Source organism: Vibrio sp. JZG120, from assembly GCF_053890955.1.
In genome coordinates this window covers 1095754-1211096 of the sequence record NZ_JBSRRK010000001.1, presented here as the reverse complement: position 1 = coordinate 1211096, position 115343 = coordinate 1095754, and the positions used below count along the sequence as shown (strand labels likewise).

At 44.6% G+C, this 115343-nt stretch carries 114 protein-coding genes (2 of these 114 only partly in view); 64 read left to right on the top strand and 50 right to left on the bottom strand.

The window, feature by feature from the left end; genetic code table 11:
* Window positions 1-310, bottom strand: partial view of a TolC family protein gene (locus tag ACWPOD_RS05235; protein ID WP_053313547.1) — the 5' portion only. 1112 nt of this gene lie to the left of the window's left edge; 310 of the gene's 1422 nt are visible here — the first part of the coding sequence; the start codon lies at window positions 308-310; the stop codon falls past the left edge of the window.
* Window positions 311-528: 218 nt separating this feature from the next.
* Window positions 529-948, bottom strand: a complete 420-nt coding sequence (locus ACWPOD_RS05230; protein WP_005391253.1) for a hypothetical protein — start codon at window positions 946-948, stop codon at window positions 529-531.
* A 244-nt stretch (window positions 949-1192) separates the two neighbouring features.
* On the opposite strand from ACWPOD_RS05230, the gene fdhF reads away from it, so the two are divergent.
* From fdhF to ACWPOD_RS05215, 3 genes are all read left to right on the top strand, one after another.
* Window positions 1193-5461, top strand: a complete 4269-nt coding sequence (gene fdhF, locus ACWPOD_RS05225; protein ID WP_456231625.1) for a formate dehydrogenase subunit alpha — start codon at window positions 1193-1195, stop codon at window positions 5459-5461.
* Between the two features lie 72 nt (window positions 5462-5533).
* Entirely contained in the window at window positions 5534-6481 is a 948-nt protein-coding gene (locus ACWPOD_RS05220; RefSeq protein WP_456231624.1) for an endonuclease/exonuclease/phosphatase family protein, read from the top strand.
* A 176-nt stretch (window positions 6482-6657) separates the two neighbouring features.
* Complete coding sequence (locus ACWPOD_RS05215) at window positions 6658-7029, top strand: hypothetical protein (protein WP_456231623.1); 372 nt, start codon at window positions 6658-6660, stop codon at window positions 7027-7029.
* 108 nt (window positions 7030-7137) lie between these two features.
* On the opposite strand, the gene ACWPOD_RS05210 is transcribed toward ACWPOD_RS05215, so the two are convergent.
* From ACWPOD_RS05210 to ACWPOD_RS05200, 3 genes are read right to left on the bottom strand one after another with little or no spacing between them, the layout of a single operon-like run.
* The gene (locus tag ACWPOD_RS05210) at window positions 7138-8235 is read right to left on the bottom strand and encodes an ABC transporter permease (protein WP_005498311.1); all 1098 of its coding nucleotides are present in this window, start codon (window positions 8233-8235) and stop codon (window positions 7138-7140) included.
* Window positions 8235-9161 (bottom strand): ABC transporter ATP-binding protein, encoded by a 927-nt coding sequence (locus tag ACWPOD_RS05205; RefSeq protein ID WP_047725664.1) that lies wholly within the window; start codon window positions 9159-9161, stop codon window positions 8235-8237. The genes ACWPOD_RS05210 and ACWPOD_RS05205 overlap by 1 nt, the downstream gene beginning before the upstream one ends.
* Window positions 9162-9165: 4 nt before the next feature.
* Window positions 9166-10113: an HlyD family secretion protein gene (locus tag ACWPOD_RS05200; RefSeq protein ID WP_025442935.1), complete on the bottom strand. Its 948-nt coding sequence runs from the start codon at window positions 10111-10113 to the stop codon at window positions 9166-9168.
* A 406-nt stretch (window positions 10114-10519) separates the two neighbouring features.
* On the opposite strand from ACWPOD_RS05200, the gene ACWPOD_RS05195 reads away from it, so the two are divergent.
* Window positions 10520-11554 (top strand): lactonase family protein, encoded by a 1035-nt coding sequence (locus ACWPOD_RS05195; RefSeq protein WP_456231622.1) that lies wholly within the window; start codon window positions 10520-10522, stop codon window positions 11552-11554.
* Between the two features lie 86 nt (window positions 11555-11640).
* Here the strand turns inward: ACWPOD_RS05195 and ACWPOD_RS05190 are convergent, their stop codons facing one another.
* Window positions 11641-12432, bottom strand: coding sequence for a PhzF family phenazine biosynthesis protein (locus ACWPOD_RS05190; protein WP_046873726.1), 792 nt, complete (start codon window positions 12430-12432; stop codon window positions 11641-11643).
* A 188-nt stretch (window positions 12433-12620) separates the two neighbouring features.
* Between ACWPOD_RS05190 and ACWPOD_RS05185 the strand changes: the two genes are divergently transcribed.
* A complete protein-coding gene (locus ACWPOD_RS05185) occupies window positions 12621-13154 on the top strand; it encodes a YbhB/YbcL family Raf kinase inhibitor-like protein (RefSeq protein ID WP_005391235.1) in 534 nt (177 codons plus the stop codon).
* Window positions 13155-13175: 21 nt separating this feature from the next.
* On the top strand, window positions 13176-13955 hold the full coding sequence (locus tag ACWPOD_RS05180; protein ID WP_005391234.1) for a helix-turn-helix transcriptional regulator: 780 nt from the start codon (window positions 13176-13178) through the stop codon (window positions 13953-13955).
* A 42-nt stretch (window positions 13956-13997) separates the two neighbouring features.
* On the opposite strand, the gene arsB is transcribed toward ACWPOD_RS05180, so the two are convergent.
* Window positions 13998-15053, bottom strand: a complete 1056-nt coding sequence (gene arsB / locus ACWPOD_RS05175) for an ACR3 family arsenite efflux transporter (RefSeq protein ID WP_170902669.1) — start codon at window positions 15051-15053, stop codon at window positions 13998-14000.
* An 84-nt stretch (window positions 15054-15137) separates the two neighbouring features.
* On the bottom strand, window positions 15138-15479 hold the full coding sequence (locus ACWPOD_RS05170; protein ID WP_145472108.1) for an ArsR/SmtB family transcription factor: 342 nt from the start codon (window positions 15477-15479) through the stop codon (window positions 15138-15140).
* Window positions 15480-15874: 395 nt separating this feature from the next.
* Between ACWPOD_RS05170 and ACWPOD_RS05165 the strand changes: the two genes are divergently transcribed.
* The 7 genes from ACWPOD_RS05165 (at window position 15875) to ACWPOD_RS05135 (ending at window position 23361) form a co-directional block, all read left to right on the top strand.
* Window positions 15875-17632 (top strand): SgrR family transcriptional regulator, encoded by a 1758-nt coding sequence (locus ACWPOD_RS05165; protein WP_258687334.1) that lies wholly within the window; start codon window positions 15875-15877, stop codon window positions 17630-17632.
* A gap of 432 nt (window positions 17633-18064) precedes the next feature.
* The gene (locus ACWPOD_RS05160; RefSeq protein ID WP_005391226.1) at window positions 18065-18508 is read left to right on the top strand and encodes a PTS sugar transporter subunit IIA; all 444 of its coding nucleotides are present in this window, start codon (window positions 18065-18067) and stop codon (window positions 18506-18508) included.
* 12 nt (window positions 18509-18520) lie between these two features.
* Window positions 18521-19948, top strand: a complete 1428-nt coding sequence (locus tag ACWPOD_RS05155; RefSeq protein WP_134645896.1) for a PTS mannitol transporter subunit IICB — start codon at window positions 18521-18523, stop codon at window positions 19946-19948.
* A 47-nt stretch (window positions 19949-19995) separates the two neighbouring features.
* Window positions 19996-21267: a zinc-binding dehydrogenase gene (locus tag ACWPOD_RS05150; protein WP_456231621.1), complete on the top strand. Its 1272-nt coding sequence runs from the start codon at window positions 19996-19998 to the stop codon at window positions 21265-21267.
* A gap of 59 nt (window positions 21268-21326) precedes the next feature.
* On the top strand, window positions 21327-21845 hold the full coding sequence (locus ACWPOD_RS05145; RefSeq protein ID WP_456231620.1) for an MltR family transcriptional regulator: 519 nt from the start codon (window positions 21327-21329) through the stop codon (window positions 21843-21845).
* A gap of 9 nt (window positions 21846-21854) precedes the next feature.
* Window positions 21855-22589, top strand: coding sequence for a nucleoside/nucleotide kinase family protein (locus tag ACWPOD_RS05140; protein WP_395220095.1), 735 nt, complete (start codon window positions 21855-21857; stop codon window positions 22587-22589).
* A gap of 25 nt (window positions 22590-22614) precedes the next feature.
* The gene (locus tag ACWPOD_RS05135; RefSeq protein ID WP_456231619.1) at window positions 22615-23361 is read left to right on the top strand and encodes a PHP domain-containing protein; all 747 of its coding nucleotides are present in this window, start codon (window positions 22615-22617) and stop codon (window positions 23359-23361) included.
* A gap of 215 nt (window positions 23362-23576) precedes the next feature.
* On the opposite strand, the gene ACWPOD_RS05130 is transcribed toward ACWPOD_RS05135, so the two are convergent.
* Window positions 23577-23912 (bottom strand): helix-turn-helix domain-containing protein, encoded by a 336-nt coding sequence (locus tag ACWPOD_RS05130; RefSeq protein ID WP_048625270.1) that lies wholly within the window; start codon window positions 23910-23912, stop codon window positions 23577-23579.
* A 141-nt stretch (window positions 23913-24053) separates the two neighbouring features.
* Here ACWPOD_RS05130 and ACWPOD_RS05125 point away from each other — a divergent pair, with 141 nt between their 5' ends.
* The 3 genes from ACWPOD_RS05125 to ACWPOD_RS05115 all read left to right on the top strand — a co-directional run bounded on the left by ACWPOD_RS05125 (window position 24054) and on the right by ACWPOD_RS05115 (window position 26794).
* Entirely contained in the window at window positions 24054-24365 is a 312-nt protein-coding gene (locus tag ACWPOD_RS05125; RefSeq protein ID WP_006742087.1) for a hypothetical protein, read from the top strand.
* 697 nt (window positions 24366-25062) lie between these two features.
* Window positions 25063-26220, top strand: a complete 1158-nt coding sequence (locus ACWPOD_RS05120) for an amino acid permease (protein WP_258687332.1) — start codon at window positions 25063-25065, stop codon at window positions 26218-26220.
* A gap of 232 nt (window positions 26221-26452) precedes the next feature.
* Window positions 26453-26794 (top strand): hypothetical protein, encoded by a 342-nt coding sequence (locus ACWPOD_RS05115; protein WP_456231618.1) that lies wholly within the window; start codon window positions 26453-26455, stop codon window positions 26792-26794.
* Between the two features lie 153 nt (window positions 26795-26947).
* Here ACWPOD_RS05115 and ACWPOD_RS05110 read toward each other — a convergent pair whose 3' ends face one another.
* The 4 genes from ACWPOD_RS05110 to ACWPOD_RS05095 all read right to left on the bottom strand — a co-directional run bounded on the left by ACWPOD_RS05110 (window position 26948) and on the right by ACWPOD_RS05095 (window position 32312).
* Complete coding sequence (locus tag ACWPOD_RS05110; RefSeq protein WP_046873719.1) at window positions 26948-28819, bottom strand: methyl-accepting chemotaxis protein; 1872 nt, start codon at window positions 28817-28819, stop codon at window positions 26948-26950.
* Window positions 28820-29266: 447 nt separating this feature from the next.
* Entirely contained in the window at window positions 29267-30631 is a 1365-nt protein-coding gene (locus ACWPOD_RS05105) for a YjiH family protein (protein WP_258622956.1), read from the bottom strand.
* 455 nt (window positions 30632-31086) lie between these two features.
* Window positions 31087-31758 carry a YoaK family protein gene (locus tag ACWPOD_RS05100; protein ID WP_005391213.1) on the bottom strand — a complete coding sequence of 224 codons (672 nt, stop codon included), beginning with the start codon at window positions 31756-31758 and terminating at the stop codon, window positions 31087-31089.
* 152 nt (window positions 31759-31910) lie between these two features.
* Window positions 31911-32312 (bottom strand): GFA family protein, encoded by a 402-nt coding sequence (locus ACWPOD_RS05095; protein ID WP_080955925.1) that lies wholly within the window; start codon window positions 32310-32312, stop codon window positions 31911-31913.
* A 203-nt stretch (window positions 32313-32515) separates the two neighbouring features.
* On the opposite strand from ACWPOD_RS05095, the gene ACWPOD_RS05090 reads away from it, so the two are divergent.
* Window positions 32516-33145 carry a hypothetical protein gene (locus ACWPOD_RS05090; RefSeq protein WP_167427647.1) on the top strand — a complete coding sequence of 210 codons (630 nt, stop codon included), beginning with the start codon at window positions 32516-32518 and terminating at the stop codon, window positions 33143-33145.
* A 124-nt stretch (window positions 33146-33269) separates the two neighbouring features.
* On the top strand, window positions 33270-34553 hold the full coding sequence (locus ACWPOD_RS05085; protein ID WP_074189911.1) for a peptidoglycan DD-metalloendopeptidase family protein: 1284 nt from the start codon (window positions 33270-33272) through the stop codon (window positions 34551-34553).
* Window positions 34554-34660: 107 nt separating this feature from the next.
* Here ACWPOD_RS05085 and ACWPOD_RS05080 read toward each other — a convergent pair whose 3' ends face one another.
* Together ACWPOD_RS05080 and ACWPOD_RS05075 are read right to left on the bottom strand one after the other, a co-directional pair.
* Window positions 34661-36481 carry a putative bifunctional diguanylate cyclase/phosphodiesterase gene (locus ACWPOD_RS05080; protein WP_006742077.1) on the bottom strand — a complete coding sequence of 607 codons (1821 nt, stop codon included), beginning with the start codon at window positions 36479-36481 and terminating at the stop codon, window positions 34661-34663.
* Window positions 36482-36664: 183 nt separating this feature from the next.
* Window positions 36665-37552, bottom strand: a complete 888-nt coding sequence (locus tag ACWPOD_RS05075; RefSeq protein ID WP_005391202.1) for a LysR family transcriptional regulator — start codon at window positions 37550-37552, stop codon at window positions 36665-36667.
* A gap of 105 nt (window positions 37553-37657) precedes the next feature.
* Here ACWPOD_RS05075 and ACWPOD_RS05070 point away from each other — a divergent pair, with 105 nt between their 5' ends.
* The 3 genes from ACWPOD_RS05070 (at window position 37658) to ACWPOD_RS05060 (ending at window position 39645) form a co-directional block, all read left to right on the top strand.
* Window positions 37658-38851: a multidrug effflux MFS transporter gene (locus tag ACWPOD_RS05070; RefSeq protein ID WP_167427646.1), complete on the top strand. Its 1194-nt coding sequence runs from the start codon at window positions 37658-37660 to the stop codon at window positions 38849-38851.
* 178 nt (window positions 38852-39029) lie between these two features.
* A complete protein-coding gene (locus ACWPOD_RS05065) occupies window positions 39030-39377 on the top strand; it encodes a hypothetical protein (protein ID WP_005391198.1) in 348 nt (115 codons plus the stop codon).
* 133 nt (window positions 39378-39510) lie between these two features.
* Window positions 39511-39645, top strand: a complete 135-nt coding sequence (locus ACWPOD_RS05060) for a hypothetical protein (RefSeq protein ID WP_005391196.1) — start codon at window positions 39511-39513, stop codon at window positions 39643-39645.
* Window positions 39646-39771: 126 nt separating this feature from the next.
* Here the strand turns inward: ACWPOD_RS05060 and ACWPOD_RS05055 are convergent, their stop codons facing one another.
* The 3 genes from ACWPOD_RS05055 to ACWPOD_RS05045 form a co-directional block, all read right to left on the bottom strand.
* Window positions 39772-40386, bottom strand: a complete 615-nt coding sequence (locus ACWPOD_RS05055; protein WP_456231617.1) for a glutaredoxin domain-containing protein — start codon at window positions 40384-40386, stop codon at window positions 39772-39774.
* A gap of 44 nt (window positions 40387-40430) precedes the next feature.
* Complete coding sequence (locus ACWPOD_RS05050) at window positions 40431-41288, bottom strand: DMT family transporter (RefSeq protein WP_167427645.1); 858 nt, start codon at window positions 41286-41288, stop codon at window positions 40431-40433.
* A 465-nt stretch (window positions 41289-41753) separates the two neighbouring features.
* A complete protein-coding gene (locus ACWPOD_RS05045; RefSeq protein WP_048625262.1) occupies window positions 41754-42725 on the bottom strand; it encodes a porin in 972 nt (323 codons plus the stop codon).
* 610 nt (window positions 42726-43335) lie between these two features.
* Between ACWPOD_RS05045 and ACWPOD_RS05040 the strand changes: the two genes are divergently transcribed.
* Window positions 43336-44394, top strand: coding sequence for a porin (locus ACWPOD_RS05040; RefSeq protein WP_046873713.1), 1059 nt, complete (start codon window positions 43336-43338; stop codon window positions 44392-44394).
* Between the two features lie 221 nt (window positions 44395-44615).
* Entirely contained in the window at window positions 44616-45230 is a 615-nt protein-coding gene (locus ACWPOD_RS05035) for a fumarylacetoacetate hydrolase family protein (RefSeq protein ID WP_005391187.1), read from the top strand.
* Here the strand turns inward: ACWPOD_RS05035 and ACWPOD_RS05030 are convergent.
* The 3 genes from ACWPOD_RS05030 to ACWPOD_RS05020 all read right to left on the bottom strand — a co-directional run bounded on the left by ACWPOD_RS05030 (window position 45227) and on the right by ACWPOD_RS05020 (window position 47155).
* Entirely contained in the window at window positions 45227-45538 is a 312-nt protein-coding gene (locus ACWPOD_RS05030) for an AzlD domain-containing protein (RefSeq protein WP_047008376.1), read from the bottom strand. The two genes, ACWPOD_RS05035 and ACWPOD_RS05030, sit on opposite strands and share 4 nt — an antisense overlap.
* Entirely contained in the window at window positions 45538-46248 is a 711-nt protein-coding gene (locus ACWPOD_RS05025; RefSeq protein WP_046873712.1) for an AzlC family ABC transporter permease, read from the bottom strand. Before ACWPOD_RS05025 ends, ACWPOD_RS05030 begins: the two co-directional genes overlap by 1 nt.
* A 79-nt stretch (window positions 46249-46327) precedes the next feature.
* Complete coding sequence (locus ACWPOD_RS05020; protein ID WP_006742070.1) at window positions 46328-47155, bottom strand: AraC family transcriptional regulator; 828 nt, start codon at window positions 47153-47155, stop codon at window positions 46328-46330.
* A gap of 230 nt (window positions 47156-47385) precedes the next feature.
* Here ACWPOD_RS05020 and ACWPOD_RS05015 point away from each other — a divergent pair, with 230 nt between their 5' ends.
* Window positions 47386-48018 carry a LysE family translocator gene (locus ACWPOD_RS05015; RefSeq protein WP_005375522.1) on the top strand — a complete coding sequence of 211 codons (633 nt, stop codon included), beginning with the start codon at window positions 47386-47388 and terminating at the stop codon, window positions 48016-48018.
* A gap of 79 nt (window positions 48019-48097) precedes the next feature.
* Window positions 48098-48520, top strand: coding sequence for a GNAT family N-acetyltransferase (locus ACWPOD_RS05010; RefSeq protein WP_256953110.1), 423 nt, complete (start codon window positions 48098-48100; stop codon window positions 48518-48520).
* A gap of 100 nt (window positions 48521-48620) precedes the next feature.
* Here the strand turns inward: ACWPOD_RS05010 and ACWPOD_RS05005 are convergent, their stop codons facing one another.
* The gene (locus ACWPOD_RS05005; protein WP_047008374.1) at window positions 48621-50315 is read right to left on the bottom strand and encodes a phospho-sugar mutase; all 1695 of its coding nucleotides are present in this window, start codon (window positions 50313-50315) and stop codon (window positions 48621-48623) included.
* Between the two features lie 330 nt (window positions 50316-50645).
* On the opposite strand from ACWPOD_RS05005, the gene coxB reads away from it, so the two are divergent.
* Genes coxB through ACWPOD_RS04985 form a run of 4 tightly spaced genes read left to right on the top strand, consistent with a single transcriptional unit; the run spans window position 50646 to window position 54933 of the window.
* Window positions 50646-51809, top strand: coding sequence for a cytochrome c oxidase subunit II (gene coxB, locus ACWPOD_RS05000; RefSeq protein ID WP_006742066.1), 1164 nt, complete (start codon window positions 50646-50648; stop codon window positions 51807-51809).
* A complete protein-coding gene (gene ctaD / locus ACWPOD_RS04995; RefSeq protein WP_048625255.1) occupies window positions 51806-53437 on the top strand; it encodes a cytochrome c oxidase subunit I in 1632 nt (543 codons plus the stop codon). The genes coxB and ctaD overlap by 4 nt, the downstream gene beginning before the upstream one ends.
* Before the next feature lie 20 nt (window positions 53438-53457).
* Window positions 53458-53997, top strand: a complete 540-nt coding sequence (locus tag ACWPOD_RS04990; RefSeq protein ID WP_456231616.1) for a cytochrome c oxidase assembly protein — start codon at window positions 53458-53460, stop codon at window positions 53995-53997.
* A 51-nt stretch (window positions 53998-54048) separates the two neighbouring features.
* Window positions 54049-54933: a cytochrome c oxidase subunit 3 gene (locus ACWPOD_RS04985; protein WP_065645780.1), complete on the top strand. Its 885-nt coding sequence runs from the start codon at window positions 54049-54051 to the stop codon at window positions 54931-54933.
* A 13-nt stretch (window positions 54934-54946) separates the two neighbouring features.
* Here ACWPOD_RS04985 and ACWPOD_RS04980 read toward each other — a convergent pair whose 3' ends face one another.
* Window positions 54947-55183 carry a DUF2909 family protein gene (locus ACWPOD_RS04980; protein WP_005391169.1) on the bottom strand — a complete coding sequence of 79 codons (237 nt, stop codon included), beginning with the start codon at window positions 55181-55183 and terminating at the stop codon, window positions 54947-54949.
* On the opposite strand from ACWPOD_RS04980, the gene ACWPOD_RS04975 reads away from it, so the two are divergent.
* The 4 genes from ACWPOD_RS04975 to cyoE are packed head-to-tail and all read left to right on the top strand — an operon-like array spanning window position 55176 to window position 58423.
* A complete protein-coding gene (locus ACWPOD_RS04975) occupies window positions 55176-55973 on the top strand; it encodes an SURF1 family protein (protein WP_374044488.1) in 798 nt (265 codons plus the stop codon). The genes ACWPOD_RS04980 and ACWPOD_RS04975 overlap by 8 nt on opposite strands.
* Entirely contained in the window at window positions 55963-56499 is a 537-nt protein-coding gene (locus ACWPOD_RS04970) for a hypothetical protein (RefSeq protein WP_046873706.1), read from the top strand. The genes ACWPOD_RS04975 and ACWPOD_RS04970 overlap by 11 nt, the downstream gene beginning before the upstream one ends.
* 12 nt (window positions 56500-56511) lie before the next feature.
* Window positions 56512-57531 (top strand): COX15/CtaA family protein, encoded by a 1020-nt coding sequence (locus ACWPOD_RS04965; protein WP_456231615.1) that lies wholly within the window; start codon window positions 56512-56514, stop codon window positions 57529-57531.
* The gene (gene cyoE / locus ACWPOD_RS04960; RefSeq protein ID WP_456231614.1) at window positions 57524-58423 is read left to right on the top strand and encodes a heme o synthase; all 900 of its coding nucleotides are present in this window, start codon (window positions 57524-57526) and stop codon (window positions 58421-58423) included. The genes ACWPOD_RS04965 and cyoE overlap by 8 nt, the downstream gene beginning before the upstream one ends.
* Before the next feature lie 81 nt (window positions 58424-58504).
* Here the strand turns inward: cyoE and ACWPOD_RS04955 are convergent, their stop codons facing one another.
* Together ACWPOD_RS04955 and ACWPOD_RS04950 are read right to left on the bottom strand one after the other, a co-directional pair.
* A complete protein-coding gene (locus ACWPOD_RS04955; protein WP_005391162.1) occupies window positions 58505-58978 on the bottom strand; it encodes an FKBP-type peptidyl-prolyl cis-trans isomerase in 474 nt (157 codons plus the stop codon).
* 13 nt (window positions 58979-58991) lie between these two features.
* A complete protein-coding gene (locus ACWPOD_RS04950) occupies window positions 58992-59624 on the bottom strand; it encodes a thiol:disulfide interchange protein DsbA/DsbL (RefSeq protein WP_176319646.1) in 633 nt (210 codons plus the stop codon).
* A gap of 278 nt (window positions 59625-59902) precedes the next feature.
* On the opposite strand from ACWPOD_RS04950, the gene ACWPOD_RS04945 reads away from it, so the two are divergent.
* On the top strand, window positions 59903-60529 hold the full coding sequence (locus tag ACWPOD_RS04945; protein WP_048625248.1) for an OmpA family protein: 627 nt from the start codon (window positions 59903-59905) through the stop codon (window positions 60527-60529).
* Between the two features lie 192 nt (window positions 60530-60721).
* Here the strand turns inward: ACWPOD_RS04945 and ACWPOD_RS04940 are convergent, their stop codons facing one another.
* The 4 genes from ACWPOD_RS04940 to ACWPOD_RS04925 all read right to left on the bottom strand — a co-directional run bounded on the left by ACWPOD_RS04940 (window position 60722) and on the right by ACWPOD_RS04925 (window position 62568).
* Window positions 60722-61081 carry a glutaredoxin family protein gene (locus ACWPOD_RS04940; protein ID WP_053809555.1) on the bottom strand — a complete coding sequence of 120 codons (360 nt, stop codon included), beginning with the start codon at window positions 61079-61081 and terminating at the stop codon, window positions 60722-60724.
* Between the two features lie 111 nt (window positions 61082-61192).
* Window positions 61193-61735: a hypothetical protein gene (locus ACWPOD_RS04935; protein ID WP_456231613.1), complete on the bottom strand. Its 543-nt coding sequence runs from the start codon at window positions 61733-61735 to the stop codon at window positions 61193-61195.
* On the bottom strand, window positions 61722-62267 hold the full coding sequence (locus ACWPOD_RS04930) for a YaeQ family protein (protein ID WP_258505014.1): 546 nt from the start codon (window positions 62265-62267) through the stop codon (window positions 61722-61724). The genes ACWPOD_RS04935 and ACWPOD_RS04930 overlap by 14 nt, the downstream gene beginning before the upstream one ends.
* A gap of 91 nt (window positions 62268-62358) precedes the next feature.
* Window positions 62359-62568, bottom strand: coding sequence for a cold-shock protein (locus ACWPOD_RS04925; protein ID WP_005375625.1), 210 nt, complete (start codon window positions 62566-62568; stop codon window positions 62359-62361).
* Window positions 62569-62933: 365 nt separating this feature from the next.
* Here ACWPOD_RS04925 and ACWPOD_RS04920 point away from each other — a divergent pair, with 365 nt between their 5' ends.
* The 9 genes from ACWPOD_RS04920 to ACWPOD_RS04880 all read left to right on the top strand — a co-directional run bounded on the left by ACWPOD_RS04920 (window position 62934) and on the right by ACWPOD_RS04880 (window position 73063).
* Entirely contained in the window at window positions 62934-63275 is a 342-nt protein-coding gene (locus ACWPOD_RS04920) for an alternative ribosome-rescue factor A (protein ID WP_006742054.1), read from the top strand.
* 142 nt (window positions 63276-63417) lie between these two features.
* Window positions 63418-64860 (top strand): transporter substrate-binding domain-containing diguanylate cyclase, encoded by a 1443-nt coding sequence (locus tag ACWPOD_RS04915; RefSeq protein ID WP_456231612.1) that lies wholly within the window; start codon window positions 63418-63420, stop codon window positions 64858-64860.
* 127 nt (window positions 64861-64987) lie between these two features.
* On the top strand, window positions 64988-65734 hold the full coding sequence (locus tag ACWPOD_RS04910; RefSeq protein ID WP_046873698.1) for an outer membrane lipoprotein-sorting protein: 747 nt from the start codon (window positions 64988-64990) through the stop codon (window positions 65732-65734).
* A gap of 35 nt (window positions 65735-65769) precedes the next feature.
* Complete coding sequence (locus ACWPOD_RS04905; protein WP_248380102.1) at window positions 65770-66999, top strand: ABC transporter permease; 1230 nt, start codon at window positions 65770-65772, stop codon at window positions 66997-66999.
* The gene (locus ACWPOD_RS04900; RefSeq protein WP_456231611.1) at window positions 66989-68224 is read left to right on the top strand and encodes an ABC transporter permease; all 1236 of its coding nucleotides are present in this window, start codon (window positions 66989-66991) and stop codon (window positions 68222-68224) included. The genes ACWPOD_RS04905 and ACWPOD_RS04900 overlap by 11 nt, the downstream gene beginning before the upstream one ends.
* The gene (locus ACWPOD_RS04895) at window positions 68224-68940 is read left to right on the top strand and encodes an ABC transporter ATP-binding protein (RefSeq protein ID WP_456231610.1); all 717 of its coding nucleotides are present in this window, start codon (window positions 68224-68226) and stop codon (window positions 68938-68940) included. The genes ACWPOD_RS04900 and ACWPOD_RS04895 overlap by 1 nt, the downstream gene beginning before the upstream one ends.
* Window positions 68930-70138, top strand: a complete 1209-nt coding sequence (locus ACWPOD_RS04890) for a hypothetical protein (RefSeq protein WP_456231609.1) — start codon at window positions 68930-68932, stop codon at window positions 70136-70138. Before ACWPOD_RS04895 ends, ACWPOD_RS04890 begins: the two co-directional genes overlap by 11 nt.
* Before the next feature lie 144 nt (window positions 70139-70282).
* Window positions 70283-72283 carry a HAMP domain-containing methyl-accepting chemotaxis protein gene (locus ACWPOD_RS04885; protein ID WP_456231608.1) on the top strand — a complete coding sequence of 667 codons (2001 nt, stop codon included), beginning with the start codon at window positions 70283-70285 and terminating at the stop codon, window positions 72281-72283.
* A gap of 300 nt (window positions 72284-72583) precedes the next feature.
* Window positions 72584-73063, top strand: coding sequence for a Dps family protein (locus ACWPOD_RS04880; RefSeq protein WP_048625240.1), 480 nt, complete (start codon window positions 72584-72586; stop codon window positions 73061-73063).
* Window positions 73064-73162: 99 nt separating this feature from the next.
* Here ACWPOD_RS04880 and ACWPOD_RS04875 read toward each other — a convergent pair whose 3' ends face one another.
* The 5 genes from ACWPOD_RS04875 to ACWPOD_RS04855 form a co-directional block, all read right to left on the bottom strand.
* Entirely contained in the window at window positions 73163-73783 is a 621-nt protein-coding gene (locus ACWPOD_RS04875) for an HAD family hydrolase (protein ID WP_456231607.1), read from the bottom strand.
* Window positions 73784-73925: 142 nt separating this feature from the next.
* Window positions 73926-75002 carry a PQQ-dependent sugar dehydrogenase gene (locus ACWPOD_RS04870; RefSeq protein WP_432607103.1) on the bottom strand — a complete coding sequence of 359 codons (1077 nt, stop codon included), beginning with the start codon at window positions 75000-75002 and terminating at the stop codon, window positions 73926-73928.
* A 138-nt stretch (window positions 75003-75140) separates the two neighbouring features.
* Window positions 75141-76289, bottom strand: a complete 1149-nt coding sequence (gene yiaY, locus ACWPOD_RS04865; RefSeq protein ID WP_005391135.1) for an L-threonine dehydrogenase — start codon at window positions 76287-76289, stop codon at window positions 75141-75143.
* Between the two features lie 333 nt (window positions 76290-76622).
* Window positions 76623-77273, bottom strand: a complete 651-nt coding sequence (elbB, locus tag ACWPOD_RS04860; RefSeq protein ID WP_046873691.1) for an isoprenoid biosynthesis glyoxalase ElbB — start codon at window positions 77271-77273, stop codon at window positions 76623-76625.
* A 12-nt stretch (window positions 77274-77285) separates the two neighbouring features.
* The gene (locus ACWPOD_RS04855; RefSeq protein ID WP_006742043.1) at window positions 77286-77435 is read right to left on the bottom strand and encodes a hypothetical protein; all 150 of its coding nucleotides are present in this window, start codon (window positions 77433-77435) and stop codon (window positions 77286-77288) included.
* Between the two features lie 120 nt (window positions 77436-77555).
* On the opposite strand from ACWPOD_RS04855, the gene yddG reads away from it, so the two are divergent.
* From yddG to ACWPOD_RS04840, 3 genes are all read left to right on the top strand, one after another.
* A complete protein-coding gene (yddG, locus tag ACWPOD_RS04850; protein WP_048625236.1) occupies window positions 77556-78458 on the top strand; it encodes an aromatic amino acid DMT transporter YddG in 903 nt (300 codons plus the stop codon).
* A 777-nt stretch (window positions 78459-79235) separates the two neighbouring features.
* Window positions 79236-79565 (top strand): hypothetical protein, encoded by a 330-nt coding sequence (locus tag ACWPOD_RS04845; protein ID WP_256949658.1) that lies wholly within the window; start codon window positions 79236-79238, stop codon window positions 79563-79565.
* Between the two features lie 24 nt (window positions 79566-79589).
* Window positions 79590-79919, top strand: coding sequence for a hypothetical protein (locus ACWPOD_RS04840; RefSeq protein ID WP_395202982.1), 330 nt, complete (start codon window positions 79590-79592; stop codon window positions 79917-79919).
* Between the two features lie 96 nt (window positions 79920-80015).
* On the opposite strand, the gene ACWPOD_RS04835 is transcribed toward ACWPOD_RS04840, so the two are convergent.
* Together ACWPOD_RS04835 and ACWPOD_RS04830 are read right to left on the bottom strand one after the other, a co-directional pair.
* On the bottom strand, window positions 80016-80912 hold the full coding sequence (locus tag ACWPOD_RS04835) for a cation diffusion facilitator family transporter (protein ID WP_046873689.1): 897 nt from the start codon (window positions 80910-80912) through the stop codon (window positions 80016-80018).
* A gap of 176 nt (window positions 80913-81088) precedes the next feature.
* Window positions 81089-81967 carry a LysR family transcriptional regulator gene (locus ACWPOD_RS04830; protein ID WP_006742040.1) on the bottom strand — a complete coding sequence of 293 codons (879 nt, stop codon included), beginning with the start codon at window positions 81965-81967 and terminating at the stop codon, window positions 81089-81091.
* Window positions 81968-82138: 171 nt separating this feature from the next.
* On the opposite strand from ACWPOD_RS04830, the gene ACWPOD_RS04825 reads away from it, so the two are divergent.
* Window positions 82139-82714 (top strand): class I SAM-dependent DNA methyltransferase, encoded by a 576-nt coding sequence (locus ACWPOD_RS04825; protein WP_193621616.1) that lies wholly within the window; start codon window positions 82139-82141, stop codon window positions 82712-82714.
* 155 nt (window positions 82715-82869) lie between these two features.
* On the opposite strand, the gene ACWPOD_RS04820 is transcribed toward ACWPOD_RS04825, so the two are convergent.
* Entirely contained in the window at window positions 82870-84843 is a 1974-nt protein-coding gene (locus ACWPOD_RS04820; RefSeq protein ID WP_456231606.1) for an acetoacetate--CoA ligase, read from the bottom strand.
* Between the two features lie 222 nt (window positions 84844-85065).
* On the opposite strand from ACWPOD_RS04820, the gene phhA reads away from it, so the two are divergent.
* Both phhA and ACWPOD_RS04810 read left to right on the top strand, forming a co-directional pair.
* Window positions 85066-85860 carry a phenylalanine 4-monooxygenase gene (gene phhA / locus ACWPOD_RS04815; protein WP_005391119.1) on the top strand — a complete coding sequence of 265 codons (795 nt, stop codon included), beginning with the start codon at window positions 85066-85068 and terminating at the stop codon, window positions 85858-85860.
* Window positions 85850-86188, top strand: coding sequence for a 4a-hydroxytetrahydrobiopterin dehydratase (locus tag ACWPOD_RS04810; protein ID WP_005375563.1), 339 nt, complete (start codon window positions 85850-85852; stop codon window positions 86186-86188). Before phhA ends, ACWPOD_RS04810 begins: the two co-directional genes overlap by 11 nt.
* 70 nt (window positions 86189-86258) lie before the next feature.
* On the opposite strand, the gene ACWPOD_RS04805 is transcribed toward ACWPOD_RS04810, so the two are convergent.
* On the bottom strand, window positions 86259-88028 hold the full coding sequence (locus tag ACWPOD_RS04805; protein ID WP_456231605.1) for a choice-of-anchor I family protein: 1770 nt from the start codon (window positions 88026-88028) through the stop codon (window positions 86259-86261).
* 199 nt (window positions 88029-88227) lie between these two features.
* Here ACWPOD_RS04805 and ACWPOD_RS04800 point away from each other — a divergent pair, with 199 nt between their 5' ends.
* A complete protein-coding gene (locus tag ACWPOD_RS04800) occupies window positions 88228-88572 on the top strand; it encodes a HopJ type III effector protein (RefSeq protein WP_182035742.1) in 345 nt (114 codons plus the stop codon).
* A 38-nt stretch (window positions 88573-88610) separates the two neighbouring features.
* Here the strand turns inward: ACWPOD_RS04800 and ACWPOD_RS04795 are convergent, their stop codons facing one another.
* Window positions 88611-88919, bottom strand: a complete 309-nt coding sequence (locus tag ACWPOD_RS04795; protein ID WP_182035741.1) for a cysteine-rich CWC family protein — start codon at window positions 88917-88919, stop codon at window positions 88611-88613.
* Window positions 88920-89062: 143 nt separating this feature from the next.
* Between ACWPOD_RS04795 and ACWPOD_RS04790 the strand changes: the two genes are divergently transcribed.
* Together ACWPOD_RS04790 and ACWPOD_RS04785 are read left to right on the top strand one after the other, a co-directional pair.
* On the top strand, window positions 89063-89278 hold the full coding sequence (locus ACWPOD_RS04790; RefSeq protein WP_182031658.1) for a DUF3820 family protein: 216 nt from the start codon (window positions 89063-89065) through the stop codon (window positions 89276-89278).
* A gap of 40 nt (window positions 89279-89318) precedes the next feature.
* Window positions 89319-89564: a hypothetical protein gene (locus ACWPOD_RS04785; protein ID WP_046873683.1), complete on the top strand. Its 246-nt coding sequence runs from the start codon at window positions 89319-89321 to the stop codon at window positions 89562-89564.
* A gap of 139 nt (window positions 89565-89703) precedes the next feature.
* Here the strand turns inward: ACWPOD_RS04785 and ACWPOD_RS04780 are convergent, their stop codons facing one another.
* Window positions 89704-89952 (bottom strand): hypothetical protein, encoded by a 249-nt coding sequence (locus ACWPOD_RS04780; RefSeq protein ID WP_046873682.1) that lies wholly within the window; start codon window positions 89950-89952, stop codon window positions 89704-89706.
* Between the two features lie 772 nt (window positions 89953-90724).
* Window positions 90725-92329, bottom strand: coding sequence for a S8 family peptidase (locus ACWPOD_RS04775; protein WP_456231604.1), 1605 nt, complete (start codon window positions 92327-92329; stop codon window positions 90725-90727).
* Window positions 92330-92732: 403 nt separating this feature from the next.
* Between ACWPOD_RS04775 and ACWPOD_RS04770 the strand changes: the two genes are divergently transcribed.
* A complete protein-coding gene (locus tag ACWPOD_RS04770; RefSeq protein ID WP_150917940.1) occupies window positions 92733-92861 on the top strand; it encodes an IS1 family transposase in 129 nt (42 codons plus the stop codon).
* A 45-nt stretch (window positions 92862-92906) separates the two neighbouring features.
* Window positions 92907-93026 (top strand): IS1-like element transposase, encoded by a 120-nt coding sequence (locus ACWPOD_RS04765; protein WP_456231603.1) that lies wholly within the window; start codon window positions 92907-92909, stop codon window positions 93024-93026.
* A 225-nt stretch (window positions 93027-93251) separates the two neighbouring features.
* Here ACWPOD_RS04765 and ACWPOD_RS04760 read toward each other — a convergent pair whose 3' ends face one another.
* Entirely contained in the window at window positions 93252-94436 is a 1185-nt protein-coding gene (locus ACWPOD_RS04760; RefSeq protein WP_047009329.1) for a hypothetical protein, read from the bottom strand.
* A gap of 446 nt (window positions 94437-94882) precedes the next feature.
* On the opposite strand from ACWPOD_RS04760, the gene ACWPOD_RS04755 reads away from it, so the two are divergent.
* The 4 genes from ACWPOD_RS04755 to ACWPOD_RS04740 all read left to right on the top strand — a co-directional run bounded on the left by ACWPOD_RS04755 (window position 94883) and on the right by ACWPOD_RS04740 (window position 99731).
* Window positions 94883-95194 carry a 4-fold beta flower protein gene (locus tag ACWPOD_RS04755; protein ID WP_258483274.1) on the top strand — a complete coding sequence of 104 codons (312 nt, stop codon included), beginning with the start codon at window positions 94883-94885 and terminating at the stop codon, window positions 95192-95194.
* A gap of 158 nt (window positions 95195-95352) precedes the next feature.
* Window positions 95353-96525: an SIR2 family protein gene (locus tag ACWPOD_RS04750; RefSeq protein WP_258483273.1), complete on the top strand. Its 1173-nt coding sequence runs from the start codon at window positions 95353-95355 to the stop codon at window positions 96523-96525.
* A 2-nt stretch (window positions 96526-96527) separates the two neighbouring features.
* Window positions 96528-98363: an ATP-binding protein gene (locus ACWPOD_RS04745; RefSeq protein WP_456231602.1), complete on the top strand. Its 1836-nt coding sequence runs from the start codon at window positions 96528-96530 to the stop codon at window positions 98361-98363.
* A 366-nt stretch (window positions 98364-98729) separates the two neighbouring features.
* Window positions 98730-99731 carry an alpha/beta hydrolase family protein gene (locus tag ACWPOD_RS04740; RefSeq protein WP_238991499.1) on the top strand — a complete coding sequence of 334 codons (1002 nt, stop codon included), beginning with the start codon at window positions 98730-98732 and terminating at the stop codon, window positions 99729-99731.
* 123 nt (window positions 99732-99854) lie between these two features.
* On the opposite strand, the gene ACWPOD_RS04735 is transcribed toward ACWPOD_RS04740, so the two are convergent.
* Entirely contained in the window at window positions 99855-100661 is an 807-nt protein-coding gene (locus ACWPOD_RS04735; protein WP_456231601.1) for a sulfite exporter TauE/SafE family protein, read from the bottom strand.
* Between the two features lie 122 nt (window positions 100662-100783).
* Here ACWPOD_RS04735 and ACWPOD_RS04730 point away from each other — a divergent pair, with 122 nt between their 5' ends.
* Window positions 100784-101578 carry an AraC family transcriptional regulator gene (locus ACWPOD_RS04730; protein WP_456231600.1) on the top strand — a complete coding sequence of 265 codons (795 nt, stop codon included), beginning with the start codon at window positions 100784-100786 and terminating at the stop codon, window positions 101576-101578.
* A gap of 274 nt (window positions 101579-101852) precedes the next feature.
* Here ACWPOD_RS04730 and yidZ read toward each other — a convergent pair whose 3' ends face one another.
* Together yidZ and ACWPOD_RS04720 are read right to left on the bottom strand one after the other, a co-directional pair.
* Complete coding sequence (gene yidZ / locus ACWPOD_RS04725) at window positions 101853-102809, bottom strand: HTH-type transcriptional regulator YidZ (protein ID WP_085569282.1); 957 nt, start codon at window positions 102807-102809, stop codon at window positions 101853-101855.
* Window positions 102784-103989, bottom strand: a complete 1206-nt coding sequence (locus ACWPOD_RS04720) for an MFS transporter (protein WP_164665754.1) — start codon at window positions 103987-103989, stop codon at window positions 102784-102786. Before ACWPOD_RS04720 ends, yidZ begins: the two co-directional genes overlap by 26 nt.
* A 575-nt stretch (window positions 103990-104564) precedes the next feature.
* Between ACWPOD_RS04720 and ACWPOD_RS04715 the strand changes: the two genes are divergently transcribed.
* A complete protein-coding gene (locus tag ACWPOD_RS04715) occupies window positions 104565-105815 on the top strand; it encodes a DEAD/DEAH box helicase (protein WP_456231599.1) in 1251 nt (416 codons plus the stop codon).
* A gap of 150 nt (window positions 105816-105965) precedes the next feature.
* Here the strand turns inward: ACWPOD_RS04715 and ACWPOD_RS04710 are convergent, their stop codons facing one another.
* A complete protein-coding gene (locus ACWPOD_RS04710; RefSeq protein WP_005391068.1) occupies window positions 105966-106379 on the bottom strand; it encodes a VF530 family protein in 414 nt (137 codons plus the stop codon).
* Window positions 106380-106866: 487 nt separating this feature from the next.
* Here ACWPOD_RS04710 and ACWPOD_RS04705 point away from each other — a divergent pair, with 487 nt between their 5' ends.
* Window positions 106867-108324 carry a DUF3360 domain-containing protein gene (locus ACWPOD_RS04705; protein WP_005391067.1) on the top strand — a complete coding sequence of 486 codons (1458 nt, stop codon included), beginning with the start codon at window positions 106867-106869 and terminating at the stop codon, window positions 108322-108324.
* Window positions 108325-108520: 196 nt separating this feature from the next.
* On the opposite strand, the gene trpB is transcribed toward ACWPOD_RS04705, so the two are convergent.
* The 4 genes from trpB to ACWPOD_RS04685 form a co-directional block, all read right to left on the bottom strand.
* Window positions 108521-109720: a tryptophan synthase subunit beta gene (trpB, locus tag ACWPOD_RS04700; RefSeq protein WP_456231667.1), complete on the bottom strand. Its 1200-nt coding sequence runs from the start codon at window positions 109718-109720 to the stop codon at window positions 108521-108523.
* 425 nt (window positions 109721-110145) lie between these two features.
* Window positions 110146-112392, bottom strand: a complete 2247-nt coding sequence (rnr, locus tag ACWPOD_RS04695) for a ribonuclease R (RefSeq protein ID WP_456231598.1) — start codon at window positions 112390-112392, stop codon at window positions 110146-110148.
* A 288-nt stretch (window positions 112393-112680) separates the two neighbouring features.
* On the bottom strand, window positions 112681-112893 hold the full coding sequence (locus tag ACWPOD_RS04690; RefSeq protein WP_005375644.1) for a cold-shock protein: 213 nt from the start codon (window positions 112891-112893) through the stop codon (window positions 112681-112683).
* A 307-nt stretch (window positions 112894-113200) separates the two neighbouring features.
* The gene (locus ACWPOD_RS04685) at window positions 113201-113449 is read right to left on the bottom strand and encodes a hypothetical protein (protein ID WP_005375646.1); all 249 of its coding nucleotides are present in this window, start codon (window positions 113447-113449) and stop codon (window positions 113201-113203) included.
* A gap of 287 nt (window positions 113450-113736) precedes the next feature.
* Between ACWPOD_RS04685 and pcp the strand changes: the two genes are divergently transcribed.
* The 3 genes from pcp to ACWPOD_RS04670 form a co-directional block, all read left to right on the top strand.
* A complete protein-coding gene (gene pcp, locus ACWPOD_RS04680) occupies window positions 113737-114375 on the top strand; it encodes a pyroglutamyl-peptidase I (RefSeq protein WP_085343607.1) in 639 nt (212 codons plus the stop codon).
* Between the two features lie 197 nt (window positions 114376-114572).
* A complete protein-coding gene (locus ACWPOD_RS04675; RefSeq protein ID WP_005391057.1) occupies window positions 114573-114836 on the top strand; it encodes a hypothetical protein in 264 nt (87 codons plus the stop codon).
* Between the two features lie 63 nt (window positions 114837-114899).
* Window positions 114900-115343: the beginning of a CobW family GTP-binding protein gene (locus ACWPOD_RS04670; protein ID WP_085343608.1), read on the top strand. The gene runs 543 nt beyond the window's last position; only the first 444 of its 987 coding nucleotides appear in the window; the start codon lies at window positions 114900-114902; its stop codon lies off the right edge, out of view.

Sequence of the window (115343 nt, the reverse complement as noted above, 5' to 3'; positions counted from 1 at the left end):
TGAAGCTATCGACAGGCAAACCACCAAAACCGACTTTCAATTTCGGGTCCATCAAGGTTGCGCTGGCTACGCCTGTTTCACGCATGGCTTCCGATTGAGCATAGAACTGCTTACGGTTGCCATCGTTACTCAACGCAACGCTAATGAGGTTTGCTAGCTCATTGGTTGACTGAGCTTGGATTGATTGAGCTTGCGCTTCTTGTTGTGCTTTCGTATTGGCTGGCGATTGTGCCACCACATTGAAAGCAGGTAGGGCAACCAGAGCCAGTGAGCATACTGGTGCCACTAAGCGATTTGGGTTGAATTCCATAATTTACATCCAAATTGATACCAAGCTCTTTTGCGTTTCGGGATCGATTGAACCGAGCGGGAGAGCGTTGGTATTTGCCAAACGGATGACGCACTTTTTTATCGCTAAATAGCAGGTAACAAATGGAGTTACGAGCGAATAGCTGAGGTGAGCACGCTATCAGTTGGGCGCAAAGAAACTGCCTGCAAAGCGATGCAGGGTCGAATGCTTTGTATGGATTAAACTATCGGAGGCCGATACAAATCATGGGTGACTTGTACCACTGGTGCGGTAATTTCTGAGGCAATGGATGCGCGACAAGCCAATGGGGAGAGCTGGCTGTCAGTGACTGGTAATGGGACAAAAACGAATGAGCAAGATGCTGTACAGCAATTGTGGATCATACCGGAGCCATCAACACAGCTCATGGTAATCTCTGCAGAGTCGGAGCTCAACGATGAGGCCATCTCCATGCTCATACTCGGGGAGCCGCAGTGATCGTTCTCGCTTGCCATTTCCGTCATGTGAGCAGACATCATGGCATCACTCGACATCATTTTTAGGCTCATTAAAGGCGCACTATTTACCACGCTAGATACCAGCAGTATCAGCGTTGTACATAACGTTAGCCAAATTGTATGCAATGATTTCAGACGCATACGGTTTCCAGTCAAAATGAGCTTATATATCGAGTAACCACTAAATAATAAAGGTTACCCTAGGGGTAAAGTCAAGGATTATACCGACCCCACTTCGAGATAATGAGTTCTACATCTTAAAGTCAATTGGACATATTAATCGCTAAGAAATATCTCGCTAGTGAGTTTTTTGTCACACGAACTTTCCATGGTAGGGTTTATCCTTATAGAATGTAAGGTTTAGTGTGCCTGCTTCGGGGGTTGTATGATAGAAATTGTCATCGATGGAAAATATAGAATTGTAGAAGAGGGGCTAACCCTTCTGGAAGCAGCCAAAGTGTGCGGGGTCGAAATCCCTTCACTGTGCGGAATGAACAAAAGTAACGAGAAAATTCCGTGTGATTTGTGTGTGGTCGAAGTGGAAAGTGGCGGAACTAAGCGCGCCTGTGATCTCAAAGTGTACCGCGGTCTCAATGTCGTCACACAATCAGAACAACTGAGTGAGCACCGCAGAAAAGCGCTCAACCGAATCATGACGGACCACTACGCAGACTGTGAAGCTCCATGCAAAACGGCGTGTCCTGCTGGGGTAGACATCCAATCTTATCTCTACCATATCTCGCAAAACGATCATCAAAAAGCGATTGAAGTTATTAAACGCACACTACCAATGCCGTTATCGATTGGGCGTGTGTGTCCGGCATTCTGCGAAAGTGAGTGTCGCCGTTCTTTGGTGGATGAGCCGATTGCCATTCGCCAACTCAAACGCCATGCCGCAGACGCAGATTTAGCGGCGCATGAAGCGTATGTCCCAGAGAAAAAACCAGCGAAGCATCGCAAGATCGCCGTTGTTGGTAGTGGCCCCGGTGGCTTAACGGCAGGTTATTACTTGTCGAATGAAGGTTATGACGTCACCGTATTTGAGTCCATGCCCAAAGCAGGCGGTTGGCTACGCTACGGCATTCCTGAATATCGCCTACCCAAAGACATTCTAGACAAAGAAATCGAACTGATGTGCCGCAACGGCATGCAAGTTGAAACCAACAAAAAGCTTGGTGTTGATTTCACGCTGTCTCAATTGAGTGAAGACTACGATGCCGTCTGTTTGGCTGTGGGGGCGTCTCAAGCGGTAGAAATGAATTATCCTGGTAGCGACTTGGACGGCTGTTATCTCGGTGTTGATTACCTGAAAGATTACGTTACAGGACAAAACTACGTTACGGGCAAAAAAGTTGCCGTGATTGGTGGTGGTAACACTGCGATCGACTGTGCGCGTACGGCGCGTCGTGCGGGTGCCGATACCACTTTGATCTATCGTCGAACTCGCGACGAAATGCCAGCCGAAGACTATGAAATCGTCGAAGCTGAACATGAGGGTGTGAAGTTCCATTTCTTAACGAACCCGGCGGAAAACATCGCGGATGAAAACGGCCGCGTGAAGGCAATTCGATTAGAACGAATGGCGTTAGGTGAGCCAGATGCGTCTGGTCGTCGTAGCCCGAAACCAACGGGTGAGTTCTTTACTGAAGCATTTGATACCGTGATTGCAGCGGTATCGCAAAAGCCGGATCTCAGCTTCTTAGAAAACGATGAGCTGTCCATTCCTCTAACGCGTTGGAACACATCTGAGTCCGACTCGCAAACCATGCACACGGGTACGGGCAATATCTTCAGTATCGGTGATTTTCGTCGTGGTCCTGCAACAGCGGTTGAAGCAGTGGGAGATGGGCGAGTTGCGGCAAAAGCGATTGATCTGTTCCTCGATGGCGATATGGCGGACATGCCGAAACCAGCGTTCAACTCTCGTAAAGAGAAAAAACTGGCGCAGGTTGACCCACTTCATTTCGAAAATATCCAAAAAGTTGCTCGTTCAATCATGCCGGAATTGACGCCAGCACAGCGTGAGCAGAGTTTTGCTGAAGTGGAACTGGGCTTTGATAACGAAGAGGCCATGAAAGAAGCGGCGCGCTGCTTAGAGTGTGGTTGCCAAGCGAATACCGACTGTGCCTTGCGAGATTACTCAACGGAATATCATGCCGAGCAACATTTCGATGTTTCCGTGGACGTTTCCTCTGCTAACGTGATTGGTCATCAAGATTGGCTCGATTTACGTGCGAAAGATCTTCGTCATAAATACGAAGTAGACCGCAGTTCTGAGTTCATTGAATTTGATGCTAACCGCTGCATCAGTTGTGGTCAGTGTATTCAAGCATGCCGCGAGCAAGCGGTACATGGTGTGTTGAGTTTTGTGTCGGATAAAAATGGCCGACCAGCTTTAAGACCAGATGATCGTCCACGATTCCGCTCCGATGAAAAAGGCGCAAGTTGCAGCGGTTTGACGCTCATGGGCGATTCAAAATGCGTGCAATGTGGGGCGTGTGTTCAGGCATGTCCAACGGGCGCGATGGTGGACAGCCGTGACCGCTCTCAAGGCAGAACCGAACAGCTAAAAGCCGTCGATACCATTTGTACCTACTGCGGTGTGGGCTGTAAGTTGACCATGTTTGTCGATGAGCAACAAAACAAAATCCGCTATGTAAAAGGTGCGGATTCGCCAGTTAACCAAGGTATGCTGTGCGTGAAAGGCCGTTTCGGTTTTGATTTCATTAGCAGCGAAGAGCGTTTAACGACACCACTGATTCGTAAAGATGGTTGGTTGCAGCCAGCAAGTTGGGACGAAGCGATTCAGCTAGTGGCTTCGAAGCTTTCGACGATCAAGCAAGATTTTGGTAGCAACGCACTGGCCGGATTCTCTTCAGCGAAAACCACTAACGAAGATAACTACGCGTTTCAAAAATTCATCCGTCGTGAACTTGGTACGAACAACGTTGATCACTGCGCACGTTTGTGTCACGCATCGAGTGTGACTGGGCTTGAGGCATCGCTGGGTAGTGGTGCGATGACCAACGACATTCCAAGCATTAAGCATTCCGATGTGATCTTTATTATCGGTTCTGACACCACATCTGCGCACCCGATCATCGCTTCGCACATCAAACAGGCGATTCGCCATCACGGGGCACGCTTGATTGTGGCAGACCCGAAACGAGTGGACATGGCCGAACATGCAGAGCTGTACTTAGCGCATCGACCGGGCACGGATGTTATGTTGCTCAACGGCGTGATGCAGCAAATCATCAAAAATGGTTGGTATGATCAAGAATACATCGAAGAGCGCGTCGACGGCTTTGATACCTTGCTTCAAGAGGTTATGTCGCCAGCGTACAACCTCGACAAAGTTGAGTTAGTTACGGGCGTAAAAGCGGACGATATTTTCGCGATGGCGCGAATGATTGGTACGGCAAAACGCACTGCGGTGTATTACTCAATGGGTATTACCCAGCATACAACAGGGCACGACAACGTTCGTTCGATTGCAAACCTGCAATTGTTGTGTGGCAACATCGGTATTGAGGGTGGTGGTATTAACCCACTGCGCGGTCAATCAAACGTACAAGGTGCGTGTGATATGGGCGCATTGCCGAACTGTTATCCGGGATACCAAAAAGTGTATAACCCGATTGTTCGTCAGAAATTCGCGATTGAGTGGGATGCGCCGAACTTACCTTCTGAGCAAGGGCTTACCCTAACGGAAATCATCGATGCGGCGTGCAAACGAGAAGTTCGCGGGATGTATATCATGGGCGAAAACCCAGTACTGAGCGATCCAAACCAAGCACACGTGATTGAAGGGTTGGAAGCACTCGACTTCTTGGTCGTGCAAGACATCTTCCTCACCGAGACGGCGCAGTACGCCGATGTGGTATTGCCTTCTTGTTCATTTGCGGAAAAATCCGGTCACTTCACCAATACTGAGCGACGCGTGCAGCGCGTTAATGCGGCAGTGAAAGCGCCGGGTGAGGCGAAAGAAGATTGGTGGATCATTCAAGCGATCGCAAACGCGATGGGTAGCGATTGGCATTACCAGTGCGTTTCTGAAATCACTAGCGAGATCGCGCGTGTAACGCCGCAATATGCAGGGTTGCGCTGGGACGCGATCACGCCGAACGGTGTTCAATGGCCAAGTAACAAGAACAATCCAAACGGTACTCGTATTATGCACCAAACCCAATTTACCCGAGGGAAAGGGCAAATGGTGGGCGTGCCGTTCCGCTATGCAGCTGAGTTGCCTGATGAAGAGTATCCTTTGGTGCTTACAACAGGGCGTGTGCTAGAACAGTTCCACACCGGTACGATGACACGCAAAACGAAAGGGTTGGATAACCTTGCTGGGCCAAGAGCGATGATCAGTGTTGAAGATGCCGAAGCAATTGGTATCCATAATGGTCAGCGCCTAAAAGTGTCGACCCGTCGTGGCAGCATCGATATTGATGCGTTTGTTACCAAGCGAATGCAAAAAGGCGTCGTGTTTATCCCGTTTCATTTCGTTGAATCGCCGGTCAACCGCTTGACGACTACGGCAACGGACCCGCATGCGAAAATTCCTGAATTCAAAGTCGCAGCGGTTAAGATTGAAATCAGTGAAACGGCTGCTCAACCAGAGCCTGTCGAGGAAGCGGTACACCACGTCTAACATCAACGCTTCACGCACTGGCGAGTTGAGAAATTGCATTTAAGCTTATGATATGTAATAGCGAAACGAGCAGTGCGTGTGCCGAGCGTTTTTAAGTGGATCATATTGCTTCTACCCGCTCTTATTTGGCTGGCGGTCAGGCAAATTGAACATATTTGGTGGGCGGAGAATCTTACCTCGATTCCCGCCCTCATTGTGTTCACTTACGTTGCTTTAGCCTCGGCGTTTTTCATCACTCGTCGATGGTTGCAAAGTGCATTTTCTGCCTTTGTCGCTATTTTGTTTGTCTCGTTACTTGTTCCGTCGCAGCGCAGCCATGTGACATCTTGCTCACAGTCGTTGAGCGTCATTCAATTCAATCTTTTTTACGAAAACTCGGACATCAATCAGTTCATCAACTATCTGTTGAGGCATCCTGCTGATTTGGTGGTGATGCAAGAGCTGACGCCGCGTGTTGGCAGCCTTTTGCACATGTTGGATGATGTCTATCCGCATTATTATGGTGGCCAACGTGACGTGGGGTATCCATCAAATTTGATGATTCTTAGCCGACACCCCATCACGGAGGTTTCGGTTTATCGTGCGCCAAATGGACAAGAAGTCATCAGAGCGGTTTGGTTGCCTAAAGGTCAAGCACCGATCACTTTGTTTGCGGCTCATCCACCGTCACCAAGAACCAGCGAGCTTTGGCATCAAAGAAATGCGCTGGTGCGAACCATAGAAATGCTGACCGCGCTTTATCCCGAGCCAGAGGTGTTGGTTGTGGGGGATTTCAATCTCTCCTCGGTTAGCCCTCGTTTTTCTGCGCTATTCCCGAGTTTTCAAACTGCGCCAGTGACGAGCTGGCCAACTAACATCAAAGGCATCAACGTGCCAGAGCCGATGATGATAGGCATTGATCATTTGTGGCTAAAATCTGAGCAAGAACAGCGAATCATATGCTCTCGTGAATCCTCTGCTTTACCACAAGGCTCAGATCACCGCATGGTGACAACCCAGATCGGTGCGCATATTCCATAGTTAAAGCCCTTAGAGTTTGTCATGTTTCATAAGTAAAACCGGTACTGAGCTTTTCATAGAATTGACTGTCTCTGACTATTCTCTGTTATTTGAGCAAGTTCCATGACCTAAACTTTGCTTGCTTCCTATACTGAACTAACGAAGCAGGATTTTTATAACAACAAGAGGCAGCTTGCATGACAAGAACAACCTCATTTGCACTCGTTCTAGTACTGATGTGCGCATACTTTGGTTACAACCGTTATTACGTGTATCCGCAGCAGTTGGAAACACAGGCCAAATCCATGTTGATACAAATGGCAAATCGCGAAGAGTGGATGGATGTGTTTGAAATGATGAACCGCGTAGAAGCGCACAAAGGGCATTTAGAGCTCGTGGCCGATGTTACGTCTTCTGATGGCAAACGTGCTTACAGTGAAGGCTTTATTACCTATACTGATCGTGAAGGTGTCGTCTGTAAACAGGTGGTGTTTAACTTTAAAATCAACTCTTTGAAAAACTACAGTATTTCAGACTTACGAGACTGCTCGTACGGCGAATATTATTAAGGTGAGTTGCTTAGTTAAGTCCGGTAAAACTAAATTTGAATATCCAAACAAAAATAGCCTCATTGTCGAGGCTATTTTTGTTTCTGCGAAAGAGAAAAATTGGCAAGTTTAATCGAGCGATTTCTTAAACCTCAGTGACGCAACGACCAATCCAAATACGGTAAACCCGAGCAACCAAAGGGTATCTCGCCATAAGTCCATCAGATCCGCTCCTCGCAACACTATGCCTCGAATCATGCGCATAAAGTGAGTGGCGGGCAGGGCTTCTGAAATCCACTGTGCTGCGACTGGCATGCCCTCGTAAGGGAACATAAATCCAGACAGCAGAATTGAAGGCAGAAGAATGAACACCGTCATTTGCATGGCTTGAAGCTGAGTTGTGGCGATGGTGGATATGACCAATCCTAAAGTTAAGCTGGCGGCGATAAACAACAAGGTTCCAAACAGAATTTGGCTGATTGCACCGTTAATCGGCACGCCGAAAATCCAATGTCCCAACCCTAGAATGATGAAAACCTGAATTAAGCCGACAAAGATATACGGCACGATTTTCGCCACCATTAGCTCTATCGAGTGGATGGGCGTGGTGATCAATAGCTCCAAATTTCCCCGTTCACGTTCTCGTACAATCGCGGCACTGGTGAACAAAATCATCGTCATGGTGAGAATCACACCGAGTAAGCCGGGTACGATGTTGACCGCAGAACGCCGACTTGGGTTGTAGTAGAGTGCGACTTCGAATGTTTTGCTTGGCGCTGGGCGAATCTCGAAATCAAAATCGGTCAATGGCATGGTTTGCAACGACAATATTGCCGAGCTGATCATGGTATCTGACCCATCCACAATCCACTGCCCAAGCTCCCGACCTTGCATCATGCGTTGCGTGAGATCGCTTGGCAAAATCAGCACGGCGCGCACAATACCATCTTGAATCGCTTGTTCAGCCTCTTGCGCGGTGGCATAGGTTTCTTTGATATCCACCACTTGAGTGACTTTGACGGACTGGGTAATGATCCGTCCGGCGGTGCTGCCACTTTGGTCGACAACACCTACCGGAATGTTGCGAATGTCCGTATTGATTGCAAAGCCGAACAACAAAAGCTGGATAAGCGGGATCATCACCACCATGCCAAATGTGATTCGGTCACGGGAAAGTTGGCGAATCTCTTTGATCATGACGGCTTTCATGCGGGCGATAGGTTTCATCATTGGCGGCCTTTCCCTGTCACGCTGACAAAAACATCTTCTAAGCTTGGGCGAGCGTGGTTCATTTCAGTGTTTTGAAGTTCGGGAAACGTCTGCTTTAACCATTCAATCGGTTGCTCGACATGCTGGTGGATAAGGATGCGTAAACGAATCCCCAACTGCGCCGCAGAGCGAACTTCGTCACGTTGAATCAGCTTTTCTTTGAGTTCACGAAGTTTGTCGGCTTTCACCTCAATGATATTAACGCCCATCTGTTCCATTAACTGTTCGGGCTCGCCATCGGCACGAATTTCGCCCGATTCCATGATCGCCAGACGGTGGCAGCGTTCCGCTTCGTCCATGTAATGCGTGGTGACCAAAATCGTCGTACCTTGATCGCACAAGTCGAACAACTGCTCCCAAAAATCGCGTCGATTTTCGGGGTCAACGGCGGATGTCGGCTCATCCAAAAATAGCAGTTCGGGTTTATGCATGGTCGCGGCGGCGAGTGAAAGACGCTGCTTTTGTCCGCCACTCATGCCGCTTACGCGCTGTTTGCGCAATTGATCCAACCCGTAAGTGGTGAGCTGCTCTTCTATCCGCTCTTTCAGCGACTTGCTGCTTAAACCAAAAATTTGCCCAATAAATTCGAGGTTCTCTTGAACGGATAGGTCATCGTACAACGAGAACTTTTGTGTCATGTAACCAATTTTGAGCCGCAGTTGTTCGGATTGTTTTGGGATTTCTAATCCAAGCACATCCACACTGCCTTCGCTTGGACTGAGAAGGCCGGTGAGCACACGAATGGTGGTCGACTTACCGCAACCATTTGGCCCCAAAAATCCGTAAATGCTGCCTTTGGGCACGTTGAGTGTGATGTTATTGATAGCAGTAAAGTCGCCGAACTTTTTGACTACATTTTGAGCTTGAATTGCATACTCGGTCATTGGCTTACTCCACCAAATCTACTTGGGCAGGCACACCGGACGGCAACGTTTTTGCAGACTCAGGTAAATCAACTTCTGCTAGATACATCAATCGTGAACGTTCTTCTTCGGTTAGTGCGAAGTAGGGCGTGAATGACGGCTCACTAGCCACCCAACGAACGGTGCCTTGTAATGGACTCTCCAGGCCATCGACATTTACCGTCACGGTTTTCCCAGGAATAAACCCGATTCGATAATCGGCAGGAACATACACTCGCGCATACGGCACGCGGTTGGCTTGAATCACGGCAACCACACCGTTCACTGGTACGCGTTCGCCAAGGTTGTAAGGCAAATTATCGAGCGTACCGTCACGCGTGGCCGTGATGGTGAGTTCTGCCAGTTTTTGCTCTTGCAACGCCACTTCGGCTTTTGCCGCCATTAAAGCGGCTTTAGCTTGTTCGATGTCTTCTAAGCGAGAACCTGCGGTGAGCTTACTGAACTCTTCTTTTGCTGAGTCTAATTCCGCTCTCGCAGAGTCCCTTGCCGCAAGAGCGGAATCTTTTTCGGATTGGCTGATGAGCTTTTTACGCACCAGTTCTGCTTTGCGTTGATAGTTTTTCTGCGCTTCGGTGAGCTGCGCTTCCGCTCGGGCTACGCGTGCCGATGCGGCAGCAATGTCTTCTGGGCGTTCACCATTGGTCAATTTAAGCAAATACGCTCCCGCTTTGGCTTGCTCGGCAACGGCGTGTGCAAGAACTGCTTGTTGATTCTTAGTATCGAGCTGAACCAACACTTCCCCTTCACTGACCAAGCTGCCTTCTTTGACAGGAAGGGCTCTAATTATCTCATTAGATGTGGCAGTAAACGTTACGCGGTCACGTTCTAAAGTGCCAAGCGCTTGGTGCGTGTTATCTTTTGAACAGGCGCTTAAAAGGGCAATAACCAATGTGCCAAAAATGATTCGCTTCATAGTGCGGTGCTTCCTTTGAAGAAGTAATGCATGAATAGATAACTTGTGAACGGGAGCGTGTTGATTGAGCCTGCCAACCCGTCGCTAACTGCCATCCATAACGATTTCTTTTTAGAGCTTAGCATTTTATCTACAAGCGATTCTTTTTAAATAGAGAGGCTTAGCGTTGGAACAAGCTTGTCGCGAGGTGGAATGAAAAAACCTTGAACGAGGTCAGGTTTTTCCTGATAAGTAAAATTAAATGCCCAGCGATAAACACTAGGCTAGTTGGGGCAGCAAGTTGTCACTTGATTCTGAATTAGAAATCACTTCACATTTTAAGTGGCTGATTCGTAAAATGGATTGCGGTCGGCCATGACAATAGGCAAGGTGTTGAATAATACGAATCACTCATATAAGGCCATCCATGACAACAACTGGTCACGTGCATTTTTATATTGGCACTTACACCAACCCACCGAGTACGAGCACGGGCATTGCGCGTCTATCGCTGAACACTGAAACGGGTGAACTGACTCGGCTTGACGATGTTGTAGTTCAACGTAATCCGTCCTATCTCACGAGCACCGAACACGGGCTGTATACGTTTAGCGAAATGGATAGAAATGAAGGTGCAGAGCTCGTGTTTTTTCGCGGTAGTGAATCCGTCTCTTTGCCGATTAATGGCGATTATCCGTGTCATTTGGATATCAAAAAAACGTTGTTGGCGGTTGCTAATTATGGCTCTGGAAATGTTAGCGTATTTCAATTGGATCGCGATGGTAAACCGCTTGGTTTATTGGCGGATTTATACGTTGATGGATGCGGGCCGAATTTAGAGCGCCAAACTTCTCCTCACGCTCATCAAGTCACGTTTTTAAAGCACAGTCATCAATTGGTTGTCGTAGACTTGGGCAGCGATAGCGTCCTTATTTATGATTACGATGCCCAGCCGCCGGTTTTTTCACTGTCGCAAGTGATTCATTTACCCGCAGGTTCGGGACCGCGCCATGTGGTGTTTAACCAACAAGAGTCGACAGCGTATGTGGCTTGCGAACTGTCAGAAACCTTGATTGTGTTGGTTAAGCACCAAGATAAATGGCTTATCTCGAATCAAACAGAATTATTAGAAGGGGAAGATAATCAGCAAGCGGCGGCGGCGATTCGTCTTTCGTTAGATGAAACGTTTTTGTATGTCTCTTGCCGAGCTCAGAACAAAATCAGTGTGTTTGATGTGTCTGGTGATACGCCCAAAAGGCGAGCAGCCATTCACTGTGAAGGGGCTTTTCCACGAGATTTTGTGTTGTCTCGTGATCAAAAGTGGTTGCTGGTTGCCAATCAACATTCCAACAATGTGGTGAGCTTACGTCGCAATCCTCAAACAGGGGAAATTACTGCAACGGGTTATGACTGTGAGATAGGCTCTCCAGTGTGTATTGTCGAACACCTTTGTAACGATTAACGCAGAAGCAGCAGGAAATAGAAAAGCCTAGCGGGCGGCTAGGCTCTCAAGGATAAAAACAGTTAACGCCAATCTTCGAGGCACACTTAGACGTAAATTTTGCCTTTCATATACAACACACCATCACCAGATACATTGACGCAATCCTCCTTGACTTCGCAGTACAGAACGCCACCACGCGCTGATGCTTGATACGCCACTAAAGATGCTTTGCCGAGCTCTTGCGCCCAATATGGTGCTAAGCCTGCGTGGATTGATCCTGTGACAGGGTCTTCATCTCCGCCGTTTGCTGGCCAAAAGTAGCGAGATACAAAGTCGTATTGACTGCTTTTTGATGTGACGACGACATCGTAAGGGGCGAGTTGTTTCAGTTGGTCGGATCGATATTGAACATCGAAAACGGTTTGCTCATCTTCCACGATGACGAAGTAAGCTTGCGGGCTAAGCAGTACGTGTGTTACTTCGCAGTTTAATCCCTCAATTAATTGCGTAGGAATGGCGTTGACGGGGTGTGGCGCTCTTGTCGGAAATGTCATTTCAATCTTGCCAAGTGCGTTCTTAATTACGGTTAAGGTGCCCACTTTTAATGTGTGAAACTCAATACTTCCTGTAACGCCTAGTTGGTCGAACAACACCATAGAAGCGGCGAGCGTTGCATGTCCACAAAAGTCGATTTCTGTGAGTGGCGAAAACCAGCGTACTTCATATTGATTCGTACCAATCGCTTTAACAAACGCGGTTTCAGAGAGGTTGTTTTCCGCTGCAATGTTTTGCATTAGATCTGGTTCTAACCACTCTTGCAAGGGTACAACTGCGGCTGAGTTGCCTTTAAATTGCGTGTCTGTAAATGCGTCAACGACGAAGATATCCAGTTCCATTTTGTCTTCCTTGTTCTATAAGTGGTTAGTTAGCATAAACCAGATGCAACTCAGAAAATAAGAAATTTATGTTAGAATCTTAAAGTTTCAAAATAGACGATGATTTTATGTTTTATGATACTTATTGGTGTGCCCTGGCTTGGGTTGATGAATAGACTTGAATTGAACTCATTGAAAGGAAGAAACACATGAAAGCGATTCACAAGTCTGTTTTGGCCCTTAGCGTTTTGGTTATCGGCTCTGCCCATGCTTTTGAACTAACGAGCAAAGATATTCAAGAAGGTCATCCAATGGCGAAGACATTTGAATATTCAGGTTGGGGATGTGATGGTGCGAACCAGTCTCCACAACTGATGTGGAAAGACGTTCCAAAGGGTACAAAAAGTTTTGCGATTACCGCGTACGATCCTGATGCACCAACAGGCAGTGGTTTTTGGCATTGGATAGCGTTTGATATTCCAGCCTCAGTTAACGAGCTGCCTCGTGGCGTTGATATCAGTAAGCTCGGCGGTAAGGAGTCTCGTATCGATTACGGTACTACTGGTTTTGGCGGCGCATGTCCGCCAGAAAAAGATGGTATGCACCGCTACCAGTTTACCGTTTGGGCGCTGCCGAGTGATAAGTTGAACTTGGATGAGAACACGCCAGCGGCGGTTGTAGGATTTACGTTGAATAGTGTTGCATTGGACAACGCGAAGTTAACCGCGACTTACACACGATAATTGAATACGAAAGGGGAGAAGATGGGGCATCAATATCAAGTGACGCTGTTTCGTGCGGAGCAGCAGCAAAAGCTACGTAACGTCAGGATTCACTCCCCGAGTATTATCCAGATCATTAAAGGGAGTAAGCGTCTGTTTTGGAAAAACGAAGCGTTTGATATTCTTCATCCTAACATCATGCTTTGTGAAGCAAACGCTTCGCTGAATTTTGAAAACCTTCCTCAACAAGGGCGTTTTCTTTCACGAATGTTCAGTTTTCACTGCGTACCTAGCGATGAAATGTTAGAGCTGAGTATGAGTAATGCATTGGGAAATTACGTCCCAGCGGTGGAGACAGACAAAGCACTGCAAGCGACATTAAATGCCTTGTTTTCTTTTGAACGGGAAAGTTTAAGTGAAGCGACGCAACGTTATTGGATGATGGGGTTGTATCAGCAGTTAGCAGAGCGAGGACTATTGCATCGGCTTTTCTCGAGTTCCAATACCTCGTTCAGTCAGAAACTCAGCCGCTATCTGTCACGCTCTCCGGGCGATGACCACCCTTTGGAATTTGTTGCTGAGCGCTTTGCTATGAGCCGAGCAACGTTGATACGCAAACTCAAGCAAGAGGGCACTCAGTATCGCGAAGTGCTGGCAGAAGTGCGCTTAAATCACGCACTCTACCTGATGCAAAATGGTTCATACAACGTTGCGTTACTCGCGCAGTTGTGTGGCTATCAATCGGAAGGCCGTTTTAGCCAACGATTTAAAGGGAAGTTTGGTTTAACGCCCAGTGAGTACATAAAAACTGTCGTCAGTTAGTACTTAATATTGCTGTTTGGCTCGATCTTTATGTTTCCAATTTTAGCTCTGGTATTTGGTTTTCATCCTCAGTGCGACGTTAACCAAAGCAATCAGAACAGGAACCTCGATTAGCGGACCAATCACGCCAGCGAATGCTTGATCGGAGTTCAGGCCAAATACAGCAATGGAAACCGCGATCGCCAGCTCGAAGTTGTTGCCCGTCGCCGTAAAAGCGATGGAGGCATTTTTATCGTAGGGGATGCCCATTCTCTTCCCGATAAAGAAGCTGGTAAAAAACATCAATACGAAGTAGATCGCTAGTGGGACTGCCACGCGGAACACATCCATTGGTAGCTGTAAAATCATCTCTCCTTTGAGGCTGAACATCAGCACGATGGTGGCGAGCAAAGCGATCAAAGTAATGGGTGAAATTCGAGGAATAAACACATCGTTGTACCACTTCTCACCCTTTGCAGCGACTAACCATTTACGACTGAGAAAACCAGCGAGGAACGGAATGCCTAAGTAAATCAATACGCTTTCCGCAATGTCTCCCATGGAAATATCAACCACAAAACCTTCATAGCCAAAGAACGGTGGAAGTACGGTGATGAATAGCCAAGCCATAACGCTGTAAGTCAGAATTTGAAATGCGCTATTTAATGCCACCAAGGCCGCGCCATATTCTTTGTTGCCGCCGCCAATATCATTCCACACTAAAACCATAGCGATGCAGCGTGCAAGGCCAATCAAAATAATACCGACCATGTAACCTGGATGATCACCAAGAAAGGTTAAAGCAAGAACGAACATCAGGATTGGGCCGATGATCCAGTTCATAACCAGAGACAGCGTGATGGCTTTTTTATCTCTCGTTACCGTTCCTAATAGACCGTAGTTCACCTTGGCTAGTGGTGGGTACATCATCAAAATCAAACCAATGGCGAGTGGTACGTTCGTACTACCAACGGACATTGCTTCGTTCCATTCTGCTACTTGCGGGTAGGCTGCGCCTATCCCCACGCCGATGGCCATTGCGACAAAGATCCAAACCGTTAAGTAGCGGTCAAGAAAGCTCATTTTTTCGCTGGCACTATTGAAAACTTCAGTCGTCATAGTGGTCTCTATTCGTTTATCGTCGAAAGGCGATATATAAGGTTATAGTTTATCTTTGCGCGCATGGAAAGCGCGCAACGTGTCTTAGCTAAATAAACCGGAAAATTGAGCGTTAAACGCGTTCAGTTTTTCACGTTGAATGCGGTAACAAACCTTTGGCGGGTTAGGTTCTGCACTGATAAACCCTGCCTGTTTTAGAATACGTAAGTGTTCTGATACGGTCGATTGCGCTAAACCTAACTCAGAGACTAAATCGCTATTTAAGCAGCCGCCCATAGTGTCTAAAGTGTGAAGAATATGCAGAATGCGTAAGCGAGCAGGATGAGACAGCGCTTTTGCTTGAGCGGCGAGTGCTTGCTCTTTATCCAGTTGTTTTTGTGTGGCTTCAAAAGCAAATTCGCATGTTTCGCTGCATTTGTTGCTCATGAGCAGACCTTTATAGTTAATCGTCGAATTACGATTAAGTGTACGTGTGCTTTTTATAAGGCGCAACTGTTGGCAGTAAAAAAGCAGAACTTAAAGATACGACGAATTGGGGGGTGTGGTATCAGGAGCTAAGTTCTGCTTGGGGGTTAGGTTATGAGCAATTTTCTATATTTCCTGCTCGCTAAATCAGTATGGTGAAAAAAGGGGAGGCGAAAAAGAGAGTAGATTTCTTCGCTTTATTCCTGATAAAACCGAATTGGTGGGGTTTTCCTACAATATAGGTACGAAATGTTAGTAAAAGGGGAACAAAGTGTTTGGAAGTTTTCTTATTTTATTGCCGCCAAGTTCAGTAAAATACGCCTATTGAATGGCCTCCTAGAGTTAAGGTGCGTGCGGTGTCTGATCTCAACTTATTTCGTTATTACCAACGCTTGCTCTCTTTTGGTGTTGGTAATGAAGCAAAAACCACGCTGCAAGAAATCGCCGATTTATTGTTTACTTCGCCTCGTCATGCGCGCAGTTTGCTGGCGCAGATGCAAGAGATAGCGTGGTTAAGTTGGCGACCAAAACCGGGACGGAACCAGCGTTCAACATTGTTGTTAAACGTTGAACTCAGCGCGCTAAAAGAAAGCCTTGCACTAGAGCGAATCAAGCTTGGTAAGTACGAGAAAGCGCTGTCGATTCTGGATGAAGATGAAGCTGCATTTGGGCGACTCCTCAAAACAACGTCGGGCGCATCGGTAAAAGAGGGGCGGCTCAATATTCAGCTGACCTACAAACGCATGTTCGAGCGTGTGGTTCCGCATCAACTGCAGCGAAGTAGTGAACGTTTTTTGCTTCGCCAAATTTATTGTTGTTTGGTTTCGAGCGATTACAACGGACAGGTGCAGCCAGAGTTGGCTCATCATTGGCGTTATGATGACAGCTTGTACGAATGGACATTTTATCTTCGTCCGGGTCTGACTTTTCATAATGGCAACCCAATTGATGCTGAAACGGTTGTCAGTTTGTTCGCCAAATTAAGCTCTTTGGAATACTACGAAAAAGAGCTGGCGCATGTTGCCAACATTACGGCACTTAATCCATTGAAGGTTGTTTTTAAGCTTAACCGACCTGACTTGGGTTTTGCTGGACTTATTTCTGGCGTGAAATATGGCATTCAGCCCGTGAGTCAGGTGAACGTTGCGAACAACAAGTTGGTGGTGGGGAGTGGTCCATTTTCCGTCGTTGAGCACAGTGAAAACCGTTTGAAACTGCAAGCGTTTGATGGCTATTACGCGTGTCGAGTATTAACGGATTTTGTGACGATATGGATCGTCAACGATGAACAGATGGAAAATCCATCGCTTGCCGCAAACACATTGCAACCAGAACCCGATTCTGCTGATGACATGTGCAGCCACTATATGTCGACGCCAAACAGTGAAGTATCACCAGCGAGTAAACGCAGTCGAACGGAAGACGGTTGTTTGTTCGCACTGTTTAACCATCATGCAAAGCACGCTTTGTCTCAGGCCCAGCGCCGATACATCAGTGAATTGATTCAACCTGAACAGCTAGCTGACGTGATGCGTAATGAAAACATTATATTTGGGAGCATACCTGCTTATAACTTATTGCCTAACTGGAAGCCAGTGTTGCGCCCCTTTGGAGAAGCGGTCAAGTTGCCAAAGCTGATCACCATCGCAGGGTACAATTACACGGCACTACGCCGGTGTGCACGAGCGATTTCTTCGCGTCTAAAACATGCGGGCAGCCGAGTCGAGATCGTTATGTACTCCTACCGTGAACTGAGCGAGAAAGCCAAAAACGGTACGCTTGATGAGACTCTGGTTGTCACCAATATTAACTTGGACGATAACCGTCATGCGTCTGCGTTTAGCAACTTCTTTAGCAATGCCGTGCTTTACCACACCTTAGGGGCGCAAAATGCGGCGTGGTTGGATGCTCAAATGGAAAATGTCCGCGCATTCTCACCGCTTGAAGATTATCTGAGCGCGTTAGAGCCGATTGCGTCCACATTGATTAGCGAATATTGGATTGCACCGATGTTTCACCATACTCAGACGCTACGTTTTCAAGGGGTCTTGGAAGATGTCGCACTCACAAACTGGGGATGGCCAGACATACGATCCGTTTGGTCTGCGGACTGATCAAAACCGCCTGAATGGCGGTTTTTTTGTGTCTGCAATTTGGTGAAAGCCAGTGACGTTTTTATTTTTTCTAGCCAACAAGTGTGATGCTTATCTACGTTTGAGCGCGAGTGATCAAGAAACGGCCCGAAATGAACTTTGAAATTAATCACGAATTATATCGAGTCAATAGGTCTAATGTGATCTAATTTAAATAATGTAACTTTAAGAATATTTTCGAGAAGGTGATTGTATTCAAAATTCGTCTATTGACTTGTTGCTCAAATAAAATTTGTAGATTTTTTACGTGTGGGATTTTTGAGCTCTGTCCATTTAAACAAATTGACAGGCTTTAAAGTGTGACTCGAAGCGCAAAAGTAGCTCGGTTGCGCGGTTGGGACTCTGTTATTGATAATTAACCCATCAGATGACGAACTGTTGATAGGGTTAAATATGTTGTACGAGTTAATCGACCACGAACTAGTAGATGTAATTAATGATCGCGCTTACCAATGGCAAGATGCGGTTAAAAAGACAACGCAATACCTAGAAAATAAAGGTTACGTCTCCCAGCATTATGCTGATGCAATCATCCGTTCAACGGAAGAAAACGGTCCTTACTATGTGTTATGCCCTGGATTGGCAATGCCTCATGCCCGACCTGAAACTGGTGTTTTAAAAACAGGCTTAGGCATTCATATTTTCCCATCACCTGTTGATTTTGGATCGGATCTCGGTCCGGCCAATATTCTTATTACCTTAGCTGCGAAAGACTCTGATACCCACATTGAGGTGATTCAAGCGTTGAGCGAGATGTTTGTGGATGAAGAGAACATTGCAAAACTGGCACAAGCTTCTTCCAAAGAACAAGTGCTGGACATAATAAAAGCATACTAAAAGGAACATAACGTGAAAGCAAACATGCGAGCCAATGTGCAAGCCTTCGGAGGTCATTTGACCGCCATGGTGCTGCCAAATATCGGAGCCTTTATCGCTTGGGGCTTTATTACTGCACTCTTTATTCCTACGGGCTGGATGCCAAACGAAGCCTTTGGCGAACTCGTGGGGCCAATGATCACTTACTTGCTGCCACTTTTGATTGGTTACACCGGTGGTCAGATTGTTGGTGAAAAACGCGGCGCGGTAGCGGGGGCTATCGGTACGATGGGCGTGATTGTCGGGGCTGACATACCGATGTTTGTTGGCGCAATGATCATGGGCCCACTGAGCGCTTGGGTTGTGGTGCAAGTGGATAAACGTATTCAACACCGCATCCCTTCTGGTTTTGAGATGGTAGTGAACAACTTCTCACTAGGTATTGTGGGCATGATTCTGTGTCTGTTCGCCTACGAGATTGTTGGTCCTGCGGTAACAGCGGCAAACTTGTTTGTGAAATCAGGCATCGAAGCGTTGGTTGCAACGGGTTTCCTGCCTCTGTTAGCGATCATTAACGAACCAGCAAAAGTGTTGTTCCTCAACAATGCCATTGATCAAGGTATTTACTACCCACTAGGCCTGCAAGCGGCCGCAGAAACGGGCAAGTCCATCTTCTTTATGGTGGCATCTAACCCAGGTCCAGGTCTTGGTATGCTGCTGGCTTACGCGAAGTTTGGTCAGGGTTTGTCTAAACGTTCTGCGCCAAGTGCCATCATCATTCACTTCTTTGGTGGTATTCATGAGTTGTACTTCCCATATGTACTCATGAAACCAATCATGATTGTGGCAATGATTGCTGGTGCGGCGACAGGTATCGCAACCTTCAACCTATTCGATGCCGGTTTGGTCGCGGGTCCAAGTCCAGGCTCTATCTTCTCTTACCTTGCTCTTACTCCGAAAGGTAGCTTCATTGCGACCATCGCAGGTGTGACAAGTGCAACGATTGTCTCTTTCTTGGTAGCAAGTGCGATTCTGAAAGTGAGCAAATCAGAAGAAAAAGAAAGCGAGTTTGAGAAATCAGTTTCTGACATGAAAGAGATGAAAGCGGAAGGCGCAGTTAAGCCAGTTGCGGCAGCTGCGACGACGCAAGAGCCGAGCAAGCCAATTTCATTTGTCGCATTCGCATGTGATGCGGGTATGGGCTCTAGTGCAATGGGCGCATCGACCTTCAAACGCAAGCTGGTACAAGCTGGGATAGACATTGAAGTGAAGAACTTCGCCATCGAGAAAGTCCCGAGTGAAGCCGACATCGTCGTGACGCACGAGAGCTTAGAAAGCCGCGCAGTCAACGCGACAGGTTTACCAGTCGTAACGATCAAGAACTTCCTCAACGACCCAGCGCTTGACGAGCTGATGGATAAGATTAAGCAACAAACGGTCGCGACTGAGCAACCAGCCTAACAATGCAGTTTGGGGCGGCAGGTATCGCCCCAATTAGGAGAGAAATCATGGTACAAACAACGGCAGCGGTTATCTGTGGTGAGAAAAACGTTCAATTAAGAACCTTTGATTTACCAAACATTTCAGCCGACGAACTTCTGGTTAAAAACATTTCAAACAGCATTTGTCTATCCACTTACAAAGCAGCATTGTTAGGTAGCAAACACAAACGCGTTCCTGAAAACATTGATGAAGTGCCAGTGATGACTGGTCATGAATATGCAGGTGTGATTGTTGAAGTTGGTGAGAACCTAAAAGATCAATACAAAGCAGGCGATTACTTTGTACTGCAACCAGCAATGGGTTTGCCTACTGGTTACTCAGCGGGTTACAGCTACGAAACCTTTGGCGGCAACGCAACGTATTCCATCATTCCTAAAATCGCTATCGACTTAGGTTGCGTTTTGCCTTACCACGGTGACTACTTTGCAGATGCGTCTTTGGCTGAGCCAATGTCTTGCATTATCGGTGCGTACCATGCGAGCTACCACACCACGCAATACGTGTACGAGCATGATATGGGCATCAAAGAGGGCGGTGCGTTAGCGCTTTTGGCGTGTGCTGGCCCAATGGGCATTGGTGCGATTGACTATGCGATCAACGGCCCGGTGAAGCCAAAACTGATCGTGGTGACGGACATCGACGCCTCGCGTTTAGACCGAGCTGAAAGCCTCATTCCCGTTGCAAAAGCCAAAGAGCAGGGCGTTGAACTGCACTATGTGAATACCGCTCAAATCGACGATCCGGTCGCGTATCTCAAAGCACTCAACGGTGGCAAAGGCTACGACGATGTAATGGTCTACGCGGCTGTTGCTCAAGTGCTAGAACAAGCCGATGAGCTGTTGGGTAACGATGGCTGCCTAAACTTCTTCGCAGGCCCAACCGATAAGAATTTCAAAGTGCCGTTTAACTTCTACAACGTGCATTACGAATCAACCCATATTGTAGGGACGTCCGGTGGTTCAAAGGGTGACATGGTGGAATCTATTGAGCTTTCCTCACAAGGCAAGATCAACCCGTCTTTCATGATCACCCATGTTGGTGGCTTACAAGCTGCACCCCATACGATTCTGAATCAGTTGGATATTCCGGGCGGTAAGAAGTTGATTTACCCACATATTGACCTGCAATTGACGGCGATTGATGACTTTTTATCGCTGGCAGATCAAGACCCGTTCTTTGCGGAACTCGATGCGATTTTGTGCGCGAACAACTATGTGTGGAACGCGCATGCAGAAAAAGCGTTACTTGAGTTTTATGACGTGAGCTTAACGGTTTAGTTGCAACGAATTTGTGTGGTAGCCTTTGCGCTGCCACATAATGGAGAGGTCATAATACGTTGTCACGTGAAGATGAATTACTGGAGAAACTGGACGAGTGCGAAAATGCCACTGCGTTTCTTCAGGTTTCTAACAAAATAATTAACCTCAAGTTAAAAGCATTATTTCCGAGCGTGTTCGTCCAAGACGATCTCGTGAAGGAGTATGCTGTGGATCCTTTATTGAAAGAAGATGGTCCGCTGGTGACCACCGATGTGGTATCGAAGCTGATGTTTGCGATGGGTAAAATCTCTTTGGAAACATACGCCGATATCGGGTTGTACGATCAGGTGTTGGAGTACGTGGTTAGCCAACCGGAGAAAGTTGAATTCGCGGATGACGTGATTTACGACTTCATCAAAAACCAAGCGGTACTCTCTTCTCAGCAAGACAGCTTTTATCTTGAGTCGATCAATCAGCTTAAGTTCTCTTCGTTTGAGTCCTTTTCGCAAATGAGATACGAATCTCTCATCAAAACAGTGTTGAAGCTGTCATGTGAAATGTTGATAGAAAGAATCGAAGGGGAGATCAATCAATAAGGGTTCACCATGAAAGTGAATTTAAACGTCAGTGGTTTTGAAACCGAAGCTACCTTTCCTGATGCCGACGTAAAGCGAATCCATCAACCTCTTATCGAAAAATTTACCCGTCTTTATCATGAGAAGCAGGAACGCATTGTGGTGTTCTTGTGTGCCCCTCCGGGTAGCGGTAAGTCAACCCTTGCTGCGTTCTGGGAACATCTCTCTGAACATGATGAAAGCCAAGAGCCTTTACAAGTGCTGCCGTTTGATGGTTTCCACTATCCAAATGAGATCCTCGACAACAATACGATTGAACGAGATGGCGAGCTCGTGCCTCTGCGCAGTATTAAGGGGTCCTATCAAACATTTAATCTGACGGAGCTTATCGACAAGCTCAAACAGCTCAAAATGAAAGATACAAAATGGCCATACTACGACCGCAATTTGCATGATCCAGTCGACGACGCCATTTTGGTAAATCGGAATGTGGTTGTCGTTGAGGGGAATTGGTTACTGCTTAATGAACCAGTATGGAAAGAACTGCATCGCTTGGCCGATTTCACCGTCTTCGTAGATACACAGCCTGAGTTTCTACAAGAGCGTTTAGTCAATCGTAAGATTCGTGGTGGTACAGAGCCAGAAGCTGCATTGGAGTTTTATTTGAACTCAGATGCCGTAAATGTAGATAAGGTTTTAAATCACTCGATTCCAGCGGATCTCACGCTGTTTCTCAATCAAAACGGTTCGTTCGAAATTCGATAATTCGTCCACAACTTAGGAGGTCACCATGGATATCGTCGTTGATAGCCACACCCATACTATTGCCAGTGGACATGCTTACAGCACCATTTTAGAGAACGCATTGGCAGCGAAGAATAAGGGGCTAAAACTTCTTTGTACCACCGATCATGCTCCCGAAATGCCAGGAGCCCCTCACTACTGGCATTTCAATAATCAAAGAATTTTGCCCCGCTTTTTACACGATGTAGGTATTCTCCGTGGTGTCGAAGCCAACACGCTGAATGTGAAAGGGGAGATAGATTTACCACCTTCCTCTGACCAACATCTTGACTGGGTGATCGCGAGTTTCCATGAACCCGTATTCAAGCCCGCAACCGAAGCTGAGCATACTGCCGCTCTGATAAATGCGATTAAAAGCGGCAGGGTGGATGTTCTCGGTCACTTAGGCAACCCAAATTACCCATTCGATATGGAACAGGTGCTGCGCTGTGCTAAAGAGCACAATGTTGCGGTTGAAGTTAACAATACATCTTTGACAGGCAAAAGCCGTAAGGGTAGTGATTCCCGTTGTGATCGCATTGTCGAGCTGGGCAAAGAGATTGGTGTTTACTTCAGTACCGGATCTGATGCGCACTTCTGTGAAGAGATCTCTAAGTTAGATTTGGCGATTGCTTTGCTGGAAAAACACGGTGTGGAAGAAGAGAAGATACTCACTACGTCGACGAGCCGATTCTTGAACTTCTTATTGCTGAGAGGTAAGGCGAGGATTCCAGAGTTTAAGGATTTTTACTAAGTAAAATCCCAAACACATTAAACGAAGTATTTTCTTATACAGCCCTAAAACCCGCCAAGCTGCGGGTTTTATTCGTTTTGGGGAGGCGTAGAACAGACAACGCGACTGTCATATAAAGCGTGAAAAGAGGAATCAATGAAAAAGGGAACGAAGGCCATAATTCGAGAATATTATAGGCCGAGCGGGAATTTTATTGCTCTTAATCAGTCATAAGGTTATGAGCCGCTTTTTGTGTTCCGCTGTTCAATAACGAGCGATAACAGGCGAACAAGTAGGGACTGAGCTTCAGGAGACAGCAAGCGTGCAACGGCCATTAGATCATCCGCTGTTACGTGTTGAACGCCTCTTATATCCAATGCGATGTCGAGATCGGTCAAATGCAGAGAGCGCAGTATGGAGCGATATTGGGAAAGTTTCAGGTCGGATTCTCCACGCTCTATCCGTTGATACGTTTTCACACTCATCCCTGCGATGTTTGCCATTTGTTCACGGGAGAGGCCACTCGCTTTTCTTCTCGCAATCAGTGCTTCAATAATAGGGTCGACCTGCATGTGCTCTCCTGAAAGGACAGTTTTGACCTAAATAAAGCAAGAAGTGGACCAGTTTAACCATCTCATATTTACCTGTTTTGCAATCAGTATAAGAATAGCTATCTAATAAAAATGTACATATTTTAGTCAGTTATAAACTCAATGGAAAAGTATCAATCATACAAATCAATCGAGACAAAATCCTCAATTCGCAAAATGCAACGCATTTTAGATCAATTATTTAGCGAGCTTAATGAGCAGCATCGTGTCACTAAAGAAAATGTTGTCGCTTTGACTCGACAGTCTCAACAGAGGTTGATGAACTACAAAGAGCTTTATCTTCATAAAGAATCGATAGGTGAGGTAGAGTTGCAGATTGCGTATGAAAATATGAGTGTGACTGAGAAGCAGGTCGCGGATATGGGCGTTTCAGCATTAACTTATATCATCGGAGCGTTAGATAAAGCGTATTAATAGAATGGGCAAGCTAGCTTAGATTTAGACAGTTTGGATAACACCTAAAAGAAAGGATGCAAATGCTGGGGAACCACACCCAGCATTCGGACACTCATTTACCTATAGTTTCGAACCGTAAATCAGTGTTTAGAGGTATGTGAACCGAACAGTGTCGGTACGCAGCGAATAATAGCGATATTGTCCGATCTAGGCTACGCCCCTGGAATCTAACACCTTTACTTGAACTGTAAATTAATTTGTACACCCATCCAAAATTGAGCGGTTGAGCACGTTCTTACTCTCATTAGGCGATAAAAGACTGATTAGTGATGAAAATAACAACACATTTTAGGTGAATGAGGAGAGTTGTTAAAATATATCGCTATAAGATTGACCTTTTGCTTTTCAATCGTCCTGCTTATGCCTTACAATCTTTTCGAACCAAATCCATTCACAACGAATGGGGGTTGATGAATTAAGATGAACAATTTTGCTTCGAACCCAAAGTTGTGCGCATTTCATCAACGATGACATCGCCCAAAACGACTCTCAAGTGTTCATGTGCAATTGAATTAACCACCTTTTGCTGCATGTTTTCTTAGCCATATAGGGTTCTTGTAACCAAATTTTGGCTGAGTAGAGCGTTTTGTTGGGTGTGCTTTGGATGTAGCACAACTGGCGAGAAATAAACGGATTGAATTTAGAGGTATTAACCGTGAACCTAAAACTTGTCGGCAGTTCCTTGATCGTTGCAGGTACTGCTCTTGGCGCTGGTATGCTTGCTATACCAATGGTGCTTGCTCAATTTGGCCTCCTCTGGGGCACTCTTCTTATGTTATTTATCTGGGCTGGGACGACTTACGCTGCGCTGCTCCTTCTTGAGGCCAGTTGCAAAGTAGGCGGCGGCGCGAGCATGAATGCAATTGCTCGCGAAACGCTAGGTAAAGGTGGCCAGTTGGTAACCAACAGCTTGCTTTACGCCCTGTTAGTTTGTCTATTGATGGCTTATATCATTGGTGCGGGTGATCTCGTACAAAAAGTAACAGTCTCAATTGGGCTGCCAACATCTACGATCGCAAGCCAAGTCGGTTTTACTCTTTTAGTCGGTATCATTGTTTCGGCAGGTACAGGAGTTGTAGATAAGCTTAATCGCGGTTTGTTCCTAGGCATGATCGTGGCGTTGATCCTGACACTTTTTGCGCTTGCACCAAGCGTCTCGTTTGAGGGACTTGATGAAGTCGTGAGTGACGATAAGATGGCGCTAATTAAGACAAGCTCGGTGCTTTTCACCAGTTTCGGTTTTATGGTCGTGATCCCATCGCTTGTAACTTACAACAAAGAGGCGAGCAAAACACAACTGCGTAATATGATTATCGTGGGTTCAACTATTCCGCTTGTTTGTTACCTATTATGGTTGTTAGCAGTTGTCGGTAACCTACCACCTCATGAGCTTGTTCAATACTCCAATGTAACAGAGTTAATCTCGGTATTAGGTCAGCAATACGAAGGTTTGGAGTTTATCCTATCCATGTTCACTGGGTTAGCACTGCTAACGTCGTTCTTAGGTGTGGCAATGGCGCTATACGATCAAAATGCAGACTTACTGAAAGCAAGTAAGCCAGTGATTTTTGTTACTACTTTTGTGCTACCACTACTAGGTGCTGTGTTTGCGCCAGAACATTTCTTGGCTATTCTTAGCTACGCGGGGATTATTCTTGTGTTTCTCGCGGTCTTTGTCCCATTATCAATGACAATGAAAGTGCGTCGAGTGCCAGTAGAAGATGACAATATTTATGAAGCTGGTGGTGGCGTAATGGGAATGAGCATGATCTTCCTGTTCGGCTGTTTCTTGCTGTTTGCCCAAGCAGTATAAAATCACGCTAGCTGATTTAAAAACTGAGCCGCTCGTTGTATAACGGGCGGCTTTTTTGTATTCATAGCCGAATCCAGGCCACTCAAAGTCATCAGCATTTGTGATGTTTGACGTTTCTCTGATAATCACGATAAGCTTTGACCTTGTAGTAAAACTCCTTAGCGAAAGGCTGACATGTGCAGTGATTCACCTACCTATTATGTTGCTATTGATATTAATAAGAGGCTCTGTTGTGTCAAAGCAATTATCTTTTGCCATGGTTGGCGTTATATTGTCTTTAGGTGTGTTTAGTACAGAAGTGATGGCTGACCCGAAACATAGGCATGGTCATCGATATGATCACCATCATGAGTATCACCATCATCATAAACGCAAGCACAAGCATAAACATAAGTATAAACATCGTGACGTTATTTATGTGGAGTCTCGACGACCAAGACGCAGTTACTACTACCACGACCGAATTCCTCGTAATAGTACCTACATAAAGATTGGAGATTTCACCTATTTAAAAGTGGATGATCGTTATTATCGTCGCTCCAATGACCGCTATATCCATGTTGAATTCAACTAGAGTGGGAAAGGCAGCATAGCAAGCGTGATAACAGTTTTGAGTCGAGTGGCAACAACACTAAAAACTAGGCGTTCTAAGTCTAGATACCACTGCGATAGAGGTCTAAAAACAAAAACAGCGAGCATTGGCTCGCTGTTTTTGTTTAGGTGAAGACTAGACTGTAAATCGGTTTAATATTTGATCTTGTTTATGTACATCTTCTTGCTGTGCCTGCATAGCATCGTTAGTTCGATTTGCAGATTCGGCGACTTGAGTCGATAGGTCTTTAATATTCACCGTATTGTTGTTGATCTCCTCCGCAACTAAGCTTTGTTCTTCCGCCGCTGAGGCTATTTGTAAGTTCATATCAGAAATACGCTGAATCGCATCACGAATACGTTGTAGCGCGTTGTTTGCCAAGTCTGCTTTTTCTACGGCTTCTACAGCGCTACCCTTGCTTTGATGCATAGCATTTGCCACAGATGATGCGCCAGATTGCAGCTGCTCAATCATAGTACGAATTTCTGTTGTTGATTCTTGAGTTCGTTGCGCCAGTGTACGAACTTCATCAGCAACGACGGCGAAGCCTCGGCCAGATTCTCCCGCACGTGCAGCCTCGATTGCGGCATTCAGCGCGAGTAAGTTCGTTTGGTCCGCAATATCGTTGATGACTTTTAGAATCGTTTCGATGTTGGCGGTTGCAGATTCAAGCACTTGCACTTCTTCGACAGCAAGGTCAATGCTATCGGAAAGCATGTTGATCGTTTGTGTCGATTCACCGACCACAGAAGAGCCCTCAACCGTTGCTTGATCTGCTTCTTTGGCTGCACTCGCTGCGCCTTGCGCATTATTGGCAACTTCAGTCGCGGTAACAGACATCTCGTGCATCGCGGTGGCTAATTGTTCTAGCTCTTGTAGCTGAGTTTGAATAGCACCAGCCGAATCTTTTGCACCCTCAGCGGTGATTTGAGTGCCATTCAAAATTTGATCAGAAATACTCTTCGACTCAATAATTTGCTGTTGCAAGTTTTCCATGAACGTATTGAAGTTTGTAGCAAGCTCTGAGAATTCTTGGTCAGTATCAGTTTCAAGGCGCTGTGTAAGATCGCCTTTCCCTGACGCAACATCTTTAATCGCGTTGTTTAATGTGTCTAGCGGACGCATGAGTGTGCGAATGAGCAGAGTCAGTGCAATAACAGAAGCAATCACGGCAATGATTGAATAAATAATAGCGCTGTTGCGAAGCTCTCCTACGGCAGAGTAGGCGATAGCTTCATCAATAACTGAACCCACGTACCAGTTCTCGCCCGGGATGTGAGTCAAGTTAATCATATAACGATCGCCATCGATCTCAATGTGTTGCGTTGATTGTGTAAGATCAACTTGTGGTAGGTAGCTACCAACTTTTTCACCGTTGTATTTGCTTTGAGGGTGAGCAATGGTTGTTCCATCAGCGGTGACCAAAAATAAGTAACCAGCGTCAAACAGATTCACTTGGTTGACGAGGTCAGAAAGGGTAGTTAGCTCAAGGTCATAAAACATACCAGCTAAGAACTGGCCGTTTTCTTTTACTGGTGTGCCAACAGAGATGATGACGTTTTTTGAAGACGCATCGACGTATGGGTCTGTTACGACCAAATCGCCTTTGTTTTTAGCTGCGATGAACCAAGGACGTTGACGCGGATCGTAGTCTGGTCCTGCTTCCCAGCCGTCGTCATTTTCAATCACGAAGCCATTGCTTTCATAACCAAAGCCAATCGCAAGAAAGCTGGCTTTTGGTGTTGGTCGCTCAAGAATGTTCTGAACGTAGTTGTGTGAACTTGGATTAAGTTCGATAACTTCAGTAATAGAACGAGCGAGATCCTTTTTAGCATTCATTTCTGATTGCACGGTATTGCCAACACTGGTCAATATCTCGTTCACACTCGAGTCAATGTGCTCCTGCGTTTGGGAGCGGATCGTCATAACTTGTTGCGTCGACAGTAGTGACACGGTAATTAGCAGCAAAAATGACGAGGCTGTGACAACCTTATGTCTAAATTTCATGAGCTTTCCTCTGATTCTCCCGGTTGGCTTCACTATGCTTTCACCTCTTTTTGAACGGGCGAATTCGGCATCAAGAGAAACCTATTGTGTTTGGTTATCTTTTTTATCGACATCGTTGTCAAAAACATGAGTCTATTTGTTGTCTTTTTTAACCAAATTTAAACAAAACGGTAAGTTACGACAAAAACCGTGAGTTTGATCAGATTTGTGCGCTCTGTTAATGAAAACGTCATAATGAAAAGAATTGCGTAAAGCATAGTGATTCAGGTTGGCGTTATTGGTGAGATGAGAGCGACTTAACTGTCGTAAAAGGGGGCGTGATTGGAGCTGTTCGTTGTAAGTTATGAGCGTTTGTTAATTAAGTGATCTGAATAGAGCTGTAGATAGAGTTTTAGACATAAAAAAGGCCCCGACAATGCGGAGCCTTTGTTGATTGATGCTTTGATTTTAGAAAATCAGATGAGCAACACCAGCAATCACAGGTAATGTGATTAGCGTACGCAGAATGAAAATAACGAACAGTTCTACAATGTTTACTGGAATTTTGCTGCCTAGTAGTAGGGCGCCAACTTCTGACATGTAGATAAGCTGAGTTACTGACATTGCTGCAATAACAAAACGTGTCATTTCATTATCAATTGATGCCGCTAAAATTGCTGGAATAAACATATCCGCAAAGCCAACAACAATAGTCTGTGATGCGGCGACAGCTTCTGGAATTTGCAGTAGCTCTAGGTATGGAATGAATGGCTGACCTAGAATTTCAAATACAGGAGTGTACTCTGCAATCACTAATGCCACGGTACCCAGACCCATAACCACAGGCAGTACACCAAACACCATGTCGATTGCGTTATGTACGCCTTCTTTAAATACAGACTGAGCAGATGTTACCTGACCCGCGCGCTTAAGTGCTAGATCCATACCCCATGAGAATGTGGTGTGGCCTTCTGGTACGGCGTCAGCATCTTTATCTGGGTTGCTGCCATCAATGTAGCGATCTTTCTTCAGGCTTAGCGGCGGTAAGCGAGGAATGATAACCGCAGCGACAATACCTGCTAAACAGATTGCGCCGTAGAAAGGTAGGAACAGATGCTCTAACTGTACCTGAGCGATAACCACTAAGCTAAACGTGATCGATACTGCTGAGAACGTTGTCCCGACAACAGCGGCTTCACGCTGAGTATAGAACTTATTTTCGTACTGTTTGCTGGTTAGCAAGATACCAACACTGCCGTCGCCTAACCAAGACGCCATACAGTCAATTGCGCTACGGCCAGGCAGGTTGAATACCGGGCGCATTATTTTACTCAGTAACGCGCCAAACAGCTCAAGAAGACCAAAGTTCAGAAGAAGCGGAAGGAGTAGGCCCGCAAAAATGAACACCGCAAACAAAGTTGGTAGAAGACCGGTAAGAACAAGGCCTCCTGTATTTTCTTCCCAAATCGCTTTTGGACCCACTTGGAAGAATGTCATTAATACGGCTGCACCACCGATTAAGCGAACAATAAGCCAAAGTGGCGATGGATTGAAAAGACCGTTTAAAAATCCATTACGTAAAATCGCTGCAGGCTTGAAAATTTTGCAAAGAACAGAAGCGACTGCCATGAAAGCGATGATACTGGTGACGATAGCGATCAAGGTATCGCCTAATACTGCCGGGATGACTTTTGCCATAACCGCAACAGGGATAGTTAGGCCGCCATCGTATGAGATCGGAGCCATAAAGAGTAGAAGACCGATAAGGGAAGGGATGAAAAACATCCAAAAGTTGCCCTTAGGTGCTTCAGTAGCATTAGTGGTATTATGCATAGTTGTCTCGTGTTACTACTAGTCAATACTTGCCATTTCCATGACATAAATATTCACTAAACATCCGTATTTAATCACAGTTTTGCGGAGGGTACCCGCAAACTGCATCCATTGCAATACTATTCATTAAATACATCTAGTTATTCAGCCGATTTGTCGGGTAATTGGTCAAATAACGTATAAGTGTATACGAATATGTTGCTTGTGTTAGAAAATTGTAGCACGGAGCGAGGGCAGCGCAGAGAATTATGGGGCGCATTGTGACTGGAATAATAAAACGGTAAACAAATGTGACTTTGATCTAACTAACTTTTTGCCGGAAGCCCTGTTAGCCCTAGCTGTTATAAGGTTTTTTAGCTGCGTTACAACACGATAAAACGTTTATTATGATGTGCAGCGGTGAGAAAGTTGAGCTACAACCGATTGAAGCATTCGGCCTCAATCGGTTCGAGATTTTATGCTTTTTGTTGGCGACTAAGCACGTAAAGGTAACTCCAGTAGATCAGAGCCGTAGCGAAAGCCAATATTGCAGGGAAAACGAGCGTATATAATCCATACACCACGAATAGTGCGGCTCCTGCGACCCCGCCCAGCAAGAATCCGAAGAAAATGAATAGGAATAGCTTTGCTTTACGTCGATCAAATTGACGACCTCTTAAGCTTTCTCCAATCATAATCCCCAGATCGGTGATGATCCCAGTCATATGTGTGGTTCTGACTACTGCGCCGCTGAATGTAGTGATCATTGCGTTTTGTAATCCACATGCTGCTGACGCTAGATATTGGCCGTACAAATCCCCTTGCACCAAAAAGCCCAAACTGAGTAGGAGCAAGCTCCCTTCTATGCACAGTGCAACACCATATCTTCGCCCTAGTTTTAACGCACTGCTCTCAATAAAAAAGCCGCTAAAGGCAGCACCGATCAAAAAGCTAAATACGATGAAGAGCAGGTGAATGGAGCTATCCACACCTGTTAGCAAGCTGTTCCCTAGCTGAGTTACGGTTCCCGAAAGATGTGTTATCGCTTGATGTTGAAAGCCGAGAAGACCAACGGCATTGACGCAGCCCGCGAGAAGGGCAAGTAGAAACGCGCCATATTCCACCCAACGAGGAAGTCTGGAAATCACAATAAAACCCCACCAAATGTTAGGAGCCGATTATAACGCTCACACCGCGTTACGAAACCCCTTACAGTAAAACTCGGTTGATCATTCTCAAAAAAATCTCATTTATCGAGCTTTTGCTTTGACCATGATAACGACATAGAGGGGGATTTCCCCTACCTGATGTGTTCCATTGTACATTCGAAACTCACCCATCCATGTTTCCTCTGTTCATAGATTGAAACCGTTGGTTGGTGGAACTCTTTATCAGTAAAAAGACCGACGGGAATGATCATGATTTCAGGAAATGTAGAGACCAATAAGCGCATTGTCGTGCCGCAAGAAGGGCAAAACTCATACTGAACCTCGCTGCCATCATCCCCCATTCGGGTATAGCAGGTGACTTCACCGTTTAAGGTTACGTGCTCTTTATCAAAGCGAGCCTGTACCCCAAACACACTGCCTGTCCGCTTTTGGCATTCAAAACAATGGCAGACAGATGTACGGATGGGTTCTCCCTTACAACGGATCTCAACTAAACCGCAGGCGCATTCGCATGTATGAATGGTTGTTGTCATCGTGATTACCTATTCTTCCCAATACACCAATGAATTTGGAACACTGAGAGCAGTGTCAGTGGCCAGTTATGAAATCTGGGCTTGAAAATCATTTGGATACAGTCAGTTTAGTTTAATTTTGAAACCCTTGAAGGGATGAAATCATTTGGGTATACAATGCTATACTCGCTTTTTCATTTATACCTTTAAACAAGGAAGTCTTCATGGCTCACAAAAGAATCCTGCCGATACCACTTATTCTTCTTATTCCGATCGTATTATTGGTCGTGGTTGTGATCGCGGGTGTTTATCGCTTTAGTTTGTCTGATGAAGAGATCATGGCTAAGTTCCCTCAATCGGAAGCAGAAACCAATGTTATTGTGCAAGAGACGCTGGGAATTACTTCACGCAACCCATGGACGATTCAAGTACCAGAGCAGGGAGCGGTCACTTTTCTTGATGAGTGGGATAAAGAAAACGGCTATTTGATAGGCGATTATGATGCAGGTGCGACAAAAGGTCAGGTACTCGTTCCAACTGCGTTTATTAGTCAGCGTGAGATTGAGAGTGTTTCATGGATTGCTGCACCGATGATTGTAACGACACAAGGTAGCGGTTCGTTTAACTATGTTGGCTTGTTCAAGTTTGACCCCGTGCCGAGCCGAGTTGTCCTTTTAGACAGTATTTTTGTCGGTGACCGCGTTAAATTTACCCAAATTACATGGGAAAGTGATGCCATTATCACGCTTTCATATTTAGCGCATGGTGACGATCAAGCAATGGCAGATACGCCAAATCAATTAAATTCATCCACATTAAAGCGTGTAGGGAATAACTTACATATGCAACAGTGATGAATTTTTTTTGAGTTCTGTAAAAATTCAGTGTTTTCTGCGCTAGATCTCGAAATTTCATAGTGATTTCTTATACGGGAATGCATAAGCTATGAGCCTTGTTTGAAAGGAGATAGTAATTCCCGTGTCTACAAATGAAATTACAAGACGGTTGCCGAATCTGACAAGTCGTAGAGCGCTGCTGTTATACTCCTTGCCAGTTTTAGTTGCGATTGGTGTTTCTCACTCTCTCAAAGAGTCATCTTTAACCAAAACCATCGCATTGAACCTGCCTGAATCTCAGGTCGTTGAAAAAATTCTTGATGCGACAACTGCCGAAGTTGTCACTCCCCCGAACTTCGAATATCAAATCCAAGCAGGTGACAACCTAAGCACTATTTTTAGCCAGCTCGGTTTCGGTTACAGCTCGTTAATGAAAGTAATGGAAACGGATTTGAACTACCTTGCACTTGATACACTAAAGCCGGGCAATACGCTCCGTTTTTGGCGTGATGATGCGACAGGTGAGTTAGAGAAAATGGAACTGCAATTTTCTATTGCAGATAAAGTGGTCTACCAACTAAATAGTGATGGTAGCTATGACTTTACCGATATCTCGATTCCTGGCGTGTGGCGCCAAGAACCATTGGTTGGTGTTATTCAAGGCAGTTTCTCTTCTTCTGCAAGTCGACTAGGTCTAACGTCGGCAGAAGTGAGTCAAGTTGTGAGCTTACTCAAAGAACAGCTCAACTTTGGGCGTGATCTTCGTGCAGGTGATCGATTTGAAGTCGTTCGTCGTTCGCAAAGCATCAATGGTGTGCCAACGGGCAAGAACGAAATTGAGGCGATTAAGATCTACAATCGCGGACGTGAAATCACGGCTTACCTTCATACCGATGGTCAATTCTACAATGCTAAAGGCGAGAGCTTGCAACGCGCATTCCAGCGTTATCCTGTAAGTAGCCGTTGGCGTATCAGTTCTGGCTTCAATCCTAATCGTTTACATCCAGTAACGGGGCGTGTCGCACCGCACAACGGTACTGACTTTGCCGTGCCAACCGGTACACCAGTCGTTTCTACTGGTGACGGTACAGTAATCATGACTCGTAAACACCCTTATGCGGGTAACTACGTGGTTGTTGAGCACGGCAGCAAATACAAAACCCGTTACTTACACCTAAGTAAGATCCTGGTTAAGAAAGGGCAAAAGGTTTCTCGAGGCCAGCGTATCGGTCTTTCCGGTAAAACAGGTCGAGTGACAGGGCCACACCTTCACTATGAATTGATTGAATACGGCCGTCCAGTTAACGCTATGCGAGCAAACATCCCAATGGCGAGCTCTGTTCCTAAGAAAGAGATGGCAACCTTTGTCGCGAACAGAGATGAAATGGATAAGCTATTACGCGATAAAGAGAAAGCAGTGCTGTAACAAAGTACTTCGCTCAAAAAATAAAAAGAGACTAAGCATAGCTTGGTCTCTTTTACTTTGTGCATTAACTAGATTTACATTCCATGACCGTCGCTTGTTTAGAGCTCTTAGGCGCTCCGCACTTCACGTTCATTTATCAGGTGTACGATTTCATCAACACTGTGTGGGCGAGAGTAGAAATAGCCTTGAATGTAGTGGCAGCCCATTTCAATTAATTTTTGTAATGCTCTATCGTCTTCTACGCCTTCGGCAATCAAATCCACATCAAGCAGTTCTGCTAATTGTGCTATCAAAAACACCACTTGTTCAGAGGTTGTATTTGAGAGCATGTTTTGAACGAAGGTTGCATCGATTTTAATGCTATCAATCGGATAATTGTGTATATAGTTCAAGCTTGAGTAGCCAGTACCAAAATCATCCAACGCGACCTTAAAACCTAAGTACCGCAATGAGTTAAGTACCATCTGTTCACGGCCACTTTGCGAGAGTAAAACGGTCTCGGTGAGCTCTATAACAAAGTCTTTTGCTTCATGCTGATACTTTTCAACCATGTTAGTTAGGTGGTTAATATAGCGGTTAGAGTCGACCAGCTCATACGCAGAGCAATTGATAGAGAGTTTAACTTTGTATCCTAAGTTGGCCTCTAGCTCTTGTTTTGCGATACATGCGAGCTCAATAATACGTTCACCCAACTCGATAATCAGGCCTGATTGTTCGGCAGCTTCAATGAATTCCGCAGGGGAGATGTTTCCGTAAACATTGCTGTTCCAGCGGGCTAGGATTTCAAAGTAATTCCAGCGATCGCTTGTGATATCTACGATTGGCTGAACAACGACATACAACTCTTCGCTATCATGTATGTCAGCGCTAAGTTGAATGCGCATAGCTTCAATAAGCTGCGTTCTACGGTGATAAAGGGCGCTAAGGTGTGTGTCGTAATGCTGAATTCGTGTATCGCGATGTTTTTTACAGTCTTTGAGAGCGAGACTGGCATTCAAAATTAGCTCATCGCTGTTCAACATATGTACTGGTGCGCGCGCGATACCAATACTAACAGTGAAAGAAATTCGGTTAGATTTGTCGCTGTAGCCGCTTTCAATTTTGTCGAGTACTTCCTGACACACGGCGACAGGATCTTCGTCGTAAGTAATGAAGGCGAATTCATCTCCTGCTACACGAAAAGCGTTGTTTGGCGATGACAAGCTTTGTTGAATGGCGTTCGCCGTAAACTTAATGATTTGGTCGCCGATGTAGTTTCCGTTGATATCATTGATCGATTTAAAGTTATCGATGTCTAGGTAAGCCAAACTGAATGGACGAGTGGCCTGTTGCGTCAATGTCTCCAAGGTATCAGCTAAACAGCTACGGTTGAGCAGTCCAGTTAGGTTATCATGCGATACTTCATAGCTAAGCTGATTAAGAAGCTTATCTGAACGTTCACTGACCCACTTTTCACGTAAGCTGTGAATAATGACATTGGCATAAAAGCGGTGGAAGTCGAGGATATCTTGCGCTTCCTTAGCGTGGATGCTTCGGGTAAACGTAGACAATAAAATTCCCAGAACCTCGCCATTTTGTGTCTTCAATGGCAGGCCAATGTAAGCCTGAATGCCATCCTCTTGAAACATCTGATCTTCAGGAAAGCGTTTGTAAACTTGGTCCTGATAGAAAATATGTTCGCCAATGTCTTTTGCCACTTTTTCACAGGGGGTGCCTGAAAGGTGGTAGCTTAGATTGTCTGTAATTTTTCCATTGCTAGCGAAGGAGATGGTATGAGCCGAATGCTGAAGATGCGCAACTTCTACAACGCAAGTGCAATGGCTCTGCAATTGTTGATGAATATCTAACGTGACTCGGTTTAGCTGAGCCGTGCCGTTTAGCTTCAATATTTCATCAATTTTGTGGAAACTGATTTGTACCTGACCCATTGAGCATTTCACCTAGCGTTGTGATTACCATATCGTGTGAGACACGAAGAATTATTATTTGATATGCATCAAATAAACTATCGGTTACTAAGGCGAATTTTTCAAATTTTGTGAACGAACAAATCATTATTTTCATGTTTTTATGCTTGAACCTTTTAAAGGTATAGCGATAAAAACGCTAAGCTAGGCGCGCTTCTCCTCTTCTAATCGCGATTTGAGATAATCGAGGAACAGCTTAGTTCGGGTATGCTGATAATCCAGCTTTGGATAGTAGGCATATACAGTGGCTTTATCCGCTGTGATATCGGGCAAGATAGGCACTAAAGCTCCGGATTTGAGATCATCTTTGATCATGACGTTATTCGTCATCAGAATACCCATGCCTCTTTTGGCACCATGAAACAGCGCTTCTGGGTTGGTCGTGGCAAAGTTACCGGACAAGCTGATACGTTTGCCTCGATTGGTTTTGATTTCTCGTGAGGGCTTTTCACCCCAAATCAGGACATTATGCTCTGTCAGATCCTCAACGCATTGTGGGGTGCCATATTTTTTTAGGTAACTAGGCGCGGCGTAAAACTGGGCTTTATGTTCGAAAAGTGCGGTGGCTTTGAAACTTAGCGAATTAAGTTGCTCTAATTCCCGGCTAATAAACAGGTCTAAGCTTAGCTCTGGCAATTGGCCCGGTAGCGTTGTCGTTAATTGAAGCGTAATGTCTGGATATTTCTCAAGAAAATCATCTAGGTAATGCACCAAAAACTTAGAACCAACCGCCAGTGTCGCGCCAATTTTCAATAACCCCGCTGGTGATTGATTGACTGAGCGAGTTTCATCTAATACTGATTGCCATGAATCCAACTGATTTTTTGCTCGTTGATAAAACAGCGCACCAGCTTCGGTTTGGCTAATAGAGCGGGTCGTGCGTTTAAGTAGCTGAACGCCAATTTTATCTTCTAGCCATTGAACTCGTTTACTGATAGCTGAGCTGGTGGTATTGAGTTTCCGCGCTGCAGCATTAAAGCTACCTTCTTCGACCACACGAATATAACTCTTCACGCTTTGAATCCAGTCCATTGTGTCTCCTTGGGAATTAATTCCTTTCCAACTTAGCTGATTATCATCTTTGAGTATCAAATATACACTGTTTGCCATCAATCTGTCACAAAGTAGGAGGAACGTTTGCGTAAAACACCATTGTTATTAGCGATGATGATCATTGCCACAGGCCAAGTTGGCGTTAGTATTTATCTTCCTTCTTTACCATTGATTGGTCATGACTTGAATTTGCCGCAACATTCGATTCAGAATCTCGTCACACTATTTCTCGTTGGTTTCGGTATCTCTCAGCTTTTTTATGGCCCATTGTCTGATGCGATTGGTCGTCGACCAGTATTTATTCTGGGCCAAAGTGTGTACCTAGTTGGTACGGTTATTTGTATCGCCTTTTCGGACAACATTATTGCTCTTGAAGCGGGGCGGTTACTTCAAGGTTTGGGAGCGGGCAGTGCCTCGGTGCTTGGTCGCTCCGTATTGCGTGACAGTTATGACGGTATGCAATTAACCAAAGCGCTATCTTATATTTCAGTCACGGCATCTGTGATGCCAATTATTGCTCCGCTGTTTGGTGGTTGGATTGCTTTTCACCTGAGCTGGCATGCTGTCTTTGTGTTTGTGCTGATTTACTTAATGGCAATTTTTACGCTTGGTTTATTGGTGCTGCCAGAAACGCTGCCTTACCCGAAGCGAAAATTTAAAGTAGGCCAGGTGAGTGCAAATTATTTGCGCCTGTTAACGAATACTCAAGTGATTGGTAGTGCGAGCTACAACTGGCTTAGTTATTTGTCGGCTCTGGTAACGCTTTCCTTGTATCCATTTTTAATGCAACAAGAGTTAGGCTTAACGGCGGCAGATTACGGTTCTTTGATGATCATACCGTCAGTTGGTTTGCTGACGGGCAGCTTGGTGCTTAATTTGATCAACGCTCGTTACAAAGCTCAGCAAATCTTGCTGATGAGTTTCGCGATTGTTGCTATTGCTGGCTTCATATTGTTGGTTACACCCTTCAGTGTATTTTCATTACTAGTGGCATTTACGTGTTTAAGTTTTGCCCAAGGCATGTCGTTTCCGGTATCAATTAGTTTGTTGCTGTCGCCACATAAGCAACAGGCCGGAGCGGTTTCTGCGCTATCTGGATCAATTCAAATGTGTTTAGCCGGGTTGTTTGGCGGATACTTGGTAGATTCTTGCGTCACGAATCAAAGCCAACTCGGGGTGTTTTATTTGTTTATTGCGTTACTTTCTTGTTGTGTGCTTGCATTGAGTCAATTTCGTAAAGTACCCAAAGGGACGATTCAAGCAGAAACTTCCACCTGAATATACTTGCAACGAAAGAGGCAGCTTTCTAAAATGCGCTGCTAAATTAAGTCAGGATCATTGTGTATATTGAATGACTCAGTTTGAGAGGAAGAGGGCAATGCCTGATGCTCCTCTCAAGCTTGGGGATACATTTCTGCCCAAATGACTATCCGATCTCTAATCGTTAGGTGAAAGAATGCAACAAAACGAATTTGAAACACTGGTAAAAGAAATTACTCAGCAAGAAAGCATGCCAAAGGCACTCGAAGTCTTGAAGGCGTGTGAGGAAGAAGAAGTTGCACAAGCGGCACAATCCCTAACGGGTCAGTTTGGTCTTGCAGAAGTTGATGGCGAGAAACGTATTTACCATATTACCACTCAAGAAGACGAGTCCGGGGAAGAGCAAGAATACGTGGAGCACGTCATGAATGAAGGCGATCACTTGATCAAATTTGCTGCGTGGTTCTTTGAAACATTCTTTGAAATCAAACAGAAAGATACGTACGTCGCAGCGGGTAAAACATACCAGCAACCTAAGCGATAGGCGCCCGTTTCGAAAAAGTAATCAGAACTAACCTGAAAGTTAATTACAAAATAAATGTGACGCCAGTCTTGTTTTTATCTAATTGTGGTGTAAAATTACAACATAGTTAAGTCAATACATTCAGGAGAAGGTCATGGGTAACGAACTTGGTGGTGCTTATATTGGCCAGATGATTGCAAAAGACGCGATGCACAAAGCGCTTTACGGTAAAGCGAAGAAGAAAAAAGCTTCTGTTTTTGCTCGTGTTATGAAAAAACTGGCGAAATAATTTAAAAAGCCTTGATTGAAGAATCAGGGCTTTTTGCTTTTATCTGTCTTGTTTTTAGTGGCAGCCTACATATTGAACAACATTGGTAAACCACTACTCAAAGACGGATGGCATTTGAATCAAACGCTAAGCGGATTGGCTTGGTATCTCCACGACATTATTAGGCACTTTATCTAGCCCCTTTGCTGCTAACCACTTTTCTAAATCGTCAGCGCCTCCAACATACTTTCCATCCAACCAGATCTGCGGCACTGTTACCGGCGTTTTTTCTCCAATGATGGCTTTTACTTCGGGGATCATGCGATACAAAGCGGCGCTGTCTTTAACCACGTCATGATACTCGTGTTGAACACCAGCATCGTCAAGTAGTTGTTTCGCTTTGACACAGTAAGGGCAGGTGGCTTTACCATAAACAATGTTGCCTTTTAGCTCATCGCGTTTGACCCATTCAGCGATAACTGATTGCACAAGCACGCCCCGGTTTAGCGCTTCTCCTTGGCTGACCACTTTTCCTTCGACAATAAGAATCGGTGCATGCCAGGCCCCTGCTTTTAATGGTTCCCACCAATGTGATAACCAATCTTTTACTTCCAGTTCAACGGGGACATCAGCGAGTTCGTTTTTAAAAGTATCCGTCAAAATATCTTTAGTTAACGTACATTCACCACAAGGAATATTGACTTTGAATGGACCCCAACTACCAGCCCAGCGGTACAGTGTAATTTTGATTGGTTGACTCATATGGTGTTCCTCATTTCCTTTCCTGAAAATATAGAACCTTGAAATTAGACTTTTCTTTCAACTAGCTTTGTCTTTTTCGATTCCCAGTGCGTAATAAACGCAATGGAGGCAATAATAATCGCGGCGCCTAGCCATAAACGACCAGGTGGTACCCAGCCAAACACCAACCAGCCAGCAACGACATTCAAAGGCAGTTTTGCGTGATCAAATGGTTGCACAAACGAGGCGTCTGCAATTGCGTACGCTTTAACGATAGCCCATTGAGCGAGTGCAGTAAGCGCGCCTGCGGCTAAAAGTACGCCCCATATCGTCCAGGTATTTGGCATAGTAAATGTCGGTATTGCCAATAAGATATTAAACGGCGTTATCAGCAGTAATAAATAGACAACCATGGTTGAGGGCGGATCGTTGACCGACATTTTCTTTACCATCAGAGAATACGCTGCCCAGAAAAATGCGGCGCCAACAGGAAGCAGGGTCGCCCATGTAAATGAATCTGCCCACGGCTCAAGAATGATCATAGCACCAACGAACCCTGTTAATGTCGCTAACCAGCGTGCAGTACCTACTTTCTCTTTGAGTAACAAGCCAGATCCAACCGTTGCAAATAATGGAGAGGTCATCAGCAGCGCAATGCCTTGCCAAATCGGAACTGGATAAGCGAGTGCCCAAAGCCAAAGCTGAATCCCGATAACAGAGAGAAAAATACGGAAGGTATGCCAACCAAAGTGTTGGGTTCTTAGTGAGCGTCTAATTCCAAGTGTACGCAGATAGGGCAGAATGACAAATAAGGCAATAGCGTATTGGAATAATGCGAATGTGGTGGAAGAGACACCAAAGTTGATGCTAGCAATTTGGGCGAAGCTGTTCACTATGGCGAATGCCAAGCCAGCTGTTAGCATCCAGGACGCACCTTGAACAGGATGATGATTCAATTGAAAAATTCCAGTTTGATAGAGGTGGCGGGATCATACGTCCTATTGTTTTTCGCGCCAATAAAAAAATGCCTCCCAGAGGGAGGCGACATTACCAATTCAAAGGACGTGCCTGTTATAACAGGTACAAAGAACGAGAAGCACAAACGCTGCCATGCATTTGCATAATTGGTATTGCAGAACGCGTGCCAGTTTTTATCTATTTGATTTTAATTGTCTTTTTTATTTTAGTTCGGTTGGCTATTAGGAGAAATGCACTAACTTAGTGACAAATCGCATTAAAAGAGGGCAGAGGCAGGAGTCACTACGCTCGTTTTTCATTGCAGAGCGACGTTTGGATAGTGTGAAAACTTATTGAGTTATGTTGGGTTACACAAAAAATGGCCAGCAAGCATGCTGGCCAAGTGGACTCGCTCTTAGGACAAGAGTGAATTAGAAATCGTAACGTACGCCTAGGCGCAGTGTATCTTCGCCTTCTGTTACTAGACCTGTTGTTGCATCTTTTGCTTCATCAAGTTGGTTGATGTAGTAAGACAGGTAAGTACGGAAGTTGCTGTTTAGTTTGTAGTAACCAACAAGCTCGATACCTTCAACGGTGTCGTACTTTGAACCGTTGTCTGGATCATTCTCTTGAGCTGTGTATAGCGCAGCAAGTGTCACTTTGCTCGCTACTTTGTAGCTTGCGACTAGCTCGTAAGCCGTAAAGTCTTCAGCGTCAGTCAATGAACCTTGAGAGTAAGTACCTGCTAGGTAAAGGTTATCCATCGAGTAAGCGATACCACCTAGAATTTGATCTTCAGAGTTGTCTTTATCTACGTCGCCACCAGAATATGCAAGACCGAGGTCTAGGCCCATTGGCAGTGAGTACATTCCAGAGATGCCGTATTTATCTTCGTTATCACTAGAGTTTGCTTGGTAGGTTGCTTGCAGTTGTAGCGCATCAAACGCACCACGGTATGCGAAAACGCTGTCTTGCTTATCAGAAGAGGAATCGATAACTTGCTGAACACCAGAGAACTCAGTGATATCCGTCATGTCAGAGATGATGACTGCAGCCATGTCTTGACGACCTACAGAGAAAGCACCGATATCAGAGTCGACACCCGCATACATGTAGCGGTTTTTGAATTCACTCTTGCCCGTTTTTTGTTCGGCTTCGTAAACACCGAATGCAGAAAGGCCATTGCCGATGTCCGTTTTACCTTTTAGATTAAGACGAGCGCGGCTTTTATCTTCCATTGAGCCTTCAACTTCAGCACCACCTGAACCGATGAAGTCACCACGGAACTCAACGCGGCCGCCAACTTTTAATTCAGTACCGTCGTTTTTGTATACTGTTGCTGCGAATGATGGTGCTGATACCAATGCTGTAAGAATTGCAGTAGTTAGTGCTGCCTTTTTCATTTTCTTATTACCCTAGTTGTAATCGATGGGCTTTCTTGCCCGATGTGTTGATGACGCTAAGGTAAACGCTGAAAATGAAAGATAGATTTCTGTTAAGTTATGATTTGATTGCACTTTTATTGCTGGCGAGAATAAGTGCCCCTTCTTATATCTCTTATAAAAAGAAAGGTTTTATCTTTTTTGAGGTTTTTCTGCCTTCTATTGGAGACCGTGCTTTTTTCAAAAAGTTCCTGAACCTATTTTTGTTCCAAAATGTAAGTAAATATTTCATTTTGACGGGAAAGTTATTTTCAAAAGTTGGGGTTCATCAAGTATTTGTGAGCACTATCTCGTTAAAGCATTTCTTTTTGTAAGGTTTTTACGCCTGGATTTTTTTTCGGATAAGTAAACGTTTGCTTTTTAGTTTTTTGCTGAGAATTTTTCACTCGGTTATCAGGAACTAATCAAATAAAGTGTCGGCAGTTGTTACACAAAGGTAAATCCATTCTGGCGGAAAAGATGCCCCAGAGGGCCTTTGTATTCCTTTCTGTGTTCATCATTTCGTTTTACGAAAGTGAATCAGAGCTGGGTCTAAAACTGACTAACCAACTAATAAGTAATGGATTTAGAAATGAATAAAAAATTATTAGCAGCGGCAATCGCAGCAGCAACTTTCGGCACTCAAGCAGTGGCAGTGGAACTTTATAATAACGATGGCACAACATTTTCGATGGGCGGCCACGTTTCTGTTAACTTAAATGGTTCAGAGCAAGGTGACACGGATGTTGGTACTAACTCTCCTCGTATCAATATCTCTGCGACACAAGATTTAGGCAATGGCTTCACCGCAGACGCACGTGGTGAATGGGCTCTAAACTACTTAGATGGCGGTGAAGAGTCGTTTAAAACTCGTCTAGGTTACTTAGGTTTAACACATGAGGTTTACGGTCGTGCAGTAGGTGGTACGCAATGGTCACCTTACTATGATGTAGCAGGCATCGCGGATATGCCAATTGCGTTTGCGAATGACTTCATTTACGACGATCACGGAAACCTAGGCACTGGTCGTGCGGATAAAATGCTGTCTTATCGAAATGGCTTTGATTTAGGCGAAGCAGGTGCAATTAACGTTGGTCTTGGATGGCAAGGCGCAAATGATGAATACACGCGTAACGACGCAGGTACTATCACTGGTGGTCTTAAATACGATGACCGCATGCAAGTTGCGCTTTCTTACGCAATCATGGGCGCGAAAATTGGCTACTCATACAACGGTGGTGACTTCCAACACCCTGCTTACACAGGTAAACACACCGCGGAATCACATGTTGTGTCTGCATCTTACGGCGCTTACGGTCAAGGTCTGTTCCTTGCCGCGGTATATGGTTCAAATGAAAATATGAACTTCAGTGTAAATGGCGACCGTTTGGCGGAAAGTGATGCGTACGAAGCGATCATCGCATACGCTCTAGCGAACAGCTTAAACTTGAGCGTTAACTACGAGATGGTTGAAGGTAAAGAGTTCAAAAATTCTAAAACAGAAACCGCTCGTGAGGAAATGGCACTGCAGGCAGAGTACAACTTCACGCCTAAATTTGTTGGTTACGCGGGTTACCAGTTTGACCTAAATGATGACCATGGTCGTGAAACTGATGACAAATGGGCGATAGGTGCTCGTTACTACCTATAATAGGATTTAGCGAGAACAATCATTCACCCTTATTGATTTAAAGCCAGCCTCGTGCTGGCTTTTTTGTCTATTTGTTTTGTAAATACCGTGATGTTTCAATTAGATGATACAAAACTCAAAACGGGGTGAATGTCTTATTTTTCACACTAGAGGATGGGATTTAGTGTCGTTAAGTCAATAGGTTAGATTATGATGAGGTTTTTGTTTTGCAGGGAAGAGCGATGAGCGTTATTCAAGTTGAAGAAAAGAAAGTAGAAGTGGGTAAAGTGCTTTGTGTTGGGCGAAATTACGTTGAACATATTCATGAGCTTGATAATGCGATACCTGAGCAAATGGTGGTATTTAATAAACCCGCGACTTCCGTATCGACGACTCTGCGTTCATTTCATCAAGAGCCTCTTCATTACGAGGCTGAAATCTGTTTTCTGATCAAAGATGGACGCTATTCAGCGGTCGGTTTGGGATTGGATCTGACCAAGCGCGGTTTGCAGTCTTCACTTAAACAACAAGGGTTGCCCTGGGAGCGTGCTAAAGCGTTTGATGGCTCCGCAGTGTTTAGTCGATTTGTCTCTTTGGATAACATTGATATTAATGATCTTAACCTAGAGCTCTTGATTAACTGCGTTCGTGTACAAAAAGGTCACGTTAACCAGATGCTCTATCCGCCGCTAACCATTTTGGATGAATTAACGAGTTACACAACACTTCAAGATGGCGATGTGGTAATGACCGGCACACCAAAAGGAGTTGGTGAGGTGCATCAAGGTGACATCTTCCTTGGACGATTAAAGTGTGGTGATGTCACCCTGTTGGAGATTGAGTGGGTGGCGAATTAAAGCCAAATTCGCAGAACGAGAAATACCACCATGCTGATCACCGTCGTTAAAAGAACATTTTTAGTAAAGTACGCGATTAACGCAGCCAGCAAGGCAGCCAATAAAAATGGGTTGTGCACATTCACGCTGAGTGCTCCATCGGGAATGAAAACGATAGGCGCCCAGATCGCAGTGAGTACCGCAGGGCTGGCGTAGTTGAGCACTTTTTGTGTACGTGTCCCTAATCGCAGTGGTAGCTTGGGTTCTAAAAACAAGTAGCGGCTGGTGAAAACAAGTACCGTCATCAGTAAAATAGACAACATGATCATTAGTGTTTCTCCTGTACTTGTTCCACAAAGTAGCCTGTAAGCATGGCTAAAATGCTCGAAATCATCAAACTTCCTTCTACTTGGTAATAGGTTAGGGCGACCGAGCTCACTAATGCCACGACAACACTCGCGAGCACCGCCATATTTTTAATAGTCGGAACTACAATTGCGATAAAAGTCGCGGCCACAGCAAATTCCAATCCCATTTCGTTCAGTTCAGGGATCAGGCTTCCCGCAATAATGCCCGTCAATGTCGCGATATTCCAAAACAGGTAAAAACTCAAACCAGCCCCAAGCGCATACCAGCGATTAAATTGTTTATCGGAATGATGACCTACAATCGCAAACAGCTCATCAGTGAGTAAGAATCCGAGTGATAACCGCCATTTAAGAGGAAGTGGTGCAATTTTACTGCGCATCGATACACTGTAGAGGAAGTGTCGAGAGGTGATAAAAAACGTTGTTAGTAACATGGTTACTAGGCCTGCCCCCGATTTAATCATCCCCATCGCGACGAGCTGCGCGGAACCTGCGAACAGAATGGCGGATAGTGCTTGTCCTTCCAAAGGGTGAAGCCCAGTATCAATCGCGAATGAGCCTGCGAGCAAACCCCAAGGTAACACCGCGATACTCAGTGGCATCATCGCAAGTGTGCCTTGCCAAAATAGCGTGGCTTTTGATTCTTCTTGTAACGGCAAAGTATGGTCCATAGTTTCTTCTTAGTTATTCCTAAATCAGGCTACCAAGATAGCTCGGTAGTCGCATAACGCCTTGTACAATATTGCTGCTTTAGCTGTGACGGACGTATTGGCCGGGAGTGACGCCCATGGCTTTTTTAAAGTGTCGATGCAGATGGCTTTGATCATGGAAGCCACATTCTTGTGCCACATCTGAAATTTTTTGTCCCATTTTTAGTAGCTTCTTCGCCATACGTAAACGTTGCTGAATTTGATAAGCATGGGGAGGGAAGCCAAACTGTTTTTGAAACTCTCTTAGCAAATGAAAAGGGCTTAACCCAGCCAGTTTTGCGAGCTCTTCTAGCGAGACGTCCGTTTGCGGGAAGTCTTCCAAAAACTCTTTGACCAACTGTATTTGTCGCTGAGCTCTGGTTGATTCTTTGAGCGGTGCCCGGTGGGTGCTGTGTTTGCTGGCTAGTTTGATCAACGTGCCGTAAATCAAAGTTTCTCGTAGTAGTCGGTTGTCTGATTTTTCTAGCGTTTCAAACACCAATCGCAACTGACTAGCCAGCTCAGGATCGTAAACCACAGGTTGAGGAAAATAGGGCAGAGCTACATTTGGTGAACCAAGCTCTTGCCCCAAGGTCTGAAACTGCTGTGGTACGGGGTACATTGCTTTGTATTCCCAACCGCCTTCTGAGGCCGAATGCCCGTTGTGTACTTCATCTGCATTTACAAGGATGATGCTGTCCTGTGGCGCGATATGATTTCCGCCTGTTCGAAAGAACTGCTGTGCTCCCTTCTCGATGACGCCAATAGTGTAACCTTCGTGGCTATGGCGTGAAAAATTCTGCTTCTCATACTTTGCATCGAGAAGTTCTAAACCGCCGAGCTCTTGAGCTATCTTGAAGGTAGCGATTTCCTTATTCTTTTCTTTCATCTTTATCCGGTCTGCTCAAGAAAATCATCTTATAAGTGTAACGGATCCATCGTGCTTATTTTTGTACAAAATTGCTATTCGATTTTTATAAATAGGCGAATTGATTGTTATTTTTCGTCCTAGCAAACTATGATTTTTATTTTCTGAATTATCTTGGTGATTTTGGGCTGGATGTTGTCATTTTGTTGGTATAACATTCGCCGATTTGTTGTAGAAAAAGCGGTTCCATCATGATTGATTTATCTGTACTTCCTGTTTATCTCACCGCAGTAGTGGCTTTGTTGCTGTTACCAGGGCCCGATATGTTGCTTATCGCGAGCTCTAGTATGAGTTACGGTAAGAAGGTCGGTCTGTTTGCTAGCTTAGGCAATGCGACGTCTGGTGTTATTCTTACTTTGCTTGCTGCAATGGGAGTATCTACCCTGATTGCAATGAGCCCAATCGCCCTTAAAGTCCTTCATCTCTTAGGTGGCGCTTACTTGTTAAAAATGGGTTGGGACTGCTTACGAGCTGAGGCATCTTCGGCTCCAGAGCTTGATGGTCAAAACAAAATGGCATCAACTTATTATCAACGTGCTTTGATGAGTAATTTGCTTAACCCTAAAGCGTTGGTATTTTTTGTGATGTTTTTGCCGCAGTTTGTCTCAAGCAATATCACGGCATCTTCCGGTGAGCAGATGCTAGCGCTAGGGTTATTGTTGAACGTTCTTGGCTTGTCATTCAATTTATTACTTGTTGGGTTAGCAGGCACATTGGGCAAAGGGCTGCTCGAGAACGAAAAATTCCGCACGTATCAACATAAACTAATGGGTTTAGTGTTCGTTATTCTCGCGTTGTGGATGCTGAGCAGTTTCGCCTTATAAAGTTATCATATTCCATCAGAAAGCCAGCAATTGCTGGCTTTTTGTTTTAGGATATTGGTGTTTCCTAAGGAGAGGATGTATGAAGCTTGAATTTTGTTTAAATCCAGATCAAACAGACCTTGATTCTGTTCGTCAAGGTATTCGATCTTATAACCGAATGCATTTGCCTGAAGGGGAAGTGCATGCTGTGGGCTGTTTTGCTAAAGATGGGAATGGCAAGACCATGGGTGGTCTGACTGGCGAAATGTTTAAAAACACGGTGTTTGTTGAGTTTTTGTGGGTAGATGCTGAAAGTCGGACATCTGGTCTCGGGAGCCAGTTAATGTCAATGTTAGAAGAAAAAGTAAAGCCTCACGGGGTTACCCATGTTTATTTGGATACCTACAGCTTCCAAGCTCTCGAATTCTATCTCAAATTGGGTTTTGAAAAAGTAGGGCAGTACTCAGGCTATCCTGCAGAGGGCATCCACAAGTACTTTCTACAAAAGGAAATTGTAAGCTAGGGAAAAGCACTGGTTAGCTTGACTTGTTCTAGTCAAAATCAAAAAAAGAGGCGCGAATTTGCGCCTCTTATCGTATCAGGTGTCTCTGCTTCTCTTTGACTTACAAACTTGTCTGATGCGCGTCGATAAGTTCGTTCATCTTCGCCTCTGCCGCTTGCTGTGCTTGTGCATAGCTCATATCCGCAGGGAAAAGGTTGATGACTTCGTAGTAACATTTTAGTTTTGGCTCAGTACCCGAAGGGCGAACAATCACACGAGACTGATCTTCTAGGTGATAAATCAATACGTCACTTGCTGGTAAGTCAATGGATTCTTCTGAGCCGTCATCAAACATGCGAACTGATGTTTTTAGATCTTCAGTTACTGCGACTTTTTTACCAGCAATCTCTGTTGGTGGGTTTGCACGGAGCTTGTCACCGATTGGTGGAGAGTTCGGGTCGAGAGCGATACTGCGCTGCGCGTTAAAGTAGAAACCGTGCTCGCGGTACAGTTCTTCCAGTTTATCCCATAGTGTTTTGCCTTGAGCTTTAAGTTTACCTGTTAGCTGGGCAAATGCGACGATTGCAGATAAACCATCTTTATCCCACACCTTGTTACCCACGGTATAACCGAGCGCTTCTTCATAAGCAAACAAGAATGGATTGGCTTCAGTCTCTTGCTCCATGGCAACGTTAGTAAGCCATTTGAAGCCTGTTAACGTTTGGTAGTATTGGGCGCCATGGGCTTTGGCAATGCTACTCAGCATTCTCGACGATACGATGGTGTTGCCAACCAGAGCGTTAGGTTGCTGTTCTAGCAAGTAATCGCCAAACAGTGAACCCACTTGGTCGCCGGTTAGCATTTGATACTCGCCATCTGGGCGTTTGACCGCCACTGCAAAACGGTCGGCATCTGGATCGTTGGCACAAGCGATATCAGCATCTACGGACTTACCTAACGCCATCACCATATCCATTGCTCCCGCTTCTTCAGGGTTTGGGAAGTTGACGGTTGGGAAGCTACCATCAGGTTCGCGCTGTTCCTTAACACTTGCCACTTTTTTGAAGCCAGCGTCTGCGAGGAGCGTTTCCGCCATATTCGCCCCAACGCCATGCATTGCGGTGTAAGCAATAGATATATCGGTATTGTTGTCAGGCGTAAGCAGTGCGTTTTCATTCATTGTCTTACGGTAAGTTTGGTAGTAGTCGTCTTCCAACCAAACTAACAAACCGTGCTGTTTTGCATCATCGAGAGACATTAAAGGTAATGGCTTCGTTGTTGCGTCATCAATTTTCGCTGCGATTCCAGAGTCGTGTGGAGGAATAATCTGTGCGCCATTCTCCCAATATACTTTAAAGCCATTGTACTCTGGTGGATTGTGGCTAGCGGTAACAACAACAGCGGCCGCAGCATTCAATGTTCGGACACCAAACGCAACAATTGGGGTTGCTGCAACATCGTACGTTAGGTAAACCTTGATACCAAGGGCTGTCAGTACGGACGCGGTATCATGCGCGAATTGTTTCGAATCAGGACGACCGTCGTAGCCAATAACGACACCACGACTTGCGGCATCTTTGACTTGCTCTAGCAAATAGTTTCCTAGGCCAGTGGCTGTCTCTTGAATCACCAAACGGTTCATTCGGTTTGGACCTGCGCCCACTTTGCCGCGTAACCCTGCTGTACCAAAGGCAAGGCGCGATCCAAAGCGATCAGTAAGCTCTTGTTCATTATTTGTATCGACGAGGTGTTGTAGCTCTTCGCGAGTCTTAGGATCAGGGTCTCGTTCTAGCCATTGAGTAATTAGTGCTGTCATATCAATCATTCCTTAGTAGGGGGCGCCTACTTTCTTGGACACTTCGTTTTGTAAGTATCTCAATGTTTTCTTTTAAATTAATGTAAATGGTTCTCAATTACATTTCAAAGAGGGCAATCGATAAACCGAATTAATTTTTCTTATCCGAACAAAATTTAATCATATTTAATTTCTTGAAGAACCTTGGAACTATAACTAGCCTTTTAACATAAATATAACAAACCGTGTCGAAATCGTAGTTTTTGTGATTTTTCGTAAAGTTGTTCGATATTTGCATCGGGACGCAAGGAAGCTCGCGCAAGCGTAGCGGCTGAGCAGAGGAGAGATCTTTTGAAAAGATTAACGACTACTCTAGCCTTATCACTGAATGTGATTTTAATCACATTCTCCTCTTTCAGTTGGTCAAAGGAAAGTGACTACAACATGACCAAAGGGGTCACAGCGATAAGTGGGCAAGTGTATGAATTACATATGCTGATTTTCTATATCTGCTGCGTAATTGCTTTGATTGTATTTGGTGTCATGTTCTATTCCATCTTTCGTCATCGCAAGTCAAAAGGAGCAGTTGCCGCACATTTCCACGAAAGTACAAAAGTGGAAATTATTTGGACAGTCATACCTATCATCATTCTTGTCGCCATGGCGATTCCCGCAACGAAAACTTTAGTCGCAATGGAAGACACAAGCCAATCAGATATCACGGTCAAGATCACAGGCTCGCAATGGAAATGGCATTACAGCTATTTTGGTGAAGATGTTGAGTTCTTCAGTTTGCTTGCCACCAGCCAAAAGCAAATTGATGGTATCGAGACAAAAGGCGCGCATTATCTATTGGAAGTAGACAACCCTTTGGTGTTGCCTGTGAATCGCAAAGTGCGTTTTTTGATGACTTCTGATGATGTCATTCACTCATGGTGGGTGCCAGATTTTGCTGTCAAGAAAGACACCATTCCTGGTTTTATTAATGAAGCATGGACAAGAATTGATGAGCCAGGTGTATATCGCGGTCAATGTGCGGAGCTATGTGGTCGTGCTCACGGGTTCATGCCGGTGGTGGTGCATGCGATGGAAGAAGAAAAGTTTGATGAATGGTTAGCGAGTAAGAAGGAAGAAATCGCACTTCAAAAAGCGGCGGCACAAGAAGCGCTCTCTCAAGACTTATCCATGGATGAGTTGATGTCGCAGGGCGAATCGATATACACGGCGCGTTGTGCTGTGTGCCATCAGGCTAATGGTGAGGGGATTCCGGGTGCATTTCCCGCGATTAAGGGCAGCCCTATCGCAACAGGCCCAATTTCAGAGCACATTGATGTGATTGTGAATGGCCGTCCGGGCACTGCAATGCAGTCTTTTTCGAACCAGTTAAGTGACAAAGAAATTGCTGCGGTCATCACATATCAGCGAAATGCATGGGGCAACGACACTGGTGATAGGGTGCAAGCATCCGATGTGAATGCCTTTAAGGCACAAGGCAGTGCTAAGGAGGAAATATGAGTAAGCCAATAGATAAGGCAGTGAAGTCTGCTCCAGCTGAAGCCAGTGCAAACAGTACCATTGCGATTGATGATGGCCATGATCATCATGCTCCCCAAGGTATTGCTCGTTGGCTGTATTCCACAAACCATAAAGACATTGGCACCCTGTACCTTTGGTTTAGTTTCGCGATGTTTCTGACTGGTGGTGCGATGGCGATGGTCATTCGTGCCGAACTATTCCAGCCTGGACTTCAGCTGGTTGATCCACAGTTTTTTAATCAAATGACTACGGTACACGGTTTGGTGATGGTGTTTGGTGCTGTGATGCCAGCATTTACGGGCCTTGCTAACTGGATGATTCCAATGATGATCGGGGCTCCAGATATGGCGCTACCTCGCATGAACAACTTGAGCTTTTGGATTCTACCTTTTGCATTTCTTATTTTATTGAGCTCGTTGTTTTTACCTGGCGGCGGCCCCGATTTTGGCTGGACGTTCTATGCTCCGTTGTCCACGACTTATGGCCCAGATAGCACCGCGCTGTTTGTATTCTCTGTTCACATCATGGGTATCAGCTCCATCATGGGCGCGATAAACGTTATCGTGACGATAGTAAATATGCGAGCTCCGGGAATGACTTGGTTCAAGTTACCAATGTTTGTTTGGACTTGGTTAATCACCGCTTTCTTATTGATCGCGGTTATGCCGGTATTAGCGGGTGCGGTGACGATGGTTCTTACTGACAAATATTTCGGGACTAGCTTCTTTGATGCAGCTGGTGGCGGCGATCCGGTGATGTTTCAACACATCTTTTGGTTCTTTGGTCACCCAGAAGTGTACATCATGATTTTACCGTCGTTTGGCATCATTTCTGCCATCCTTCCTGCTTTCAGTGGCAAGAAGCTGTTTGGTTATCATTCGATGGTTTACGCGACGTGCAGCATTGCGTTGTTGTCTTTCCTTGTGTGGGCGCATCACATGTTTACAACGGGGATGCCAGTTTTTGCAGAGCTTTTCTTTATGTATTGCACCATGCTGATTGCGGTACCAACAGGGGTGAAAGTCTTTAACTGGGTCGCCACCATGTGGCGTGGGGCTCTGACATTTGAAACGCCAATGTTGTTTGCCATTGCCTTTATTGTGCTCTTTACGATTGGCGGTTTCTCGGGATTGATGCTGGCAATTGTGCCGGCGGATTTCCAATATCATGACACTTACTTCGTGGTTGCGCATTTCCACTATGTGTTGGTATCTGGTGCCGTATTCTCGATTATGGCGGCAGCGTACTATTGGTTACCTAAGTGGACAGGCAATATGTACGACCACAAGCTGAGTTTGTGGCATTTCTGGTGCTCGATTATTTCAGTTAATGTTTTGTTTTTCCCGATGCACTTTCTAGGTTTAGCGGGTATGCCAAGACGTATCCCGGATTACGCTATTCAGTTTGCTGATGTCAATCAAATCGTCTCCATTGGTGGATTTGCGTTTGGGTTGTCACAATTGATCTTTTTATGGGTGGTGATTAAGTGTATTCGTGGCGGTGAAAAGGCCGCTGCAAAACCGTGGGAACGTGCGGAGGGCTTAGAATGGACGGTGCCAAGCCCGGCGCCCCATCATACGTTTACTACGCCGCCTAAAGTCGATTAGAAACGAATAGGGTGAGTGAGATGAAACCGAATCCATCAAACAAAAAGCTCACAATGAAGTTGCTTTTAGCGACCCTTTTGATGTTCGGGTTTGGCTACGCACTTGTCCCATTGTATGACGTAATGTGCGATGCACTGGGTATCAATGGAAAAACAAGTGAAGTGGCCGCCATTCAACCAACTGGTATGCAACCGGATATGAGCCGAACCATTCGCGTGGAGTTTATGGCGCATATAAGCCCCGATATGCCTTGGGAGTTTAAACCCAAAGTGATTTCGATGGACGTTCATCCCGGTGAAGTCGTGCAAACCGAATACCTTGCATTTAATGAAAGCGGGCAGAAGTTGGTAGGGCAAGCCGTTCCCTCTGTTTCTCCCGGGAATGGTGCCGCTTATTTCAATAAGATTGAGTGCTTTTGTTTTAACCAACAGCCTTTGGATGGCAAACAACAAGCTCAAATGCCGTTGATTTTTTATATCGAACCGGACTTACCGGGGTCGATACACACGTTAACGCTGTCTTACACACTCTATAAACTTCCCCCTCCTACAGGTTCTTAGCCACTCAAGGAGAGAGATACAGACCAAGGCTGGTCAGTAAGGAGAGAAATTATGAGTAACAAGCCAGGAACATATTATGTTCCCGCTCAAAGTAGCTGGCCGATCATCGGTGCGTTTGCTCTATTTTTAGTTGCCGTTGGTGCAGGAATGACCGTTCAGGGGACACAAAGTGAAGGGGCTGTGGGAACCATTGGCAGTATTGTGCTAGCGGTAGGTTTTCTGTTCTTGCTTTACATGTTGGCGGGCTGGTTTAGTAATGTGATTACTGAGTCACTGAGTGGAAAGTACAGCTCGCAAATTACTCGTTCTTTTCGCCAAGGGATGAGCTGGTTCATCTTCTCTGAAGTGATGTTTTTTGGTGCCTTTTTTGGTGCGTTATTTTACGCCAGGATGATTTCTGTGCCTTGGTTAGGTGGGGCAGATAACAACTTCATGACCAACGAGGTTTTGTGGCCAACCTTCGAGGCGATGTGGCCACTTACACTGACTCCGGGTGGAGAAACAACACAAGCTATGCCGTGGCAGGGCATTCCCCTTACTAATACTATTTTGCTGCTATTGTCGTCGATTACGCTACATATGGCGCACATCAACCTTGAAAAAGACAAAAGAACGGCACTGATTGTTTGGTTGGAAATCACCATCGTGCTTGCGGGCTTTTTCCTATATTACCAAGCGGTCGAGTACGCTCATGCTTATCAAGAAATGGGGCTCACGTTGCAATCTGGTATCTACGGAAACACCTTTTTTATGTTGACGGGTTTTCACGGTTTGCACGTTTGTCTTGGGACGATTTTCTTAATCGTATTATTGCTCCGAATCGCTAAAGATCATTTTTCGTCTAAGAACCATTTTGCCTTCCAAGCAGGTAGTTGGTATTGGCACTTTGTGGATGTGGTTTGGTTATGTCTGTTTGTGTTTGTGTACGTGCTGTAGGTGCATTGGGCGATTAGTAAGGACGGGGATTCGGAGCTAGCCAGCCTGAACTGAGCGCAATAAGTAGAAGGATAACAACTAAAGCGGAGAACATGACTCGACGGCCTAAGTAATGACTCATAGGTTTGTCTCTTTTTTCGGGATTATCTGGGTCTTCACGAACCATTTCGATAAGCGCTTTTGCGAGGTTGAAGATAATGAAAAGCAGCAAAAGGACAAGCGTCAGTTTGAATAGAAATACGGTGGACATAGAACCTCCGGTTTCATCGTTGTTGTTATCAAGACAATTATGGCTATCGAAACGGTTTTGGGTTGCAGTTGGTTTAACTGTGGTTGTGTTTTCTCTTTTGGTCAAACTGGGTTTTTGGCAGCTTGAAAGAGGGCAAGAGAAACAGGCTTTGGAACAAGCCATTCTTGCGCGAGCGGATAGTGCGTACCAAACATTAGGCGAAGTTCTTGAAGAAAACGATTGGAGAGAAGGCAGCATCCTCGGGAAAAAAGTGGAAGCTAATGTTGTTCCTCAGGCGTTTCCCGTGATTTTACTGGATAACCAAACGCATCAGGGCAATGTGGGCTATTTAGCATTTCAGATTGTCTCTATGAGTGATGAATCAGGAACCTATGCATTATTAGAGCTTGGTTTTGTGGAGGGAATAGCAGATCGTTCAGTATTACCAACCGTCACAACACTCGAAGTGTCGACCTTTATCTCGGGACGTCTGTACCGAAAATCTGCTAACCCGTTGAGCTCTGAATTAATGCCAGAAGTTGGCGATGCCATTCGTGTGCAGAACCTGAATATCGCGCAACTGAATCAGCTACTTAATATTGAACTTATGCCCGCAGTCTTGCAGCCAGACAATCTAAAAAATTGGCCTTACGACTTTCCTTGGAACCCATTGCCGCTCAACAGCGCCAAGCATTTCGGTTATTCGATTCAGTGGTTTTCGATGGCGGGCGTTTTCTTATTATTGACCTTAATTGTTTTTGTTCGTTGGCAAAGAAAGTTGCGTCACATGGAGGTGAAGCATGACATCTAAAGTAACCAAAGGGCGGCTAATGTTGATTGCGTTGGTGTGTACGTTTGCGCTTCCTGCCGTCATCGCTAAGGTCATTCTCACCCAAGGGTGGTATCAAAGCGGTGTGACCAATAGAGGTGTGTTAGTTGAACCATACACAACGTTAGAGCTACTTGGTCAAGAGTCCCCACTCAAGGAGCACAGGTGGCAACTTGCTTATGTTTTACCTAATGAGTGCACAGAACAATGCAGGCAGCAGCTTTACCTGCTTCAGCAAAGCCATGTCGCTTTAGGAAAATATCAAGAGCGTGTGGTGCCGGTGCTTTGGCAGACAGAGTTGTCCGGTACCGTAGATATATCGATGACGACAATGCAAATGAATCAATCGGTTACCGCCAAAGTGAAACCCGGACAAATGTTAATCGTTGATCCTCTGGGGCAATTGGTGATGTCTTACTCGCCAAAACCGAATGAAGATTTAGTCTCGTTCAACAAAGGTATGTTGGCGGATTTACGCAAGCTCTTAAAATTGTCACGAGTTGGTTAGAAAGGGGCGTATATGAAGTTAATTCAGTTGGTTAAATTCAGTTTGCTCCTAACTTTCGTGGTGATCATGTTAGGCGCGTATACTCGCCTTTCTGATGCAGGGTTAGGTTGCCCTGATTGGCCCGGCTGCTATGGGCACTTTGGTGTGCCTCATCAAGAAGAAGACGTAATACGTGCCAATCTTAATTTCCCTGAACGGGCTGTCGAGCATGAGAAAGCATGGCTTGAAATGATTCATCGCTATTTTGCGGGAACGCTGGGTCTGGTCATTTTTGCCATGACAATGATATCAATGAGGTCAGAGCGCGTGAATCCTACTATTCCGATGCTGCTCAGTGTACTGGTGGTCGGGCAAGCACTTTTGGGGATGTGGACCGTGACGCTCAAATTAATGCCAGTCATCGTAATGCTTCATCTGCTTGGTGGCTTTACTTTACTGGTTCTGCAGGCGATTTTTTACTGCCAGTTAAAAGCGCAAAATAATCTCTATTTTTCTCCATCTTCCAGCTCGCTGCGAGGCTTCTCATTATTGGTTTTTCTGGTTGTTTTTATGCAGGTGCTGCTCGGAGGGTGGACTTCGTCAAACTATGCCGCGCTCATGTGCACCTCACTGCCTATTTGTGAGGGAGATTGGATGAGTCATCTCTCATGGAAAGAGGCGTTTTCTTTCTGGCAAACCGGATTCGAGAATTACGAGTTTGGTGTATTGGAGTATCCGGCAAGAATGACCATACATGTTACGCATCGCCTCGGTGCGATTGTCACCGCCACAGTCGTATTGGCTTATAGCATTATGCTCATGAGGCAAGATTCCCATCATTCACAGCGCATTGGAGGATGGTTACTACTCACTTTAGCGTGTCAAATTATGTTGGGCGTGAGCAACGTTGTATTCCAACTTCCTATTTATGTCGCCGTGGCACATAACTTGGGTGCCGCCATTATGTTGAGTCTTGTTTGTGTGAGTCAGTTTTATTTGTGGCAGGGCAAAAAAGCTTGGAGTTACACCGCGAAAGGAGTTCGCTATGAGTAAAGAAATCGCACTGTCGTTAAATGAGCGAAAGCGACTAAGTTCCGTTTATTTGAAGTTAACGAAGCCTAAAGTAGTCGCATTAATGCTGGTGACGGCCGTTGTCGGGATGAGTTTAGCGCCTGTTACTGAGTTTCCTTGGTTGCAGGCGGCGGCTGGCCTAACAGGCATTGGTTTGATGGCAGGCTCCGCGGCGGCGTTTAATCACCTGATTGACCGCCGCATTGATGCGAGAATGGCTCGGACACACAAACGTCCGTTGCCATCGGGTGAAGCTAAGCCGTTATCGGTGATAACCTTTGCGACAGCGTTAGGCGTCATAGGGTTTGTTCTTTTATATGCGCTGGTCAACTCACTGACGGCATGGCTGACTTTGATGAGTTTACTCGGCTATGCGATGGTGTACACCATGTACCTCAAACGCGCTACTCCGCAAAATATCGTAATTGCAGGTATTGCGGGTGCGATGCCGCCTCTTCTCGGTTGGACTGCCGTAACAGGGCAGTTGCATGCGAATGCTTGGCTGCTTGTGATGATCATTTTTATCTGGACGCCACCACACTTTTGGGCACTCGCAATTCATCGCGTAGAGGACTATCGTAAGGTGGATATTCCAATGTTGCCAGTGACACATGGTATCGAGTACACCAAAACTTCTATTCTGTTGTATACGGTGTTGTTGACGTTGGTTTGTGTGCTGCCGGTGTTGGTTGGAATGGTCAGCGTTGTTTATCTTTTTGCCTCGTTACTACTTAACGCTGGCTTTATGTACCATGCATGGAAGCTAAAATACGCGTCAGAGCCCAATACCGCGATGGAGACGTTTAAATTTTCTATCTATCACCTTTTTGCGTTATTCATTGCATTGCTTTCGGATCACTATATTGGCTTGTAGCCTCTCTTTAAACAGAAAACGCCGCGTGGTTCGCGGCGTTTTTGGTTTTGATAGTTTGGCTTTAATGCAAAGTTTCTAGAATTATTGAATCTCTAACAATTCAACATCAAAGATCAAAACACTTGCTGGGGGAATTGGGCCTGAGCCACTTTTGCCATAACCGAGCGTGCTTGGTACGAAAAGGCGGATTTTTTCACCTTCGACCATGTATTGCAGGCCTTCTTGCCAGCCTTTAATGACTTGGTTAAGACCAAACGAAATTGGCTCACCGCGATTAACGGAGCTATCAAACACAGTGCCATCAATCAACGTGCCGTGGTAGTGCACTTTGACTTTGCTTGTTGCGGTTGGGTGAACCTCACCTTCGCCTTTTTCAAGAACAATATATTGAAGACCACTTTCTGTTGTAATGACGCCTTCTTTCTTCGCATTCTCGAGCAAGAATGCTTGGCCTTTCGCAAAGTTTTCATCCGCTACTTTATGGTTTGTCCAAGTACGGTAAATGAAAAAGCCCGCCAGAATGAAAATAATGAGAGGAAACAAAAATTTAGACACGTAAGCTCCTTGTCTATTTAGGTTGTTTTAGCAAATAGTTAATGGTTTCTGCCATGGCTTCGACGCTGTCATGACCACTAGTAATGACTTGGTATTTTCCATTAACGATAAAGGCTGGAACGGAGTTAATTTGGCCGCGAGTCGTGATCGCTTCTGCCTTAGTGATGTACTCAAACAGCGTTTTTTGCTGTGCTTCATCTAAATGGTAAGGGCTGATAAGGTTGCGAGACTCAAAGGCTTTCTCTACGGCGATTTGACGTTCCTCAGCAGTTGCATCAGGACCCATTTGTACGGCAGCAAAAAGATCCGCCATAAATGCTTTGTCAGGTGTCGACTCTAGTTGCATGACTGCAGTGTAGAAGATGATGGCGCTTACTTGTGCACTCTCATTGAAAGTTACATGCATTTTTTCAACGCTTTGCTCAGTTAGCGATTCGATTTGAGGGACAAACTCTTCCATTGAACGGCAGTGGCCGCAAGTTAGGGCAAAAGCTTCTGTCAATGGCGCCAAATCATATTCTTGAAGAGATACAGGCAAAACTTTGTATTGCTTGCCTTGCTGAGGCTGAGTGTTGCCGCTATCGCATGCCGACAAAGCCATCATGGCGGCAATCACAGCAAAGCCTTTCGATATGGTTTTTAACATAATAATGCTCTAAGTAAGAAATTTGCGTTAGTTTATCGGTTAACGATAGTGACTAAAACCATTAAATAACAATAAAGTGAGACGATTGGTAACAGACTTTTCCTGATGTGTAGGCTGCAGGGAGGTATTTTGGCATCGCTTTTTATTTGAGAGAGACTTGATATTGATTCTAGTGGCATGAACGCTGCATATACAAACCAATCGGTGGATAAAAGCGCTAAAGATTTGGCGTGTTTTGTCGACACAATGGACAAGAGTTTTTCTACGTTGGTAATGGTATGAAGCAGTGGTTTTTAATTGTTTGCGGCATTCTGACTGGGTGCAGTAGCCTTGATCAAGACATGGTTCCTGGCGGGAACATTTTAGATACAGCTCCTAAAACAAACACCGAGCTGAGACATCCTGAGTGGGGCTATCCGAGCGCCTCCAGTGTGGCTTCTTCACCTCGCACGTATCAGACTGAGAGGGCATCAGTAAAAAAGTCGCAAAATGTGACCTCTCTGGAAATGTTTCTGAACAGGCACAATATTCCTCATGAGACACTCAGTGGCGGTCACTTAATGATACGTTTGAAAGAGCAAGTGCATTTTCAAACTGGCTCTGCTCAGTTATCAGCGCAATCTCAAGACTGGATTCGAAACATTGGTCACTATCTAGCAGGAAGAACGGATGTGGATGTCGTGATCGATGGCCATGCCGATAGCACGGGAGCTGCCAGCTTTAATGACACGTTGTCAGAAAAGCGAGCTCGTGAAGTGGAAAAGCAACTGCTGGCGACGAGTATTCCTCGTCAACGCGTATTTTCTAGAGGTTTTGGCGAGTATGTGCCGCAGTGCAGTAATTCGACAGCCAGTGGCAAAGCTTGTAATCGACGCGTAGAGCTAACGCTGATCGTTGATGAGTAAGGCGATGGTTGGTCGATAAACTACGTCGTGTTGTTTTCACTAAGCCCTTATGTGTTTACTGGCGTTTCCGTCTGGGAGTGAGCAAGAAGAGTGACCCCAAAGGCTAGGCATAGCGCCGAGCAGCTAGACTGAATAGAAAAGAGGCACCTGTATGGTGCCTCTTTTACATCCGCCAATGTTCATAGGGGGAACTTAGGCAAATTCTTTTTCAACGTAAGCGACGATGTCAGATGACTCGTATAGCCACTGTGTTTCGCCATCTTTTTCGATACGCAGGCAAGGGACTTTAATTCGTCCACCACCTTGCTCTAGTTCAGCTCGATGAGTCGGGTTATTTTTTGCATCACGTAGCTCAATGTTCACCGATTGACGCTTCATTGCACGGCGGACTTTTACGCAAAAAGGGCAAGCTTCAAATTGGTAAAGTGCGTATTGCTTTGCTTTTTCATCAATACGTTGTTGTTCTTCTGCACTGCGTTTAATACCACGAGGTGAGAACACGGCGTTCAGCAATAAGATAACCTTGCCTAAAATCCAACGGATAAACTTCATAATGATCCCTTGATGTTCATTGGGTAATTGTCCTTTAAAAATGCAATCATGATGCTTGTTGCATTGAGCGTGAAGTCTATCAGTTGTTTGAAATGGATAAAACCATGTATTTTATGCGGAAAATAAGCGTTTTAACCTGCCCCAAAAGCCGCTAGTCGAAGCTGGACTGGCTTCTCTACCTAGATAAAAGCTTTGCATCAGTTCGGTTCTGAATGCATCAACATCCATGCGTTTTACAACAAGCTCGTGTTGCAATGTATTCTGAGTTTGCTCGGCATGATCGTGCGCCAAGCTAAAGTCCATATTCAAATAGCCTTGAGTATAAAGCCAAAGGTGGGTTATCAAGATAAGGTCTTCTGCGGACTGGTTAGTGAACTTATCCGCGTGCTCATCACCCAAGGAGTCAGTCAGCGCTTGCTGCATTTGCTGGGCAGAATGCGCGTGTTGCTCATAGTTAGCGCTGGCTTCAATATGCGACTTAGTCAAAAGACCAAGCAGGTGAAGAGTAGGCGCCGTGGCGGGTTTGTTCTCACAAACTTTTGTAAACAGTTGTGACTGTTCTTTTAACCAACGTCGCTTTGCCGCTTTATGTTCTTTAACGAAGGGAATTTCTTTGAATCCCATCTCTTGACTCAGTTCACTAAGAGACGTCATGGCTTTTTAGTTCCTTCACCGTTACTTCGACGTGTTGATCGTTGATATCAACAAAAATAGAGCTGCCGGTAATCATAACAGAAAGGCTAGTGCCTCGGTCAAGGTGCTGACAAATCAAGTCGATAGCGTCGTAGTCAAAGCTTTCTACATTGACGGGAAGCATTGAGAACTTTCCTGACATTTTATCCCACCATACCGTCGCTTTAGTGTTATAAGTGTAAACTTTCACATGCTTTGCTAGGCGAGAGGCTTTCTTGATTCTTTCTGGTTCTGGTTCGCCAATTTCAATCCAGTGAGTAATGCTTTGATCATCGCCAACATGCCATAAATCAGGCTCTTCAATTGTAGAAAGCCCTTTCGTAAACTCTAAATTACTTTGAGCGTTTAAGCAGTAAGCTAAAACACGAGCCAGCATTCGTTGAGGTTTTTCTGAAGGGTGAAGGGCGATAGTTAGATTTTTAGAATCGTAATAGTCGTTATTCATATCGGAAATGGCGATACGAAATTTATAAATAATCGGTTTAAGAGCCATGGATTTATATCGTTTTTGTTGGCAAAAATAAGTTATAGACAAAAAAATAGCCAGCTTTAGAAGCTGGCTATCGTATCAAATTCTTTAAGAATTAAAGTACTTTGATTTGCTCTGCTTGAGGGCCTTTTTGACCTTGAGAGATAACAAATTCTACTTTCTGGCCTTCAACTAGAGTACGGAAGCCGTCACCAGTGATTGCAGAGAAGTGAGCAAATACGTCAGGGCCGTTTTCTTGTTGAATGAAACCGAAGCCTTTAGTTTCGTTGAACCACTTAACTGTGCCAGTAGCTGTGTTAGACATGTCTATTTCCTAAATATCTAAATAATGTAATCTTTCGCCTCAACGGCGCTTATAGCGTGGAAAAATAAATTGCTATTGCGTACCACAGGACGACGGGTTACAAGTAATCCAACGAAATGTGAAAACAAAGAACTTTCTTTCTAGCCGTGTTTGAGTCTAGGTTAATTCCACGAAGAGTCAACATATATTAGTGCTTTATGGACAAATATTTGTATTTAGTCACTATTTAACCAGCATGTTTTTGATTAAATTTCAAATAAATGACGGTGATGTGAAGTTTTTCAGCATAAAATTCAACTAAATCTATAAATTTGACTTATTTATATAATTATTGTCCAATCTGGTTCGACCATTAAGGAGGATTTATGGCAAAACCTAAAACCAGTCCTCAGCCGAATGAGTTACAACACGAGACCGATTTCGGCAGAGGTGAAATCAAGGACAATGCGTTAAAAGCGGTTGTCACCAGTCAATTGTTCAGAACACGAGTCGTAAAAGCGAAAAAAGGTAAAGGCAGCTTCAGTCGGAAAATGAAGCATAGAGGCAAAGAGCCCTATTCAAAGTTCTCCCCGATGTGGATTTTGAATAGGGCTTTTTTATTGATGCTGCTTTTTATCAACCTATTCAAATTCAATGGTTTAGTGTTAGTTAAATCACTCTTATCTCACCTTATACTGGCTAGCTTTCTTCTTAAAACTAGACGCTGAAAAGTACCAAATAAGTACTAAAACCTACTAAGTTAGATTCATATCAATAGGAGCCACTTCCTGTCCGACACCGCTCTGCTATATCTTTAGATCAGACAAAACAGCCGAGATTATGGTTTAAAAAGACTGGTGAGAAGTAGGTATGTCATCGACGAGTTATGGTACTTATGGTTGCAAGTGTACAAAAGCGTGTGCTTCTTTGTTACTACTATGGCTGTCTATTTGCCCGATGACGTATGCGCACAAGTCAGAGTCTCATTCTTTAATTGTTGCTAACTCCAAAGCTTGGAAGCCATTCTCTTACCTTAGCCCAGACGGTGAACCCAAAGGCATTTTGATCGACTTCTGGAAAGCGTATGCGGCGGACAACCAAATTGATGTTCAGTTTCTGCTTCTTGATTGGGAGGCTTCTTTACAGGCCGTAAAAGATGGGCGTGCTGACTTTCACGCGGGATTGGTTTACTCATCGGAAAGAGCCGATTACTTGGATTTTGGCGCAGTTATCATGCCCATTCAAACTAAATTATATGTCAATCAAGACGTGCTTTCGATTGATGTCAAAAGTGTTTTAGCTGGTGAAATGACGTTGCCAATTGGTGTCGTTAAAGGAAGTTACGAGTCTGAGTTTATTAAGACGAATTATCCTAATGCGCCTATCGCAGAGTACATCAATAACGACACGATGATACAGGCTGCTGTCGATAAGAAGGTGCTGTATTTTGTCGCGGACCTTCAAGTTGCTAACTTTTATATGGCAACTATGCCGGGAGCAGGCATGTTTGTTCCTGTAATAAATTTATATAGTAAAGACCTTCGGATTGCAGCAGGGTTGCATAGTTCTGCTTCCATTTTGGATGTCTCTCGAGCGTTTGAAAAAGTTATCGATACAGATCGAGAAAGGATCCTCAATCGCTGGAGTGTGGTGAAAACGGTCTATCCTCTTTATCTCCTACCTATTGCGATTTTCGTTATGGCGGTTGCGACGCTGTATCATATCTTCGCACTCAAACGCATGGTTGCGCTGCGCACAAGACAATTGACGATTGCCAACCAGCAATTGCTGGAGATGACGTTAACGGATTCCCTAACAAAACTCTACAACCGTAGACACTTGATTGAACAATTGGCGCTCTTGAATCACTTGCAGCGAAGCTTGACGGTAATGGTATTTGATATTGATGATTTTAAATCAATTAATGACCAATACGGTCATCTTGTCGGAGATAGAGCGATAGTGGCCGTGGCTGAAACAGCGAAATCAATGGCTGATGAACGTATGACCTTGGCGAGAATTGGCGGAGAAGAGTTCGCACTCGTGACGGCATCGCTCTCTGAGCGAGAAGCGCGCAACTTTGCTCAAATGCTCTGCAAAGCCGTGTACGAACAACCTATTATCCTTGGTGGGCAAGCGATTCATTTGAGCATTAGCTTAGGCTGCGCATACTACCCTGAATTTACTCACATCGTGAATTTACAAGACGCTGATCAACTGATGTATCAAGGTAAGTCTGAAGGTAAAAATCGCGCTGTGTTTCAAGTCATAACAGACAGCCAGGTTCAACCTGAGCTTCGTCAAGTCCCTTAGCGTTTTTGAGTCACCAATCGCTATTTCTAAATCCTCACTTGCTATACTCAATTGAATTTAAAATTATTATACCCGTTTCGTTTCGTTTCGATTCAAATTCTAGGTCGTGTCGGTACAAAGGGAAGGTATGTATAAAACGTTTTGTGTTCTCGCTTGTGTACTTCTCTCTTCTTTTTCTTACGCTGAGAGCGCTTTCGATATAGTCCAAAAGTCTGATCAAGCGATGCGCGGAAAATCCAGTTATAGCGAAGCCACCATGAAAATTGTTCGCCCTGACTGGTCACGTTCAATGACCATGAAGAGTTGGACGAAAGGTACGGAATTATCTTTGGTCTTGGTGACTGCTCCGGCGAAAGATAAAGGTAGCGCCTCGTTAAAACGTCATAGAGAAATGTGGAATTGGGTGCCGAGTATCGAGCGAGTGATTAAAATTGCGCCATCCATGCTCAGTCAGTCTTGGATGGGATCAGACTTCACGAATGATGATTTAATTAACCAATCTTCTATTGTTGTCGATTATCAACATCAACTGCTTCAAAGTGAAACCTTTGATGGCGACAAAGTTTGGGTAGTTGATGCACTTGCCAAGCCTGACGCCCCAGTGGTTTGGAGCAAAGTCAGACTGTGGATTTCTCAAACGAGCTTGTTACAGCGCAAAGTCGAGTTTTACGATGAATTTGATGAACTGGTAAATGTTTTGACGACTTACGATGTGAAAACGTTGGGTGGGCGAGACGTTGCGACTCGCATGGAGATGCAGCCGATAGATAAACCAGGAAATAAAACGGTTTTGATTACGCACGAAGCGCAATTTGATTTTGATATCGATGATGACTTTTTCTCCCAGCAGCAAATGAAGGCTCTGCGAGATTAGGGTGGATTTTGGTTTAGATAAGAGGTGAGAATCGGATGCTCATCAAGCTCGCATGGCGAAATCTATGGCGGCAAAAACGGCGGACATTGTTAACCGCTTCTGCGTTAGCTCTTGTTCTGTTTCTCTCCTTACTGACTCGAGCGTTCCAAGAAGGAAGTTACTCCTCAAATATTAAAAACGCTGCGAAGTTCTATACGGGATTAATTCAGCTACAACATCCCGATTTTGGGGACTCCTCTAGCATTGATGATGTCCTTCCACAAACGCCTGCGTTCATTGCATCTGCCAAAAATAATCCTGATATCGACATCGTTCTGCCGAGAATTGAGTCATTTGCGCTTGCCGCCAAAGACGAACGATCCAAAGGCGTGATGGTGCTCGGCGTTGAGCCTGACGCTGAAGATAGCTACTCCAGCATTAGTGACAAAATCGTACAAGGGCGCTTTATTGCATCTGGACAAAACTCGGTGCTAGTTGGTGAGGGCTTGGCAAACTACCTTCATTTGAACGTTGGTGATGAACTGGTGTTGTATGGTTCGGGTTATCGTGGTCAAACGGCGGCTGGACTGTATCAGGTGTCCGGTATTTTGCACTTTCCTTTGCAGCAGTTAGATTCTCAGTTGGTCTACATGCCTCTTGATACCGCACAAGCGCTGTATTCGCTTGATAACCAAGTCACCGCATGGGTCCTTAACACTCAAAGTTTACGCGTGTTGCCTGACATTGTTAAACAACTAAAGCGCCAGTACGGGATTGGCGTCGCAGTAAAAAGCTGGCAGGAGCTGTCGCCAGAACTTTCTCAACAGATCGCCTTGGACAAAGCGGGTGGGATCTTTTTGATCTATATCTTGTACGGCATTGTTGGTTTTGGCCTGTTTGCCACGATTTTGATGATGACGTTAGAGCGCCAGCGTGAATTTGCGGTGATGCTCGCGACGGGTATGTTGCGCAGCAAGCTGATGGGGCTCGTCGCCATTGAATCGATGTTTATCTCCGTTATTGGTCTTGTGCTCGGTGTCTTGATCAGCGCGCCTGTGCTTGCGTATTTCTATATCAATCCGATTGAGATTACTGGCGATGCTGCACAAGTGATGCTGGAGAGTGGCTTTGAACCAATCGTACCTGTTTCGCTAGACCCTTATTTGTTAATGGATCAAATTCTTGTCGTTCTCGTTATTTTATCGTTATGTCTGATGTATCCGATGGCTAGACTTCTTCGCTTGCCCATTGCTAGTGGGCTAAAAGGAGGCGCGCATGTTGATTAAATTGGCGTGGCGTAATTTATGGCGGAACAAGCTCAGAACTTCCATTATGCTGGGAGCGATGGTGTTCGGCTTAATGGGCGTTGTTGCCATGATTGGATTCATGAACGGTTTGGTCGACAGCATGATCAAAAACGCGATAGCGTGGCAAACCAGTCATCTACAAGTGCATCAGAAATCCTACCTTAATAATCCTGACCTTAGTGACACAATAACGAATTATCAAACGATAACGGTCGCTTTGGCTGCACATCAAGATGTTAAAGCGGTATCGGCGCGATTTCTTGCTGATGGCATGATTGCTTCTGCGCGTAGTACGAGAGGCGTTCGGATCAATGGCATCAATATTGAGCAAGAGCAAAGTATCACACCGCTTAAAAGCCATGTGATAGACGGAGAATGGTTAAACGAAGTGGGAAGAAACCCCATTCTTGTTTCGCAAAAAACCGCAAATCGATTGAAGCTGCGTGTTGGATCGAAAGTGGTTTTAACATTATCTGACATCAAGGGTGATGTATCTGGCGCAGCTTTTCGCGTTCGAGGTATTTTTAAAACGCCATCCACCACGTTTGATGACGGTAATGTCTACGTTCGTAAAGTCGATCTCGAAACAATCGCAGGCTTGTCGGGTGCGCATGAAATTGGCGTTTTGTTGAACTCCAACGAGACTGAACAGCTAGAAAGTGCAGAGGCATTTACGTTATCAATATTGCCACAAGCCAACCGTGAACAATTGGTCGTGAGAAAATGGCAAGAAATACAGCCTTTACTCGCAACAATGATGAGCTCAATGGGTATCTCTAACCAAATTATGTTGGTCGTTTTCGTACTTGCCATGACTCTGGGAATCATCAATATCATGCTGATGTCAGTTTTTGAAAGAACGAAAGAGTTTGGGGTGTTAATGGCGGTTGGCATGCAGCAGCATAAAATTCGCACACTGATTATTTTGGAAACGCTATTCCTTGGTTTGAGTGGTTGCGCGCTAGGGTTATTAGGAAGCGCAGTCATGTTGAAAATACTGAGTATTACTGGCTTATCGCTTGGCGCACTTGCGGATGGATTAGGTGCTTATGGCGTCGATACCTTGCTTTATCCAAGAGTGTCGTTTTATGAATATCAATTGATTATTGTGGCTATTTTTGTCGCAAGCTTATTTGCGGCTTTGTATCCAGCAAGGCAAATTCTCAAACATCGACCTGCGGATGCCATGGCGGAGAAAACGTAATGACGATTAAATTGGAAGGCTTATCCAAGACGTACAACCCAAAGAGTGACTTTCCGGTACATGCGGTTCAGAGCGTAGATTTGGAGATCAAGCAAGGTGAGTTTGTCGCTATTATGGGACCTTCTGGTTCAGGGAAAACGACCCTACTAAACATGTTGGGCGGGATCGATTCCCCTACATCAGGACGCGTGGAAATTGATGGATGCTTACTCTCTGATATGTCAGAAAAAGAGTTGATCGCTTATCGACGCGATAACATTGGCTTTATCTTCCAAGATTATAGTCTGCTCCCCGTACTGACAGCTCTTGAAAACGTCGAGTTTGTTATGCAATTGCAAGGGAAAACAGAAAGGGAATGTCGTGAACGCGCCAGCGCGCTACTGCAACAGGTTGGATTATCACAGCAGATGCATAAACGTCCGAGTAAAATGTCTGGAGGCCAACAACAGAGAGTTGCGGTTGCAAGAGCATTGGCACCAAAACCAAGGTTTGTAATGGCAGATGAGCCTACCGCCAACTTAGATGCAAAAAGTACAGCCGAGCTACTTGATATCATGGAACAACTCAGCGAAAAAGAAGGCACGACATTTATCTTTTCTACCCATGATCCAAGAGTTATTAAGCGCGCGCATCGAATCATAGTATTTGAGGACGGGCGTTTGGCACGAGATTTTGCCAACATTGATAACACCATAGAGAAGAGCCATGCGTGGTAGAGTAGAAGGTGTGGGTTTACTATCCAAGTTATTGCGGCTTATTTTTGCATTAAGTCCTGCGGTAATTTGCATTAAAACTAATGCCAGCGTGCCGGGTTTGGAGCCTGAAAAAGCATGGGATATCAATGGCTATGTGAAGTACATGGCGACCTATAGTATGCCTGACGAGCAGGGTAATACCCTTGACCACCTACTCCATAACCGGATTAACGTTGAATATCGCTTTTCTCCTGAATGGCGAATAAATCTTGGTATCAGGAATAGAGCATTGTGGGGCGATGCGCTTGAGATTCCTCAATATGCGGAACTCGTGGCGCTTGATAATGGGTATTTTGATCTAAGCAAAAACTGGCGAGAAGATAATGTAATCCTCAATACCCAACTGGATCGACTCTACGTCTCTTGGAGTGACCAAGATTGGGGTGCAAGGTTAGGGCGGTTCCGGGTCAACTGGTCAATGAACACCATTTGGAACCCAAACGACATTTACAACGCCTATTCTATTTACGACTTTGATTACGAAGAGCGGGCGGGCACCGACGCTGTCATGGTGAGTAAAAAACTTGGGTTTGCCAATGGGTTAGATCTCGCTTTCTCTCCGTCAAAGCAGTCTAAAGAAAACAGCACGTCACTACGATATTTCTCCAACGTTTCTGGTTGGGACTATCAAATCATTGCGGGTCGATCTCAGCAAGACTATGTTCTTGGAGCAGGGTTCGCGACTGATATCTATCAAGCCGGGTTTCGAGGCGAGTTAAGCTGGTTTGATCCTATTGATACAGAGCGTCAAGGTCAGCCTACTGAGGATACGACAGTCGCTAGTTTGGAGTCAGATTACAGTTTTGGTGGTGTGCGTAACTGGATGGTGAGAGGTGCTTGGTTGTTTATTTCTGAACCAAAGCCAGCGAGCAACGCATTAACTTACCTAAACCTCCCTCTCTCTGCGAAAACCTTGAGCTTCACGGAGCATACTGTTTATGCCGATGCTAGCTTCGACTTAACGGCGCTTAACCGCGTCACCTTATCGGCTAGTTACTATGATGATGGCTCTTACTTTGCTGGATTATCCAGCAGCTATTCACTCAGTGATAATTGGCAACTGCTAACTGTAGTTCAACATTTTAACGGTACGGACGGCAGCTTATTTGGAGAAACACCTGCAACTTTGGTGTTTGCTAATATCCGGTATAGTTACTAGAGACGCCTTTCATTTAGCTGCTATCCCTAAATAATGCAATCAATCACAAATAATGCCTTGTTCTGAAGTTGTTTTTGATACAAGCATTTAACATTTTTGTAAACATCGTTATATTTAAGGCTCATCGTTGTCAGGAGTTTATGGATGAACCTTACGATATCAGGGAAGTTGCAGCTCAGTTTTGTGCTGCTAGCCGTACTTTTTATGGCATCAGCGGTATTCACGTATCGCAACGTCACCACTGTAGAGCAATACGCCTCTTCGTTACTTAAATCCGATTTACCAACCGTAGACACCAGTCGCGGTATCCAACAGTCCGTTCAAGCGTCGCTGTCTTCTATTCGAGCCTACATGTTGCTAGGTGGTAATCAAGAAGCGAGCGCACGTCTGAGTGAGGACGTGCGTAATATCATGATGTCTACTGACGAGTCGCTTCCGACTTTGCAGGCTTTGATCTCTGAACAGGATTTTCAAGCGATTCAAAGCCAGTGGGACGCGGTAAAAGTCTCTCTAAACAAGTTGATTGAGCTCAGCCACAGTGATGAGAACTTACCCGCGCACAACCTCTTTATTAACGAAGCGGCACCCATTGCAGAAGTGGCACTTGATCAGCTTCAAAGCTTAATCAATGAAGAGTCAGGAAACCCATTTGGTGGAGACAGAAAACGTCTGTTTAAAGTCTATGCCGACAGCTATACCTCGCTCGCCAATGCTCTGTCCGCCTTGCGAGATTTCCTGTTGTACGGGCAGCAAGATCACCTAGACAAATACCATGACTTGATTAAGTACCACAATCAGTCTGTGGCGGAAATCGACAGCAAACTCGACAGACTTACTGATAACGACCAATCACTGTGGTCACTGTTTAAAGAAATGCAGCAACTGTACTTTCCCTTAGCAGAGCAGGTGATTGCATTGCGTCAGTCGCCAGAGTGGAACGAATCAAACTTGCTGATGGCGAACGAACTGTTGCCAGCAGCGGATGCCCTAGACCAAAGTTTAGAAACGATCGTATTGGCTCAACAAAGTCGTGCAGATCAAAGCGGACAGGGCATTAATCAGTCGATCAAAAACGTACTCACCACCATGCTGATTGCAGCGGTATTGGTTTTGTTTGCCGCGATAGCGATTTCAAAATACATGGGCAACACCATTGGTCGCCGAGTGAAAAACTTATCGGAGCGTGCAAAGACGATCGCTTCAGGGGACGTTTCTCAGCCTCCGCTCACTGTTGCTGGGAAAGATGAATTGGCAGACCTTACCGATTCGATTAACCGCATGAACCAATCGTTAGCGAGCATCGTGGCAGGGGTGAGCGAGAAAGCGCATCAAGTGGATACCAGCATGGGTGCTTTGTTGGAATCGGCACAAGTCACTTCATCGAATGTAGAACAGCAACAAACCAGCATTGTTGAAATGGGAAGCCAATTGGATGAAATCGCTTTAGCCGCGCGTAACACCCTAGATCAAGCCAATCAATCAGTGCAGAAGCTTTCTGATTCAAAAGGTGAGATTGAACAAGGTCGTGATGCTTTAGAGCAAAACAAAGTCACTATGGAAAGCTTACATGGCAGCATTGAAACCGCGAGTACGCAAGTGACGCAGTTAAGCAAAGAGAGCGAAGCCATTGGTCGAGTGACTGAAGTGATTGAAGGCTTGGCAGAGCAAACTAACTTACTGGCATTGAATGCCGCGATAGAAGCGGCGCGTGCGGGCGACCAAGGACGAGGCTTTGCGGTGGTGGCGGACGAAGTGCGTATGTTGGCGACTCGCACTACTCAATCGACGACAGAAATCAACGGCATCATCAATGCGATTCAACGCTCGACTAATTCGGTAGTTGAGGAAATTGAACACAGCCAATCACTTGCGGAGCAGGGTGCGGAGCACATTGAAAAAGCGGTAACTCGTTTGCTTGTTACTACTGAGCAAATTGGCTCTTTGAATGAACAAATGGCAGAACTTGCGGCAGCGGCAGAGCAGCAATCTCATGCGACTAGTTCGATCACTGGATTGATGTCCGATATTACTCAATCAGTGGATGAGGTTTCGAATAACAGCCAACGTGCATCAGAGACATCATTGCAAGTAAAAGAGCAAGTTACCGAGCTGAATCAACAGATGGCAACTTTTAAAACGGCGTAGATAAGGTTTACGTCTGTTCATCTACTTTTGAACGTTAACCAAATAGTAAAAAAGCCCCAATCCTTTTCACACAAAAAGGGTTGGGGCTTTTTGTTGGATGATACGCCGATATTCGTCTACTTGCTCATTGGATTTAGCTATTTAAATCATAGCTAAAACCAAATTTTCTTCACCGAGCCGGAGTCGTAATATGACTCCATCGGCAGCAAATACTGCAAAAGAATTTTTAAACTTTATACCGATCTGAGTAAGAGAATCGTTCGTTACTACGATTGGTATCATCCTTCTAGGAGTAAGATTATGAACAAACAAGTAAGCCTAATTGGTCTAGACAGCGAACAATCAGCACAACTAGCTCAACAGCTAAATCAACTACTAGCGCATTACCAAGTGTTGTACATGAACTCACGCGGTTACCACTGGAACATCAAAGGTCAGCAATTCTTCGAACTGCACGTAAAATTTGAAGAGATCTATACGGATCTACAAACCAAAATCGATGAGCTTGCAGAGCGTATTCTTACCTTGGGTCATACACCAGCGCACGCATTCAGCCACTACTTGGAAGCAAGTGAAATTAAAGAACATCAAAACGCGACTTCTGGTAAGGAGTGTGTACAAGGTCTGGTTCAAGGCTTTAGCGTTCTACTTCTAAAACAGCGTGAGATTCTACAAAACGCGGGTGAAGCAGGCGATGAAGGTACCGCAGCATTGATGGGTGACTACATCCGTGAGCAAGAAAAATTAATGTGGATGCTTAACGCTTACCTACAAGGCTAAGCGACGCATCACCCAAGCACTCACTTGGGGACGCATAAATAAATCGGGAATAAGTCAAAGGAGCACGCGAGTGCTCCTTTTGTTTATGAAAGTACCTAGTTAGTCGTGAATGTGCTTAAAAGACTGAAAATGTTCGAGTAAATCGGTCAGTTCTGTTACAGCAAGAGAGGCGGAGTCGTGGAATTGTGCTGTCGTATTGTGGTGAACCAAGCAGGATGGCATTTGGGCGTTGTATGCGGCTTGTAGGTCATAAAGGAAATCGCCGACATAAAGTACTTCATCTGGCATTAATCGCCACTCTTTGGCGAGGACTTGGAGTGATAAAGGATCAGGTTTTGCTGGGTAGCATTCACGAGTGAGAACATGTTCAACATTGATTCGGTTATGTTCTAACTTACGCTGCGTAGCGATCAAACAGTTGCGCGTTACTATCGCGGTTTTAACTTTATGCTGATGTAAGTATGACAAAAGCTCGTGGCAACCCAGCATCGGAGATGACTGCTCAGCATCAGAAATTTCATGATCAAAGATGACATTATGGGCATGCTCCCTCTGATGTGGATGGTCAAGCTTATCAACAAAATCCAATAAATCTTCGTTTTGTGGACAGCCTAGTTGCTGACGAAGATCTTTGAAGTTCATATCGGAGCTGACGAGTGTATTGTCTAAGTCGAAAATAACGGCTTTGACTCTTTCAAGTTTTAATGGAAAAGGAACCATGATGACCTCGTACGACTTACACCAAGCTATCTTTCTAAAAACAAAAGTTTATTGTTAATTTTAGATTCAAACGTGTTACTTGTACGAAAATAAATCACTGATACGTCACAAATTAAATAGTCTCAATGATGTTGGTGTTTGATCACTTCTCTTCAAGACGGAAAATTTTGCCTGTATCTGTTGAAAAATAGACATAGCCATCCGGACTGATGGTGATATCTCTGACTCGCTCGCCAAGATTCTCCATCAATCTTTTTGATTCGGTGAGCTTGCCATTCTCAATAGAAACCACGTTGATGTGCGCCAGCTTCAAGGCACCGGCGAGGATTTTTCCATCCAACTCTGGGTACTTATCACCACGATACACCACCATATTGCTTGGCGCGATAGACGGAATATAAACCAACTTTGGGTCTTCCATATTCGGTAAGCTTTTCGCTTCTCCAACGTCTAACGGTCCCCAATACTCTTTACCCTGAGAGACTTTTGCCCAGCCGTAGTTTGCACCTTTCCTAATCAGGTTGATTTCATCACCACCACGAGGGCCATGCTCAATCGACCAAAGCTGTTTTGTTGCTTCGTCGTAAAACATGCCTTGTGGGTTACGGTGCCCGTAACTCCATATTTCAGGGCGAGCCTCAGAAGTCTTGAATGGATTATCTTGTGGTACCGAGCCATCAAGGTTGAGGCGAAGAATAGTGCCTGCATGGGTTTGAGTGTCTTGCCCATTATCACGTTCGCCACGGTCCCCAATTGAGAAGTAAACCTTGTCATCGACAAACGCAATACGGCTGCCGTAATGACGGCTGGTGTCCGTGATGGCGTCGGCGACAAAGACGTCTTTCCAATCCACAAGTTGATTGTTTTTCAATTGTGCGGTCGCTAATGCCACAGTATTTCCTTTATCGGTACGTTTGCTGTAAGTAAAGAAAAGTTGTGGATTTTGTGGAGCGGTATTCGGCACTAGAGCTACATCTAATAAACCAGCTTGCCCACTGGTGTTCACATTCGGTACTTTGAAGAGGGTTTGCTGTTTTCCCGAAGCAATATTAAGTAATGAAACGGTGCCGTTTTTTTCATTCACGATCATTTGTTGCTTATCGAGAAATTCAATTCCCCATGGGATGTGAAACCCATTGGCAACCTCATTGGCACGATAGTCCGCAGCATCGATAGAAAAAGCTAGGCAAGCGAGTAGGGTCGCAGTGATCGTTCTCATGGTTCCTTCCAATATGAATCCAAGATACTTAAAAGCTAACACTAAAAGAGGACGTTTGGCAGGGTATGCGAATATAAAAAATCCCCAATACGAGATCGGGGATTGAATTAAGACTAGAGAATTGTTTACTTAGCGAGCCTACATCGCTTCTTCGAAGATCTTAGAGATCTCTTCGTGCGTTGCTTGTTTCGGGTTAGTGAAACCACAAGCGTCTTTTAGCGCGTTGTCCGCTAAGGTTGGGATATCTTCTAGCTTCGCACCAAGCTCTTTAATGCCTGATGGGATGCCGACATCTTTAGCAAGCTCAACGATAGCATCAATGGCCGCCGCAGCACCTTGCTCTGCTGACATACCTTCAACATCAACACCCATTGCTTTAGCAACGTCACGTAAACGCTCTGGACATACTTGCGCATTGTAACGTTGTACGTGAGGTAGAAGAATCGCGTTACATACACCGTGTGGCAGGTCGTAGAAGCCGCCTAGTTGGTGCGCCATTGCGTGAACGTAACCAAGAGATGCGTTGTTGAATGCCATACCTGCCATGAACTGTGCGTATGCCATTTGCTCGCGAGCTTCAAGGTTTTCACCGTTTTTCACTGCTGTGCGAAGGTGAGCTTGAATCAGTTCAATTGCTTTGATTGCTACCGCGTCGGTAATTGGTGTCGCAGCGATAGATACGTAAGCTTCGATTGCGTGTGTTAGCGCATCCATACCTGTTGCGGCAGTAAGAGACGCAGGTTTAGCAAGCATCAACTCGGGATCATTCACTGACATCAATGGTGTTGTGTGTTTGTCCACAATCGCCATCTTAATGTGGCGCTCTTCATCTGTGATGATGCAGAAACGCGTCATTTCAGAAGCAGTACCAGCCGTTGTGTTGATTGATACGAGAGGCAGCATTGGTTTTGCGGATTGGTCAACGCCTTCGTAATCGCCGATCTTGCCGCCGTTTGACGCTACTAAAGCGATACCTTTTGCACAATCGTGCGGTGAGCCGCCTCCGAGTGAGATAACGAAGTCACATTCGTTTTCTTTTAATAAAGCTAAGCCATCATTAACGTTGGTGATAGTAGGGTTTGGTTGAGTGCCATCGTACACAACGGTTGCTACGTCGCGTTCAGTGAGAAGGTCTTGAACTTGTTTGACTACACCGATTTGGTTAAGGATCTTATCCGTAACGATCAAACCTTTTTTAAAGCCTTGAGATTGGATGCTGTCTGCTGCGTCTTTTAAACAACCAGCGCCCATTAGGTTTACCGTAGGGATAAAAAATGCACTTGTCATATTGGATAGCTCCGTCGTTATTTTTAATAATCTTTCTTAATTTGCCATTTACTGTCGCACACTCGTTTCCAGATTGAAGTTGATCTGAAGCAAGTTTACCTATTTAGAGGTATTTGCAAGAGAAAAACTGTGACAGTGATCTTGTTGCACAGCGTATAGGTGCAACACAGATATAAAGTAGAACAAATATGAAACCAGTGACGCAATCGATTGGCAAAAATTGATATCTAATACGGATATATCTCTAAATTAGACTAAAGTATAAAAAATCCCCATTAATAACTTAACTATCAATGGGGATGGGAGGTAGGTTTATAAGTTATCTATCAATAATTAGGCAATATCAATCAGCTTTGATACTAACTTTTCGATACCTGATGCCGCTTGAGAGATATTCTCTGCCAACATATAAGCTGGGGTTGATAGAACGAGGTGTGTTTCATCAAAAACGATATCCTCGACAGAGCAAGTGATGTGCTCACCGCCCATTTGATTAAATGCTATCGAGATCGCTTCATCGTTGCCTACGGTGCCTTTCACGCCTTGATCATAAATCATCGGAATAATGACAGGTGAAATACACAGATAACCTGCTGGCTTTTTCGCATGAGCGAATGCGCGACATGCTTGAGCTACGTGTGTATTAATCGAGCACTCAGCTCCTGATACTGCGAAGTCAGTGAGATTTTTAGCGGCACCAAAACCGCCAGGTAAGAGTAGGGCATCAAACTCATCTGGATTCAATCTTGCAACATCATCAATATTGCCACGTGCAAGGCGTGCAGATTCCACCAACACATTTCGTGTTTCGTCCATCTCTTCGCCAGTTAGATGATTAATCACGTGTAATTGATCGATGTTAGGAGCAAAGCAATGCCATGATGCACCTTCTTTTTCAATGGCATGGAGTGCTAATACGGCTTCATGTAGTTCTGTGCCATCGTAAACACCTGAACCACTGAAGATAACTGCGACTTTTTTCATTTGAGAATTCCTTTAGTCTGAGGTTTCCGTTTGTTGCTCTGTTTCTTTTAGATGTTGAGTGCTCGAATCAGTTTCGGCGATTTCGCTATCGTCGTCTTCTTCATCATAGTAGCGCACAACAAAAGGTGTAAGCATAACACTCGAGGGCAGAAAATGTTTCATATCGACTCCAACTGCGTAATGGAGTGATTTTTATACTGATTTTTATAAAACAGTACGTTGAACCTGATCATTTTTGAGTTAAGCTGATGTTTCCTTTGGCATTCGTGAGTGGTAGGTCACATGAAATCAGTGCAATTTCGTTTCACACTTTATGGTTGTATTGCCATCCTCTCTTGGAGTTGTTTACTTGGCATTGCCAGGTTGGTAACCGAGAGCCTAGGTCCCGTGGGCGGGGCGGCCATGTTGTACTCTCTCAGTTCTATTTTCCTTCTTATCGTAGTTGGCATTCCGAAGTTATCGTACTTTTCTCCAAAGTATCTCGTGCTTGGTGGCGCGATGTTCGTTTGTTATGAAATATTTCTCGCTTTATCTCTGGGATATTCCAACTCGCGTGCGCAGGCTATTGAGGTGTCGATTGTCAATTACCTTTGGCCAGCACTCACCGTTTTGTTTGCGGTTTTAGGCAGTAACAAAAAAACAAACTGGCTGCTTTATCCAGCGGTTGCGCTGGCGTTTATCGGAGTCGCGTGGACGGTGAGTGGTGAGAATGGCTTATCCGTTACTCAGATTATGTCCAATGTCAGTAGTAACCCTTTGGTGTACTTTATGGCTTTCGCAGGAGCAGTTATATGGGCCTTTTATTGTAATTTAACCCAGAGGCAGCAATCCAAGCATAACGCGATTACGTTGTTTTTCATTGCTACTGCTGTTTCGTTATGGGTGAAATATGCGTTTGCTGATGAGCCAGAGATGACTTTTTCATGGGAAGCAATGGGCTACCTTTTTGCTTCAGCGGCGTTGATGGCTGGTGGTTATGGTTTGTGGAACATCGCGATTGTTGGCGGAAACATGGTCTTTCTCGCGACACTTTCTTACTTTACGCCCATTTTCTCTGCGCTATTTTCTTCCATTATTCTTGGTGTGACGTTGAGTCCGAGTTTTTGGCAGGGGGTTGTGATGGTTACGGTGGGCTCTTTGCTTTGTTGGGTAGTCACCAAGGAGAAGCGTGAAGCAGCAGGTTAAACCAAAATTATCTGAGTGATTAATGCTCTTACTGCTCTTGAAGGCTTTGATAGATGCCTCCCGGCTGGACTGATTGAACCTTCATGTTGTTATCAGACGGGCATCCGGCCATTTTCCTAAAGTAAGCATCAGTTACCAAGGTGAGATAGGTGTCTTAAGGTAAGTAGCATCTGCAACCGAAAACGCTCCGGCCGTTCTGAGGTGTAACTGATTTATGATGTTAGGTTAGCAAAAAATTAGGCACAAAAAATCCACCGCTCTGGTGGTTTAACACTGCTAACTATTACCACGGTTATCAAACCCATACTTAATTGAATCTAACTTTTCGATTAGCTCTACTACTTTAATGAAATCAGTGGGTTTTGCTGGTGGGGGGCTAACTCCCGCTATCTTTTTGCTCATGCCGTGAAACTTTTTGAAAATGTTTCATACAGCCAGTATTGCCTACGAGAAGCGGGAGTCAGTTTTTATTATTGTTAGCGTTGTTTCGGATGGGTGGCATTCCTACAACGGCCAACTGACGGAGCGGGATTTTTCACAATTTCGGCTTTTAAAACAGTGATTCAGTTCAAGATTTTTTCACCTCATTGAATCCAGATTATCAAAAAATAATACCGACTTACTCCCCTTAAAACGCAACTAAAATTGCTATTCCCGAGGATCATTATTTTCTATTGCGACCAATTGCAAATAGTGACGAACTGCAAGGATTGGATATGCAATTATGTGGACAATCGCAGTCCTTAAAGTTTTGATGCAACAACGCAAGAGGTGGATATGTTTGGCTTCTTCAAAAGAAAAGCTTTAAAGAATATAGCGACGAATCTATATCAAGAATTGGTACGTGGACGCATACATGAGGGAACGCATTACGGACTCAGCGCAGATGATATATCAGAAAAGACAGGACTCAACTTGTTCTCATCGCGCAGCCTCATTCATCGGCTTGTCGCAAGCGGATTGGTCGAAGAATACGATTTTTTGGATGTGGTTTGCTATCGAGCTGTTAATGTCCCGATTTATTTAGACGAAACATCTTCTCCAAACAGCATTTTCCAATACGTTAAGCGCGCAATTGCCCGAGTAGACTTCAAAGGTCTAACTTAATACGAATACTAGATAAGGTTATATATGCTTGGCTTATTAGACACAAAGACTTTGAAGAACGCGACGATCGCTCTATATCACGAATTGGTTCGTGGCCGGATATACAAGGGTAAGCACTTTGGGCTCAATGCAGATGATATTTCCAAGAAAATAGGGTTAAATACTCACTCAGCAACGGCTCTCATTCATCGGCTTATCGATAACGAGTTGGTTGAAAAGTATGGGTTTAAGAATGATGTAAGTTATCGAGCTGCCAACATTCCAATCCACCTAGAACAAGCTTCGGCTCCAATCCAAATTTTCCAATACGTAAATCGCGTAATTGGCCGAGTAGACTTCAAAGGTATAGTTTAATCCAGATATGAAAAAACCGTCGTAATTGGCGGTTTTTTCATTTTAGTAAAGACAAAACATTCAATTTAGGTGCTTTTTGGTTTTTTCTTTAGTGTTCTAACAGTTTGCGACGTTTAAATGGAGTTGCAGTTTGAATCTGTGCTTCGACAGACGTTTCGTTAACTGAGTACGAGTTTGTTCCAACTTATCTAATGCGATGGTGTCGTCATCGACGTGCAAATCGATGTTAATACGAAGCTCTTGGCCCACTTTAGTGATACCCGCTAACTTCAGCTGGTGGTCAGATGTTTTTTCTATCTCTAGTACATCATTGCCAACGACCTGACATAGCTCTTTGCTTGGTGTCATCATTAGTAGCTCACGTAGTGCACCAACCAACATATCAAAAGGAACTTTCAGAAAGTAGAAGCCCATTAGCACCATCATCATAGGATCGGCATAAACCGCATATTCAGCGAATGGCGTTAGTGATACAGCCCAAGCAGCAACAAACCCTACCGTCACTGCCACACTTAATAGCGTATCCATCTGCCACTGTTTTTTCTCTGCTTCAATCAAGCCTGATGAGAAGCGACGGCTGCGTTTCGCCATAAACCACCAAGCGTAACCACAACCGATGACGTTTACGATGCCGAATAGAGTGGCAATAGAAGCATCGACTTCACGGCCTCCGGACATCAATGCTGAAATTGCAGAGTAAAGAGAAAAGCTTACAACCACTAAAATGACAGCCGCTTTTATCGCAATAACGATTGGCTCTAAGACCGCTTTTCCAAATGGGAATACAGATTTTGAGGGCTTGTTAATATAGTAGGAAGCGGCCAGTGACAATAAAGTTAACAGTAAGCTGACCAAAGAGTAAACACCGTCAAAAACGATGACAATTGATCCTACAAGCAAGCCAAGTACCATACCACCAGCAGCGAACCCAGATGCTAAAAGGGCTGAAATGGTTAGAATACGGTTTTCGTTTTTGCTTGTCCTGTCACACATAAAAGATGCCTTTAAATTTTAATACCTTACTATTCTTCTCGCATAAGGTAATTTAGGCAACCACTAAGTGAGCAGGTTCTAATCTAAAAAGTTGCGTTTTTGTTTATGCTCTTATAAAACAATGACTTGCTGCATGATCTTGGTGCCAATAAAATTGGCGCTCACTGATAAAATGTTTAGAAGTCAAATAAATACTCGCTCAATTTATCCGCTAACCATGTCATTGCTGGGTGCTCAGTTTGACCGTTAGGTGAAAACATACAGTAGTCTTCTTGTGTCAATCCGTATGTATGCTTGATAACGGCGAGCTTTTGCTGGCGAAGGTAATGGCGGATTAATGGTTCTGGCAGTACACCCCAAGCGTCTTCTTCTAAGATGGTGTTGAGCATGTAGTCAAAACTCGAAAAGCCAATGTATCGAGTCGAGAAAGGCTGCAGTTCAGGGTTGTCTTTCTCATTTAGGTACACCATCAACGCTTGCATCTGGCTGCGCAGATCTTCGTCTGAGACTCGGCGCATCTTACTTAGGCGATGTTCTGCACTGCATACTGACATCATACGTATCTTGCCTAGCGGGTTATACACGATACGAGGATCGTCGACGCGCTCATAATCAACACCAAAGGCAAAATCCACTTGGTGGGTACTGACTAAGTTGGCTAAGTCGCCACTGGATGCCAAGATTAAGTTGAAGGTTGTGGAAGGGAAGCGGTTATTCAGTGTATGAGAAAGCTCCTGCCAGAGATCATCAGGCAAGGAGTCGTCACGTGCAACCCAAACTTCCGCGTTAAAACCTTCCGAGATTTGAGCACAGGTTTTTCTTATCCGCTGTGCGATGATAAGTAGGTGTTCGCAATCTTTGTAAATGGCTTTCCCAGCTTCAGAGAGAGTGAGCTGGTTGCCAGTTCGGGTAAACAACTCAACGTTGAGATCTTTCTCTAAAGCCTTAATCGACATACTGAGTTTGGTGCGATTACAATCGAGTTGCCTCGCTGCTTCAGAAACAGAACCACACTCAGCGATGGTGCAGAAGGCTTCTACTTGAGTTAAGTTCATGATTTGACACAACCAATAAATGAATTCAAATAATTTGGGTATTATGCAGATGTGCTCCCAAAGCCGTGAAAGATTATCGAAAAAAACGCGAATCCGCCAGATAAGTCTATGGTCTTTTAACGGTTTTGCGGTAATCTATGTGGGTTACAAAAAGTGAACATGGAGGCCACGATGGCACAAGATTGGGACGGCTTAGCAAAAAACTGGGAATCAAATCCAGCAACAGAGCAATTTGCGCAGTCGGTGTTTGAGCAGTTACAACAGCTAACTCAGCTTGATGGCATTAAAGTACTAGATTTTGGATGCGGAACAGGGCAGTTAAGTCAACGATTGTCACCGATGGTTAAAGACATCGTAGCATTAGACGCATCGGAAGCCATGATTGAAGAACTCGATAAAAAAGAGCTTGCCAATGTAGAACCTGTCGTAGATGCATTGTCTCGCGGCTTGGTCGCTCAGCATCCAGCGTTTCGTGGACAGTTTGACCTAGTAGTTGCATCGTCAGTTTTAGCGTTTGTGGAAGACTTAGACGCGTCATTAAAAATCTCGCATTCTTTACTTAACCACGGCGGTTACTTTGTTCATTTTGATTGGATTGCAGAATCTGAACAAGACGGTTTTACCCTTGAGAAGTCTAAACGTGCTTTGAAAGATGCAGGTTTTACTGAGGTTGAATCGCAACACGTTTTTGACATTACATCTGACGGTAAAACAATGTCGGTATTAATGGGGCTTGGTCGCCGTTAATACTGAATAAAGAACACCACATGATAAAAGCGAGCTACCTAGCTCGCTTTTTTCTTATCGGTTGAGGGTATGTGCCTAAGTTAATCTCACTTGTTCTTCAACCTGTCGCTGGGGGTGTAAGCAAAGTGGGTCTCTAACAACCAAGTGTTCTGAGGTTATTTTTGGGCGACTATCCTGCGGATCTCCTCCAACACTTCAGGGTTGGCTATTGCGCCTAAATTTTCTACGCTCCGATTGTTAACGACTTGCTTAACGGCTAACTCGACCAATTTTCCCGAACGGGTCTTAGGTATATCGCTTATTGCGTAAATTGCACTAGGTACATGCCTTGGAGAACATGCAGACTTTAGCTGTGCTTTGATGGAGGCGATCATCTCGTCGTTGAGCTCTATCCCTTTCATTAATTGGACAAACAGCCATATTTGTTCGTTGCGATCGACTTCTTTTCCTACTGCGATGGAATCTAGAATACCGTCTATACTGTTCACTTGCTGATAGATTTCGGCCGTGCCGATTCTTACGCCACCGGGATTCAACGTGGTATCACTTCGACCATAAAACACGTATCCACCAACGCTGGTTTGTTCAACATCGTCGCCGTGGTGCCAAATATTGTCGAACTTATCCCAATAAGCACGATGATATCTCTCCCCGGTGTCGTTCCAAAAGCCAGCGGGGAAGTTGGGCAATGAATTGGCACAAACCAACTCACCGCGCTCTCCGATTACGCTATTACCTTGCGGGTTAAAGACTCTGACATCGACCCCTAACCCTGCTGATTGGCACTCTCCTCGATAAACGGGAGAAATAGGGTTGCCTAACACAAAGCAGCCACAAATGTCTGTCCCGCCTGAAATAGAGGCGAGGTGTACATCTTCTTTAATGTGCTGATAGACATAATCAAACTGTTCTGGATACAGAACCGAGCCCGTTGAACAAATGGTTTTCAGACTTGGAAATGCATCACTTTTCGGCGGAGAAAAAGAAACTTTTTCCAATGCCTCTAGGTATTTCGCCGAAGTTCCAAACAGCGTCACTTCGGCTTGTTCAGCGAGGTCCCAAAGCACGTTATGAGCGGGATAAACAGGGCTACCATCAAAAATTACTAAACATGCGCCGCTCGCGAGTGAAGAAACGTGCCAGTTCCACATCATCCAACCGCAGGTCGTGTAATAAAACACTCTGTCGTTAGGTTGAATGTCGCAATGCAGTTGGTGCTCTTTTAAATGGTTAAGCACTGTTCCACCGACGGAATGAACGATGCATTTCGGTTTGCCTGTCGTGCCTGAAGAATAGAGCACAAATAGCGGATCGTTAAAATTAACACGAGTAAAAGTCAGCGCTTCGGGTGTGTATTGATTCAGGACGTTTTGCCAATCTTGAGTGCAGACGTCGCATTCAAAAATGTGTGGTTTCAGGTAGCTAATTTGGCAAACCTGTTTAAGACCATCAAGATGATCCGCAATATGCTGGTTTTTCTCAGACATATCGAAAGTTTTGCCATTGAATGTATAGCCATCACAAGTAAACAGGATTTTAGGTTTCACTTGACCAAAGCGCTCCAAAACGCTTTCAACGCCAAAATCAGGTGAGGTAGAAGTCCAGGTTGCCCCTAAACTGGTGGTTGCTAACATGGCTATCACCGTTTGAGGTAAGTGAGGCAAATAGCCAGCGACGACATCACCTTGCTTGATTCCACATTCTTTCAACCATTGCTGGACACTCGAAACTTCTTCACACAATTGTTTCCATGTGTAGGTTTGCTTTTCTTCACGTTCATTTTCAAACCAAATCGCGAGATCATCGGGTTGGTGACACGCGTAGGTTAGCAAGTTTTCTGCGTAGTTAATTTGTGCGTTTGGGAACCATTTTATGTCTCTATTTTCGACGGGTTGCTGCCAGCGACTTTCTGCTTGCTCCTTTACGGTCTCTCCTTGAGTACCAATGACGTCGCAGAATAACCAGACTTCTTGCCAAAATTTTTCCACATGATCGAGCGACCATTGATGCAGATCGGCGAAGTTTTCAATGGTATTTCCTTGTCGATTAATGTGTTCAATAAACTGTGTGATGTTGGCTTCTTCGATACGACTTTCGCTCGGTTGCCATACTTTGCTGCTCTCGCGCATAGGTCCCTCTATAACAAAGTGGTAACAGATTTTAGTTTGAGAGGAATACACGATAAAGTCAAACAAGCTAGATATTATATCGTGTCATAAAAATCATGCAGTTACGATGCGTTGTAAACAATATGTTACATCGAGTCGATACTGAGAAAATCGTGTAGGGATTGGAAGCTCTTAAGACTGAAGATAGGCTTAATGTAAAGGATTTGTTAATGGAGATGTGCCATGACTCAGTATCGCTCTAAACCCGTAAACCAGGAAGGCAGGGTTGAATGGAGCCGTGAAGAAGACGCCATTTGGCGAGATTTGGTAACACGACAAATGGGTGTGATCCAAAACAGAGCTTGTAAGGCTTATTTACACGGTTTAACGCTGCTTGATTTACCTCAAGACCGCGTTCCTCAATTGCCAGAAATTAATCGTGTCCTGATGGAGACAACAGGTTGGCAAGTGGAGCCCGTTCCTGCGCTTATTGATTTTGACCGTTTTTTTAATCTGCTCGGTAATAAGCGCTTTCCCGTCGCCACATTCTTGCGTACCAGAGAAGAGTTCGATTACTTGCAAGAGCCGGATTTCTTCCATGAAATATTTGGTCATTGTGCGATGTTAACCAACCCAGATTTTGCTGCATTTACCGAACATTATGGTCAACTAGGGCAAGCCGCTACCCCAAAACAAAGAGCCTATCTCGCTCGCCTCTACTGGTTTACCGTAGAGTTTGGCTTGGTGAAAGAAGGGGACAAAACCAAAATTTACGGTGGTGGTATTCTCTCATCTCCTGGCGAAACCCTCTACGCATTAGAGAGTGATGTAGCAATTCGCGACCCATTTGAATTACAAACTGTGCTGAGAACGCCTTATCGTATCGACATCATGCAACCGAAGTACTACGTGATTGATGACTTTTCTCAGCTCTTTAAAATCAGTCAGTTAAATTTATTGAAACAAGCCGATCTAGCGATTGAAGCTGGACTGCTTCCTCCACTTTTTGAACCAAAGGAACCTGCTCATGTTGAATGAACAAAAATGCGAAGCTTGTAGTATCGATGCCATTGCACTAAGCAAAGAAGAACAACAATCTCTGCTGCTGCAATTGTCTGATTGGCAGATCATTGAAAGAGAAGACATACCTCAACTAGAAAAGGTGTATAAATTTAAGAACTTCAAACAAGCATGGGCTTTCAGTAACAAAATCGCGGAACTGGCAGAAGATGAGTTCCATCATCCTTCTATTTTGTTGGAGTGGGGTAAGGTCACCGTAACTTGGTGGAGTCACTCGATCAAAGGTCTGCATAAGAACGATTTTATCTGCGCATCAAAATGTGACGCGCTAGCATCGGCAGAGTAGGACATTACCTCATACAAAAAACGCCCGGCTTACGTCGGGCGTTTTGGTTCTAAATGACTTTTACATTACTTTATAGATTGATTCGGAAGACGGATGTCGTGCCCGATACCTCATTGCCAACAGCGATAAAATGACCACCACTACGGGTAAAGTAATTGATGGATTCTGGGCCTAAATCGCCTGCTTTTGGATTGTATGTGTCGTTCGTGCATTCGCCATCTTCCACTTGTGTACACACTGGCTGATTGTAATCGCGACGGTTTACGTAATGTAGGAACTGTGCTTGTTTCGGATCGGTAATGTCATAAATCATAATACCGCCTTGGCGCTCTAAGCCGATGAACACGTAATGGTGACCGTTGATTTGTGCTACTTCAATCGCCTCTGGCTCAATGCCTTTATCATCACTTCGGTCATCGCCACTGTCATTGTTGTCGTTGGTGCTGTTGAAGTGCTTGCCTTCATTCAGCAGCGCGATAGTCGCGAAATCGTCACCACTATCGAACACCAACTTGCCGTTTTCATCCCAAATCGAGAATGAACGCGTGCCAAATGCTTGAACATTACCTTGTGCAGAAAGCGTTTTTTCCGGCTTAATCACTTTTAAACGCGCGAGTTGTTTGTTGTCTTTTAGTGCTTCTGCCAGTGGGTGCTCTGCTGCTACTTTCAGCTTCTTACCGCGCACTTCATCAACATGGCTTAGACAGGTCCCTTGCTCGGATGTGTATTCATCTGTACCAAGGAAATCGTCCTCATCCCACATAAAGCCTGCTTTGTCGCACAGTTCTTGAGTGGTTTTGAATCCGTACTCACGCCCGTCGCCTTCATTTGCAGATACGATGTAAGTACTCCCATCCACTGAGTAGCTGTCGATCGTGTCAGGCATAAATAAGCCAACCAGTTGTGGGTAGCTTTTCAAGTTTCCAATAATTTTGTCTTTGTTAGATGCATCGAGTTTAGCGTCCGACCAAGACTTCTCACCTAAGCCAACAATTTTTTCTACCGATTTGCTCACTGGATTGACGATTGCCATGGCGTTATTTTCTTGTAGCGCGACATAGATTTTACCGTTATCTGCAAAAGTGAGGTATTCAGGCTCTAGATCTTGTGCGATGGTGGCGTTTGGCCCCGAAATACGCACATTCATTGGGAGATCTGCTTTTCGTGAACCATCAAACTCGTTAAAGCCAATTTGTGTCACTTCTGCTTGAGCAACGCCAAGGTTCAGATCGATCAAAGTGACGCTACCTTCAGGATCGACGCTGTAATCGCTGTTTGGTTCGCCCTCATTAGCGGTTGCGATATATCGGCCATCTTTCGAGAAGCCAACCATGTCTGGCAATGCGCCTGTTGGGAAAGTCATGACTAATGACAAATCCTCGGAGCGGTACAAACCAACAATACCATTCGCTTGTTTATTACTGTTTTCAATCGCAACCGCGACCAAACCATTGAATACAGCGACACTGTTTGCTGCGCCAATTTCAATGCCCGCTGCTTCGCCAGCGCTGTTGAGATCAATGAATGCGGTTTGCGTTGGTACGCCGTTGTCATCCATAGAAAGTACATCGACACGTTTTGCTTCAGCATTGACCACGTAGAGCTTATCCGTACAGGCGTCATAACTGACGATTTCAGCTGCCGATGTGTCGAATGGGGCATCAGCAACGGATGTCCCGATAAACGTTAACCCTTGAATTGAAGTTTCCCCAGCAACGGGCGCAGTGGTAGGTTTGCATTGTGTAGCGAATGAAGCCACGGTATCTTCGGGTTGTGATGAACACGCGATGGCAAGTGATGACAATGCGAGTGCACCGATTGCCTTTAAAGGGGTGATCATGATATCTCCTTATCAATCCGATACGTTGTCAATCAGCATGGGGTTTATGCTTCTGTCCATTTCCGTAATTGGAATGATGGAACGCTGAATGACGTGTGATTTGGTAAGGCTCTGAATATATGTATGATTGATGACTCTTATATTGGCTTTTTATGAAACTAATGTGTCATCAAAATGATGAAGTAGGGATAGAGGAATAATGGAATTAAAATCGTTTTTAGATTTGTTGGCAGCTTCACCAGAGCAGGTCGAATTTGAAGCAACGATGGCGGTGATCGAAGAAAGCTATACGTTTGAGCCAACCGCTTTTGTTAATGGTGAGACGCAAAACAACGCGGGTGAGAACAACGGTTCGTGTAAGATCTTCGCTTTCGGCTTGCTAAATAACCTAGACAAAGAAGCGACACTAGCCTGCTTTGGCCGTTTTTATCGTGAAGATGTATTGCTGCATCCAGAGAATAGCGATCACCAGAATATTCGTAATTTTATGGTAACAGGGTGGGATGGTATTAGGTTTGAAGCCCCCGCTTTAACCGCTAAATAAACACCAGTCAGAAAACGCAGAACAGTAAGCCAGTCGTATTATGCGACTGGCTTTTTTTCTAGACATTTTCGGCACAAACACAGCTGGTTGGCGCTTGGCTTGGGTAAATCACGAGTTTCAATAGTAAAGCACCAGCATGTCTCTTTGCCTGCGGCGATATCACAATAGGCTTGAGTCCCGCACTCAGGACAATTGTGCGTTGAATCTTCCCCTGCGATTTGTTCGATAATCGTATCTCGTTGGAGATCGGTTTTGTCTTTCCATTGGATGATTTCATCCATCGTTCGGTGACAACCAGAGCATATTCCGGCGTTATTTTTACATGCTGCTCGACAAGGTGACTTCATTGCTTTCTCGTTCTCATTTTTTATGCCGCGTACTCTAGCACAAAGCGAGTCAAAGCCGCCAAAATAAACGTGAGTGCGATTTGCTGGTGAGGAGAGGGCGGCAGTGATATTCTTGGACGAGTTACCTCAAATCTTTGTCACTTATGTTAGAAAAAGAAAACCTCATTAAACTCGCTAGAATGCAAATGCCATTTGGGAAATATGCAGGGCGAGTGTTAATCGACCTACCTGAAGAATACTTACTGTGGTTCGATAAAAAGGGCTGGCCAAGCGGCGAACTAGGGGATTTGCTCAAGCTGTGTTTAGCGCTCAAAATTGAAGGCTTAGATAATGTCGTGAAGCCTTTGAAGCGTATGTAACTAGCCACAGAAACTCCCACTTTTAATGAAAAGACTTATTATGAATTTTGATATCGATGCACTGAAACACCACCAATTGGTCGAAGATGGTAAATTAGAGGGATGTTACATTCATCAGCCAGCTCAAGGTAGCCAGCAAGATGACAAAGCTGTTTTGGCAGAGCGCCAAGCGTTGGAAAAAATGGGGTATAAGGTAATACAGGTTAAAGCTAAAGGCGGGACAACAACGTTTGCCGAGGCGATGCAAAAGCTTGCGAAGGAAACTGGTCACCTGCCTAAGGAGTAAGTGAGTGTAACCTGCCACAGCTTCCCTAGTTATTCCACGATACCATGTGTTTTCATCAAAAGAGCCAGACCGTTAGGCTGACTCTTTTTTGCTCCAAACCCGTTGAGAGCTTAAACATTGATCGTATCAATAAATTCCGTCAGTAGAGAAACCAGTTAGTTGCATAAATAACGAGAAGGACTAGAAGACCTAGAAGGAATGGGAAGGTTAGCATCATTGCGAACTTTTTCTTGAAGCTTGGTTTATCGAATACCACGCCTTCGGCCTCCCTTACTCTTCGCTCTTCATCAAAATGCCATTTAATAGCTAAGTAGGCTCCAATACCTAGTACAATAAGCTTAAAAGCTCCAGCAAAGTACGGAAAGAAGTTAGCCCAACTGTCGTTCATTATCCATCTCTCTCAAATTAAATATGGGCTTTACGGTAGCAGAATCCAAGGTTTATGTTTAGTGCTCTCCCAATGTCAGGCGCTCTAGCTAGCACAAGCCTACTGCTCGTGCTAACTGACCACAACTCTCTTTACAATATACTTAGTTATTAATAATTTAATAGAAAAGGACTAGAACACTTATATCAGTGGCGTGTCTGTATGGTTTGTAACGTTTTTGCCCCATTCCAATTTACCTCGTTTGATCGTCTCTTTGCCTAATAGTTCCCATTTATAATGATCTTGCGTGGTTCAAGGCCCATTTCATCCAATGTTACCGTTGTCAGCCCATCAACATGTGCAGTATAGGGTCTGAGTTTTGAGTGGATACAATCTTCTCGGATTAGCCACCATATCGTTCACGATGACCAACAGCCAAGGTCAGGTCACGCGTTTGTCTCACAGCCTAAAATTGCAAGTGAGAACCGCGGTCACGGTAAAGAATTTGTTTTGTATCATCTTGGGTTTGCCATCATGCCAAGATTTATGATGGAGAAAGAGTTAGCTCGAGGAGATTAAGTTCGCATCCTATTTGATGTACACGACTTGGAGAACCCGACTTATGCGGTGTACTAACTAATAGAAAGCTTCGATGCCGCTTCGAGTTGAGTTCTTGAAGAAAAAGGCCGGTGCGTTTGAATAGCATCGAACGCCACCTATTAAACGCAGTATTCTCGAAAGCAAAGCCCACCGAAAAGCGGGCTTTGTTCTCTTTTAATAACGAGAATAATAACTAGTAGTTAGCTTGAATGCTGACACCGCTATAGTTTGAGTAACCTTGAATCATGACGTGATAACGTCCACTTTGTGTCGCGCTGACCGTACATGTTTCATTGTTACCGTATTTGAAAGGTCGGCAGTCCCATGCATTCAGTGTCGGTTTTGCACCAAAACGGAGATACAAATCCGCATCACCGCTGCCACCATACATTTGTACTGTTAAGCGCTGCCCAGCTTCTACATCAACATAGTAATACGCGACTTGACCGCTTGAGCCACTTAAACCGCTCACTGGCACGCCCGAGGTTAACTTGCCTTCTGGGTCCGGTGTTGGATCTGGGCCACCACAGTCTTGGCCACAATCAGTATCCGTTAAGCTATAAAGCAGCTTGTTCACGCTGCCTCTTGTGTCCGTCACCTTTCCGCTTGTTGCGCGGCTAACGATCAAGTCCTCTACTTGGCTTGGAGACAGTGAACTGTTTTCTTGAAGATACAATGCTGCTACACCCGCTACATGTGGCGTCGCCATCGATGTACCACTAATGGTTTTGTAACCACCGTCATACCACGCAGATTTGATTTGTGAGCCTGGCGCAAACACGTCCACACAACTGCCCCAGTTTGAAAAACTCGAACGTGCATCCGTGCTTGTGGTCGAACCGACAGTCACTCCTGTAGCTACGCGTGCTGGAGAGTAGTTACATGCATCGGCGTTGGAGTTACCTGCTGCTAGCATAAAGCTGACACCTGATTGAACCGCACTTTGCACTGCGCTATCTAGAGCAACAGATTGACCGCCACCTAAACTCATGTTGGCGACTGAAGGTCCGGAAGCGTTCGCAGCCACCCAGTCCACACCGGCAATAACACCAGACGTAGAACCCGATCCGGTACAGCTCAATACTCTCACGCCGACAAGGTTGACGTTTTTCGCAACACCATACAAGCTACCGCCAATGGTGCCCGCAACGTGTGTACCGTGTCCATTACAGTCACTTGCATCTGCATCATTATCGACAAAGTCATACCCAGAAACCGAGCGCCCACCAAACTCAACGTGTGCATTGTTCACACCAGTATCGATAACATAAGCCGTTACACCAGTTCCATCAAAGTTGGCACTGTAGTTGTTATCGAGTGGCAAGTTACGTTGGTCGATTCGGTCTAGTCCCCAAATGGCATTGGTCTGATTTGCGTCTGCCGAGACTATTGGGTCAAGCGATAGGATTCTGTCTTGCTCAATGTAGTCCACACGAGGATCAGAACGCAGATCTTTCAGTTGCTCAGGACTCAAGTTAGCGACAAATCCACTTATCGAGTGGTCAAAAACCGACTCCACTTTTATCGAATACAAACCAGACATGCGGTCTACAGACTGTTGCGTGAATTGCTCGAATTCCGGTGAGCTGCTCGCCATCATTTGCGGTTGTTGAAATACCACTATATATCGATCTGCAATGGCGATGTCGTCCGGTGCAAGCATCAAAGTGGCAGGCAATGTGTCGGGAGCTTGTTGTAACTCTGCACTGTCCGCAATCTCATTGGGTTGCGAAAAAGCGAGAGAAGAATGAAAACAGAGCGCGGAGGTGATACAACAACTTAGTAGTTTCTTTAACATAAAATGTTCCTTGAAATCATAGTCTTGTTGATTTTACCTAGTACCAAACTGTCAACACGAAAACACAGACAATCAGCGTAGTACGCTCAATACGTGCTGCAGTGACGTTACACAAATCAAACTAGACAATGAGTAACCATATGCATAATTGATAATAATTCGCATACTCAGAAACATGATCAATAACTAAGCTTTATTGAAATTGAAATGCAAAGATTCATTTAGATTTAGAGCAAAATCCCTAAAATAGAATAATTCTACACACCTGGCTTATTGCCTGTTATATGCACTATTCTTACCGATAATTTACGCAATAAAAACCTAACTATCCTTTCATTGGTCATGACTCAAATTGGTTGATAGATGTTAATATAGCCACCTGGTTTCTGATGTTTTTTAACTCATGGCTACTATCCAAGTTCAATGTCGTTTCTGTAATAAAACAGAGCCCGTCCGTGAACATGGAAAAGGGCATTCTGTCTTTCCTCGTTTCAGGTGTATCGAGTGTCGAAAGGGCTTTCAACTCGATTAAGTTTACGAAGTCCGCAAGCCAGATGTAAAAGAAAAAATTGTCGATATGTTAATGAATAGCTCTGGAGTTAGGGAAACAGCACAAGTGTTGAATGTCGCATACAACACGGTATTGAGCACTTTAAAAAATCTCGCCAAGGTAAGTAACCTCAATACCTTTCGATAGAGCAAATATCAGACTAATTTGTAAACTTGAAAGGCTAGCTGCATTGGTTGAGGAGTATGAGGAAAAACACTTCCCCATTTAAGAACTGCAACACACCTTTGCCCCATTCCTTGCCAGTGACGCAGGTGGTTTGACCTACTTTCACTTATCTGTGTAGTGTCTGGTAAGTCGGAGAACTATCATCTTATACTTTATTTGTTGTACAGTTTATGGTTATAAACGTCGTTAATTTTCATACGCATTGAGCGCTTGCAGCAGCAAAGGCTTAACGATGGGGTAGATTTGATTTAAACGCAACTGGTAGAAATCAAACGCTTCTTTCCAAGACTCTTCGTTCTGCCAGTCAAGAGTTATTACAGGTAGCGAGATTTTTAGCTTCTCTGGGACAAATTCAGAGTCCTCCGGCAATAGTGGCATCAATGACTCTCGCCTAGCATACAGGTACTCAAACAAGTATTGTCCAAGTGCGTCATTTCTGAATCTCACAAAGACACCCACCTCATTAGGTTTAGATCGGTAAGTTGTTATCCAACTATTGTGTGCCCTTGGTGGTAACTCGAACCATAAGTGCCCCTTAGTCGAAGGGGTTGGTAACCTTACACTAGTGTCATCAAGCTCAAGATAATCAAGCAATGCACTCCAATACTCATAGGATTGACCAGAACCTTTGTTTGTGGCTGATTCATTTTGCTCGTTGGTGGATTCAAGTTTCTCAGTAACTTCACTACTTACTTGATTAATCGAAATCACTCGGCGCTCAGTAATTTCAGTTTTGCGCATCACTTGAGGATTCACGAGCAGTTGTTCGCCGGGCATGTGGAAGATCTGCACTTCAACCATGGCAAAAGAAAACTCCATTGATGCATAGGTATTAAGAAAGTCCTTTATCTCAAAAGCCCCCTCTCGAATACCATCGCCCACGACCAATAATAAGAAGCGGCCTTTGGAGAGGTTTCGCTGGACCGTATCAATGAATGAGGCTTCTAATACTTCATGGCCATCCGCCTTAACCAATTCAAAAAGCGATAGACCACCATTAATTGCACAAACCTTAGTATCAAGTTCGTCGTAGCTCCAATTCATCAAGTCTTTAGCGTAATCGAGTATCTGTCCAATCACTTCTCTACGAGATTGAGGATTACGATAGAGTTTGGTTTCCGCGATGACCAATCGGCCCGATGGCGTCACATAGATGCAGTCCACTCGACCCGACTTAGTGGCAAGCTCCATACACACTGGTACCGCTCCGGTATAGTCCGCATCAATCTCATAAAAGGGTAATAGGTCAGCGTTAGCAAAGATAAGTTGCTGTAACCACTTCTCATCGTAGGTACCTGTTGCCCGCAACTCGACTCGTTGAAGTCTCTGAACGCTGCTTTCGGGGGATACGATGATTGGACCATTGCTCATGAAAGAACTCCGTTGCTAGCTAAAAACGCTGAGAAAAACAAACCGTAAGGTTAGCCTAACTTATTACTTTACGGCGTTTACGAAGTATCATTTTCCTACTTTGACTTGCTTACTTCATTAGTCAGCGAGCAGTGCAGCACGATCACCGCTAGCATGTCTTTGCCCCAAAACTTCTCAGACCTAGCGAACTGACCACCTAACCAGTATTAAAATTGACCAAATTAAACTAACCCGAACTTTGGCACTTTCACGGCAACTTTCCGTAGGTATCTCCCTAAACTCTCTGTTGAATCACACAATAGGTTGATAAACATTGAGTATCATAATGAATGGCAGCAACGTGAACCGAATGCAAACACGGAAAGATTTTGTCAATAACGTATTCTGCGTTAAGAGAAAACTTAAAACTCGCACAGATAACATAAATTGCGAATAAAGGAGAATCAATGACACCGATTTACCGATGGAATGGACAATACTTCGGCTTCATAAAAAATGACCGATTATTCAGTGCAAGCTCTCAGTATCTAGGCTGGGTTACTGAAGACGGCAGAGTGTGGCGCAGCAATGGCACGTTCTTGGGTGAAGTAGAAAATGAAAACTACATTCTAAGACGAATATCAATGGCAACACCAGCAAACCGAGCAGTGAGAGCAACACCAACGACACCCGCAACTCCAGCTCGTAGAGCAAATCGTGCAGGTAAGGTTTCAATAGCTGGTCGAATTGATGCTCTGGATGAATTTCCAAGCACATAAAAATTGCTTGCTGCTAACGGCTAACCTTTGGCATTTTTGTTCGGTTAAGTTTGGTATTTACAGTGGTTTACTTGGATTCTGGGTGGAGTCGCATTCTAGTATGGCGTCAAAAGGCTCTAGTTGCCCATTTGGCTACAACTCTATAAGAAGGAAAAGAAATGAGTGATTTGATTGATGATGAGTTGTTCTTGCAAATAGAAGAACACTTGAAGTGCAGTGAGCAGAGTTGGCTATTGGGTGCAGGGATAAGCTTCGATGCAAAACTACCGCTAATGTACCCTTTGACAAATAAAGTTAAAAAGGATCTAGAAGCTAGTCACAAAGAATTATATGACGATATCATCACTCCACTATTTCAAGAGTTGCCTGAACAATGCCATATAGAACATGTTCTGAGTCATCTTGGCGACTATTCTGCATTAGCTGAAAGAAACAAAAAGAAGATGACAGTCATTAGTGGCGGTATTGTTGAGCTAACTACACTAGAAGAAGTACATAATGCTATTCTTGAGTCTATTTCAAATGTGATCCGATGTGGCTATGTTGAAGACGGGGATGGAAATACAATTGAGGAGGGCTCATTGTCTAAACCAATTGTGGATATCAAAGCTCATTTAGAATTTATTGATACTCTGTTTAACCACGCATCTGCTGGTGTTCAAGAGCGAAGAAAAGCTGTAAATATTTTCACAACTAACTATGACACTCTTTTAGAAGATGCTCTAGCATTAAGCAAAGTATCTTATTGGGATGGGTTTGATGGTGGCGCTGTAGCCCATCGAGTTCAGAAGTATGGGGAACCAATTCCATCTAATGGACAACGTGCAAATTTAATTAAAATACATGGTTCAATAGATTGGTTTCTTTGTGACAAAGGGTATGTATGGAGAGTTAGGGATAATGACCTCTACCCAAAGGCAGAACGGCGAGTTCTAATTTACCCACAAGCTACAAAATACGTTGCTACTCAACAAGATCCGTTCTCTACGCAATTTGATTTGTTCAGAAAATCTCTGAATTCCCCCAATAGCAATGTTTTAGCAGTATGCGGCTATAGCTTTGGCGATGATCATATCAACAACGAAATTGAATTTGCTTTATCAAAAGAAGAAAACAAAACTGTATTACTCGCTTTCTTGGAGTGTAGGGATGAAATTCCTTCATGTTTAGAAAAGTGGCGAAGTGATAGTTTTGGTTCAAGAGTAATTATTGCATCTATACGCGGCCTGTATATTGGAAAAAAAGGCCCATTTAAAAGAAAAGATGAAGACGACTATTGGTGGACATTCAAAGGTGTAACATCAGTATTGAAGAATGGATGCGAGGTATAGTTATGTTTACACCAACTGATGAGCTGAAAATAGGCCAAGTTGTCGAGGTCTCAGGAACCAATATAAAAGTTGAAATTTCCAATAAGATATCCGAATTAACAAGAACTTTTAATGGTCGTGTTTACCCTATCGGCCAAATAGGTAGCATGGTTAAAATTCACTATGGTCGTAAAATAATTTTTGGCTTGGTGACAATGCTCAGAATGCGATCAGAAGAGTTAATTGAAGCAGGTATGCCTGTAACTGCTGATTCTGATCAACGAGTAATGGAAGTTCAGCTGTTAGCTGAAGGCAGTTGGAATAATACAAAATCAACTTTAGCCTTTAAGCGTGGTATTAAAACTTACCCTTTGCCCCAACAAGGAGTATTCCTACTAACCAACGAAGAAATTTCTTTTGTTTACCGTTCAGCTGAAGGTACAAGAGATGCGGAAGTGGATCCATTAGTTCCTTTTGCTGTTTACAGTGCATCTGAATCTACAGCCTGTCGAGCTAATATTAATAAAATGTTTGGTATGCATTGTGCGGTTCTTGGCTCTACAGGATCTGGAAAATCAGGTACCGTAGCTGCGATTATTCATAGCGTACTATTGCATAATAGTAATGAAAAAGAACTGTCTCCTCAGATAGTAGTCGTTGATCCTCACGGTGAGTATGGTTCAGCCTTTAAAGAGAGAGCTGTACAGTACCGCGCATATGACATCGCAGCAGGCGACGACGGTCAGGAAGAGATAAAGCTACCGTATTGGTTAATGTCTAGTGATGAGTTCACTAACCTAGTGATTGGTAAAACGGAAAGAAGCGCTACTAGCCAAAACAATGTAGTTCAAAAGGCACTTGCTCATGCAAGAATGGTTGCTGCTGGAATTGTCAAGCCTTGCCCAAGAGAGTTTGGTACAGAAGCCCTTAATCATTTAGAAAATTTTGACGATCCAGATTTGTGTGATGGCAAGGATACTTCCGATATTCTGGAATTCGACCGTGATAAACCTAGACCATTTTGCTTAGATGAGTTTGAAAGTCATGTTAGGTACATTCAGGGCGGTAGGATAAACCGTAACAACCATGAAAGCATGACCAATTCTGATTTAGCCAAGTCACCTGTACCCTCTGTTTTAGATAAACTAAAAGTTTTGAGAAGAGATACTCGACTTTCATTTATGATGAAGTGTTGGGTTGATAACGAAGAAGAAATAAAGCTGCATCAAGTTTTGAACCAATTCATTGGTGCCCCTAGTCAGGCAGGCAAAGATATTAGGATTATTGATATTTCAGGCTTGCCAAATGAAGTCGCAGGACCGCTTACCGCGCTAATTGCTAGGTTACTTTTTCAATATAAGGTATTCCAGACTCAACAAGAGAAAGAGAAGGATCCTATATTATTAGTGTGTGAAGAAGCTCATAGGTATGTTCCCGATCATGGTGAGGCTCAATACGCAGCCGCTCAAGGAGCAATAAGGCGTATAGCGAGAGAGGGGCGAAAATACGGAATAGGCTTGATGCTGGTAAGTCAGCGGCCAGCCGATGTAGACAGTACAGTTATTTCACAGTGTGGTACGTGGGTTGTTTTAAGACTTACAAATTCAGCCGATCAACAGCATGTCGCACGATTTTTACCAGATGGGTTGTCTGGAATGGTAGGTGCGTTACCGATTTTATCTCAGCAAGAAGCCATTTTTGTCGGTGAAGGAGCAGCCCTACCTTCTAGGGTCAGGGTAAGAGACCTAAAAGAAGACCAATTACCGAAATCAAATACGATACCATTTGCTCAGGGCTGGGCGAGTGATCGCCTAGACATAGATAAATTGAAAGAAATATCTGAGAGAATGTGTAACTAAAAGCGCTTTAATACAAATTATTGCACGCGGCAAAGTACTCACCGTACTCACCGTTTACTATTGAGTGCGGTGCTATGCATTGCGATAAAGTGCTCTGCTTAAGCTAAACTGGAAACTTCCTAGGCGATTTCCTATACCAAAAGTTATTCGTATCCTTCTAATTTAAGTAATTAATCTAACAAGGTTTTGTCCAAAAGCTTGCTGGCTCAGCTCAAAGCAAACACTCGCTTTGGGTTACTCGACTCCGAGTAACTTTATTGCTATGTTTCGCAAAATATATGGAGAATCTCCTGCGCGTTATTTTTCCAGATGCCGTGCAGAATAATGTGTTGACCGGCTGAGGGAAAAATGAAAACCAAAATAATAATGTCGTTTCTACTCACTTCATTGTGTGTCAGTGTCAGCGCCAGTACGAATGAGCCGAAATACCATTCTGCGCTAACAGTCAAAACGGTATTCAGTGAAGACAGAGACAAGCCTGTAGAAGTCTACTACTGGTATCCCACAACGAACGGAAAAACCAACTTCACGTTTGGTAGGGGTAACATTTTTAAATCAGTCGAAATGCAGTTAGATACTCCTTTAGCAAGTGGAAAATTTCCCGTTGTGCTTTTGTCGCAGGGCGGAACACGGTCAGCATTTTCCCATAGTGGTTGGATAGCTTCAGGCCTAGCGAAACAAGGTTATATCGTTGTTGTACCAAAGCCTCCTGCACCGAACGAAATCAATGCAGAAATGGCTGTTGATGAAATCACTTTCAGGACTAGTGATTTGGTGCTTGGGCTGAACGAATTAAGTTCGGTCGGGATACTGTCCGGAGGTGTAGATACTGATGAAGTGCAGGGTGTCGGCTTTTTTCTGGGTGGCACATCTATGCTGATGCTCTCCGGAGCGCAAATAAGCCCGGAAAAATATCGAACATCGTGTCACAACGCCACCAATGTAGACTGTCATTGGTTACGTGAAAATGACGTTGATATTACCAACATCCCGGATCAAAAATTCCCCCGATTTCAGTCTGAAAACAAACTGAAATCGGTCGTCGTTATCAACCCTGAGCTAACGAAAACTTTTGTCCCTGAAACTCTGGCCTTGATGAACAATGCTATCACCGTGGTGACGCTTTCTGAACGGCTACATCCCGCACTGACACCTGCCGAATCACTCGTTGCTCTTCCCAATGTGACATTTCAAGAGATCCCCAGTGCGAGTCAATTTAGTGCGTTCGCAGAATGTACTGAGCGTGGCATTAAAATTCTCGCATCAGAAGGGGAGGAAGCACTTTGCCAAGAGCGTGACGAGGTTTCCAGAAAGGATAATCACCAACAAATTTTGGATGTAATTCTGGCTAGCTTAACAAAGTCATAAGAATAGCAACAATGCGGCACTTTCTTACACATTGCCTGCTCGAGTAAGCAAAGCGAGGAGTAAGTTTTTCAGGCTTGTCCCCACACCATATTACAAGACCTACTAATGACGGTATTATTTGCTCTAATGGAGTACTTGTACCAGCATTTTAAAACTTAGAAGAACACACAAAATACCAACGATTTTCTTAAGAACTTTATTTGGAAAATACTCTGCGCAACGCACTCCGAGGCTAGTAGTTAAGTAGCTGCTAATGGAGAAGCTGATCATTGCAGGAAGGTATATGTATCCTAATACTAAGTTGTTCCAATCTGTATTTTCCCATCCGTTTAACATGTAACCGAGGCTTCCTGATAGCGCGATAGGCAAACCTATCGCAGCAGAGGTGCCAATAGCACGTTTTACCTCAAAATTTTGCTGGACAAGATAGGGGATGATCAACCCCGCACCGCTTATTGAGACAAGTGCTGATACAGAGCCAATCACCGAGCCTACAGTGATATTACCGATAGCCCCGTGTGGGTTAGGGTTGTACTTATTTTCAGTGTTGAGAAACATCTTATAAGCTACATACAACATGAATACGCTGAAAAAACCTGCCAGATAGATCCCCTGTAGATACGATGCTACGAATGTGGCGCAAAATGTTCCGACTAGAACTCCGCTCAACATTTTTACTACCATTGTCGAGTCTACATTCTCTTTTTTGTAGTGAGCGCGCATGCTGCCCAATGTTGTAATAATCATTGAAGCCATTGATGTCCCTAACGCAAGATGGACCACTTCTGTATCAGCTATTCCCTGTAGTGAAAACAGAAACGCAAAAATAGGGACGGCCATTCCACCACCACCCACACCAACGAGTCCAGCGAGAAAGCCAATGCCCAAGCCTGCTGTAATGTAATAGATAATAAAGATAGGTTCGTTCATGATGGTTCTGCCTTCGATAAAATGGTCGTTGCTAAAATGTTACTCGAACGCTAACTTGCTATGGTAACGTTAAGAGGACAGAAAATAATGAATAATGGCCAAAATGGAATTGAGTAAATAAAGTGACAAACTCTGATTACAGCGAATGGAAAAATGGCGCCGCACTGATCGCTAAGGAGTGGCAGCATGAAAGGAGCGACTTCAACCATTTGGATCAACGGCCACATAATTGGCACAGTCATCATCGAGGCCAGCTACTGTGTATAGATGAAGGGCTAATTCAGGTCAAAACCGATGAAGGAACGTGGATACTACCCCCTCACCGAGCTGGTTGGATCCCCCCGGGTGCGATGCACAGTGTTTATTTTTGTGGTTCTCTGAAAGGTCATTCATTACTGTTTACTCCAGAGAGTTGTGAGCGGTTTCCAATGAGACCTTGTGTGATCCAAATGAGCGATGTGTTGAAAGCCCTATCGGTTAGAGCATCGATATGGAGCAAAACAGACGATCTATCCATACAGTCTTTACGTATTCTTGCCGTAATATCCGATGAAATCGTCAATTGCCCTCATGAGTCACTCCACATCCCCCTGCCCAGAGATCCGAGACTGCAAAAAGTTACTCAAGCAATTTTAATAGATCCAAACAGCAAACATTCTGTGGAGCATTGGGCAAAGATCGGGGCAGTCTCATCTCGGACATTAAGACGATTGATTCGAAGTGAGTTAAACATGAGTTTTAGTGAATGGCGGCAACAAGCACTGCTAATACATTCGTTAGAAATGATGGCTCGCGGAGAGTCCGTAGGAGCGGTTGCACATGCTTTGGGTTATTCTACGCCCAGTAACTTTATCGCTATGTTTCGTCGGGTCTATGGTGATTCACCCACGCGTTACTTTTCGAGTCGTGGCATATAGTTGCCAAGAGCTTACCTAAATTAGGTTCGTTTTTATGTACTGAGGTTTTACATTCATTTACTCACCCAACATAAGCAAGTGCTTCTAGCTTCTTTCTGCCCAAATGAGCTGAAATCAATTTCGAAGTGGATAATAGATTTCAAGATTTCAAGATTTCAAGATTTTAAAATATTTAATCTAATGGAAGGCAAGACCACACTCCTACGGTTATTGACAACATAAAGGGGGGAGAATGTTCATTCCTTTGCTTTAAATGTACTTCAAAATTACCCGTTCAACTTGTGCCATACAGGCTCTTTATCGTCTCCCTCAACCACACGATTTTAGGGTTCTTGTTATTGCGTTTGTGCCAAATCATAGTAAATGGAATCAGTAGCTTGTGCTGATAATCTTCGGCAATGGGGATAGGCAACGCTATTAAGTTGGGGTGAAGCTGTTCGCAGTATCGCTGACAATACTTTGGTGCTGTGGTTAACATTTGATGGTCGGGCTTTTCTGCAACAAATAAAGCTTGCTCGAAACTCGCCATCGTTAGGCTAACGTTTCGAGTATATCCCTGTTCAGCCAAGATCTCATCCAATGCCCAACTGTCATTTTTCTCCCATGCTACATTGATGTGGGCATAGCTTAAGAAAGTATCCAAATTCCACTCTTGCTTGAGCGCAGGATGATCTTTGCGGACATACACCATAGGTAAATCCGAAAACAGCACTTCGAAATTAATAAAATACGGGAGCAGTTCTAACGACTCTTTGGAGCGAGGATGGCTTTCACGGCCAGTAAAACCAATGTCCACTTCACCGCTGGTAATGGCGTCTAACGAGTCGTAATCCCAGTTATGGAACTTTACCGTTGAGTCTGGATAAAAATCATGGATTCGTTTGGTCAGTTCATCCGCCATGATGAGTGACAATGGCGACTCTACTCCAAGATGAAATTTAACCCCGCTTGGCGCATCATCACCTCGGTGTGAAACAATCTGGTTACCGATCTGCATCCAGTCTGACAAAAGCACTTGCACGTTTGTCGCGAGATTTGTTGGCTTTAGACCTTGCGGCGTATTCACAAAAAGCGGGTCATCAAACCAAGCGCGCAATTTGCCTAAAGACTTACTCACGGTTGAGGGAGTTACATTAAGTTTTTTCGCCGTTTTAGTAACACTCTGCTCTTGCAGTAGCAATTGCAGAGTGAGCAGTAAATTAAGATCAAGTCGGGCAAGAGATTTCTTCATGAGGCTCACTAACGTTCTGATTTGGAAATAATAATATTATGGAGAGTCCAATAACGCTACTAGCAACCAACGCTATCATTAACATCATCACAGCCGACACACCTAACGTCGCCATCAACCAAATGTAAAGCGCAGACCAAGAAACCTGCCCTATGCCAAGCATAGAACTTGCCTGACCAGCTTTACGAGAAAACTGACTTAGCGCCTGACTCATCGCCACACCAAACCCCATAGGGAAACTCATGCTGAGCAGAGTGAACCCTACCATATAAAGTGTCGGACTATCGCTATTCAAGTGAGCCGCGAGAATAACGATAGCCGACAAAAAATTGGTCATTTGTGCAGCGAACATCAATGTGGTTTGTTTGAAGTAAGACAGAGCAAATGGGACTGAAAACGATGTTGCCATACCTACCATTGCGAGTAGTGCCATCGTGGTTGAGTAATCGCCTCGAGTAAAGCCAATCGAATCCATTATTATCATTGGTGACGTATTTACATAAGAGAGAATCGCTGTGACGCCTAAAGATGTATAAATAACGCGCGATATAAAAAAACGGTTATATAGTGATTCGTTCGAATCTTCACTCATATCTAAAAGTGTGCGCTTGGTTTTAGGCAAGGTTTCTTTTAAGACAAAGCAAGCAATTAAGCCTATCGCAATACCCATCATCGCCATGGCAGTGAATAACACGGGCCACGGAAACTTGATCATAATCAGATTGCCGATCACGGGGGCAAGTACCGGGATAGAACAGATAATTCCATTGAGCATCGATAGAACCTTAGCTCGCTTTGGGTCCCCTAAAGTGTCGCGCAAAATGGCGAAGGCCACTACGTAGCAACATGCGGCACCTACACCTTGAAAGAAGCGCATTATTAGGAAGCTATTACTGGTCTCAGCAGAGCCCGCGAACATTGATGCAAGGGTAAAAATCACTGCACCGCAAATGGCAACAGGTTTACGTCCAAAACAATCAGCAGCTCGCCCAACAAAAACCATAGTCGATGCTAGACCAGCAAGGTAAATAGAAAAAGCAATATGAAGCTGTGATTCGCTCGCAGACAGGTCAGTGGCGATTTGTGGTAAAGCAACCAAGTAGAGATCTATTGCCGTAGGATAAAGCAACACAAAGGCGAAGCTACATATCAGATATCGGGGTAAATTAATTTGTTCCATTACTACCTCGTGAAGGAATTGGGCTTACGAGGATGATATGCAACATTACTCATCTTGGCGCGTTACCTTTCTGACAACAGGTATTTCCATATACGACATCAGCAACGATTGTGGCTACAGCAGTTAAACTTGCCCTAAGAAGAACCTGGTATCGGGCGAAAGTAATCTATACAACCGAGTCCACAACATTAGCTAAATAGATAACGATGGACATTAGTGAGCTGGAGTTTTCTCAAGCTATATTAAGCTCTCAACACCGCAGGGCTAAATAGTGTGGTTAAGCCTTTGATTCGGATGTGGCCTGCCTTTGCAATCTCTTTCCCCAAAATACAATGTATTTTGCTTTACAGGAATCAGAAGGCCTGACTCTTTTTCCCTTTGTTCGTCGCGAACGCTACCACCGTGAGTCGTAGAGCCTTGGTTATCGAAACCATTAACTCATTTTAGTGAAAGGAAATTCCTGCTCCCTACAGTGCTTCTCTCACCAGTCTTCTGTTTGGCTCATTATCTCTAACATCCAGACGCGAAATAGCATAAGATACACGGCCTTTACTAGCACTGAGCCACTCATCGTAATGACAGATAAAACACAGCAAGCGACATTTGCCGATCTTGGCCTGATTCCAACCTTAGTCGAGCGACTAGAAGCGTTAGAATACAGCCAACCGACGCCCATTCAATCTCATACCATTCCTTATCTCCTTGAAGGGAAAGATATTGTTGGCGGTGCCAATACGGGCTCTGGTAAAACCGCTGCTTTTTCGCTTCCAATTCTGCAAAAAATTGTTCAGCAAGACGAATCAAATAATCGCCGTGGTAACTTCGTTTCTCACCTGATTTTAGTACCAACTCGTGAGTTGGCATCACAGGTGGCATACAACGTCAAATCTTACTCATACCATCTTAGAGATAAGATCAAAACGGTTGCCGTATTTGGTGGTGTGTCGGTGAACCCACAAATGCTGGCGCTTCGCGGTGGCTGTGACATTATCGTAGCTACGCCGGGTCGATTACTTGATCTGGTATCCAGTAACGCGATTAAGTTGGACCAAGTAAAAACGCTCGTGCTCGATGAAGCTGACCGTATGTTGAGCCTCGGATTTACCGAAGAACTCAATAAGATTCTTGCGTTACTGCCAGAGAAGAAACAGACGCTGCTATTTTCTGCTACTTTCCCTGATAAAGTCATGACGCTGGCTCAGCACTTGCTCCGTGACCCTGTTGAAGTTCAGTTGCAGAGCGCAGAAGCCAGCACTTTGGTGCAACGCGTGTTTAGTGTAAATAAAGGTGAGAAAACGGCGGTACTCGCGCACTTAATCAAACAGCATCAGTGGCGACAAACTTTGATTTTTGTGAATGCTAAGAATGCCTGTAACCATTTAGCTCAAAAACTGTCAAAACGCGGTATTACTGCTGAAGTTTTCCATGGTGATAAAGGGCAGGGCGCTCGTACTCGTGTCCTTGACGGTTTTAAGTCTGGCGAGATTCAAGTTCTTATTGCCACCGATATCGCAGCACGTGGCCTTGATATTGAAAAGCTGCCAGTGGTGATTAACTTCGATCTTCCGCGTAGTCCTGCTGACTATATGCATCGAATCGGTCGCAGTGGTCGTGCTGGTGAAGTGGGTCTAGGGCTATCCCTTATCGATTACGATGACTATCACCATTTCAAAGTGATAGAAAAGAAAAATAAGTTCCAACTTGAACGTGAGCAGGTAGAGGGCTTTGAAGTGGAAGACGATCAGAGTGAAGCCTACTTTTTACCGATGAAGCCGCGTGCAAAGCCAGCAGGTACAGGGAAAAAGAAGAAAAAGCGCAATCAATAGAAAACGTAAACTACATGTGAGTTTACTTATGGGAGGCGCTGGAGAAGGGGGCGCACTAGCTTGAGTATTCGCTTCTAGCCATTTCTTTAAAGAACAATTGAGCCTTGCTGGAGCTACCAGTAGGGCTCTATTGCTTTTCAAGGTTATGTACTATCGACGCGTCGGACGTCCACGAGGTGAGCGTTTTTTAAATGCGGATGCAGCTTTAGCTTGTGACTTGAGGATAGAGTCAACGGTTAGCGGCATTGGCTCTTTAGGTTCAAGACCATGAGGGAACGTACGAGCTCTCGGTGGTAAATCATATTCTTCTTCACTTGCGCGTGGCATGCGCTTAAAGCGATAAAGGTAAAAGTTTTCTAATTTTTCTCTCGCCCATTCGGTCTTCTTTAAATACTTCACACTACTTGCAATCGAAGGCTTAGTGTTAAAGCAATTAAAGCGCATTGCTGTATCTAGAATGTCCCAGCCATAAAAATCCACCAACTCTTGCAACATAGTTTCTAGCTTCAACCCGTGCAGTGGGTTGTTTCGTTGCAGTTCGATTCTTTCTTCGTCAGTCATCATTTTAGGGGCCTTACTCATCAAAGGGTGGAGTTTAGCAAAGTATACATTACAGAGATATCTATAGTTAGGCAGCGATGGTTTGGATTGCAACTCGATTTGATGTTGTTAGTGCGTACTTGCATGAGCCAAATTAACCAATTACCTGTGTGAATACGGATATGTTTTTTCTACCTTGAAAAGCACAGGTGGAGTTGCGACTGTTCCTCTTCTTGAATTGCTGTTCAAAAACTCTCACTAAAGATCAGCGTACTCTAATGTAATGTTAAATCTTTGTGTAATAAGTGAGATTTTTGTTGTTCTTTTACTAATGTCTAATATTCCTACCGATAGCAATACATGCTTAATAGGTTCAAATCAAAAATTAGCCATACCACTTTCTTGGTGTGGCCTCGATGTTTGATGTGGGTGTTGTCTCGTATTGGTCTGTATACCAAGCGAAACTCTAGTTGGCATAGTTCAACGTTGAAATATAACAAAGGATAGCTCAATGTCTGACTCAAGTAAGACCTTTTACAGGGATGTGCGCAAAAAACCGCATGAATTTGAAAGTCGTGAAGACTTTCTAAACCATGATTTAACCATCATGAGCTTTCGTCGTTGGGGTATTCATTTGCCATCACGTGATTACAGTATTGAAATCGAAGACTGGGTGCCTGCATTAGCCGCAACCATTGGTAAAGTGGTGATGGTCACCGCCATGGTTGCTGCCTTTGCTGCTCAGTTCGGTTTATCTCCGGAGTTCGTTGCAGAAAACGTGCGTTACGAATTGCTTATCGCGGGTGCTTTGTTCGTTATTTTGTTTTCTGCCATCCTAAACCCGAACGCAAACTTAGCCGGTACCCACGGCCCAATGATACCGCTGATTCCCATGATTGCTGCCGCAGGAGGGCATCCTCTGGCGCTTGGCTTGATGGTATGTGCTTTTGGCTTAATTCTCGCTTTGACTAAAGGCGGTTCTAAACTCATGACCTTGACTGGCATTGGGGTTCGAGGAGGGTTATTGATCTACCTAGGCGCTGTTGGGTTGCTCGGACAGATTAATAAGACTGAGGCGTGGGCTGCAAGTACAGACCAAGGTTACATTTCGTTTGTGGTCATTGGTCTAACGGTTATGGTTTATGCCTACCTAGCTAAGATCAACAAGCGTTGGTTGGCAATCCCACTGTGCTCTGCACTCGCGGGTATTGTTGCTTATTTGATGGGCGCTGAGTTTGCTTTTACCACAGAACCGGGCTTGCCTAATTTCAGTCCATTCTACTGGTGGGGTGAAGATACAGGCTGGCAACTAGGTTGGCCAACCTTAGAGCACTTTATTGCCGTGACTCCATTTGCGCTACTGGCAGTCGCTATGTGGTCCCCTGATTATCTCGGCCATCGTGTGTTCCAAGAACTTAACTACCCAAAAGAAGCGAAAGGCGTACTCATGGATGTCGACGACACGATGGTCGGAGCGTCTGTTCGTCAGGGGGTTGGCTCACTCTTAGGTGGCGGTAACTTAGCTTCTTCTTGGGGGACGTACATGATTCCAGCCGCAATTGCTAAACGTCCTATTCCAGGTGGCGCACTGTTAACGGGTTTCATGTGTATTGCCGCGGCGGTAATTGGTTACCCTATGGATCTAGCGATGTGGGAGCCTGTTCTGCGTGTTGCTTTGATTGTCGGTGTATTCTTACCACTTCTTGAAGCGGGTATGCAGATGATCCACAAGCATAAAGATTCACTCAGTGCAGGTATCTGTATTTTTGCCTGTGCATTCGTTAATCCAGTCTTTGGCTGGGCAATCACGATGCTACTGGATAACCTTGGACTTATCGGCGACCATGAGCGTGCTAACGAACTCTCGCGAAAAGATAAATACCTGATTCCTGGCACTGCATTTATCGTTTGTGCAGGTTCGCTTGCTGTCGTTGGTCAGCTTCCGGGTATTCCTGCTTTGATCGGTTAATCGAATTATGTTCTAAAGGACTAGTTGGAGTGGTAAGTAAGAGGGCTTTCTCAAGCTATGACTATTTCTCAAAAGTAAAAGGTTTGAACTGTGTAGTTAAGCCTTTAAAGCGCATGTAGGGAAAGTAAGGCGCAAACAAAAAGCTACCTAGTAATAGGTAGCTTTTTGTATAGACAGTTAGCCTACCAAACAGGGACTAAACAATTGATTCAATGCCATATTTTGCGCCGTAGTGTTCAACGACAAAATCAATGTCTTTGTCACCGCGACCGGATAAGTTGATCAGAATTGAGCCAGTTTCTCCTTGCTTCGCGAGTTTAATCGCGTAAGCGACAGCGTGTGAGGATTCAATCGCTGGAATAATCCCCTCTTCGCGAGACAGTTCAAAGAATGCATCAATCGCTTCGTCATCACTGATTGAGCCGTAATTGACACGGCCAATGTCTTTTAAGTAACTATGCTGAGGCCCAACCGATGGGTAATCTAAGCCACTTGCTACAGAGTACACTTCTTGAGGTTCGCCTTGCTCATCTTTAAGCATGTAAGACTTAAATCCGTGCATAATACCTGGCTCACCGAGTGTGAGTGTTGCAGCATGCTCGCCAACCTTTTTCAAAGAGCGGCCCGCGGGCTCGACGCCGTGAATGGCGACTTGTTCATCGTCTAAGAAAGCAGTAAATAGCCCCATCGCATTAGATCCACCCCCAACACATGCAACGAGATTATTGGGTAGCTTACCTGTCATTTCTTTGAATTGAACTCGTGCTTCGTTACCGATAATTGATTGGAAATCTCGTACCATTTTAGGGAATGGATGAGGGCCAACGACAGAGCCTATCGCATAAAGTTGTGTGTCAGGATCTTTTAGGTAGGCTTCGAAGGCAGAATCAACCGCTTCTTTGAGAGTTTTGCGCCCGTGAGTAGCAGGGATGACATTGGCACCAAGGATTCTCATACGGACGACATTCGGGTGCTCTTTGGCAATATCAACTTCACCCATGTAAATATCGCACTTTAAGCCGACCAGTGCGGCGGCTGTCGCAAGCGCGACCCCATGTTGCCCTGCGCCAGTTTCAGCAATCAGTTTCTTCTTACCCATCTTTTTAGCGAGAATGGCTTCTCCTAAGCAGTGGTTAATTTTATGTGCGCCTGTATGGTTTAAGTCCTCGCGCTTTAGGTAGATGTCTGCTCCGTATTTCTTAGACAAGTTTTCTGCATGGAAGATTGGGCTAGGTCGTCCAACAAAGTGCTTATACAGGCGAGCAAGTTCCGCTTTAAATACAGGATCTTTGCTGCATTCCTCATAAGCTGCGTTGATGTCACGCATGATTTGTTCAAGCTCCGGCGGCACGAAGCTACCACCGTATTCACCAAAGTATCCTTCTTCATTGGGCATGGTGAGATCAAACGAGTTTTTCATTATTTACATCCTAGTTAACGAAAGTATTGATACTTTTATACCCAAAATTTGGAAGAGGTTGTGTGATCAGTTGCTTAAATCAGAATTCGCGATCTAGTGAACTAGTTAAAAAGTACAATTTGTGTGGTTGATAACGGGTTGGATACAAAATAAGGAGGGATTTAAGAGGCGCAAAAAAGCCCCGAGAGATCCTAGGCTGTCATAAGAACCTCTCGAGGCAAACAGAGTGCTGGAAATACACTCTGCGATGGTGTCTGGAAACAAAAGTTAGATTCGTTTCCTTTGCCAGATATTAGGGTTTTAGAATGAGCTGATGTCAGCGAAATGTCACAAGTTAATCGCGGTATCTAAAGCTTATTTTTTATTTTTGAACAATGGGTTAGAAAATAGACTACAACAGACTAACCTACCGTGTGTTCTGCATCTTTTAAATTGAACATGATCTTTCTTTGTTTCGAATCGACGTCTTTAACCAACACGTGCACTTTAGTCCCTAAAGTAAACGTGGTGCTCTGGCTAGAAATTTTTTGTTTGACTGCATCAAATTCGAACTCACCATTTTGGAAACTTGATAAAGGAATGAGACCTTCGATTCGGTTTTCCTCCAACTCAACAAATACTCCGAAGTGTGTGACTCCAGACACTGTCCCCATGAAATGTTGCCCGATAAATGGCTTCATGTAATGACATTTCAGTGCTGACTCAACCTCTCGGCTCACTTCATCTGCCTGACGAGATTGATGCGAACAGTGCACACTCAGTTGCTCGATTACTTTTGTATCGTAAGGGTAGTTGTTCGCAGCACCTGTCAATTGACGAACAGGTTTTAGTTTCATGAGCAGACTGCGTAACTTGCCTGTTTTTTGCTTTCGAAGTTTAGCGCGAATGGCGCGGTGAACGAGTAAATCTGGGTAACGACGAATTGGCGAAGTAAAGTGTGCGTATGCGTCATAGGCTAAACCGAAGTGACCCATATTCTTCGGCGAATACTCGGCTTGACTCTGAGAACGTAGCAGTAGGGTACGAATCACATCACACTCATCTAAATCTCGTACTTGTTCCAGTAATGCGTTGTAGTCATGAGAAGTTGGTTTATCACCACCCGCAAGCGTTAGCCCTTTGTCTGCAAGCATCATTCTTAATGAAGACAGTTTTTTCATCTGAGGACCAGAGTGCACGCGGTATAAGCTCGGTATTTTTTGTTGCTGCAAAAATTGAGCGGTGGCAACGTTGGCACACAGCATGAATTCTTCGATCATTCGGTGGGCATCATTTCGAACTACAGGAACGATGGACGCGATTTTCTTTTTATTGTTTAACGTGAATGAAAGCTCTTGCGTGTCAAAATCAATGGCACCACGGACTTGACGTTGACCAGATAGGTTCAAATACAAGCGATGGAGATTCACCAGATGCTGTTTAATGTTTTGTTTTGGGTTCTTACCTTGGTATTTTTTTGCTTCCGCTGATTGGGAAACAATGCGGTAAGCTTCGTTATAAGTTAAACGAGCATGCGAGTGAATGATCCCTTCAGAAAACTCTGAATCTAGCATGTTACCTTCGTCGTCAAAGGTCATCTCACATACCATAACCAATCGGTCTTCATTCGGGTTAAGCGAGCACAAACCGTTAGATAATGTTTCTGGTAGCATTGGTACAACGTATCCGGGGAAGTAAACGGACGTCGCACGAGATTGCGCCTCAAGATCTAAATGGTCGTTTGGCTGAACGTAGTGAGATACGTCTGCAATCGCGACGAATAACTTCCAATGCCCATTGTCCATTTGGTATGCATAAACGGCATCATCAAAGTCTTTCGCGTCGTCCCCATCGATAGTGACGAACGGTAAATCTCGATAATCCACTCGGGACGTTTTGTCTTTTTCTTCTACGTGATTGCCAAATGCGGAGGCGGCGTGAAGAACTTCATCATCCCAATGATCATTGATGCCATGTCGACGTAACGCCAATTTAACTTCAATCCCTGCTTCTCCCGGACGCCCTAATACTTCAGCCACTTCAACCGTTGTTGATTGTCTGTGATCTGGATAGGCAGTGACTTTACAATGAACGAGTTTACCGGCACTTTTGGTGATAAGATCATTTGGTGTGACCTGAATGGTTTGAGTCAGTTTCGCGCTTTCTGGCACTAGATAGAAGTTCGAACCTTTTCTCTTTAACAAGCCCACGATGTGGGTTGTTTTTCGTTCCACTATTTTGATGAAACGATGATTTGAGCGTCCTTGATGCTGAGCATTGCCTTTCAGAACCAGTACGATATCGCCATCAAACACATGAGTAAGTTGGTGTTTAGGTAAGAAAAGGTCTTTTTCATTACTGTCGTAAGTGACAAAACCAAAGCCGTCTGCGTGAATGCTGACCTTTCCAGAAACCAAAGCGGTTTGATCGACTTTTTTATAACCACGGCGATGCGTGAAAATCAACTGGCCATCGCGCTCCATAGCGCGTAAACGTTTTTTTAAAGCGTCTTTTTGTGGTTTCTCATCTAAGCCAGTAGAGCGAGAAATTTGCTCGTGACTTAAGTGATTTTTAACTTTATCGAAGAGGCTAAGGATAACGTCTCGGCTAGGGATAATGTGCTCGTAATTATTAGAATTTATTGATTGTGCGGATATATTTAATTTCATTTTTTTCTCTTATATTCGCCAATCGCTTTTATTTTATAAACTTTATTTATATGAGCAAAGCATGAGGCGAAGTGATTCAGATATGAATCAGATTAATTTAATTCCAAACTGGAATTGCAAGGTAGGTAGTGTGATTACCTAAAGATGTATACCAAAGTGACTTTATTGAAAGTGATTAATGACGGTGTGGGAGAGGTAAGTGATTTGGGTATATAAACTTAGATAGAGAATAGTAAGGGCGGCAATAAGTGGATGGTGGCACCAACAACGTTGATGCCACACAAAGAATTACAGTGCAGTTACTTCAGCAGCTTGTAAACCTTTGTTACCTTGTTCAACAACGAACGATACTTTTTGGCCTTCAGTAAGAGTTTTGAAGCCTTCAGAAACAATAGAACGGAAGTGAACGAATACGTCATCACCGCCATTGTCTTGAGAAATAAAACCAAAACCTTTAGTTTCGTTGAACCATTTTACTGAACCAGTTAATTTATTAGACATAGATACCTCTATATTTGATTGTTTTAAATATTGAATTTTTAGCTAATATCAAGTGCTACTATATGATTTTAGAGATAACTATTTTGTCGCAGGAACGTAAACGAGGAATTCGATGTGGAACTGAGAGAAACTTTGATCTTTAATTACATTAATAGCTCTTTCCGTAAGAGCTGATGTGCAGTATACCGACAAAATTAATAAAGGCTAGCCTTTTCTTTTTTTATTTTTTAAGTACACCAAGCGCATTGCATTCAAAGCATACGCTTGGTGTATAAGACGTCATGGTGTTATAGATGGTGCGGAGCGCTTAGTGTTTTCTGGTTGGGCCGTTACGAACGATGTCTTTACCATTGTCATATACGTGCTGCGAAACCCAGCGGCCAAGGAGCAATTGGTGCTTTTCTCCTAATACGGCAACAAATGGACGGCCATCGGTATTAGAGGTGGCTAGCGCAACGCCAGTGACACCTTCAAGACCCAGAGCGCCGCTTTCTACTAAATGCAGAAATGCCTCTAACTCTTCAATCGTTTCGATTACATGGTTATCAATATTCATTGTATTCAATCTCTTCGAATTGCATTGCGGTCGCGTACTCTACCTAAGTTAAGCGTGGAAACCAAGTTTCTGCGTGAGTCATGTAATGAGAGAGCCTTGTCCTGCCATTAATTATCAATGGTTAGTCTCGATAGTCCGGAACTTGTCTAGATTCAATAAAGTGAAAACCCTCGCTGGTTAGACATGAGTCACATAATGTTGTCTGGCTTATGTCAACAATACTTTTGTTATTGGATGGGGTGAAGGGGAGTGCAATAATTTGTGAAACTCTTTTCCTAAAGGCTGTTATGAAGAAAGTCCTGATTACCGGTTTTGAACCTTTTGGTGGTGACGCCATTAACCCCGCCTTAGAAGCGGTCAAGCGATTAGAGGCTGCGGCAATAGAAGATGCCATGATCGTTACTTGCCCAGTTCCTGTGATTCGGTATGAGTCAGTGAATACCGTTATTGATGCAATAGAAGCGCACCAACCAGATTGTGTGATTACCGTTGGGCAAGCGGCTGGACGTGGCGCGATCACCCCAGAGCGTGTCGCAATTAATGTGGATGATTTTCGTATTCCAGATAACGCTGGTCATCAGCCGATTGATGATCCCGTAGTGGCTGACGGCCCAGATGCTTACTTCTCGACGCTGCCGATAAAGCGTATTGTTCAAACGCTGCAAAAGCAGGGGATACCTAGCCAGATTTCCAACAGTGCCGGAACATTTGTATGTAACCACCTTTTTTATGGCATCCAACATTATCTAAAAGACAAACCTATTCGTCATGGGTTTGTTCATATCCCATTATTGCCAGAACAAGCAGCAGATGGCAGTCAGCCTTCCATGTCTCTGGAGATGATAGTCGAAGGGCTAAGGCTGGTGGCTCAAGTTTGTATTGCCAATGAAAACGACATATTGGTCAGCGGCGGGTCGATTTGCTAGTAAGTGTTTTACAGTCCACTAAGTGTATGAAAGCTAGTAATAAGTTCATCGTTTGATGTTGTAATAAATGTTAGCTTTGTCAAATTTCACAAGTAGCGAAAGGAGTAGCATTGAATAGTCAGGTTGGATGTTGTTCAAACTGGCACTCCCCTAATACAGGAGGTGTTAGGGGCTACCCTTACGAAAGGCGAGTTATCATGAAAAGCAACAAAAGTAAGTCTATCGCACTTATCTCTGTCGTTGTTTTCGCATTGGCTATCGCTGCGCTTAAATTCGAAAACACGCTCGGAGTTCTTCCCATCGTAGTCGCTATTATCGCGTTTTTTACCTGCGTCATTTACACCAGTATGTATCTTTCTGATATGAAGCGTTCAGAGTTGATAAGTCACTCTGATCACTCTCAAAAAATGTGTACCCACGCATCACGCAATGAGCTTGATGAGCGCGATAAAAAGCGTTGAAGCGAGTCACATTCTCCGTATACTTTGCTGGAGCATTAATGCACTAACGTGTCGGAGATAAGCATGTCAAATCGAGTACCAACCAACATACTGACCGGATTTTTGGGTGTCGGTAAAACGACCACGATTTTAAATCTACTGAAGAACAAACCGGAAAACGAAAACTGGGCGGTTTTGGTCAATGAATTTGGTGAGATTGGCATCGATGGTGCATTGATGACAGACCAAGGTGCGCTGATTAAAGAAGTGCCGGGTGGCTGTATGTGTTGCACGGCGGGCGTGCCAATGTCGGTCGGTATTACCGCGTTACTGCGCCAAAAACCGGACCGTTTATTGATTGAGCCGACAGGCCTTGGTCATCCAAAACAGGTTATTGCGACGCTTACCTCAGAACAGTATGAACCTTACGTTGATCTAAAAGCGACGATCGCTCTGGTTGATCCGCGTAACTTAAGTGATGAAAAGTACCTTTCTAACCAAAATTTCGTGGACCAGTTAGACAGCGCA

Bases quoted from the DNA above. Each gene is read 5' to 3' on its own strand.
- ACWPOD_RS05230 (WP_005391253.1), bottom strand. From the start codon at position 948: ATGCGTCTGAAATCATTGCATACAATTTGGCTAACGTTATGTACAACG.
- fdhF (WP_456231625.1), top strand. From the start codon at position 1,193: ATGATAGAAATTGTCATCGATGGAAAATATAGAATTGTAGAAGAGGGG.
- ACWPOD_RS05215 (WP_456231623.1), top strand. From the start codon at position 6,658: ATGACAAGAACAACCTCATTTGCACTCGTTCTAGTACTGATGTGCGCA.
- ACWPOD_RS05210 (WP_005498311.1), bottom strand. From the start codon at position 8,235: ATGAAACCTATCGCCCGCATGAAAGCCGTCATGATCAAAGAGATTCGC.
- ACWPOD_RS05205 (WP_047725664.1), bottom strand. From the start codon at position 9,161: ATGACCGAGTATGCAATTCAAGCTCAAAATGTAGTCAAAAAGTTCGGC.
- ACWPOD_RS05200 (WP_025442935.1), bottom strand. From the start codon at position 10,113: ATGAAGCGAATCATTTTTGGCACATTGGTTATTGCCCTTTTAAGCGCC.
- ACWPOD_RS05195 (WP_456231622.1), top strand. From the start codon at position 10,520: ATGACAACAACTGGTCACGTGCATTTTTATATTGGCACTTACACCAAC.
- ACWPOD_RS05190 (WP_046873726.1), bottom strand. From the start codon at position 12,432: ATGGAACTGGATATCTTCGTCGTTGACGCATTTACAGACACGCAATTT.
- ACWPOD_RS05185 (WP_005391235.1), top strand. From the start codon at position 12,621: ATGAAAGCGATTCACAAGTCTGTTTTGGCCCTTAGCGTTTTGGTTATC.
- ACWPOD_RS05180 (WP_005391234.1), top strand. From the start codon at position 13,176: ATGGGGCATCAATATCAAGTGACGCTGTTTCGTGCGGAGCAGCAGCAA.
- arsB (WP_170902669.1), bottom strand. From the start codon at position 15,053: ATGACGACTGAAGTTTTCAATAGTGCCAGCGAAAAAATGAGCTTTCTT.
- ACWPOD_RS05170 (WP_145472108.1), bottom strand. From the start codon at position 15,479: ATGAGCAACAAATGCAGCGAAACATGCGAATTTGCTTTTGAAGCCACA.
- ACWPOD_RS05160 (WP_005391226.1), top strand. From the start codon at position 18,065: ATGTTGTACGAGTTAATCGACCACGAACTAGTAGATGTAATTAATGAT.
- ACWPOD_RS05150 (WP_456231621.1), top strand. From the start codon at position 19,996: ATGGTACAAACAACGGCAGCGGTTATCTGTGGTGAGAAAAACGTTCAA.
- ACWPOD_RS05140 (WP_395220095.1), top strand. From the start codon at position 21,855: ATGAAAGTGAATTTAAACGTCAGTGGTTTTGAAACCGAAGCTACCTTT.
- ACWPOD_RS05135 (WP_456231619.1), top strand. From the start codon at position 22,615: ATGGATATCGTCGTTGATAGCCACACCCATACTATTGCCAGTGGACAT.
- ACWPOD_RS05130 (WP_048625270.1), bottom strand. From the start codon at position 23,912: ATGCAGGTCGACCCTATTATTGAAGCACTGATTGCGAGAAGAAAAGCG.
- ACWPOD_RS05125 (WP_006742087.1), top strand. From the start codon at position 24,054: ATGGAAAAGTATCAATCATACAAATCAATCGAGACAAAATCCTCAATT.
- ACWPOD_RS05110 (WP_046873719.1), bottom strand. From the start codon at position 28,819: ATGAAATTTAGACATAAGGTTGTCACAGCCTCGTCATTTTTGCTGCTA.
- ACWPOD_RS05105 (WP_258622956.1), bottom strand. From the start codon at position 30,631: ATGCATAATACCACTAATGCTACTGAAGCACCTAAGGGCAACTTTTGG.
- ACWPOD_RS05095 (WP_080955925.1), bottom strand. From the start codon at position 32,312: ATGACAACAACCATTCATACATGCGAATGCGCCTGCGGTTTAGTTGAG.
- ACWPOD_RS05090 (WP_167427647.1), top strand. From the start codon at position 32,516: ATGGCTCACAAAAGAATCCTGCCGATACCACTTATTCTTCTTATTCCG.
- ACWPOD_RS05080 (WP_006742077.1), bottom strand. From the start codon at position 36,481: ATGGGTCAGGTACAAATCAGTTTCCACAAAATTGATGAAATATTGAAG.
- ACWPOD_RS05075 (WP_005391202.1), bottom strand. From the start codon at position 37,552: ATGGACTGGATTCAAAGCGTGAAGAGTTATATTCGTGTGGTCGAAGAA.
- ACWPOD_RS05065 (WP_005391198.1), top strand. From the start codon at position 39,030: ATGCAACAAAACGAATTTGAAACACTGGTAAAAGAAATTACTCAGCAA.
- ACWPOD_RS05060 (WP_005391196.1), top strand. From the start codon at position 39,511: ATGGGTAACGAACTTGGTGGTGCTTATATTGGCCAGATGATTGCAAAA.
- ACWPOD_RS05055 (WP_456231617.1), bottom strand. From the start codon at position 40,386: ATGAGTCAACCAATCAAAATTACACTGTACCGCTGGGCTGGTAGTTGG.
- ACWPOD_RS05050 (WP_167427645.1), bottom strand. From the start codon at position 41,288: ATGCTAACAGCTGGCTTGGCATTCGCCATAGTGAACAGCTTCGCCCAA.
- ACWPOD_RS05045 (WP_048625262.1), bottom strand. From the start codon at position 42,725: ATGAAAAAGGCAGCACTAACTACTGCAATTCTTACAGCATTGGTATCA.
- ACWPOD_RS05040 (WP_046873713.1), top strand. From the start codon at position 43,336: ATGAATAAAAAATTATTAGCAGCGGCAATCGCAGCAGCAACTTTCGGC.
- ACWPOD_RS05035 (WP_005391187.1), top strand. From the start codon at position 44,616: ATGAGCGTTATTCAAGTTGAAGAAAAGAAAGTAGAAGTGGGTAAAGTG.
- ACWPOD_RS05030 (WP_047008376.1), bottom strand. From the start codon at position 45,538: ATGATCATGTTGTCTATTTTACTGATGACGGTACTTGTTTTCACCAGC.
- ACWPOD_RS05025 (WP_046873712.1), bottom strand. From the start codon at position 46,248: ATGGACCATACTTTGCCGTTACAAGAAGAATCAAAAGCCACGCTATTT.
- ACWPOD_RS05020 (WP_006742070.1), bottom strand. From the start codon at position 47,155: ATGAAAGAAAAGAATAAGGAAATCGCTACCTTCAAGATAGCTCAAGAG.
- ACWPOD_RS05015 (WP_005375522.1), top strand. From the start codon at position 47,386: ATGATTGATTTATCTGTACTTCCTGTTTATCTCACCGCAGTAGTGGCT.
- ACWPOD_RS05010 (WP_256953110.1), top strand. From the start codon at position 48,098: ATGAAGCTTGAATTTTGTTTAAATCCAGATCAAACAGACCTTGATTCT.
- ACWPOD_RS05005 (WP_047008374.1), bottom strand. From the start codon at position 50,315: ATGACAGCACTAATTACTCAATGGCTAGAACGAGACCCTGATCCTAAG.
- ctaD (WP_048625255.1), top strand. From the start codon at position 51,806: ATGAGTAAGCCAATAGATAAGGCAGTGAAGTCTGCTCCAGCTGAAGCC.
- ACWPOD_RS04990 (WP_456231616.1), top strand. From the start codon at position 53,458: ATGAAACCGAATCCATCAAACAAAAAGCTCACAATGAAGTTGCTTTTA.
- ACWPOD_RS04985 (WP_065645780.1), top strand. From the start codon at position 54,049: ATGAGTAACAAGCCAGGAACATATTATGTTCCCGCTCAAAGTAGCTGG.
- ACWPOD_RS04980 (WP_005391169.1), bottom strand. From the start codon at position 55,183: ATGTCCACCGTATTTCTATTCAAACTGACGCTTGTCCTTTTGCTGCTT.
- ACWPOD_RS04970 (WP_046873706.1), top strand. From the start codon at position 55,963: ATGACATCTAAAGTAACCAAAGGGCGGCTAATGTTGATTGCGTTGGTG.
- ACWPOD_RS04965 (WP_456231615.1), top strand. From the start codon at position 56,512: ATGAAGTTAATTCAGTTGGTTAAATTCAGTTTGCTCCTAACTTTCGTG.
- cyoE (WP_456231614.1), top strand. From the start codon at position 57,524: ATGAGTAAAGAAATCGCACTGTCGTTAAATGAGCGAAAGCGACTAAGT.
- ACWPOD_RS04950 (WP_176319646.1), bottom strand. From the start codon at position 59,624: ATGTTAAAAACCATATCGAAAGGCTTTGCTGTGATTGCCGCCATGATG.
- ACWPOD_RS04945 (WP_048625248.1), top strand. From the start codon at position 59,903: ATGAAGCAGTGGTTTTTAATTGTTTGCGGCATTCTGACTGGGTGCAGT.
- ACWPOD_RS04940 (WP_053809555.1), bottom strand. From the start codon at position 61,081: ATGAAGTTTATCCGTTGGATTTTAGGCAAGGTTATCTTATTGCTGAAC.
- ACWPOD_RS04935 (WP_456231613.1), bottom strand. From the start codon at position 61,735: ATGACGTCTCTTAGTGAACTGAGTCAAGAGATGGGATTCAAAGAAATT.
- ACWPOD_RS04930 (WP_258505014.1), bottom strand. From the start codon at position 62,267: ATGGCTCTTAAACCGATTATTTATAAATTTCGTATCGCCATTTCCGAT.
- ACWPOD_RS04925 (WP_005375625.1), bottom strand. From the start codon at position 62,568: ATGTCTAACACAGCTACTGGCACAGTTAAGTGGTTCAACGAAACTAAA.
- ACWPOD_RS04920 (WP_006742054.1), top strand. From the start codon at position 62,934: ATGGCAAAACCTAAAACCAGTCCTCAGCCGAATGAGTTACAACACGAG.
- ACWPOD_RS04915 (WP_456231612.1), top strand. From the start codon at position 63,418: ATGTCATCGACGAGTTATGGTACTTATGGTTGCAAGTGTACAAAAGCG.
- ACWPOD_RS04910 (WP_046873698.1), top strand. From the start codon at position 64,988: ATGTATAAAACGTTTTGTGTTCTCGCTTGTGTACTTCTCTCTTCTTTT.
- ACWPOD_RS04905 (WP_248380102.1), top strand. From the start codon at position 65,770: ATGCTCATCAAGCTCGCATGGCGAAATCTATGGCGGCAAAAACGGCGG.
- ACWPOD_RS04900 (WP_456231611.1), top strand. From the start codon at position 66,989: ATGTTGATTAAATTGGCGTGGCGTAATTTATGGCGGAACAAGCTCAGA.
- ACWPOD_RS04895 (WP_456231610.1), top strand. From the start codon at position 68,224: ATGACGATTAAATTGGAAGGCTTATCCAAGACGTACAACCCAAAGAGT.
- ACWPOD_RS04890 (WP_456231609.1), top strand. From the start codon at position 68,930: ATGCGTGGTAGAGTAGAAGGTGTGGGTTTACTATCCAAGTTATTGCGG.
- ACWPOD_RS04885 (WP_456231608.1), top strand. From the start codon at position 70,283: ATGAACCTTACGATATCAGGGAAGTTGCAGCTCAGTTTTGTGCTGCTA.
- ACWPOD_RS04880 (WP_048625240.1), top strand. From the start codon at position 72,584: ATGAACAAACAAGTAAGCCTAATTGGTCTAGACAGCGAACAATCAGCA.
- ACWPOD_RS04875 (WP_456231607.1), bottom strand. From the start codon at position 73,783: ATGGTTCCTTTTCCATTAAAACTTGAAAGAGTCAAAGCCGTTATTTTC.
- ACWPOD_RS04870 (WP_432607103.1), bottom strand. From the start codon at position 75,002: ATGAGAACGATCACTGCGACCCTACTCGCTTGCCTAGCTTTTTCTATC.
- yiaY (WP_005391135.1), bottom strand. From the start codon at position 76,289: ATGACAAGTGCATTTTTTATCCCTACGGTAAACCTAATGGGCGCTGGT.
- elbB (WP_046873691.1), bottom strand. From the start codon at position 77,273: ATGAAAAAAGTCGCAGTTATCTTCAGTGGTTCAGGTGTTTACGATGGC.
- ACWPOD_RS04855 (WP_006742043.1), bottom strand. From the start codon at position 77,435: ATGAAACATTTTCTGCCCTCGAGTGTTATGCTTACACCTTTTGTTGTG.
- yddG (WP_048625236.1), top strand. From the start codon at position 77,556: ATGAAATCAGTGCAATTTCGTTTCACACTTTATGGTTGTATTGCCATC.
- ACWPOD_RS04845 (WP_256949658.1), top strand. From the start codon at position 79,236: ATGTTTGGCTTCTTCAAAAGAAAAGCTTTAAAGAATATAGCGACGAAT.
- ACWPOD_RS04840 (WP_395202982.1), top strand. From the start codon at position 79,590: ATGCTTGGCTTATTAGACACAAAGACTTTGAAGAACGCGACGATCGCT.
- ACWPOD_RS04835 (WP_046873689.1), bottom strand. From the start codon at position 80,912: ATGTGTGACAGGACAAGCAAAAACGAAAACCGTATTCTAACCATTTCA.
- ACWPOD_RS04830 (WP_006742040.1), bottom strand. From the start codon at position 81,967: ATGAACTTAACTCAAGTAGAAGCCTTCTGCACCATCGCTGAGTGTGGT.
- ACWPOD_RS04825 (WP_193621616.1), top strand. From the start codon at position 82,139: ATGGCACAAGATTGGGACGGCTTAGCAAAAAACTGGGAATCAAATCCA.
- ACWPOD_RS04820 (WP_456231606.1), bottom strand. From the start codon at position 84,843: ATGCGCGAGAGCAGCAAAGTATGGCAACCGAGCGAAAGTCGTATCGAA.
- phhA (WP_005391119.1), top strand. From the start codon at position 85,066: ATGACTCAGTATCGCTCTAAACCCGTAAACCAGGAAGGCAGGGTTGAA.
- ACWPOD_RS04810 (WP_005375563.1), top strand. From the start codon at position 85,850: ATGTTGAATGAACAAAAATGCGAAGCTTGTAGTATCGATGCCATTGCA.
- ACWPOD_RS04805 (WP_456231605.1), bottom strand. From the start codon at position 88,028: ATGATCACCCCTTTAAAGGCAATCGGTGCACTCGCATTGTCATCACTT.
- ACWPOD_RS04800 (WP_182035742.1), top strand. From the start codon at position 88,228: ATGGAATTAAAATCGTTTTTAGATTTGTTGGCAGCTTCACCAGAGCAG.
- ACWPOD_RS04795 (WP_182035741.1), bottom strand. From the start codon at position 88,919: ATGAAGTCACCTTGTCGAGCAGCATGTAAAAATAACGCCGGAATATGC.
- ACWPOD_RS04790 (WP_182031658.1), top strand. From the start codon at position 89,063: ATGTTAGAAAAAGAAAACCTCATTAAACTCGCTAGAATGCAAATGCCA.
- ACWPOD_RS04785 (WP_046873683.1), top strand. From the start codon at position 89,319: ATGAATTTTGATATCGATGCACTGAAACACCACCAATTGGTCGAAGAT.
- ACWPOD_RS04780 (WP_046873682.1), bottom strand. From the start codon at position 89,952: ATGAACGACAGTTGGGCTAACTTCTTTCCGTACTTTGCTGGAGCTTTT.
- ACWPOD_RS04775 (WP_456231604.1), bottom strand. From the start codon at position 92,329: ATGTTAAAGAAACTACTAAGTTGTTGTATCACCTCCGCGCTCTGTTTT.
- ACWPOD_RS04770 (WP_150917940.1), top strand. From the start codon at position 92,733: ATGGCTACTATCCAAGTTCAATGTCGTTTCTGTAATAAAACAGAGCCC.
- ACWPOD_RS04765 (WP_456231603.1), top strand. From the start codon at position 92,907: ATGTTAATGAATAGCTCTGGAGTTAGGGAAACAGCACAAGTGTTGAAT.
- ACWPOD_RS04760 (WP_047009329.1), bottom strand. From the start codon at position 94,436: ATGAGCAATGGTCCAATCATCGTATCCCCCGAAAGCAGCGTTCAGAGA.
- ACWPOD_RS04755 (WP_258483274.1), top strand. From the start codon at position 94,883: ATGACACCGATTTACCGATGGAATGGACAATACTTCGGCTTCATAAAA.
- ACWPOD_RS04750 (WP_258483273.1), top strand. From the start codon at position 95,353: ATGAGTGATTTGATTGATGATGAGTTGTTCTTGCAAATAGAAGAACAC.
- ACWPOD_RS04745 (WP_456231602.1), top strand. From the start codon at position 96,528: ATGTTTACACCAACTGATGAGCTGAAAATAGGCCAAGTTGTCGAGGTC.
- ACWPOD_RS04740 (WP_238991499.1), top strand. From the start codon at position 98,730: ATGTCGTTTCTACTCACTTCATTGTGTGTCAGTGTCAGCGCCAGTACG.
- ACWPOD_RS04735 (WP_456231601.1), bottom strand. From the start codon at position 100,661: ATGAACGAACCTATCTTTATTATCTATTACATTACAGCAGGCTTGGGC.
- yidZ (WP_085569282.1), bottom strand. From the start codon at position 102,809: ATGAAGAAATCTCTTGCCCGACTTGATCTTAATTTACTGCTCACTCTG.
- ACWPOD_RS04720 (WP_164665754.1), bottom strand. From the start codon at position 103,989: ATGGAACAAATTAATTTACCCCGATATCTGATATGTAGCTTCGCCTTT.
- ACWPOD_RS04715 (WP_456231599.1), top strand. From the start codon at position 104,565: ATGACAGATAAAACACAGCAAGCGACATTTGCCGATCTTGGCCTGATT.
- ACWPOD_RS04710 (WP_005391068.1), bottom strand. From the start codon at position 106,379: ATGATGACTGACGAAGAAAGAATCGAACTGCAACGAAACAACCCACTG.
- ACWPOD_RS04705 (WP_005391067.1), top strand. From the start codon at position 106,867: ATGTCTGACTCAAGTAAGACCTTTTACAGGGATGTGCGCAAAAAACCG.
- trpB (WP_456231667.1), bottom strand. From the start codon at position 109,720: ATGCCCAATGAAGAAGGATACTTTGGTGAATACGGTGGTAGCTTCGTG.
- rnr (WP_456231598.1), bottom strand. From the start codon at position 112,392: ATGAAATTAAATATATCCGCACAATCAATAAATTCTAATAATTACGAG.
- ACWPOD_RS04690 (WP_005375644.1), bottom strand. From the start codon at position 112,893: ATGTCTAATAAATTAACTGGTTCAGTAAAATGGTTCAACGAAACTAAA.
- ACWPOD_RS04685 (WP_005375646.1), bottom strand. From the start codon at position 113,449: ATGAATATTGATAACCATGTAATCGAAACGATTGAAGAGTTAGAGGCA.
- pcp (WP_085343607.1), top strand. From the start codon at position 113,737: ATGAAGAAAGTCCTGATTACCGGTTTTGAACCTTTTGGTGGTGACGCC.
- ACWPOD_RS04675 (WP_005391057.1), top strand. From the start codon at position 114,573: ATGAAAAGCAACAAAAGTAAGTCTATCGCACTTATCTCTGTCGTTGTT.